Source organism: Rhodococcus sp. 114MFTsu3.1 (genome assembly GCF_000383555.1).
Taxonomy (GTDB): domain Bacteria; phylum Actinomycetota; class Actinomycetes; order Mycobacteriales; family Mycobacteriaceae; genus Rhodococcoides; species Rhodococcoides fascians_E.
This window is the reverse complement of the sequence record NZ_KB911557.1, coordinates 57,303-167,227: the sequence shown is the minus strand read 5'-3', so window position 1 is coordinate 167,227 and position 109,925 is coordinate 57,303. Positions and strand designations below refer to the sequence as shown.

Sequence of the window (109,925 nt, the reverse complement as noted above, 5' to 3'; positions counted from 1 at the left end):
CGCCTACCGGGCTCTGGTGAGTTCTCTGGGCATGCGGTCCTCGATGGGACGGACCGGGGTGTGCTGGGACAACAGCATGGCCGAAAGTTTCTTCGCGGCACTCAAGAACGAATGTGTCTACCGAACAATCTATTCCACCAAAGCCAAAGCGCGACAAGACATTGTCAAGTACATCGAAGGTTTCTACAACCCGCGACGTCGACATTCAGCGCTCGGATACCGCTTCCCGAACGACGTCCACTACAGTTACCAGCAGCCCGCAATCGCGGCCTGACGATAGTCATCTCCACTGTCCGAAATCCACACGGCAGATCAGAGCTACTTCCGCCGGTACTGTCCCTACTCTTTGATCTCGATCGGGGGCTTTGCCTCGGAACTCTCGTCTTTGCCTCGACTCGATGCCACGCTCTGCAAGTTACGACCAAGCCATCCGAGCCCACTAGCACCGATGTCCGCGGCCTTGCTTCCGATAGCAACAGCGGCGCCACCGACAGCCTTGGCGCGATTGCCCACTTCCGCCAGTGCATCCGAGATGGACGGGTCCTCGTGCTCGATCCATCCGGCCACCTGGCTGCCCCTGGCGCTCGCGAAGTCGTCGAGATCTTGACGCAAGGACGAAATGTCACGCATTAGGTCACTGGTCGAGATCCATCGAACGATCTCCAGTGGTTTGACCGTCGCGTAATTGGCAAGCTCACTTCTGGCGTGGATGAGCAGATCGCCGTCACGCTCGAAGTGTTCCAGCAACAATGCCCGCGCTGACTGCACAACAGTGTCGAGATGTTCCGGCTCAGTAGCTCGGACACGTTCGATGCGCATCTTCTGCCACAGGTACAACGACTGCTCCGCAATCACCAAAAGCTGCAGGGTCTCTCCGAGCCGCTTGTCCTCAACGGCGTCCTTGAGGTAGCTCGCCCGATCCTGCACCGGCTTCAGTGAATCGAAGCCCGCTACGGTGCGCTTGGCATGCTCGCGCAACCTCGCGATACCGACCTCGAGGACTGGGCCCAAAGATGCGATGGATTCCCAGTCTGCGGTTGGCAACGCCCCGGTCTCTTCTTGAACCTTCGCAATGCGCGAGAGCGCCTCGTGGCTTCCGATCACGTCACCCACTTGCGACGCCTGTGCTAGAACAAGGATCTTGTCCACAGTGCCCTGGACGCGCTCGACTGCGTCAGCAACGGACTGAACCGCGGTCTGCAGAGCAATCTGCACTGCGAGCAACTGAACACCCAGCGCACGCGTAGGCGTCATCGACACGCTCTGCCACTGCATCTGCCCACGGAACTTGTGGGACGCATCGACGACGGTCATACGGTTGTATCCGCCGGTCCCGGGCATCACTCGATACGACTGCAACATCTTCAGGCTCTCGGGCGAGAGTCGGACAAACTGACCCTGGCCTACGGCGTTGGTGGCAGCGGCGCCGGCCACCGCAGCAGCCGACGTGAACGACGTCTTGTCCACGCCAGACACCTGAACCGCATCGCCGGCGAGGTCCTTGATCCGTGCGAGATAGCCGGCTACGGCTGCGTCGTCGCCGGACACCAGAACACCTTCCGGTTGAACCGAGACCGCGATTCCAGCGCTCGCCAGAAAAGCCTGGTCATCTTCGGAATACGGGGTCGGCAGTGACTCGTCTGTCATGTGGTCCATCCTGTAGCGAAACGAAACTATTCGCCCGAATATAGGCGACTGCCCGGTTTTGTTACAGCGTGAACAGTTCCTCAACTCCCCGCGCATTGCTAACCGGGCCTGTCGTTCCATCGTCGGTCACGATCACTCCATCTCATCGATCCGCCGGTGAACCCAACCTACGGGACCGGCGTACCAAGTCACTCCCGCCTTGGGGACCGCCGCACCGCTACGATTTCCCGAGTGACGCACGTCCGAAGGCATGTGTCTACAAGCTCCGTTGACGAGGGCCGCGGTGGGGAGTACCGCGTCGAGGAAGACTCTCGTGTCGGACCAGCGTGCAATCCTGTCTCCATGCCGAACGGACGTAACTCAGACCCTGCTGTAGTCGCCGACAAGATTGCGCGAATCCGGGATCCCCACGTCCGCCCGTTGAACGCCCTGTCCGACGCCATTGCGGATTCTGTCGGCCTCCCGCACGGCCACATTCCCTACGTCGATCCAGACCAAGGGGGTATCAACGCACGAATGTTGGTGCTGCTTGACAACCCCTCCACCAAGGCAGAGAGCGGAACGGGTTCCGGACTGCTGAGCCTGGACAACAATGACCGTACGGCTCGCAATTGCCGTGAAGCATATGAGCGCCAAGGCGTTTCACACGCGGACGTGGTCCACTGGAATGTCGTTCCCTTCCCCGTCGCAGGCGTCAAGAATGGCGGTTCAACTCCTGCAGAACGAACTCAGTCCGTGCGATGGACGACCGAATTCGTCGACCTGTGCCCAAACATCGAGATCGTTCTATTGCTCGGCGCCGCCGCTCGAGACGGTTGGGCTCGCGCGAGTATCCAGAGAGACTTCTATGTCGTTCCAGGAAAAGTTCCGCACTGTTCCGCACGGGGACTGAACACCGGTGGCGGGCGCGAACGTTTCGAGGCAGCTATTGCACAGGCCGCACAGATGCTTCGATGACGGCGCGCATGGCGACAGAGCGCCCGAAGCCCACGCCCGACTCCTGATCATTTGCCCAGTTGGAAAAGCGCCTTGTCCACGTCGCGGGCAGACCAATCCTTGCCACGGTTGCGTACCTCGACCCGCAGCTTCTCGACGGTCGTCATGTATCCGCGATACCACCCCTTGGACGTGTCGACGGCCAAGCCGAGAAGCCCGAGCGCCTTGAGAGCCCGTTTGTCGTAGATGGCCATTCGACTCGGCGCAGCCGCGAGAATGAGCGCCGAGGGCAACGCGCCGCCGTTGACGCATCCGGGCAATTCGATCAGCGCCTGTCTCGCTCGACCCGCAGCGGTCGGGACGTCCACCGAGAGATCATTTGCTGCCACGTACATCGCGGCGGTGACGACTCTGACGTCGGAGTCGCGCATAGTGTGAAGCGCCATCGCCCAAGGAGTATCGGCCCGGAGTCGCTTCCAGAAGAGCAAAGCGCCAATGTCGGCCTTACCGATGTTCCGCGCGCACTCGACTCTGGCTACGACGTCGAACAGAACCTCGTCGTACGAGTCGGACACCGTACTTTCGTAGTCAGCGTGTGCGACCAGCAGTTTCCCGATGACGTCGTTGTCGGGGGCGCTCACGCCGCGACCGCTGACTTCAGCACAACTTCGAACCGGTTCGATTCCTCGCAAACGCAGCCGACGCCGTACTCGCCCAAAAGCTCGACTAGATCGTCAGCCGGGCGATCGGGTAGAAGCATGCATATCGACGGACTGGTCTCGATGTGTCTGCGGTAGTCCAGCAGCTGCCCTAATGCCATTCGAACTGCCTCTCGTGACGCCGACGCCTTGGCTTCGTACAGGACGTTGTTCGTGTGATCGAACAGGTCCACCAGCAACGGCCGACTCACACCCTCGACCTGCAGCTGAAAGCCACTCAGGTCCAAACCCTCGGGACGTAATCGCGCAACGAAACGGTCGACCAGTTCCGATTCGGCACGGCGCGCTCGGTAGGAAGCAAACGATTCCACGTCGTAGCTCGGGGTCATTTTTCGCTGCAATGGAATTCGACGAGATACCCGCTGTTGCCGGGACTGGGGTCGACCACCCAACCACGGATTTCGGGTCCGACGACCCAGATCGTCGACGTGCTCGCCCCAAAGGTTTTCGAGCGACGCTGCGGACGGGTCGTAGATGCGCCTGCCGGAACCGAGTACCGGAAAATTGAATTTCGGCAGAGCTTGACGTAGCTCCTCGATCGTCAATCGATCTTCGTCACCGACCATCACGTCCCAGGTGACATCGACGTAAGCGGTTCGCTTTCCAGTTCCGGTCCAGTGATCGTCCATAACGACCCCGTCCTTGGTGATGCTGGCACTGGCGACGACGCCCCTAAGATTTCCTGTGCGCAACAGAAATACTCGGTCACCTGCAAGCGGACTGCCGTATCCACGACCGAAACTCCAGGAGCTGTCGTACAACCTTCCGTCGGCCGTCGCGTCGATCATCGCCTGGCGTTCGTCGGGGTCCAATCCCTCCGGACTGCCATCCCAGAGTACGAAAAAACTCTTGCTGGGTTCGAGAGAATCAATCACCGGCACTCCTTCGACTTCACAGTGTTCGGATCCCCGACCGCCTCTCCACGGTTGCACAGCGTCGCGCCTTTCGCAGACAGTTGGGTTTTGTTGCAGGTAAGACGGGGTTACGGGAAAACGTGCTCAAGCAGTCAGGTCGCGCCGGAGGTCGGGCACTGGGAAACGCGATTGTGACAGGCAGGCGCGGCGTCGTCGTCGAATCTGTCGACGTCGGACTCGACGAACCTCACATCATCGACGGTGAGGAACTGCAGCAGTGGTTTCGCGATCAGGGCGCCACAGAGGTCACCGTCGTCGAGAGGCCGGCACTACCTCAACGAAACGCCTGAAGGCGAAGGAGCAGATACTGGACCAATGTCGATGCAGCAGATCCTGACAGAACTGCGGACCTTGGACGGCGTCCTCGAACTCGCACCCGAGCCGGGGAGCGAGCATCCCCAGATCTCGTGGGGCGATCACTTCTTCTATTACGTGCCCGACGGCCAGGTTCCGAACAACCGTCAGCCATACGCGACGATCGTGACCAAGGACTATCCGGACGATGCGGCTTCTCGTCTCGATTCACCTGATCGCTGGCGAGTGAACATCCACGTCGGATCGCGTGCCTTCACCGACCTGATCGGCTACGCGCCGGGCGACATCGATGCGGCAACCGTGGACTACAGCACCGCGGACGTGTTCAACCCGCACCCGCTGTACGGCGCGTACGGCTGGGTCTGCGTGGTGAATCCCGGCGAGTCAACGCTCGATCGCACGCTGGATGCTCTGCGCGGCGCACATCTCGATGACCGACGACGCGTCGAGCATCGGCAGAGATGACGAAAATCCGACTCGGAAGAACAACGGCAAATCAGCTTCGGATGGCACCCACGTCCCAGTGGCACCGTCGACGAAGTGCATTCAGCTCGGCCCGGAAAACTACCTGGACGCAGCCGGGTGCTGATCGGTTCCAACTCAGGTCTCCGGAACTGAACAGCGCACGCTGCAAAGGCCGCAGGCCCTGGGTGTCACACGATCGCACTCAGCGAAATACGCTCCCCTTTGACGACAGGGACTTGACCGCCTCGATTGTCCAATCCACCAATACTTCCTGCTTACGTTTGCGCGCGGCTTCGCGATGGGGGTCCATCTCCTGCTCCGCGATGATGTCGCGTAGTTGATCGATGCTCAGGGGAATCAACCTGCTGCGCAGCCCGTCTACCCCGTCGGAGTCGAACACCTGGAAGGGATCGAATTCGCCCGCCTTCCGCGCAACGGTCTTTCGCGGAGCTGCTCGCTTCTTGGGCGGTGTCGCTGGGCGTACCGGTTCGAGGGCGACACCGTCTTGACCAACAACTGCTACCGCACCGACTGCATCGACGAGCGCTTTCGCGAAGCGAGGTGTGCGGGCTGCCTCGTCCGCCACAACCTGGAATAGCTTGGTCAGTAACGACGCGGCGCTTGCATCCTTGGCACTTAACTTGAGCAGCGCGCCGCCCAACTCCTGGTTGTCGACTCGCTGCCGGGTATCCACATCGGTCATAGTTTTGCCTGTGCTTCCGTGAGGATGTGCTGGGTGATTTCACGCAATTGGTCGTACTGCCCAGTGCTGCCGTATTTCACTTTGAGGGTTCCGAAAGTTTTGTGCACTGCGGCGGCAGCGATCGCGTTGGACTCTGCGAGGTACACGGGCAGCACATTCTGAATGTGGGCATCTCGACGCAACGATTTCACCATAGTCTTGTGAATCGCAGAATTGGACTTGAACTTCGTGATCACCAGCCCCAACTCGACGATTCTGCGATCGAGCTGATCTCCGAACTTCGCGATGTGGGTCTGAATCTGCGGGATACCGTAGGTGGAAAGCACATCCGGGATCGTCGGGATGATGTAGCCGTCCGCAAAGGCAAGGCCGTTGAGCGTGATGGGGCCGACGTTAGGCGGGCAGTCGATCAACACGTAGTCGTAGTCACCGAGCACCGGTCGCAGGGCGTTCCCGAGGATGTCGACACCCGCCGTTGGCGATCCGCTGTTGATCCTCAGTGCACTCAACTGCTCCTGCAACCCGATCAAATCCAGCGACGAAGGCAGGAGATCGACTCGGTGACCACCTCTGACGGTGGAAACCGATCGTTGAATGGAGCCCTTGATATCGAAATTCGACGTCCCGTCGATCGCATCCCGAAAGATCGTCGCGATCGTGAGGCCTTCTTGGTTCAGTTCGAACCAACGCTCTTCACCGATGAGCATGGTCGTCAGATTGATCTGTGAATCCAGGTCAATCAGCAGCACGCGCTGACCGAACTCCATCGACATGAATTCCGCCAGGGCAGCCGTCACGGTGGTTTTCCCCACCCCGCCCTTCAAGCTGATGGTCGTGATCACCTTGGCCATGCAGCACCATTCTTTCTCTCCTGAAAAACGTTATGTTGCATCAACGATCGCGTCCTGTCCATCTTTCTTGACACGGAATCCGACACGAGGCGTAGGTTCGGCTGCATAAGGGAGTGCATACGAGAACAGGGTCGCGAAGTCCACGGGGTCGACAGGTCCAGTCTTCGCTTTGCCTCGGAATCGAGGGTTCGGATCGTTGGCGAAGACCAGAATCATGCCGCCGCGCGTCCGCGTGTGCAGCTTCGACGCAAGGGCACCCCCGTCCTTCTCCGGACTACCGGCAATGTGGGCGATGACCTCGCGCTCACGCACTGCCGTGCCGGTGAAGCCAGTGCGGTAGTCACGGTCCTGGCGACGACGATTCACCAGTGGCAACGTTCCTTCCCACCCCTTGATTGCCACCGGCTGACGCGTCCGTGGCTGCGGCAGCAGAACAGCGAAGTCTTTCAGCAACCCATTATGGATAGCGTTATCCATTGCCGCGAGGTGCGGTTCGATGTCCCAGTTCGGATCCCACACGAACAGCGACACGGCTTCCCGGACCGAGTCGGCCGACACGATTCCATATCGGGCGTCGAATGTCTGGCGCGTACCGCGACTGCCGGACACGTTGAACGTTCCGGAGTCCTCGAGCGATTGCAGCAGTGGCTTCACTGCGTTGAAGTGCGCCTTGTTGTTGTTTCCATTTCCGCGAGGTGGCTGCATGGTGAAGCTGAAGGGCTCACCGCCCACGCCCCGATAGGCTTGCTCGGCGTTGTACATCTTCTTCGGGTCGGTCGGTTTGAGCCACGGCTGAGACTGGAACACCATGGGCGGTACATCACGAGGGGTCATCATCGGCTCGCCGTTGTTGTTCGTGATGGCGAAGCGCCCGAGCTCTTTCCGAAACTCTTCTTCGTCGTGAACAATCGTCTCGAATGCGTGGTACATGTCGGTCGGCTTACCGGCCGGCCCCGGCACATTGCGAGCGATGTACAACCGAACGAGATCTCGGTATCCGCGTCGGAAGCCGAACCACCGACCCATCTGCATCAACGTGTCGGCCATTGTGGTGCGTCGGGAGTAATAAGTAGTGGTCAGACCTTCGACGGTGAATCCTCGACTCAACTTCGCTCCGCCGACCAGGATCTTCCAGACTCCGCGCTGCTCGAAGTTCAGGTCATCCTGGTCGTATTCGGTGTCCGAGTCACCGTTGACGACGATCACCGGCGACAGACCAGTGGCGATACGCCCCGCACAGTCGCCGATGAAGTCCTCGAGCTCGGCAAACGACGCTGGGGACTGGATGCCCTCCTCGACGCGCACGGCTGACACAGGTTCGAAGTCATCGGTCCACAGCTTTTCGAGGCGCGCCAGACTCGCAGGCTGGCTGTAAGCCGATTTCCGCCACAGGGACTTGAACTCGTCGGCCAACGCTCGATGATCCCCTTTCAGCCGCGACTCGTGCACCAGCATCGTGTGGTGTGTGAAAGGCTTCGCGCCCTTGCTTTCTCGGTACAGCTTGATGGCACCCGCAATGACGAACGAATCGAGCGCCTGCTGCTGTTCGTCCGTTCGTCCCTCCTCGTCGTATCCCGCGTAGAGAAAACGAACGTGGGCCTTCTCGTTGGACGTGGCCGGATTTTTCTCTTCGTCGGGTGTGTCGTCGTCGAAGTCGTGAAAGTCTGCACCCCCCATGTATCCGACGGGACGTTCGAGGCTCAGTATGAAGTCCTTGGGGAAGATATTTTCAGTGTCCACCGGATCGACGAATACGTTGGCGAACGGAGTCGCGGTGTAGCCGATGTACTGTCCGCGTTTGAGCACACGGAGCAAGTCCGCGATGCGGGCGTTGATCGCCGTTCGCTCGATCTGATCGTTCTTCCACTTGTCCGGGTTCAAAGTGTTTATCGACGCCTGGTCTGCCTCGTCGTCGATGATCAAAGCGGGAATCTGATCGAGCGGAGTAGGAATGCGTTGCAGGTCCTCGACCAGTTTCTTGAGAACCGACGAGTTCTTCTTGACAACGGCGAGTCTGACGTTGGACGAGTACAAATTTACTGGGTGGTTCAGCGGTTTCTTGTGGTCTACAAACTCGTAATGCAATGCGCCGAGTCCGTTTCCGAGACGTTGGAAGTCGTAGGACAGGCCTGTGAGCCGTCGAATCGCCGGAATTTCGTTGGACGTGTTGGGGTCGGAGTCGTGTGTCAGGAACTTTCCTGCCGCCCACTCCTGGTCGTTGATGTAGTCGTCGGACGCTCCGATGTTCTGAACGCCGATCAATTCTTTGTCCAACCGGCGTTGCGTCTGTGCTCGTAGCAGTTCGACCGTGCCTGTCAGCACGATAATGAGCCGGTAACCCGCGTCGATGGCTTTCGCGGTGACGCCGGTGAAATTCGCGGTCTTCCCGCTTTGGACGTAGCCGACCACCAGCCCCTTCGACTGGTATGGCTCGTCTCGGGTCGGATTCGCCAGGCGCGACACCACCTCCGAGGTTGCGACGCTCAGCTTGGATACCGCAACCGGGTCCCACCCGCTGCCCCTCAGCACGCGCTCGTACGCATCCCAGTAGAACGGCCGATCGCGGCGGACTTTCGCGATGTACCACGGAGACCACGGCTGAGGTGCCGCGATGACGACCGATCCGTTGTCCACCGGAAGAGCGAAGTCGAGGTGCCCGAAAGCTTCTCCCGGTATGTCCAGCAGCGCGTAGATCAGATGGCGGCGCTGCGAGGTCTTCGGCGCCGTACCCGGTGCCCACGCAGGGAGAGGCTCCGCATCCCAATGCTGGAATGCCGACGCCGCTGCAGACCGGACCTGGACGGCCTTTTCGTCAACCAAATAGGCGACGACGTCGGCAATCTCGAGACGCTCGTTCAACCGTGCGTTGATCGGCGGCAGGAGTGGCGACGGTGCGAAATTACCGTTGAGTTCCCTCGCTATGGCTTCCTGCACCGAGTCGGACGTCATCCTTGCTCCCCACCCATCATCTCGTCGCGATCGGAAGCAATCGCGGTCTCCGCGGAAACTGCAGCCATCAACACGTCCTGCCATGCCTGCATCTGTTGTTGTTGGCGTGCCGAATGACGCTGAGCCGCAAACATTTCCTGTGTCAACAAGTAGAGAAGTGTCTTCAGCAACGGCGCATCATGCTCGTTTCGGCTTCGGTGCCCGAGCAGACCGCGCCTCAACCGCGCATTCAGCAGCAGCTCTCGGCGCACGAGATCTACCTCGAAGAACTTGTCCGGTGCCAGGGCGCGCCACCGCACTGTGACTGGGTCGTAGTCCCCGCGGAGGGTGAACGCGTCCTCGAACTCCAACAACACATCTTCGGATATTCCGTGTCCGAGCTCGACGATGGTCACCGGCCGCGGTTGGGTCTTGCGAGCATTCCGTGCAGTGGCCTCGGCGGCCTCGAGAAACCTGACGTCCCCCATGGCTCGCTGAAGCGCGGCTCCGAACGTCGCGTCGACGGTCACGCCCGACTTCTCCGCATTGATGACGATGTGTTTGCTGAGAACATCGTCCAAATCGATGGCGACGCGGGCGAGTCCGAAGTGCGGTCGCGGTCGCACAACGCCACCCCAGCCACCCATGTGCAGTAATCGATCCGCGCGGTAGACGAAGAGCCCTTGGTACTCCCTGCCCGGAGCGCCGAACAGACGAAACTTTGTTGAGGAGTTCCGCGCCGGCCAGATGTGGGCGGTAGCACTGCTGTGAGCGCCGTCGAGCTCCAGGGACAGCGTGGCGGGGAACGCCGACTCCGTCGCGGTGTCGTAGCCGAACGGATCGGTTGCGGCGATCCTGGTGACCGCACCCGGGCGGCCCGCATCGGCGTCGAAGATGTCGCTGTGGATGGTCACCCCGGCCTCGATCCGACGATGAAACACTATCCCCAGATGCGCGTGCAGTTCCTGTCTGATGTCTTCGAGCCAGGCCATCCGTTCTTGCGAGTCGTCGATCCTCAGGAAGGTACGCAAGCCCTTCAGTTCGACAATCGTCCCTGTCTCGAAACTGAAACGCGGGCGAGGGTCGTCGAGCTCGGCCGCGGCTCTGCTGTCGGAAATGACTCCAATCTCATGCGGCTTCGACCGATCGGCAATTGTGCGCGCGCAAGGTTCGGCCGGCGAGGCCGCCTTCGACCAGACAACCAGTGCGTTGGCCTGACTCAAGGACGCAGCCTTCATCCCCACACCGAAAGCGCCGAGTTGTCCCGCGTCGTAGTGACGTCGTCGTCCGAAAACCATGGCGGATTCCAGCGTGGCCGAATCCATGCCGACCCCATCGTCGTAGATGCGGAGAGCTACGACTTCCGAGTTCTGCTGGACGAATCGAACGGTTACATTGCGAGCGCCTGCGTCGAGGCTGTTGTCGATCAAGTCTGCGACGGCGGTTTGCAAGGTGTGGTGCAGGCCAATGGCATTCACGACGGAGGGATCAGCCGGAGCGTTGATCGTTGCGACGGTAGAGACGACGTCAGTCATTGGAATGATGCACCCAGGCCTGTTCGAGATAGAAGAGGACAGCGGGATCGCTCCCCGCGTAATACGAACTCAAGATCCGCCGGGTTCTGGTTTCGTCGGGCTGTCCGATTGCTTCGGCGAGCACGCCCAGCACGTCGCCGTCGCGAACAGACTCTGGGTTGCGATGTCCGATCGCAGCGAGTGCCTTCCGTAGTGGCGGCGCAGAATCTTCGAGTTCGACGGCCGGAACGACATCGAACCCGCCATCCGCATCGAAATGCAGGAAGACTTCGGCACCGGCCTCGACGGCGAGCTCGCGGAGGAACCGGCGAATCGTTCCGCACGTGGGCTGTGCACCGGTCCACCGAACGGTCTGAGTTCCCAAGCGGCTACGTAATTCGACCGACGATCCCCGGCTGCAACCCAACGCCGCTGCCACACCCGCGGGAACGGCGAAACTGGAACCCCGCAAATGCTCCGTCGTCACGACCAACCGGTACGACCATCCGCCGTCGATTCGATGCAAACGACGCGTGAGGTCCGGTGACTTCACCCCACCCTTGGATCGTCGCCGCATCCGTCCGGAAAATGGCTCCGGCTCGAACTCCGTTTCGGGCAACGGGTTCTGGCTGGCGAACGACGGCACCGCGGACAGCCACTCCGTCAGCATCCAGCGGGACGACTCGTCGAGCACGACGCGGGCATCCTGGGACAGCTTGCGGTTGATGGCGGCCGCGGGTTTGCCGGCTTCGGTCAGTATTGCCAGAGATTCCGCGGTCTGCGGAACACCGACGACTTCGAGTGCTGCAACTGCCATATCTCCGAGCTTGCGCGGCGTCAGGGCCGAATCACCGATAACGACAACGCCGCACGCAGCCAACCAAGGGCGCAATTCTTCAGGAGTCAGCTCCGCCAGTTCGGACAGCTCCGACAGTTCGACGACTCCGTTGGCAGAATCGAGGTCCTCGAGTAATGACTGCGTACGGGCCTTTGCGGCGGCAACATTTGGCGCAGCCGCCCATTGCCCTTCTACCTCGAACATGTCGTCGAATCGATCGAGCACCAGCCATAGCGGTGAATCGACCGACGGGACCGTCCTCGCAAGGTCCGGGTGCATGTCAATGAGACGAGCCAGCGACGCCACTGGCTGAATCTCAACTCTCAGGCTCGCGAGTAAGTTGCCGACCGCAGTCCCGTACACGCAGGCTGACGCCACCTTGCGCTTGACGGCGCGTTCGACATTTCCTGCCTGCCCCGCCGAAACATGCAGCTTCGCACCGAGCCCACCAAGGGTTACCGGACGATCGGCAAGAAGGCGCAGGTCGACTACCCGGCGTTCACGGTCGTCCAATTGTTTGAGAAGATCCTCGATCTCGTCGAGCGGATCCTGCAGTGGTCGTGCAGGAAAGTCTTCGGAAGAGAGTGCGGACAAGCGCTGGGCCAATTGCTGGACTTCCAGCGGAGCTTCGGCGTCGATGTCGATGTTCAAGAACGGGCGGTCCGATCGTCCCCGGACCCGTTGCCATTGGGCCAGCTGCTCGATGTCAGCCACCATCTGCGCGACAACAGGACTCTCATGCGGTTCTTCGTCGGTCTCTTCGACCAGCGCGAACGGGTCCTCCAGGATCGCGACGCATGTCAACGCGCGAACGATGTCAGCAACGGTGTCTTCGCTTGTCCCGCGGATCGCGAACAGCGATTCGACTGCACACTCCAGTAGGAGAGCGATCGTGGCTGACGACCCCAACCGCCCGATTGCCGTCAGCGCCCTCGACGACAGTCCGAGAGCAGTAACTCGCAAATCCGGATCCAGTGTGGGGAACGATTCCTTGAACTGCATCTTCGGGTGTTGCAGCACGAACAGGTCGGAGAGCTCATCCGTCAGCCTTGCGATGTCCAATTCATCGGCAGAAGTCCTCGGCGAGTCTTCGAACCACCAATCATCCGACGGACCGATCTCTTCGAGTGCGGCTGCCTTGGAAGAGACGTAATCCGCCAGCCACGGGAAGACTACCTCCCACTCCTCACCTCGCAGGCCTGAAGGAGGTACGGAACTGACGCCGAGCACCCGATCATGTCCTTCCCGATACCGAACCGTTCGGTTCACGATAGGTCACGACGAGAGGCTGCGCTGTTTCGGTCCCGTCCGTCGACATCTGATGTGGCTTTGTTCGGTCGGACTTAGAGTCCGACGCTGTCGACGCCGAATTGAGCCTCGTCGTAGCTGAAGCCCTCGAATACCAATTGATCGATGAGCCCCTGGCGAGAGAAGGACGTGAAGTCGAGGTAACTTTCGGCGCTGCCTGCGGCCTGTTCGTACCAATCGGGTGCGATGTAGTCCACGGCGAAGGTGGCATCCGAGGTCGAGTAGTCCTCGAATTCCAGCTGATGGATCAGACCCTGTCGCGAGAACGAGCTGAAGTCGAGGTAGTCCTCAGCCGAACGTACGGCGTTTCTCTGTGCGGCACTCATCGACGGCGCGGCAGGTGCGGCTTCTGTGGTGACTGCCTCGATCGTCCGAGTCGGTTGCGGTACAACGGGAGCAACCGGCTGGGCAGGGATCGGTGACGGCTCTGTCGTGGTAGTTGTCGGAGCGGCCGTCGTCCTCGGAACAGTAGTGACGGGCACCTGACTCGTTGTCGTGGGCGCCGCACTGCTTACCTGCGTCGACGTGGCACTGTTGGCAACCGACTCGACGTCGGCGCTCTTCTGCTGAGATCCGATCGCTCCCACAACGACGATGAAGGCCACCGCAGCGCCGACGATCCACGGCCACTTCTTGCGAGTGGGCGTTGCGGACCCGGGTGCTGCGAACGATCCAGTTACGGGCGACGACGAGAGCGGCTCAGCGGACTGCGGCTGCAGCGCGGACGTCCACTGCTGGCCGTCCCACCAGCGCATCTGCCCGGAACCTTCGGGGTCTGGATACCATCCAGCGGGTGTATTCACAGCTACTCAATACCAATCGGTAGGTTATTCGTTACACAACTCAGCAGTTGTTCGGCTCATCGACCTTCACTACAGAAAGCACCGCATCGCCCTCTTGGATCGGTACTCCTACGCCCGGGGTCTGTCCCACGACGATCCAGTTGGAGTCGTTGACCTGCATTCGTCCAGCGCCGGTTGCATCCTCACTTCGGGACAAGAACACTCCTGCGTCCTGAATGAGGTTCTGCGCAGCCTGGAGGTTCATGCACACAACCGGTGGCATGAGGACGGGCGCAGCGACAACACTGGGCACTGGAACAACCGGCGGTTCAGCGGCCGGAGGAAGGCTCGCCTCCGTCGTCGTGGTCGCTGTTGTCGTGGGCGTCGGGGTGGTGGTAGCCGGAGCCGACTCCGTGCTCGAAGCCTCGCTCACCGCCGTGGTTTCACCCGACGAGCTACAACCGGCCATGACACCAACGAACGCCAGCCCGGCGCCTGCAACGGCAACCGACCGCGCGATTCGACTGAAGGGGCGGCCTTCGACAGCGGCCAGGGACCTGTTGAACGACATGTTTTCTCGACCTTTCGATGTCCGCGCGTGATCGCAGCGGAAGTGACTCGACATAGATCGCAGACGTGCGTCATCCGTTACAGGGTGCGAAAACTACAACAACGGACCATCAGAGATCGCCAGCACTACGCAGGCTGGCATGCGTTCGGCCGTGATTCGGCGGGAGCCGGTCTGCTCCTTGCCGCGGTTTCGGGTGGTCTGGGGGTGTCGACCCCTCCCCCGCCGAGAATTCATCGCGACCGAGAGAAACGTCAGCTCAGGCGTCCATTTCCGCGGTGAAGGTCATGCGGTCCCCGCGGTAGAGGGAGCGCCTCTGCTCGATGGGCATACCGTCCTTGTCGAAGGACACTCGATTGAGCAGGAACATCGGCGTCCGGGTGTCCACCGTGAGCAGGGCTGCTTCCCGGGCGTCGGGCAGCACTGTTTCGATGGTGTCGACGACCCGACCGAAAATGACTCCACGGGTGCGTAGTTCGGCGTAGAGCGAGACGCGGTAGTCGAAGGTCTCCACCAGACCGGGAATTCGATACTCCGGAATGCGCGTGGTTTCGAGGCCGACGCGCGTACCGTCCGTCGTGAACACACGCTCGAGCTGGACGACCGCATCACCCGGCTCGATCCGCAGCAGCTCGGCAGTGTCGTCGTCGGCCTTGCTGACGGTCCAGCCGACGAGAATACGAGTTGCCGACAATCCCTTGTCACGCGCCGCTTCGGTGTAGGAGCCGATGGCAAGCGGCAGAACCACTTTGGGGGCGGCAACCACGGTGGCGCGCCCTCGGCGCTCGACTCTCCCAGCTACCAACAACTCTCGCATCGCCTGCCGCAGCGTCTCCCGCGATACCCCGTGCCGCTCGGCCAGATCTCGCTCGGACGGAAACGGGTCCCCCGGCGACAGATCGTCGAGCAGCGCATCCAACTCGCGGCGCACGACTTGATGCTTGAGCACCCGAGGTTCCGAGTCATCGACCATGACCTGACCATAGCAGCAATTGGTCTAGACCTAAGTTGTCGAGAGTCATTCACGTCCCGTTCATGCCAGCAACACGCATTGGTCTATACCAAACGACATCGTCTTCCTCATGCCCAACGCCACCAGCCTCGCCCACCTACCGTCGGCCACCGAACGCACCCTCCCCGTCGAGCTCGTCGTCATGGACATGGCGGGCACCACCGTGTCCGACGACGGCCTGGTCCTCGCGTCGTTCGACGCCGCCGCGACCTCGGTGAACCTCCCCGAAAGCGGCCCCGAACGCGAGGACGCGCGTCGATACGTCCTCGACACCATGGGTCAGTCCAAAATCGAGGTGTTCCGCGCATTGTTCGGCGACGAGGACCGCGCCCAGGCCGCGAACTCCGCATTCGAAGCCGCCTACGACACACGGATCGACACCGGCGTGACCGCCATCGCCGGAGCAGCCGACGCCATCGCACGGCTACGAGACGCCGGCACCAAAGTCGTCCTCACAACAGGGTTCTCGCCGGCAACTCAGGAGCGGATCCTCGACACGATCGGCTGGAAGAACATCGCCGACGCGTACCTCGCGCCCGGTGACGCCGGCCGCGGCCGTCCGTTCCCGGATCTGGTCTTGACGGCCGCACTACGCGCGCAGGTCAGCGACATGACGGCCGTGACCGTCGTCGGCGACACCTCCAACGACATCGACTCCGGCCGACGTGCAGGCGCATCGGTGCTCGTCGGCGTCCTCACCGGCGCGCACTCGGAAGACCAACTGCGCGCCGCCAATCCCACGCACGTACTCCCCAGCGTCGCCGATCTCCCTGCTCTTCTCCTGCACTGACCCTCTCCACACAGACCTCGAGAACGGACATCACCGCCATGATCACGCTCGCTTCCCGCCGCGCCGGCATCGCCGCCGCCCTCTGTTCGGTGACGGCCCTCGTCGCAGCAGGCTGCTCCAGCTCCGGCGCCGACGCCACCACCGAGCAGGGCTTTCCCGAAACCATCACGCTGGCAGCCATTCCCGCCGAGAACTCCACCGACCTGCGAGCCAGCTACGACCCGGTGATCGAGCGCCTCCAGCGCGAGACGGGCGCCACCGTCGAGTTCGTCCAAGCCTCGGACTATGCCGGCGTCGTCGAAGGCCTGATCGCCGGCAACGTCGACCTCGCGTTCTTCGGACCGTTCGCCTATGTGGTCGCCGGAATCAACGGTGCCGAGATGACGCCGCTGGGCGCCGTCGTACAGGATGAAGGAACCCCACCCGGATACCAGTCCTACGGAATCACGCGCTCGGACAACGCGTCCGTCAACTCCCTCGCGGATTACGCCGGAAAGAAGGTGTGCTTCGTCGACCCGAGTTCGACATCGGGATTCCTGTACCCGTCCGCGGGTCTCATCGAGGAAGGCGTCGTCGCCTCGGGATCCGAGGGCGACATCTCCGCAGGCGTCACGCCGATCTACGCGGGCGGTCACGACGCATCGGCGCTCGCCGTGAAGGCAGGCGACTGCGACGCCGGATTCGCGTTCGGCACCATGGTCGACCGAACGATGATCGACAACGGCGAACTCGCACCCGGTGAGCTGAAGACGGTGTGGAAGTCCGAGACGATCGCCGGATCCCTGTTCGCAGCCAACAACGACCTCGGCACCGAGGCGATCGACAAGCTGAAAACGATCTTCAGCGAGGGCATGAACTCCGACGCCTTCATCGCCGACGGCATCTGCTCCGAGGAATGCCGCATCACCGACGAAGACGCCTGGGGCGTGGTGCCTGCGCAGGACAGCGACTACGACGGCGTCCGCCACGTCTGCGACGTGACCGGCTCCGAGAAGTGCCAGGGCTGATCATGTCTCCCCTGATCGAGCGCAAGGACATCGTCGTCAGCGCACACGACGTCACCAAGAAGTTCGGGACCACGACCGCCCTGAAGAACGTCAACCTCGACGTCCACCGCGGTGAAATGCTGGTGCTGCTGGGTCTTTCGGGGTCCGGGAAGTCCACGCTGCTGCGCTGCATCAACGGTCTGCATCCCATCACGTCGGGAACCATCACCGCCCTCGACACCCGAGTAGACCTGGCGTCCCGACGGTCGGTGCGCGACCTCCGCAAGAAGGTCGGCTTCATCTTCCAACACTTCAACCTCGTCGGACGTCTGAGTTGCCTCGAGAACGTTCTCGTCGGCGGCCTCGGGCGACTGGTCGTTCCACGCTACGGCGCAGTGACCTATCCCAAAGCGATGCGCGCCGAGGCACTTCGGTGCCTCGACCGCGTCGGACTCGCCGACTACGCCGAGCGTCGCGCCGACACTCTGTCCGGCGGTCAGCAGCAACGCGTCGCCATCGCTCGCACGTTGATGCAGCGGCCGAGCATCGTCCTCGCCGACGAACCCGTCGCGTCGCTCGACCCGGAGAACGCCGGAATCGTCATGGACCTGCTGCAACGAGTCTGCACCGAGGAGAAGCTGACGGTGGTGTGCACCCTGCACCAGGTCGACCTCGCGCTCGGGTGGGCACACCGACTCGTCGGGCTGCGCGACGGCGAAATCGTTCTCGATCGACCGGCCGCAGGTCTGGCACGAGAGGACATTATGCCGATCTACCAGCGGATCGCCCCGGAGGAAGACACACGCTCGGCGGCGAAACGGTGACCGTCACCCTGGAACCGAAAACCGAACCCCCACAGACCGAGTCCCGACGACGGTGGCTTCTGCCGTCACTCGCCGCGATCGCGGTCGTGCTGACGCTCCTGTCCGCCGGCTACATCGATTTCGCACCCGCCGCGCTCGTCGACGGGCTCGAAGACGTGCAGCGGCTGCTCGGCCGAATGCTCCCACCCCGCGTCGACGACACCGGCCGGATCGTCTCGCTCGCCTTCGACACCCTGTTGATGGCAGTGCTCGGCACCGTTCTGGCCGCGATCGTCTCCGTCCCACTGGCGTTCCTCGCGGCACGCAACACGACGCCGCACCCGATCGTCTACAGCGTGGCGCGCGCGATCATCACCTTCTGCCGCGCGATGCCCGACCTGCTGTTCGCCGTCCTGTTCGTCCGTGCTCTCGGAATCGGTGTGTTGCCGGGCATTCTCGCCCTCGCACTGCATTCGATCGGCATGCTCGGCAAGCTGTTCGCCGACGCCATCGAGGAGGCCGACAGTGGACCACGCGAAGCCGTGCGCGCCACCGGCGTCGGCTACGTCCGAGAAATGATCAATGCTGTTGTTGCGCAGGTCGTTCCCGCATGGATCGCAGCGTTCGTCTACCGGATCGACATCAACCTCAGGATGTCCGTCGTGCTGGGATTCGTCGGCGCGGGCGGTATCGGTTTTGCTCTGCAGGACGCCCTGCGCGGGTTGATCTATCCCCGTGCACTCGGCATCGTTCTCGTCATCCTCGCCATCATCGCGGCGATGGAGTTGGCTGCCATCCTTCTGCGGCGAATGCTGCTCGTCCCGTCGGCGGCAGGACCCGCTCGCGATCGCGCCATGAAGATGGGCGCGTCGGCCGTTCTGATCGTCACTACTATTGCGTCCTTCGTCGTCCTGGAGCTCGACCCCAGGTCGCTGTTCACCTGGATCGGTCCGTCGATCGAGGTGTTCGGCCGCATGGTCCCACCGGACTTCTCCTCTCTCGGTGCAGATCTCGTCGACGCCACCGTGCAGACCATCGCGATCGGCATCGTCGCCACCGCCATCGGCATCGTTCTGTCCATCCCGGTCGGCATCCTCGCCGCACGCAACGTCACTCCTCATCCGGTGGTGTACTGGCTGGCCAGATCATGGATCCTACTGGTCCGCGCCGTACCGGAGCTCATTCTTGCGGTCGTGTTCGTCGCAGCCCTCGGCCTGGGCCCGGTCGCCGGCACGTGCGCACTCGCGATCGGCTCCGTCGGGTTCCTCGGAAAACTCGTCGCCGACGCGGTCGAGGAGATCGACTCCGGTCCGCTCGAAGCGGTATCGTCCGTCGGCGGTGGCTGGTGGAACAAGATCGTCAATGCAGTCGTGCCGCAGGCAGTTCCGTCGATCGTCGGATCGAGCCTGTATCTGCTCGACGTCAACATCCGCACCTCCACCATCCTCGGAATCGTCGGTGCAGGCGGAATCGGATTCCTGTTGTTCGAGTCGATACGCACACTCAACTTCGACGTGGCAGGCGCCATCGTCCTCGTCATCTTCGTCGTCGTCTACGCAGTCGAAAGGATTTCCGGATGGATCAGATCACTCCTCGTCTGACGCAGGCAGCGGTATGGACGCCCGACGGCATCGACATACAGACCCTCGAGATCCCGGAACTCGCGCCGGGAGACGTTCTGGTGGAAGTCGCCCTCGCCACCGTGTGTGGGAGCGACCTGCACACGGTGACGGGTCGACGCCCGGCGGCGTGCCCGTCCGTTCTGGGGCACGAGGCCGTCGGGACGGTGGTTGCGGTAGGCGACGACGCGTCGGCCTCGGTCGGTGATCGGGTGGTGTGGTCGGTGACCGTGCCCTGCGGACGATGTGCGCGGTGCGCGTCGGGATTCACCGCGAAGTGCGTCGACGTACGCAAGGTGGGGCACGAATCCGCCGTCGGCGAATGGGCTTTGAGCGGTTCCTACGCGCGGCACATCGTGTTGCCGAAGGGCACCGCAATCGCGCCCGTACCCAAGACGATGCCCGACGCCGTGGCCGCACCCGCGGCATGCGCGACGGCGACCGTGATGGCGGCGCTCCAGGCCGCGGGTGACTTGGCCGGACGACGGGTGTTGATCTACGGCGCGGGAATGCTCGGCATCACCGCAGCTGCCGCGTCGGCTCATCGAGGTGCAGTGAGCGTCTTCGTCGTCGATCACAATCCTCAGCGGCAAAGTCACGCCCGTGCTTTCGGCGCCATCGACGACGACGATCAGTTCGTGGACGTGGCAATCGACTTCACCGGCGCTGCGGCAGCGGTACAAGCCGCGCTCGGAAGACTCGACACCGGTGGACGACTCGTTCTGGCCGGCTCGGTCACCCCCGGCCCACCGATCACCGTCGACCCCGAACGCGTTGTGCGCGGATGGTTGACCATCACCGGCGTGCACAACTACGAGCCGCACCACCTGACCCAGGCCGTCGACTTCCTGCATACGACCGGTGATCGGTACCCGTGGGCCGAACTGGTCGACGCCCCGGTACCCCTCACCGAACTCGCACGCGTCCTCGTCCCGACGCGACCGGGCATACTCCGAGCATCCGTCGCTCCCGGAGCTTCCTGAGGTCGGCGGCGCGGCTCCCGGCGTCGATCGAACGTGTCGGTGCCCGGTGCCAAGATATCGGCATGTCACAACTCGACGACGGATTCACACCGCCGAAGGCCTGTGTTCAGTGGTGCCAGTTGCGCAGCTACGAGTTGCAGGTTCTCGACGACGGGGTCGAGGTGGATCTCGATTGGTGGAACCTGCATCTCCGCAACGCGGGCCATGACATCCGCCTGCGCGGACGCGACCTCGACGGCGCCGTCGTCAGCGACGGTTCGGCCATCGTGCAGCGCAACGATCTACGCGTCGGCACCGCCCTCGTCGTGGGTGATCAGCCGTCGCTCGGCCTGCTGTTCTTGTGCGCGGCATGGCAGGGTGGGCACAGGAACCGCAAATCGAAACGACGTTTTCCCGACGTCCAGAACCCGCACCTCAGCCGGCCGGACGAAGACCCGTTCGCGAAAACCCGGGCCGTCCTGGACCGGTGCATACGAGACCGCATCGTTCCCGAGCTACCAGGCGGCTCGTGGTCCGGCTGGCCGGACACACCCGGTGTTGGGATGTCACTGATGGCCACGTTCCTGTGGGCCACCGAGACGTCCGTCGAGCGCGGCAAGGCTCAGCTCATCGACCAGTACGGCGTCTCGACGCTCATCCACGAGGGGTGGCTGGAGGATCCCGCGGTCACCGGATTCACCCGCAAGCGGTACGAGCGCTACGTCGAACTGCTCACCCGCTGGGCGTCGGACATCGGTACCCGCCCCGAGCTGGTGGAGATGTGGCTCGTCGAACGGTGGAACGCCCGTCGGCGAGAGGCGCGCGAGGGCCGGTACGCCGAGCCAACTCTGTTCTGAAGTCCACCCGCGTCACAGATCGGTCGGTCGAGTGTCGTCGACGTGAATGGAGTTTCCTCCGGCTTTCTTGGCCATGTACATCACGGCGTCGGCCCTGTCGCAGGCACGCCAGAGATCGTCGGCCGACGCGCGGGCCGGCAACTGGGCGACACCGATGCTCACCGTCGTGCTGCCCGCTCGTCTCTTGTCCAGGTGGACGAGGAGCCGCTGTGCCCGCGCGAGCGCCTCGGCGTCATCCGCCTCGACCAGGATCAGAAATTCCTCTCCCCCGATCCGCGCCGACAGTGCAGGCGCAGGGAACTCCGCGTACAGGGTGCTCGCGATGTCTCTGAGCACCATGTCGCCGTGAGCATGTCCGTAGCTGTCGTTGATGCCTTTGAAATCGTCGAGATCGACGATCATCAGGGAACCAGGGCCCCGCACGCGCTCGGCGAACACGGAATCGAACCCACGCCGATTCAACAGACCGGTCAGCGGGTCGTAGAACGCGGACGCAGCATCACGCCGAAGCAACAGCAAAAGCATGTGCGCGAGGATTGGCGCCGAAAACAGCACGAGCGTCAGGACCACGAGGTACGCACACGCCAGCACCACATCGGCATCCGGCGACGTCACCGCTTCGGTGAACAAGATCCCGACCGTGGTGACCGACAGAACTTGATGAGCAACGAACAGCTTCGGGCTGTGGAACGTGACGATGTAACTGCCGATGACGCCGAGGGCTGCAGAACATGGAAGCGCAACGAACGGGTCCTGCAACAGCAGGAGCAAGATCACCCCGCCAACCTCGAGATACGCGACGAACACTCGCGACATCGTCCGCGAAAGCCAGGACCGGCGGAGCCACACCAGGGCGATGACCGTCGCGGTCGCCGCGAGCGAATACGCGATCACCCGCCCGTTCCCCTCTGGCACACCGACAGGCGTGTGCGCCGCCAACACGCAAAGCACTGCATACAGTCCGCACCACGACGACACCGCCCAGTTGGCATTGCGAAGAAGCGGATCCCGTCGGTGATACGCAACGGTCCAGTCGTAGTCGGCGGGGTGATACCACCATCGCAAAAACTGTCGCATCGTCCTCAGGCACGCCCTCTTGCAGATCCCATGGATCACCGCAGCCCGGAACGTTACCGAGCCGACCCCTCGTGCCCGCAGTGACGTGAACCAGTCAACCAGAGTTGTTCGGCATGAGCGACCACGGCGCAATGCACTGAAGGCACGGTGTCGTCACCCCGAGATGACGGTACGTCCGGACTCGACGAAGGACTCCTTCAGGTCGATCACATCGGGGGAAGGATTGCGCTGATTCTGGACCACGCAGTGAGGTCGACCCACGACGGGTTGGCCTGCTGAGGTGACCGGAAAACTTCCAACTCGGGGAAGGCAGTAAGTCGCTCCGCAAGAATGGGTTCGTCGAACAGCGAGATGTCCGTAGGCACCTTCCACTGCTCACCCGGCACCGCAGCACCGGTCAAGCGACCGGCTCCCCACACACCGCGCCGCCGAGGGCCACTGACCCAGAACAGAACCGGGTGGCCCTCGGCCATCAAGCGAGTTCGATAGTTGTCCGCAACGCACCACCATTCGTGTGCCTTGCCCGAGGCAACCATCGGCGCAAGATCGGTGGAAGCGGGATTGCACTTGATCACCCAGGCCCCCAATGTGTCGAGGGTAATCGGGCGCTGGTTCACCGCTACGAGGATAGTTGCCGTCGGGCCCGAAGCCGATTGTGGACGAGGCGCCTGAATCAGTCGCCTACTGAACCGGCGTCTTCTCGAACGCGCTGAACGGCGTGGGACTGTCCACGTGCAGTTCACCATCGGCGATGTGACCGGCGAAAGCCCAGAGGTTGGCCTGGCGCGGAGCGGTGAGTACCGGTCCGTCCTGGATGGTGAAGTCGATCGGGTGCAGTACGTCGGTCTGGAAGTCCGTCAGGTTCAGGGCATGCTCACGGAAGGTGTCGCGGTCGACGGTGTCGAGCTTTCGTGCCTCCTGCGCGAACGTCCATACGGCGAGCCAGTCGGTGCTGACGCTGCCGTCGTGCGGGGTCTTGACCTTGCCCTCGGGGTCGTACTTTGCCAGCTGGTCCTCGTACTCCTTCCAGGTGGCGAACAGCTCCGCGTCCTCACCCTTCTCGAGCGCAACGGAGTTCTCGATGCCGGAATCCGAGATCACCTTGATGGTCGCGTCCTCCATCACGTTGTTGCTCAGCACCAACGGAATCCGCAGGTTCTGCTCCACCGCCGCCTGCAACAGTGCAGTCAGCTTCTCCGGCGTGTAGATCATGCCGCCCCACACATCCGGGTTCGCCGCCTTGATCTTGGCGATCACCGGCGCGTAGTCGGTTGTATCCGGCGCAATCTCGATGATCTCGACGTCGTCGACGCCTGCGTTCTTGTAACCGAGCTTCGCGTTCTCGATGTACGGCGTGTTACCCGCGTAGGCGACGTACACGGCCTTTTTCGGCTTGAAGCGGGTGCCGCCGAGGTAGGTGCCCTGCGCGGCACCGGCGCAGTTGAGTGCTGCGATCATCGAGAGCTCGTTGTCGACGTCGGCTGCCGCGCAGCCCATCGGGAACCAGTTGACGACGCCTGCCTGCTTCCCGATCTCGGCCAGGCCGTCACCGCTGTTGCCACCGATGAACGCGACGACGTTGTCCTCGTTGACGAGCTTGCGCGCACCCGCGATGACATTCGCGGGCTGCCCCTTGGTGTCGTAGACGATGACGTTGAGGTTCTTGCCGTTGATACCACCCTGATCGTTGATCGCCTTCTCGGCGATCTCGGCGACAAGTGCGGGATCCTGGAACGCCGTCGCCGACGACGACAGCGGTGCGATGAACCCGACGTTGATGGTCTCGTCGCTGGATTCATCGTTGCCGGAGCATCCGGCGGCGAGGAGAGAGAGCGCGGATACGGCGATGATGCCCGCGCGGAACTTGACTGTGAACATGGTTGTCCTTCTGGCTATGGATGGAGATAGGTCTGTTCGACGTGGTCGGTTGCGCTGACGAGTTCGTCTCGGTCGAGTTCGAGAACTGTTCGGCCGTCAGCCAATACGAGGGTTCGATCGGCGATCGCGACGGCAGTCTCGACATGTTGTTCGACGACCACCACGCTGATGTTGCGCCGCTTCGCCTGCTCGCCGACCACTCGGGCGATGAGAGTGCGCACGGCAGGACTCAGTCCGAAGGTGAGTTCGTCCAGAAGTACGACGCGCACGTCGCGCAACAACGCCCGACCGACGGCCGCCAGCTGCTGCTGACCACCACTCAGGCTGCCTGCCAACACGTTCCGACGGGGCTCCAACTGCGGGAACAGGTCGAAGAACTCACCCTCGTCGATGTGAGCGAGCGCGAGATTGTCGGCGAGGGTGAGGCTGCCGAACAGCGACCGTCCCTTGACGACAAGGCTGATGTGTTCCTTGCATCGCCGGTAAGGAGTACCCGTCAGCGCGTCCCCGTCCACCGCGACCGTGCCCGACTGCGGTGCGACGAAGCCGGAAATCCCGAGCAATGCACTCGACTTGCCCGCACCGTTCTTCCCGATGACGCAGACCACTTCACCTGGTTCGACGCTCAGGTCGAAGTCCCACAATCCGGATCCGTTGCCGTAGTCGACCGTCAACCCGTCGACGCGCAGGCCTGCAGTGGAAATTGCTGTGGTCATGCTGAAACCCCCTCCGGCAGCGCCGACTCGTCCTCACCGAAGTAGATGGAGCGCACCGTCGGATGTTCGAGAATCTCGGCGGTGACACCGTGGGCGATGACGGCACCTGCTTCGAGAACGTAGATGTCGTCGCAGACATCGGTGACGACATCTAGATTGTGTTCGACCAGCAGAATCGACGTATCGGTGGTGTCGCGGATGTCCTTGATGGTGTCGACGACGCGCCGTCGGGCATCGAGACTCAACGCCGCGGCGGGCTCGTCGAGCAGCAGAACCGAGGGGTCCTGCACTGCGGCGCGGGCGAGATTGACCCGCGCATGCCAACCCAGCGACAACTCCTCGACCCTCTTGTATCTGATGGCGTCGAGGCCGTGCGCAATCAGTAGTGCATCAACTCGTGCGAGAGCGGCACGGGCCGGGCGCCCGAACCGAACCAGGCTCTCGGCGACGGATTTGCGCCCACGTACCTCGGCCGCGGAAAGCAAGTTCTCCTCGACGGTCAGATCCTCGAACAGCAGATAGTCCTGAAACGTCCGGCTGATACCGTGACGCGCCCGCGCCGGCGCGCTGGCGTGCGTCAGATCGCGATCCCCCACCTCGATGGTTCCCGACGTGATCCGCTGGTAGCCGGTTATGGCGTCGATCGCGGTGCTCTTGCCTGCTCCGTTGGCACCGAGGAGTCCGACGATGCGGCCCGGCGAGACCGTCATCGACACGGAGTCGAGGATGCGATGGCCGTCGATCTCGACCGAGAGGTCACGAACGCTCAGCTGTGGCATGTGCCTTCTCCTTCGCTACGGGTGTCGAGGCAGACGGACGCAGTCTCCGGAACACTGCGCCTCGAAGCCGCAGGAACTGACCGACAACACCGTCGGGTTCCGTGGTCAGGACCAGAATCATGTTGGCCGCGAAGAACAGCGACAGCCAGTCGTTGATGTCGGGGGTGAAGGACAGGATCGACGCCAACAGTCCCCCTGGTGCGAACAATCCGGCGAGCACAGCGCCCGCCAGGTGACCGGTTCCGGCCAGGATGGTGAACGCGATCAACGCCAAGGAGTCACTGTAGGTGAAGCCTTCCAGCGTGATCTGGCCCTTCGAGATGAACCCGCGCTGTATCGCGAGAAGGATTCCCGCCAGTCCCCACAACGTGCCGGACAACAGGATCGACGTGAATTTCGCTCGCACAGCGTTGATTCCGAGCGCCGCAGGCAGCCGCTCGTCCTGCCGAACGGAGAGCAGGTAGCGGCCGACGGACGAGCGTCGGACATTGGCGACCGCGATCAGCCCCACGATCAGGACGGTCCACGCCAGCACCGCAAAGTTCTGCGGTTCGAGAATGTTGCTGACCGAGATACCGAACAGGGAAGTGTCACCGATCGCCCACCCGGTGTTCCCGTTGAAGAAGTAGTCGACGGAGAACACCATCGTCTGCACGATCGATGCGATCGCGAGGGATCCGATGGTGACCTCGTAGATCCGCGCACGCACGAACACGATCGACGACGCCGCCGCGAACGCCAGCGACACTGCCAACGCCGCTGCCGCCGACACCGGTAGCGACGCACCTTGCGAACTGACTGCCCCGAACACCAGCATCGAAATACCCGCGAACGTAAGCGGAAGTGCATTGACCTGACCGGTGAATCCCGTCGAGACGACGATGCCCAACGCAACGAGGCCGAAAATGGCCGTCAGGCTCAACGCGTCGACGGTCGAGCCACTGCCGAACGAAATCAGTGCCACGACCACAGCGACGCCGACGGCGACGTGGACCGGCCTGATGCGACCGGATCCCACATGGAACACCGCCTTGACCTCGCGAGTACCCCGGCTCATGTCGGTACGCGCGAAGGCGATGAGGACGGCGAGGGCGATGATGTGCGGGACAGCGCGTGCGAGTTGGGCGTCGATCAGCCCGGTGACGAGTCCTTCCAGTACACCGGCGCCGATGGCGAAACCGAACGCGACCCAGAAGCGTCGGAACTTCGCGGCCAGTGCAGCGCCGAGCGCGGGAACCAGCAGCGTGGCCGCCGACGTCGGCGACAACTGAGTGATCGGGAGGACGAGGACGCTACCGGCGGCCGACAGCACGCCGGCGAGTCCCCACGCCGCCGAACCCCACTTGCGAGGATCGATACCGATCGACTGTGCACCGAGGTCGGTGTCCTGGATGGCCATGGTGATCAACCCGAAGCGAGTGCGCGTGAACAACGCATGCAGCGCGATCGTCGCAATCAGTGCTGTGGCACCGAGAAGCAGGCTGATGTTCTGGACGCGCACTCCCCCGATCTCGAATCCGCCACTGACCAGGAATGGGTTGATGGTGATCTGGTGATTGGTCCATGCGATGCGCACAATCGCTTCGAGAACAAGCAGCAGACCGAGCGTGATCAAGATTTTCGTGACGACGGGTGCGTGGGCGAGACGCTTGCCGACAACCGCGAAGAACACGATGCCGATCGCGCCGCTGACCACGACGCCGAGCACGATGGCCAGGGGTAGAGGTACTCCCGCCTCGTACAGTTTCCAGAACGAGTATGCGCCGAACGTGCCGAGCGCGCCCTGCGCGAAATTGATGACGCCGGTTCCGCGGTAGGCCGCAATGAGACCCAGCGCGACGAGCGCGTAGGCGCCGCCGGTCGACAGACCGAGCGAAGCGTAGGTGAGGAAGTCCACGGCTCAGCGCTTCCTGTCTCGGAGGTCGATACCGCTGAGCCACTCACGGAACGGCGAGGTGCCGTTGAGTTCGAAGTCGCCGATGCTGGCCAATCGGTACGGCGTCGGGTTGTGGTTCGACAGCGTGCGGGCATTGCGCCAGTGCCGGTCCCAGCCCTTCTCGACACTCAGCGCGGACGCACCGCCGACGTCGAACAATCGTGTCACTGCCTTCAACACCGTCTCGATGACGGTGACCTGCGCCCGGTAGATCTCGATTTCCGTCGCGTCCTCCAGAGCACTGCTGCTCGCGCCCGAGCGGATGGCACGGCTGTGCGCGTCGAGCGTCCGGGCCGAGTGCCGAACCAGCGTCTCCGCGAGGTGGTTGGCTGCACTGACTTCGCCGATCACCGTCTGGATCAACGAGTCCTCGCGCGGCAGCACTCCCGCGCCCTGACTGAAGAAGCGGGTGCGCGAACGGACATAGTCGACGGCGTCCGCATGCGCGGCGCGGCTGATGCCTGCCAGTGCGATCAGATGCCAGAACTGTGCGACCGACGTTCCGTAGCTACCGAGCGCGACGTCGTGTGGGAGTTGAGGAGTATCGGTGATATCGACTTCCTCGAATACCGTTGTGCCACTGGCGGTGAGCTTCTGGCCGAATCCGTGCCAGTCGTCGACGAGAGTGACGCCCTCTGCTCCGGCAGGAACAACGGCCTGCTCGACGCTGTGCTTACCCTCCCCTGTCGTGAGAATCCAATCGGCGTAGAGGGATCCGGTGCTGTAGAACTTCTTGCCCGTGACCGTGCGCCGGCCGGACGCGTCGGTCGAGATACGCGTCGAGAAGTGAGTCTGGTTCTGCGCGTTCTGCTCTGTATAGGCCCCGCCGAAGATGCCGCCGTCGGCGATGCGTCGCAACCACGCCGTCCGGTCGTCGGACTCGGCCGCATGGATCAGTCCTTCGGTGAAGATGAAGTGCGTACGCAGGAGCTGGACCACGTTGGAATCCGCGGCGGCCAAGTCGAGAACAAGTTCGGTGAGCTCGGGAAAGGACAGGCCGTAGCCACCGAACTCGGAGGGAACGCGCAGGGCGCCGAAGCCAGACACAGCGAGCTCACGAACGAGGTCGTAGGGCAGTTCCCGGTTGCGGTCACGGTCGACAGCGGTCGCGGCGATGGACGCGACAACAGCGGAGATCTTCTCGCGAAGCGATGTGTCGTCGAGAGTAGCGGTCATGGATGTGGCTCCGATTCGAAGATGATGCTCTACAAAGAGGCAGGCAGGTCGGCGCCGATGCGCAGTGTCCGTGCGCGGTGGTCGTCGCCGAGATGGTCGCCGCGCCCGAACAGCTTCTCGCGCAGGGTGCCCGGCGCGTATTCGCGCTGCGCGAGACCCCGGTCCTGCAGTACGGGCACGACGTGGTCGACCCACTCGTCCCACCAGCCGAGAGTCGTGATGGGGACGACGTTGAAGCCGTCGACGCCTGCGTTCGCCCATTCCTGCACGTGGTCGGCGATCTGCTCGGGCGTGCCTGCGAAGCGGCCCGGCAGAAGGGACTGGTCGACGAGGTATTCGCGCCACGTGACACGGGCATCCGGATTTTCTTGTGCATCGGCGGCTGCACGAAAGAGTGACTGCACATGATTACCGAGCTGCGCACGACCGGCGAGCTCGGACAGAGGGGTATCGGGGTCGATCGAAGAGAGGTCGATGCCGGAGTTTCCACTCCAGAATGCCTGCAGCGCATCGAAATCGATGTTCGAGCGGAAATAGTCCTTCTTGCGCTGCGCTTCCTCCTCGGTGGATCCGATGACAGTGGAAAGCAGAACGATCTTCTTGAGCGACGACGGCGCCCGGCCGATGGATCGGAGCTCGTCGTCGAGGACTGCGATGTCACGCACAGCCGACGCGGGATTGTTCGACGGCAGGAAGGTCACTTCGGCGTTGGTTGCGGCGAAAGCGCGCCCAGCAGTCGAATTCCCGGCCTGGAACAGCACCGGGGTGCGCTGCGGGGACGGCTCGACGATGTGCGGTCCCTGCACCTTGTATCGCTTGCCGACGTGGTCGATGGTGTGAATCTTGTCGGGGTCGAAGAACTCCCCTGTCTCGTGATTGTGAACAACGGCGCCGTCCTCCCAGGAGTGCTCCCACAGCTTGTAGGTGACGTCGACGTACTCCTGCGCCCACTCGTAGCGATCGTCGTGGCCGACGATCTCGTCGTACCCGTAATTGCGGAAGCCGTTGCTGAGGTAGGACGTCACGATGTTCCACGCGACACGGCCGTCGGTGAAGTGGTCGAGCGAGGACAACTGACGCGCGAACGAGAACGGGTGCGACTGAATGATGTTGCTGGTCACTGCGATACCGAGATGCTCGGTGACGTGTCCGAGGGCGGAGACGATGGTGACGGGATCGTTCTCGGGGAACTGCGACCCGGCTCTGATCGTCGTCGATCCGTCTCCGAAGTCGAGATCGTAGACGCCGACGACATCGGCGATGAAGAGCGTGTCGATCTTTCCACGCTCGAGCGTCTTCACCACATCGATGTAGGGCTGCAGATCCTTGTAGCCGTACTGAACACGACCTTCGGGCGTACGCCAGTAGCCGTGACTGTGATGGTTGGGGGTCAGGTGCAGGAACGCGTTGTAGACGAGCGGTCTGGTCATCACACAGATCTTTCTTGTGGGCCGTTCAGTAGTGCGGCCCTAAATTCGAGAAGGACACGCGTCGATGTGGGGAACATTGGCACCACCGAAAATTAAAGTCAAACTTTTGAAGTCGTCGATAAACAGCGTCTCGATTCGACCGGCACTTAAATTCATCGTGGTTTTAAACCGGGCCAGATCATCGCCCACACAGGCTCCCACGACGCCGTTCCAGGTGTGACGCACTTCACCGACAGTTCGCCTACGCTGACGCCGGTACTTTCTGGACCTGGGTTGACACCGATATTTCAACGATGGCAAAGTCCGCCACGCGCCATTCGACGCCACACCCTTCGGCTGTTCCGGTCTCCACGACACCACCGCGCACTCATCGACCCCGTCAGGACATCGCATGACCATCGACACAGCATTGCCCATCGGCCGAGTTACTCGCCTGAAGAATTCCCAGGAGGCCATCTCCGCTGCCGAGGAACTCGCCGCATTCTTCCGAGAATCGGCAGACCGGCTCGACCGGTCGAGGGAACTCCCGATCGAGGAACTGACAGCACTGGCCGAGAGCGGACTACTCGGCATTCGGGTTCCCCGCGAATTCGGTGGCGCCGGCGTTTCCTACGAGACGGTAGTCCGCGTGTTCGTCATCCTGTCGAAAGCGAGCGGTTCGCTGGGCCAGTTGCCGCAGAACCACTTTCACCTGATCGACTCGATCTTCATCGACGGTACCGTCGACCAGAAGCAGTTCTTCGCCGAGGAGATCCTGGCGGGTCGACGCTTCGGCAATGCCCTGAGCGAGCGCGGATCGAAGCCGGTCCTGTCCCCGCCGGACACGACACTCACCGAGACCGGCAGCGGCTCAGTGGTTCTCGACGGCGACAAGTACTACTCGACGGGAGCGCTCACCGCGCACTGGATTCCGGTGCTCGCATCGACCCTGGACGGACAGTTCTCCCTGACCTTCGTCCCGCGGCACGCCGACGGCCTGACCATCGTCAACGACTGGGATGCCATGGGGCAACGAAGCACCCACAGTGGAACCGTTCACCTGCGCGGCGTCGAGGTTCCTGAACTCTACTCGCTCAAACCATTCGACGGATTCCACCGCCCGGATACGTTCTCACCGTATGCATCCATCATCCATGCTGCCGTCGACGTCGGAATCGGATTCGGCGTCCTGGAACGCGGAATCGAACTGATCCGCACGATCGCGCGACCCTGGCGGACAGCCAACGTCGACCACGCTATCGACGACCCACTCACGGCATACCGACTCGGTAAACTCGCCACCGGCGTGCAGGCTGCCGAACAGTTGCTCTACGAAGCCGCGCGTCGATTGGACCACGCCGACGAACTCCGCACCGCGGACCAATACGAACTTGCGGCAGTGTCAGTCGCGCAGGCGAGCGCGTTCGCGAGCGAGAACTCGGAGCGACTGGCCAGCGAGTTGTTCGAATTCATCGGTGCACGTTCCACTTCCGATTCGCTGAACTTCCATCGCTACTGGCGTGATGTTCGGACGCACAGCACCCACGACCCTGCGCGATGGAAGTACCACCGTGCAGGCGCATGGCTGCTGGGCACAGATAGGTGATGCTGTCAGACGATCTCTACGACGCTGGTCACCGGCGTCGGCCGACTGATCGTGCCGGCCACCGGCGATCCGGCTACCGTTCGGTCCCACAACGCGCGCAGGGTCGCGTCGTCGGCGTCACCTGCGATGACAGCGTGGACTTCCATGGATCGGTACCCGGCCGAGCCGTTCTCGTCCAGACCTGCCCACCGCAGAATGTTGTCGAACGTGCCGGTGATCGTGACATCGAGACGGTCGAGCCGAATCCCCTGAACGGTCGCGTGCATGACAGCACCCGCGATGAGGCAACCGCTCAGCGAGGACAGGAGATATTCGTGGGGCGTCGGGGCTCCGTCCTTACCCGCCAGATCGGCGGGCTCGTCGAATTCGATGGTGTGTCCGCGTGCGGAACTGGTGCTCTGGAACCCGTCGGACCACGACGATTCCACCGTCCACGGACCGCTCATCTCCTCGACTCGGCGCGCGTCGAACAGCAGTTCTCGCAGCGCAGAGGCGTGTTCGGGGTCGATTCCGTTGAGTGGCGTCGAACCAATGTCCATATCGAAACTGTACGGTTAGGCCGTGCTGGTGCAAAACACCTGTAGGCCCCTGGGGCCGGTGCCACAGTGAGCCGGAGAATTCGGATAGGCATCGGGCCCGTCGACGGCCGAAGCCCCCGATACGGCATCGACCAACTCGACACCGTGCTCGACGGGATGTGGTGGGGAGACAACGTCCTGTGGGTCGTCGACGACGGTCTTTCGAGTGTCGACGTGGTGCTCGCGGGTGTGATCGCGCTCGCCGACGGCCGCGACGTCTCGGATCGCGGCTTCTCCCGTGGCGCCTTCGACCTGCGGGACCACGCCTCCATGGGAGCGGTCGCCGACACCGCGTGCACGGTCGTCCGCGAGGGAAAAACGGCGCTGTGGATATGTCCACGGTCCTCGGTGCCTCCTGCGCTCCGCGAACTGGCACAGGTGATCGTCGACCAGAACTCGACCCACCTTCGAGTCGAGCGCGCAGACGGACGCCGAAGCCAAGTTGTCGGAACGGAAATGCCGTACGCAGTCGACGACGGCATCGCCACGGTCGGCCCGCCGTCCACGGTGTCGCGGCTCGGCGCGGGGCTTCGATCGATCCGCAAACAACGCGGATGGAGTCAAGCCGACGTCGGAGCGATGATCGGGGTATCGGGCAGCGCCATCTCGCAGACCGAGCGTGGCACCCAGTCACTGTCACTCGACACCGCCGTCGAATTGGCCGAACGCCTTGGTGTTTCGATAGATCATCTCGTACACGGGGCGGATCGATCGTACGAGCTCAGCAGGCCCGCCTCGTTCGGGCGTGGTCAATCGCGCCTGGCACCGAGCAGTCCACAACATTTTCGCATCGTCGCCTTTGCAACCATGTCCCTGAGTTCGTCCTCGACCGGTTCCGTGTCGATATGCATTGGTTCCGGCGTCGTCAAGCTGGAGCTGGCCGACGATTCAATCGTTCTGGGTCCCGGGGACGTGGTCAGGACAACAGGTTCGGAACTACGTGCGTGTCGTAATCTCTCTGCGCACCCAGCGTTGATCTTTCAGGTCAACGAGCACTCATGAGCTGGTCGAAGCCCGAATAGCTGTCGCCACCTTGACCGGCGCCTTCGGCTGGGGACAGTGCCCGCTGCCGTCGAGTTCGACCACATGCACGAGGCAACCGTGTCCACGGGATGTCGAGGACGTGTTTGCCGGACACGGGGTCGGCCGGGCCCCAGATGAGATAACGTGGCCGGCTTGACAAACCAACACCTATCGCTGATAGTTTTCCTATCGACGATAGGAGGTTCTGGTGCCGGACGGAAAGAACGACCCCCGCCGCGCCAGGCGAGAAGCCAAAATCTCTGCAATCCTCACCGAGGCGTGGCAACTTGCCGAGCGCGACGGGTTGGCGGTGATCTCGTTGCGAGAGTTGGCCGCCCGCGTCGACCTGCGGCAGCCGTCTTTGTACGTGTATTTCGCTTCCAAGCTCGACCTGTACGACGCCATGTTCGCCGACGGGTACCGCCAGCTCATCGACTACCTGAACAGTCAGCCGATGCCGACCGAGCCACGAGCAGCGCTCGAGCAATTCGTGGTCGAAAACGTACGGTTCTCGAGCAAGAACCCGATCGTGCACCAAATGCTCTTTCAACGCACTATCCCTGGCTTCGCACCCTCACCTGCATCCTGGGAGGTTGCCCTCGAATTCTACGGCCGAGCCAGCGAGGTCCTCGCCTGTGTCGGTGCTGACGATCAGGCCGACATCGACATCTTCAGCTCGCTGATCGCCGGCCTGTGTGATCAGCAGATAGCCAACGATCCAGGTGGTGACCGATGGGTGCAGCACGTGCCGCGCGTGGTCGCAATGTTTCTCACCGGTGCAGTTCATCCGGCTCCATGATCGAGCTTTTCCTCTGCCTATGACATGCCCAGAGAGGCCTACCATGACTCTTCCCACGTTCATCGACGTCGCCGCGATCCCACGGATCGAACATCGCGAAGCCATGCAGATCACTTCGGTCGAAAGCGACAAGTTCGCCGCTGCTCTACGCGCACTGCGCACAGACGATTGGAGCAAGCCCACCGTATGTCAGATGTGGGACGTGCACGCCGTCGCGGCTCACATCGTCGGATCGGCTGCCGGCCAGGCATCTCCGCGCGAATTCGTCCGACAGGTCCGCACTGGCAAGCCCCTTGTCGCCGAGATCGGCGGGGAGTTCTGGTGGGACGGCATGAACGAGCTGCAGGTACGTGAGCGGGCCACCAGCTCGCCCGATGAACTGATCGCGGAATGGGACACACTCGCCCCGGCTGCGCTGAAGTCACGTTCGAAGCTACCCCGCCCGATCGCCAAACTGCCCTTGCTGAATCTTCCTGAGCCAGTCGGACGTCAGCCGATCGCGTACCTTTTCGACGTCGGATTCACCCGCGACGTCTGGATGCACCGGGTGGACATCACACGCGCCGCCGGCACGGAGCTCGACATCGACGCTGCGCACGACGGACGTCTCGTCGCCGATATCGTCGCAGAATGGGCCGGCACACACGGCCAACCGTTCGACCTCACCCTGACCGGTCCGGCCGGCGGTTCGTACCGCGCAGGGTCGGGCGGAGAGGCAGTCGAGATCGACGCCGTCGAATTCTGCTCGCTCTTGTCCGGACGCGGTGAGGCAACGGGGTTGCTCAGCCACCCACTCCCCCTCTGACCTTCGGGCGCGAGAACGTCTCAGGCGACCGGACCCGGCTCGAGCAACACTGCCACCACCCTGCACAGGTGCCGCACCTCGGACACCGTGGGCGCCAGTTCGTAGGCATGGTGGTGACACACGTTGCTGAGCCGGTTCCAGGCCATCGCGGCAGCGTCTGCGCGTTCGGTAGTGCCCAGGGACCGAAGAATGACCAGCTTCGACCGCATGCTCGCATTCGGAACCTCGGCACCCAACGCACGAAGATGCTGGTCCACCAGATCCTCCAACGCCTGCCGCGCGAGGAAAGCCGCCAATCTCGCCGAACTACCTGCCGCACCGACGTTTCCGTCGAGCAGACGCTCCGCGTTTCGCAATGCGATTGCCGTCACGAGCTCAAAATCCCGTCGACCACGCGGCCGAGATCCTTCACCGCGTCGACATCGACCGCCACCGCGTCACCGTGCACGCCCGCGTTGCAGAGTTTGAGTGTCGGCCACCGTTCCGGTCTGTAGGACAGCCACCCGCCCAGATCCTTGTCCGCATCACCGTGTACTGCCAACGCGAGCCGATTGCGAGTCTTCTTCACATCACCCCAGCGCTTCTCGGTGTCCTCGCGGCTCTCCCCCGCCCGATGCTGGGTTGCATAGAACAATTGCTGCGCAGCGGATTCCAGAGCCAACCGGAACAAACCCGGTGCGACGCGCCGCTTCACATCGCCAGGTACATTCTCGTCGCGCACCAGGGCGTACGCGTCGTCGACGTATCGCTTGGCTTGATTGAGCGTCTCTCTGACATGAATTCTCGACCCCGTCTCGCGCGTCACCTCCACCAATCGCGCATCGACGGCCATCTGCCGGATCGCGGTGGCGAGTCGGTCGTCGTGCGAGAAGACCACCACCTGCCGGGTCTCGGCCAAGCTCGACAGCACGCGAATGAATCCGTCGATCTTGGCAGGATCCATGGCCTGAATCGGATCATCGAGAACGATGAAGCGGAACGGGCTGTTCGGCGTCGTCGCCCGCGGAATGAACAACGCCAGAGCGAGCGCATGCAATTCGCCCTGACTCATCACCGACAACGCCTCCGACGGTGCACCGTCGACCGTTCCCTTCAACACCGCTTTACGACGAGTACTGCTTCCCTCCAGGCTGATTGCGCCGATATCGACGTTGCTTTCCTGCCGTAGTTCGGCCCAGATGTCCCTCGCCTGCTCTGCGATCGGCTCGAGTCGCTGATTACGCAGATCGATCGCGTGGGCGGTCATCCACTTCTTCGCAGCCTCGAGATCGGCCACGGTCGCATCCGTCTTGGCTGCCTCCCGTTCCAGCTGTACCCACGACGCGAGACGAGAAGCGATAGGCGCCCACGTGTCCTCCCGCGCCGCGATGGAGTCGAGTGCTTCCTGACGCAGGTTCTGGCCTGATTCACTGACCGCAAACAGCGTCGAGTTCAGGTGTTCTGCGAGGCCGGAAACAGATTCGGGCACAGCCCGAGCCGTCGCAACGGCCTCGTTGTATGCAGTCAGAGAGGACAACTCGACACCCGCGACAGTGTCTGCCGTGCTCGAGTCGTCGATCAGCATGCGAGCTGCGCGGCGCGCCTCGTCCAGATCGCGTCGGGACTGCTTGAACTGTGCGAGCTTGTCGTCGTCGGCATCGATCCGCGCACGGGCATGCGCGGCCCATGCGTCGTCGAGGGTTCCGGTTTCGCACACAGGGCACCGACCATCGCCGACCAGATCGTGTAGTTCCAGAGCAGTCCCCAGCAGCGTGTTTCGCTTGTCGGCAATCGCAGCGGCATCGTTGGCGAGATCGATGTTGTTCGCAACGGCGGAACGGACTGCGGCAACGACCGTCTGGATCTGTTCGGGCAGCGGTACCGCCAACCCACCGATGGTGCGCAGGCCCGACAAAGCAGGTGACTGCTCGGACGTCGAACCGGTTGCAAGAGATTGCACGGCTCCGACGTCAGGCTGGCGCTTCTTCAGCAGCGCCACGGCCTGCACTGCGCGATCGTCGTCGGATTCGGCCACGATGCGTTTGAGCTGGATCAACGCGTCTTTCGCCTGCTGGCGCGGCACTTTGGCGTTCTTCAACGCTGCAGTCAGCCGCTTCTCGGCGTCGGTGATCTCGTCGAGTCCGAGTAGTTTCGCCAACGCGTCGTACAGGGTCGACGGACTGTCTTCGACGAGACCGCCGATCTCGTCGTACGACAGGATCGGTCGGTGCAGTTCCACGGCAGACTTCCACCCGAGAGAATCGGTGCCGGGCGAGCGTTTTGCATTCCCGACCTGCGTCCATGTCTTGTTCTCGCGCAAGGCGGCATCAGGATCCCAGTCGACGCCGACGACGGTCCGTTCCGAACCCTCGATGGTGAGTCCGACGCGCACCTGGCACTGCGACGCGTCGTGCAGGTTGCGCCATGTGTCGGCCCACAGCTTGGCCTTGTTCTCCCATCGGTAGCTCTTGCCCGTGACCGCGAATTCGAGGGCCTCCGCAAAGCTGGACTTGCCGGAGCCGTTTCGGCCACTGACGATGGTGATACCGGGTGCGGGATGAAGCGTCAGCTCGGACTTGGGCCCGATACCGCGGAAGCCGGCCACCTCGATGGACGTCAGGAATGCACCGACAGGATCCTCCTTGGTCATGCCGTGCGCAGCCCGGCGGGCCTGCAGGAGAGTGACACCGTCGAGCTGATCGTCGAGTTCGGCAATGCCTTCGAGCGCGGCAAGGACGAGGTATTTGGCTTCGTCGGCCAAGTCCTGATCTGCGTCGATGGCGTCGAACACGACCTCCATGAGCGGTCTGTCCACGGCCTCGTCGGGCTTGGTCACCGGCACTCCCCTGTCGTGTCTGTCTGGTTCCCCAACCAGACCCCACAGTTCCATACGAGACCGACACTGCGCACCCGGACAAGGGGCGGACGCGTACACCGCAGCAGTTGGAAACACCATTTCCTTCATTGTCTCCGATCTGAAACATTGATACCTTGTCGGTAGCCACGAGCGCACCGAGGAGAGACTCCCGACGATGACACCGCCGACACACCCGTTCGACATGACGAGCCTCCAGGGCGCGATGCGTGCGGTGCTGCCCAGCCTCAGAGCCAGTGATGCGTCGGTGATTCGGCTGGTTCTCGATCAGCCGGAGTTCGTTCAGAACGCGTCGACGGCAGAGGTCGCCGAGCGCGCCGGTGTATCGAACGCAACCGTGGTTCGGGCGGCTCGAGCTGCCGGTTTCACGGGGTTCAGCGACCTGAAGTTCGCGGTGGCTCGGGCATCCGGCGGGGCAGGAATGTTCGTCCCACCTCCCCGCCTGACCGATGTGACGACACCCAAGGAACTCGTCGATTCGATCTTGTCGAGCCATGTCAGCGTCATCGGAGCCGTCCGAGGAACCCTGAACGAGGAAGTCGTGCAGCAGGTCGTGGGCAAACTCGATCAGGCCGAACGGATACTGATATCCGGATCGGGCACGTCGTCGGCCGTCGCCGCCGACGCCGCGGTCAGGTTCACCTCGATCGGACTGATGGTCCAGGCGCCGGTCGATCATCTGTCCACGCTCGTCGTCGCCCGTCTTCTCCGCCCGTCGGACATCCTCCTCGCTGTCAGCCACACAGGAATCACTCCGCAAACCGTCGCTGTGGCCGAGGCCGCTCGTCATGTCGGCGCCCCGGTCGTGGCCATCACCAGTTTCACTTCGTCGCCGCTCGTCGACATCGTCGATCACGTGCTCGTCGCGGGTGGCTCAGAGCTCGATTTCCAGCTCGCTCAATCCAGCAGTCGCCTGGCACACCTGACCGTCGTCGACATACTGCACGCGGGAGTTGCGTTGGCGAACATGGACCGAACTCGCCGCGCCGAGGCAATAGGCTTCGACACACCGGTCCGAGACCGACGGTGAATCACGCAGCACTCGGGCTGGTCGGTCTCGCAGCAATACTCCACGCCGTGTGGAACATTGCAGCAAAACGATTCACCGGGGACGCCGCCGTCTTCGTGTGGATGTACATGACGGCATCGGCCGTGCTGTGCCTCCCGGTAGCGCTGTTGTTCGGCCAGTGGACCGCATCATGGGCCTTGCTCATCGGCCCACTCGTGACGGCCGTCCTTCACATCGGGTATTCGCTGACCCTCCAAGTCGGTTATGCACGAGCCGATTTGAACGTGGTCTACCCGGTCGCACGCGGCACAGGACCGTTGATCACCGTTGTCGTCGCGGTCACAGTGCTCGGCGAACGCCCTGGAATTCTGCCGATACTGGGCGGCGTGATCATTCTTCTCGGGATACTCGTCGTGACCGGGTACAAACGTCGCCAGAATGGTTCGGTGTCAACAGGAGTGCTGCTCGGATCCGCAACCGGTGCGATGATCGCCGCCTATACCCTGTGGGATCACTTCTCCGTCGTCACTCTCGACCTGTCGCCGGTCACGTATTTCGCGTTGGCGGTCTCGATGCAATCGCTGCTGCTCACGCCCAAGGTGGTCGGCAAGGGGGCGCAGTTGAAGAGCGCATTCGGGACCTATCGGCGAGAAGTCCTACTCGTCGGAGCGCTCTCCCCCGCTGCGTACATCCTGGTTCTCGTTGCAATGAAGTCCCTGCCGCTGTCGGTGGTCGCCCCAGCCCGTGAGTCGTCGATCGTCATCGGATCCTTGCTGGCGTGGTGGTTGTTCCACGAAAGCAACCCTGTCCGACGACTGGCAGGTTCGGCCGTCGTGCTCACGGGAATCGTGCTGATCGCCGCGAACTAGAGGTGACGGGGAATATCCGCTTCTGACACACGAAGAGCAACATCACAGCCGCGATCGCGTACGCACAATAGCTGACCAGCGACACGGCGAACTCCGACGCAGTGTCGCCGTATCCACCTGTGAACGCATGCCACGAGTAGGTGAGCAGCAGGCCCGCCGAGACGGCGAAGCGGTGTTTCGGTCCCCAACCCCGCTGCCGAGAGCCGAGCACGACGACCACCCCCAGCACGATGAGCGCAGCCGACATGGCGCTGACCGACAGAAACTCCGACGGCAGTTCGATACCCGACACGAACACAGCACCACAGCCAAGAGATGTCGCGAACATGATCCACGCGGAAGGAGCTCGACCGTCCGACAAATGCGATCCGCTAGGTAGCCGCAGCGCCAGGACAACCAATCCGACCGCAATCGATGCGGACGAGATCAACTGTGGCGCAGTAGCGACGAAGTGGCCGTACAGCGGATAGTTCGATCCGAACGTCACTGCAGAGCCTGCCACCAACAAGACCGCGACAACGGCCAACCCGCGAGTGCTCAGCCACGGTGTCGTTCGACTGTCGCGTCCGCATTCCTCGATCAATGCAACCGGAACGGCAACGCTCCACACCACATGCAGACCGAGAACGAAAACAGTCCACGGAACACCGATTCCGAGCACGGAAAGATAGCCCTTGTCGAGCAATCCTCCCCCGGCGTAGTCGGGGTTGAACAATGACATCGTCAGCACACCCTCTTCGAAGACGCCGAATGCGAGCCCCAGCAGCAGTATCGTCGGCCAGCCTCTGCCCGCTCGTCGAGTCAGTTCTCGGATCAGAACTGCGCCGGCGCCGTACCACAGCGACAGCGGCAGAATGAGCGGCAACAGGTACAGCGGAAAGTCACCCAGGAAGAATTCCGCAACTAGCGGGGCGAGGAAGTACAGCCCGATCACGGGACTACGCAATGTACGCATGCTTCAACGGTGAGCCCGAAGTCGAGACCATGGAAGTGACAGACGTCATGACTCCATTCGTTCGGATGTCACTCGATCACCTCGTCCGCACGATGCGCCCGAATACCTGACCGACGTCCATCCGCTGGTGAGCTTCAGCGGCTTCGTCGCGAGGAAGGACATCGTCGTTGACTGCGTAGATCTCTCCCCTCATAGCGCCCACGAAGAATTGGGCGCAATGTCCGAGGCTGTCCCGCCCGAACTCGAGGGGGGGGTGTTTGCCCATAACCGGCAGACACAGACGATGATGTCTGCGTGACCCTGTGGATTGTTGCTGCCGGTGTCGAGCTCGCTGTCATTGTTGCGCTCGGCGTGCTGTTGATCGTGTCGCAGAAGAAGTTGAAGACCACCCGAGCTGCTCTGGACCGAGCACTCGACAGCTCGTCGAAGCGTCGTAAACGTCGTGGCCTGGTGCCGTTCGCGATCCGGACGACGTTCAACACCGCCGATTCGCTGATCAACAAAGGCTTCGGCGCGACGGTGCGCAATTCCGTCGAAGACCTCGCGGGCTGGGCGAAGGTCGAGCGGCCCGATCTCGCGCGGATCGCGGCCGACGGCGACGTGGTGGTCGTGTTTTCCGACATCGAAGGCTCCACGGCACGCAACGAGGAACTGGGCGATCGCGGCTGGGTGAAGCTGCTGGAACGCCACAACCGGCTGATCACCAAGCAGGTGGAAGGCCACGGCGGCCACGTCATCAAGAACCAGGGCGACGGCTACATGATCGCGTTCACCGATGCAGGCCAAGCGGTGCGATGCGGAATCGCAGTTCAGGAGGCTCTGCAGGAGAATCCGGACAAGTGGGATCGGATCCGAGTCCGCATGGGCATCCACGTCGGCAGCTCGGTGCGCCGCGGCGACGACCTGTTCGGGCTCAACGTCGCGATGGCCGCACGCGTCGCAGGGCAGGCCGACGGCGGAGAGATCCTGATCAGCGAATCGGTACGCGAGAAGATCGGTCGTGCGTACGACATAGTCCTAGCCGAACCACGAGAGGTGCAGCTGAAGGGCATGAAAGGAACCCACCAGCTGTACCCCGTGGAAGTTCCCGCACTTCCGGCGACGACGACCGTGCGGGAACTCGACTGACCGTCAGGGCACCAACACCACACCGATACCCGGAATGAGGGTGTCCACCCGCGGCGGCCCCCAGTACTCGCGCGAATGAGTCACGACGATGGCAACCGGCCCTGCACCCGTCTTTGCCACCACCTCCGTCGGCAAACCCTCTCCGGTGAGCTCGAGCGGAACGTTGCCGTTCGGAATCGCCGGATCGTACGGCGGCCTCTCGTAACCCGACAGCTCCCAGTGCCGCAGACCCTCCGAACCCGTTGCACCAGTAGCTAGATTGCGCCAATGCACCGTCAAGAACCGATAGGGATACTGGGGGTCCCACGCAGCGACGTTCGCAGCGGAGATACTCACGACACCGGGCTCTGCTCCGACGGTCGTCTTCATCGGAATGGTCTGGAACAACCCACCCGGCACAGCACCCGGAGCGATCTGAAAGCCGGTGACCACCGGAACCGGCGTGATGCTGGTCTGCGGCGCCGCGGCAGCCGTGCCCGCACCCAGGACCAGCGAACAGAACAATGCCGTCGTAACCACGGCTCTTCGCAACACTTTTCGCATAACCTCTCCCCTCATGTGAATGGAAATGTAGGCCAGGGCCTACATCTCCACTCACGACACCTTCGCAAAACGGGCGGCAACACGTCTACCCCTACACCGATTCGTGACGGGGTCGTGACGCGAACATCGTTAACGCCCACTCCCGCGGCATCGATTTTCCTGTCGAGAAGGTGCTGCACCCCGCATGCACCGGTGAGGGCTCTTCATGAAGCGTCTGTTCGTCACCACCATGGCCGTCTTCGCGGCAACAGCACTCGCAGCCTGCGGTTCTTCGGACTACCGGGAACCCGACACCGTCGCCGCAGTCACTGCAACGGCGACGCCGAACAGCACCGAAACTCCACTACCCGACAACGAACCTGCGCCCGAGGATCAGTCCACCCCCGGACCGAATCCGGTCACGATTCCGCCGACACCGTCACGCGATGACGTCAACGTCGATGCTCGCGATTTCGAGCGTGGTGACGGCCAGTACTTCTTCCGATCCCCGAGCGAAAACGTGTTCTGCGGCTTCAACTCCCAGAACGCGCCCGGGACGGTCGTGGGCTGCCAAGTCCGATACTCCGTGCCCGGCAGCAGCGGTCGGGAATGTCTCAACACCGAGAACAACACCTACGGAGTGCAGATCCTCGAAGGCGGCGCCGTCGAGCAGATCTGCACCAACCAGGGCATCTTCGTCGCCGACGACACGCCCGTACTGGAATACGGCCAGGTCATCGGAGTAACCGGAACGGTCTGCCGCTCCACCGAAGTCGGAGTCGCCTGCTACAGCGGAGCTGACAGTGGGTTCATGATCTCCCGCGACGTCAACGTGACCTTCTGACCGGGTAACGAGGTTCACCGCGGAGTCGATTCACACAATGTCCCAACGACGATAGGACCGAAAAGTTGATCAAGAAAATCATTGCTGCGTCCGCACTCGCACTGGGCACCACAGCCCTGGCAGCGACGCCGGCTTCGGCCGACGGAATTTACGATTCACCGTTCACCAGTGAGAACACAGAGCACTACGTCAGCGCATTCGACCCCGCCGCGTACGGTACACGCGGGTCTGACCCGCTCATCATCAGTCCCTACGGAGCCAACCAGCCCATCTACAGTTGGAGCTTCCACGGCCAAGGCCAGACGTGGCAGGTCGATCCGGCCGGCCAGGCACATCTTCTGCGGTCGATCCAACTCCCGGCCGGGTCTTCCACTTACGCCTTCCGCACCATTTCAGTCTTCGACCCGTTCACGGTTCTCGACTACTGAACCGGCCTCTGTACGCGGTCTCCGGCTCAGCGGTGTTCTCTCACACCACGCACGAACCCTTCGACCGAGGAGACTGCGTCGGTCAATTCGACATCGGAATCGACTCGACGAATGACAGCACACTGTGCGATGACCGTGTTCGCGCGTTCGACCGTTCGCTCACCGGAACTCGTGAGGGCCACGAGCAAGCGCTGTGAATGCGCGGAATCGCGGTACCTCTCGACCAGACCCGCACGTTCCAACCCGGCGACTGTCACTCGTATCGTGGTGCGGTGACGTGCGAGCCTGCGGCAGATCTGCTCGTAGGTCATCGGTCCGCATTGCCCTATGGTCCGCAGGATCTCGAACCTCGCCCAATTCAGACCCACCCGCGCAAGGGATTCCTCCAACTGCGCCTTCACCGCGTCCGTGTTGCGTAACAACGTCGCGATCGTCTCCATCGAATCGGCACGGGTGTCGGTGGCAGTGGTCATCAGCCGGCGACGACCGTGTCGACGCCCGACGCCGGCCGGCCGAGTACGAACTGCACGGCCGCGCTCCCGGCGAGGAAGTCGTGGTGGTCGTAGAAGTCGAACATCGCGCGCAACCGCGCAATCGCCCCCGTGGGCATCGACCCGCTCACCGAGTCCTGCCACTGGTCCAGTGAGATCTGTTCGATTTCCACACCGGACCCCCGCAGGAGTTCACGAACCGACAGGGCCTGCGGACCGCCGAGTTCGTAGGTCGCGCAATGATGTCGTTCGCCTTCGGTCAATACGGCCGCGGCGACAGCTGCGACATCATGCAGACGGACGAAAGAAAAGCGGGTATCCGGACTGTAGGGCAACGTCACCCTCGTCGAGTCACCCGACAACGCACCGGCGAAGTTCTCGACGTAGGCGCACGGCTGCAGCACCGACCACTTCAACGGAGATCGGTGCAGCTCGTCCTCGCATTTCGCTTTGTCCATGTGATGTGGCATCGCCGGAGTGTACGGCCACGCCACCGAGTGATACACGAAATGGTCGACGCCAGCAGAAGCCGCTGCGGTCAACGTATTTCGCAGCAAGTTGGGTTCGTCCGGATGGACATTGGGGGCGATGAAGTACACCGCCCGACACCCGAGGAGCGCTTTGCGCAGCCCGGCACCGGTTTCCAGCTCCACTTCGTGATCGAATTGCGAACGCGCTCGTCGCACGAGGCGTCGTACCCCCACCGTGTCCGCAAGCGCGTCGACCACTGCGGAACCGGTCTTACCCGCGGCGCCGACAACTGCGATGTCGGCGCCGCGGATAGTTCCGTTGCTCATGAGCCCGTCCTAGACGTAATCGTAGACGGCCGAGGTGTCTCCGCCGGAGAGTTGGGCGTATCCCGGGCCGCGATCGAAGAACGGTTCACTCTCACCGCGACCTCCGCGCAACTGCTCGCGCAGTGTCGCGGTGGCGTTGTCGTCGACCGACGGTGCGTCCCCGTCGACGATGACGACGCCGTAATCCTCCCGCGCGCCGTCCACCGAGACCTTGCGCCACGACACGTCCCGCAGAACTTCCTGGGTCGGCCGGTCAAGCGGGTCGCCCCACCCACCGCCGCCGGTAGTGCGGATGCGGATCACTTCCCCAGCCTTGATGGGTTCAGCGTCGGTGAGTGCGTCGAACTCGCGTTCGTTAGGGCCGTCAGGGTCGAGCACCACCGAGAACGGTCGACCGGCTTTGCCGCCTTTGACACCCCAGCAGGCCAGGATCGAACGGTCCGCGATGGACATGAAGTGCGCGTCCTTCAGCATCCGGATGTGCTTCTCGTACCCCAGACCACCGCGATACCGTCCGGCACCGCCGGAATCGACGGCCAATCCGAGCTTTTCGACGATGAACGGGAAACGGCTCTCACTGAATTCGGTAGGGAGGTTTCGCGAATCCGGCACGACGTGGATAGTGTCCTCGCCGTCCGCGTAATACCGGCCACCCGAACCGCCGCCGAGAACCTCGCGCATCAGGTATGAGTGCCCGTCGAAGTCCTCGCCGTAGACACCGGTGTACCGAATCGTCTCCTGATCGGCCGGCATGTTGCCGTCGACGGCCTTGGCGACCACACCGGACAGGACACCGAGCAGACGCAGGATCACGAACGTTCGAGCGTTCGTCGGAGCCGGAAAAATCGGGGTGATGAGCGTTCCCTTCTCGGGGAACTTCATCTCGATCAGCGGCACGACTCCCTCGTTGACGTCGAGTTCGGCCATGCGCTCGGGTGTGTCGGCGAGATTGCGCAGAATCGGCGCGAGCCACTTGATCAGGAAGTTGCCGTCCGCGTAGTCACCACAGTGATTGATGGGCCCCTTCGCCTGCGGGCCGGTCCCGGTGAAGTCGAGGATCAGCCGCTCGCCGCCCTCGTCCTCGGGCCTCGTCTTCGTCAAGGTGATGCGCTGAGTGTGCAGCATGGGCTCGTCGACGCCGTCGTGCTCCGCGTAGTCCTCCCACGTGTACTCACCGACCGGAATCTTGCTCAGAATCTCACGGCGGTACGTCTCGGTGGTCGCGTCCATCATCGCGTCGAAGCAGGATTCGATGGTGTCCACGCCGTAACGCTCGAACAACTCGGTCAGTCGACGCGCACCCATCAGGCACGCCGAGCATTCGGCATCCAGATCGGCGGCCAAAGCGTCGGGCATGCGGGAGTTGCGCGTCATGATGCGCAGAGCTGCCTCGTTGGCCACTCCCTGATCCCAGAGTTTGATGGGCGGAACCATCAACCCTTCTTCGTACACGGTCGTCGCACCGGACGGCATGGAGCCCGGGCAGCAGCCGCCGATGTCGTCGTGATGCCCGAAGGCCTGCACGAAGGCAACCACCTTCGGTTCCGAATCGGGAGTGGTACGAGCGAACACCGGGACCGTGACGCAGAGGTCCGGGAGGTGGCCGATTCCGCCTTCGGACAGGTAGACGTCATTGTGGAAATAGACGTCTCCGGGCTTCATCGTCTCCAGGGGGAAATCACGGGCGATGGGGTGCACCAACGCAGAGTACGAACGACCCGTCAACTTACGCAGATTGCGATCGTGGATGCCGGCACGGAAGTCGTGGGCATCGCGGATCATCGGCGAACGGGAGGTCCGCGAGATGGACGTCTCGACCTCCATTTCGACGCTGGCAAGGTAGCCTGCGACGATCTCGACGAGGATCGGGTCCGGGATCGCACCGTCGGTCTCGGTCAGTCGGTAGGGCTTGGCTGCGGTCGCGGCCGCAGCATCGAGTACAGCAGTCATCACTTCGCTCCGTTCGAGTCGAAAGTCTTGGAGATGCGGATGTTTCCGTGGGTGTCGATTCGCGCCGAGAATCCGGGGTGGATCGGGACGGTGGAGCTGAATTCCTCGATGACGGCTGGACCGTCGATCGTGTCACCAGCACCCAGGCGAGCACGGTCGTAGACGGTGGTATCCACCCAGGAGTCGAAGTAGGACTTGCGGGAACCGGTTCGGGCAGACTCGGAACCTGAACCGGCTGCAACCGTACGGGCGGCCGGACGCTGAATGGGCCCGATTCCGCTGACTCGCAGGTTGACCCACTCCACGTGCTGAGCGTGGTCGCCGCGGAAGTCGTAACCATACAGCTCGCGGTGCGCCTCGTGGAACGCCTCGGCGGACGCGCCCATGAGTTCGGGCGTGATGGGCCCGTCGCCGACAGGAACGCGGACCTCGAACGCCTGGCCCATGTACCGGAGGTCGGCAGTGCGCGCGTACCGGCGTTGCGTCTCGTCGAAACCTTCGTCGGCGAGGGCGATCTCGGCCTTGCCGGCCAGTGCATCGAACAGCTCCTGCAGCTCGGCGGCCTGCAACCGGTCGTGACGACCGACGTGCGTCTGGACGTAGTCGTTGCGCACGTCGACGGTGAGCAGTCCGAATGCCGACACGTTGCCCGGGTCGAGTGGTACCAGCACGTCCTTGAGACCGAGAATGTCGATGAGCCTGCACGCGAGGAGCGAGCCCGAACCACCGAAGGTGACAAGGGTGAAATTTCTGACGTCGAGACCACGCTTGACGGTGATCTGCCGCAACGCATTCGCCTGGTTCCACGCCGACACCTCGAGGATACCGACGGCGCACTCCTCGAACCCGAGTTTCAACTCTGTCGCCAACTGCTCCAGCCCTTTTCGAGCGAGCTCGGTGTCGAGTGGAATCTCACCACCGAGCAAGTGCGGTGGGATCCGGCCGAGCAGCACGTGGGCGTCGGTGATGGTCGGCTCGCTGCCGCCCTTGCCGTAGCACAACGGTCCCGGATCAGCACCGGCCGATTGAGGTCCGACGCGAAGGGTGCGCTCGGGAGTCATCCAGGCAATCGACCCGCCGCCTGCACCAACGGTCACGACGTCGATCATCGGAATCTTCGACGGATAGTTCCCGACGCGTCCCTCGGTGGTCAGCGCAGGCTCGCCCTGTACGACAACGGTGACGTCGGTCGATGTTCCACCGCCGTCACACGTGAGAACTTGGTCGACGCCTGCAGCGTCGGCGATCAGTGCTGCACCGAGGGCACCCGCTGCCGGACCGGACAAGACCGTCGTGATCGGCTGGTGCACGACCTCTTTGGCCGAGAGCACGCCGCCGTTGGACTTCATGACGTAGAAGGGGATGTCTCGGGCTTCACCGTCGGCAGTGGAGAACTCACGCAGCCGGTTGGCGATGTTGTTCACGTAGTTGCGGATGTTCGGCTTCACGGCAGCGTCGACGAGTGTCGTGATGGACCGCTCGTACTCGCGGTATTCGCGCAGAACCTGGCTCGAAATGCTCACCGTCGCTTCCGGGAACACCTCGTCGAGGATGTCGCGGACCCGCTCCTCGTGGGACGGGTCGGCATAGGAATGCATCAGGCACACCCCGATCGTCATGATCCCGCGATCCTTGAAGAACTGAGCAGCGGTGCGGACACTTGCCTCGTCGAGTGGACGAATCTCGCGGCCGTCGAACGCAAGACGACCACCGACGGTTTTGACTCTGTCCGCCGGAACGATGCGATCGGGCTTGACCCAGAAGTAGGAGTTGCCGTAGCCGTCGGGCACCGACTGACGGGCGATCTCGAGCACGTGCTCGTAGCCCTCGGTGGTGATGAACCCCAGGTTCTCTACCTTGCCCTCGAGCAGCTTGTTGGTAGCAACCGTCGTGCCGTGGCTGACCGCGCCGATACTCTCACCGCTCTCACCGAGCTTCTCGAGCACCTTCTCGATGCCGGTGAGGAATCCCTCCGCGGGGTCTGCCGGCGTCGAGGGTGTCTTGGTGGTGACCATGGCGCCGGTCTCGTCGTCGACCGCGACGATGTCGGTGAACGTGCCACCGGTGTCGATACCGATCCGAATCTTCCTGGAATCCACTGCTGCCTCCGTGTAGTCGCTGGCGTGTAATGCCATTTCACAGCGTGTGCATCACGTAGTCGTTGGCAGATTTTGCCCAACACTGCGGGCGGTCTTCGGCATCCAGTGAACAGGCACGAAAAACGCCCCGAACCGGACGGGTTCGGGGCGTTCAGCATGGAGTGGGACCCCGGTTTCCGGAGCGAACGTCGGGCGGAGTGAGTGTCGGACGGGGGAACGGTTGAAGTGCAGACCTATTTCGACCGTCCGAGTACGCCGCCGATGACTACACCGGTGAGGGCGATGGCGGCTCCCAGGGCAGCGCTGACCACGACGGTACAGATGTCCGCACCCCCCGCACTCGCCACGGCCACGGAGGGTGCAGATGCTGCTGCGACCTGCCGGTCCGGCTGCGCCGCATCCGTTTCACCGGCCGGTGCGGCCTCGGGTGTCGACGACGGAATGCCGTTGGCGATGACCCCGTCGATGCTCTTGAAGAACACTCCGGCCATCTTCTTCGCGACGCCGGTGATCATGCGCTGCCCGACGCCTCCGACCATTCCTCCGACGACCGCGTCGGCGTCGTAGGAGAGCAGGGTGCCGCCCTCGTTCTCGGTCAGGGTGACCGTGACGTCGGCTTTTACCGTTCCCGGGGCACCCGCGCCAGACGCCGTCATGACGAACGAATGGGGCCGATCCTGTTGCGAAAGAACGACTTCACCGTCGTACACTCCCTTGATGGACGCGACTCCGGCCATGATGGACAGCTTGTAGTGGTTGTCCGTCAGCTGTTCGAGTGACTGCACCCCGGGAATGGTCGCGGCGAGTACGCGTCCGTCCTGCAGGTTGTCGTACACCTCCTCGCGAGGTGCCGTGAGCTGTGCGGTGCCGGCGATTCTCATGAATTCTCCTGTGCTGACTGGTGCGCGAGGCGGAGCTCGAACAACTCCGACGGTGAGATAGGCATGGATGTGATGGGGATGCCTTCGGCGTTCTCGATGGCTGCGGCGATGACGGCGCTGGTGGGGATCACGCCCGCTTCGCCTGCACCCTTCATTCCCAATGGGTTCAGGCCCGACGGCGTCACCGTATGGTCCATTTCCAACGTGTTCGGCATCTCGGTGACGAACGGCATCAGAAAGTCCATGTAGGAGGCGTTGAGCATCTGCCCGTGCTCGTCGTAGACGATCTTCTCGTACAACGCTCCGCCGATGCCCTGCGCCACTGCACCCTGGACCTGTCCTTCGACGATGCGGGGATTGATGACATTGCCGCAATCATGAATAACGACGTACCGCAGCACGGTGATCTCGGCGGTGATCGGATCGGTTTCGACGATGGCAGCGTGCACCCCAGACGCGAAGGTCGAGTGCGGCGGCGAGTAGTACCCGGTGGCTTCGAGCCCAGGCTGGTCGCCCTCCGCAATCGGCGGTTTCGTCATGTCCGGGTTGGTCTTGGCGAAACCCGTGGCCAGCTTGGACTCCTTGTCGAAGGCGTAGCGCAGCGGATTCGACAGCACCGCGACGACGCTGAGAGGTACCGATGTCCCGTCGACACCGGGTTCGGTGCCGACCACACACACATGTCCCCCGCGCAGCTCCAGATCACTCGGATCCACCGAGAGGATTCCCGACGCCACATTCTTCGCCTTCTCAGCGACCATCTGCGCCGCGACATGAAACGCCGAACCCGACATCACCGCACCACGTGAGGCGAACGTACCGACGGCGTAGCCGAAGCGACGGGTGTCGCCGGTGACGATCTCGACGTCGGACACCTTCACGCCCAGGTCGTCGGCGACAATCTGCGCGAACGCGGTCTGATGTCCCTGCCCCTGCGTCGTCAACCCCGTCGCGGCCTTGACCTTGCCGGACGTCTCGACGACAACATGTGCGCCCTCGTACGGTCCCGGTCCGGTTCCTTCGACGTACGCGCCGATACCGATGCCGACAGTACGACCCTCGGCTCGCGCCTTCCTCTGGTACTCGGGAAAGCCATCCCAGTCGACGAGCTTCTTGAGTTTGTCGATGCCGGCCTGGTAGTCGCCCGTGTCGTAGATCAACGGGCGCCCGTCCTGGAACATCAGCCCGAAGTCGTACGGCATGTCCTCGGGCCGAACGAAATTGATCTCACGAACGGCGATCCTGTCCTTGTCGAGATGATCGGCGATGGCGTCCATCGCACGTTCCATCGCGAACACCGCCTGAGGCCGTCCGGCGCCGCGATACGGCGTGACCAGCACCGTGTTGGTATAGAGCGAGTACGCGTCGACGCGGAAGGACTTCGGCTTGTACGGTCCCAGCACCTGTGTGGCCGTGTTGATCATGACGATGATGCCGTAGGGCAGGTACGCGCCGTTGTCGTGCCAGAACGTGAAGTCGAAAGCGAGCAGATGTCCGTCGTCGTCGAAACCGATCTCGACCTTCTGGATCTGGCCACGCTCGTGGGCGCTCGAGATGAAATGCTCACGGCGGTCCTCAACCCACTTGACCTCGTTGGAAACGCCGGCGCGGCCGAGGCGTCGGGCAGCCCAGGTGACCATGACCTCCTCCGGCCAGGGATGGACGATCTTGACACCGAAACCGCCGCCGACATCGGGCGCGATGCAGTGAACTTTGTTCAGTGCCATGCCGAGTCGAGCTGCGATGGCGGCACGCGCGGACGTGGAGGTCTGCGTCGACGTCCAGAACGTCAGTACGTTCTCGTCGCCGTCCCAGCGGGCGTAGACGCCTTTGCCTTCCATGGGCATCGAGGCGGACCGCTCGATCTCGAGATCCAATGTCAGACGGTTGGGTGCAGCCGCCAGTTCGGCGTCGACATCGCCGAATCCGTGTTGTAGCCGTGCCGCGACGTTGTCCGGCACATCGGCGTGGACCGCCTTGGCGGCAGTGCGCGCGGTGTCGATACCCACAACAGGGTCGAGCATCTCGTACGTCACGTCGATCTTCGCGCACGCATCCTCGGCGATGTAGCGGTTGTCCGCGACGACCATGGCGATGGCCTCACCGACGTGGTTGACCTCGTCCTTGGCCAGCGGATATCCGTTGCGCGCGGCGACGATCGCGGGATGCGGAATCAGCAGTGGCAGATTCTCCGCCATCTCCTCCGAATCGTCGACCAGATCGTCGTAGATGTAGATGGCGTGAACGCCTGCCACATCGAGCGCCGGATCGATGTCGATGTCGATTATTTTCGCGTGCGCGTGCGGGGAACGCACGAACGCCGCGATCAGCGCGCCGTGGCCGAGGTCGTCGAGGTAACGGCCCTGCCCACTGAGCAGACGCGTGTCCTCCTCCCGCGGAATGGGCTTGCCGAAGAACTTCTCCGACGCGCCTACCACGTGCGCGGTGTCGATCTGGGTTGTCATGCCCTCCCCGCCTTTCCACCGACAGGTGCAGTCGCGCCGCGGACCTTACGGTCGAGCGCGTCACGGGTGGCTTCGTCGTCGACGCCGAGCGGGAACTCCCCCGCCCGTTCACGTTTGATCTCGGCGGCGCGGAGCACCGATGCACGAATGTTCTGATATCCGGTACAGCGGCACAAGTTTCCGGCAATGGCATCGGTCGCTTCGTCGTGCGTCGGATTCGGGTTGTCCTCGAGGAATGCCGCGATCGTCGTGACGAATCCCGGAGTACAGAAACCACACTGAAGACCGTGGCAGTCCTTGAACGCCTGCTGCACCGGGTGCAGCGTGCCGTCGGGTTCGACGAGGCCCTCCACCGTCGTCACCGAGTGGCCTTCCAAGCCCGCTGCGAGCACGAGGCAGGATCGGACAGGCTTGCCGTCCAGCAACACCGTGCACGCCCCGCACACACCGTGCTCGCAGCCGACGTGTGTTCCGGTGCGGCGCAGGTGATGTCGAATCGCATCCGACGCCAGGGTCCGAGACGGCAGGACCGCGGTTTCGGTGACGCCGTTCAGCGTGAACGTGACGGCGACGTGATGCTCGCCGGTGTCGGCCTGCAGCTCCGCGAGCTGATCGTCGATGGTTTTGTCAGGCATTGGTTCTGCTCCTCACGAGTGTGCGTGCGTCCGCGGCCGCCGCGAGTCCGACTCGACTGGTCAGCGCAGACACCAGCTGAGAACGGTAAGCGGCCGTGGCATGGATGTCGGCGTCGGTCTCGACGGTGTCGCGGGCCAGCTCGCCCAGCGCACGCCACTTGGGGTCACGCTCGTCGGTCGCCGACGCCCCGGCCAGGGTGTCGCTGTAATCGACGACGAGACCGAGCTCTCCTGCCGAAATGTATGTCATCTTCGCGGTGACGACGTAGTCGTCCACCACTTCCACCTGGGCCGCGACACCGACCAACGCGTAGTCGCCGTGCCGTCGGGCAATCTCGTCGATAGCGGTACCGACTCCCGCTCGCGCTGCCGGTACGCGCACGGCCAGAGCGATCTCGTCGGGCTCGAGCGTGCTCTCGAGCGGCCCGGCGAACAGGTCGGCGGACGCGATCACGCGCTGACCCCGCGTCGACTGCACCGTGACCTCTCCGCCGAGCAGCGACAGCACGGCCGGCATCTCGGCCGAGGGATCCGCGTGCACGATCGATCCGACGGTGGTGCCGCGGTTGCGAATCGTCGGATGCGCCACCAGATGCAGGCCTCGGCTCAACAACGGCTGAACTTCTCGGGCTGCAGGGTGATCGTGCAGTACGGAGTGCGTGACCAGCGCGCCGAACTCGACGCCCGAATCACCGGAGGCAACAATCGAATCGAGGTCTCGCACCGCTCCGATGTCCACGATGTGCGCCGGTGCGGCCAACCGCATCGACAGCAGCGGGACGAGTGACTGACCACCCGCCATGACCTTGCCCTCATACGAGACCTCGGCGAGTATCCGGCACGCCTCCGGGATCGTGGTGGGCCGGTGGTATGTCAGCGGCGACGGTTTCATGTCTCGATCCTGCCTGTCCGGAAACGGAGGTAACTTGTCTACTTGTGACAACAGTCACGCACGATGCCTGTCACAATCAGGTCAGTTGTTTGCTCGGTGTCGATCCCTCGGACGTGCCCGATGTATAACGGTCCAACTCGGGATTGCGGGCTCCGACGAATCGGCACAAGTGGTACATGAGGATCACGACGATCGTGCCGAGCGAGATGCCGCCGAGGGAGAAGGTGTCGCTGAACGTCAGGGACACGTCGCCGATACCGATGATCAGGCCGGCAGCAATGGGCATCATGTTCAGCGGGTTGCCGAAGTCGACGCCGTTCTCCTTCCAGATCTTGGCTCCGAGCAGGCCGATCATGCCGTAGAGGACAACGGTGATGCCGCCGAGCACACCGCCCGGGGTGGCCGAGATGAACGCGCCGAACTTGGGCGAGAAACCCAGCAGCATGGCAACGATGCCGGCCACGGTGTACGCGGCGGTGGAATAGACGCGCGTAGCGGCCATGACGCCGATGTTCTCGGCGTAAGTGGTCGTCGGTGAGCCACCGACGCCGCTGGCGATTGCCGTGGCGAACCCGTCACCGGCCAACGCACGGCCCATGTACGGGTCGAGGTCCTCCTTGGTCATTTCCGCGACAGCTTTGACGTGACCAGCGTTCTCCGCGATCAACGCGATGACACCGGGCAGAACCAGTACGACGAACGTGAGGCTGAACGACGGGGCGTGGATGCCGACGACACCGTTGGCCTCGTCGGAGAACGGCGGTAGACCGAACCAGGAGGCCGACACAACAGGGTCCCAGTTGACGCGGAAGTGCTCGGTGATCTCGCCGACGTTCGCGTCGTACGACGTTATCGGCCCGGAGAGACGGTCGAGCGCCCACGACGCGGCGTAACCGAGGATCAACGCGAGGAAGATCGCGATCCGACCCATGAAGCCGCGAAGCGCGACGGACATGATGATCAACGCTGCCATCACGAACAGCGCGATCCATTGGTCCTGCGGCCAGTAGAGGCCGGCCACCACCGGTGCGAGGTTGAAGCCGATCAACATGACCACCGCCCCGGTGACGGCGGGCGGAAGCAACTTGAAGATGAGGCGGCCGCCGAGGAAGTGGACAGCGACGCCGATGAGCCCGAGCACGAGGCCGGACACCAGGATCGCACCGGTGACCTCCGCCGAGGTGCCACCCTGCGCCCGAATCGCGGCGATGCCGCCGACGAACGCAGCGGACGTTCCGAGATAACTCGGAATCCGGCCCTTGACCACCAGAAGGAAGAAGATGGTACAGAACCCTGACATCATCACTGCCAGTTGCGGATTCAGACCCATGATGATCGGAAACACGAACGTCGCACCGAACATCGATACGACGTGCTGGCCACCGAGTCCGATGGTCCGCCCCCAGCTGAGCCGTTCACCGGGAGCGACGACTTCACCCGGCGCCACCGTCTTGCCATCCCCATGCAACGTCCAAATCGGCATGTTCAGCCTTTCACGAAGAGGAGGGCGCCCGCGTTCTGTGTTCCAGCTCACAGATCGCCCCGTGGTGAACCTGAACGTTATTACAGGCGGAGAGGGCCCGAGTGATGACAATCTGACAGATCGAGCGGGCTCGGATTGGCAGATTTAGTGATTGATGCCGCGCATCGCGATTATCTTCAGTGCTAAAGACAGGTCCAACCGCAATTCCGGCTGCTCGGTGAACGAGCCCAGGATTTTCTCCAGCTTCACAACCCTGTAACGCAGTGTGTTGTAGTGGAAATGGAGCTTCCGGGCGGTCTCCGCGATATTGATGTTCGTTGCCAGTAGCGCTTCGAGTGTGTTTCGCATGTCCTGCGCCTCCGCAGTGTCCTCGGTCAGCTCACGCAGCGTTTCTCGCGCGAAGTTCTCGAGCTCGTCCTCGTCCTCCACGAGCGACAACAGGCGGTAGACACCCAGGTCGTCGAAATTCGTGAGCGACCATTGACCCGAAATGCGACGACCGACAGTCAACGCCGTGCGAGCCTGGCTGTAACAGGACGGAACGCCGTCGGTCGAGCCCGCAGTGCGCGATACTCCCACACTGAACGGCCTTCTGCCGCCGCCACCTTCGCCGCGAACGACGTTCACCAAATCCCGCACCAATGCCATCGTGTCGGACCCGACGCCCATGACTATGACCGTTTCTCCAGTCAGTGCCGTCACCGCCGCGCCGGGGTCCCGGTGCGCGATCGCGCCGGAGAACGCCATCGCCTGACGATCGACGACAGGAAGTCGGTGCACCGAACTCGACGATTCGTCGACCACCGGATCAGGTTCGATACTGACGATGACCAAGGGCCTGTCGAAATCCCAGCCGAACGTCTTGGCATGCGAGACAACGTGATCCGAGTCTCCGGCACGACCCAACATCAGATCGTGAATGAAGTTTGCCCGGTGCCGTTCCTCGACCGACGCCACTGCCTGCTGACGAGTCACCACCAGTGCACACACCGCAGCCGCGCGCTCCACTAGGTACAGGTCGTGTTCGGCCATCTCGCGGTCCCACGCGAACAGCGCCATTCGCCCGTGGTCGATGTGGTTGGCGGAGACGGCCGCGACCGCACTGGCGTGGCCGTCGAAGACGTGCATGCCGAGACCGCCTTCGACGGTGTCGGTTCGGAGCCGCCCCGTCGAGTCGAGGGCGGGACTGGTCGACAACCTCCTGCGTCCGCCCGCATCGCCCGCTCGACAGATCTCGCGGCCGTCGGACGTGGTCAGCAAGACGGTGCCGTTCAACTCACGCGACGCTACCTCGGCCAGATCCGTCAGGCCACCTCCTGCCATGACGATGTCGACCAACAGCTTTCTGATGCGCTCGGCTTCGAACATCGCGCCGACTTGCGCCGCTTCGATGCGCGCTCGACCGCGGGCGAGTGGGTGGTCGCCGTCGCCGTGATAGGCGATGATCGGAAGCTCGAGCTGTGCAGCGGCATCGATCATCTCCGGTTCGAGATTCCAGCCGTCACTGTTGAACTGCACCGCCAGCGCCACGACTCCACGCGAGCTCAGACGCCCAACGAACGTCGACGCCGCCTCGGTCAGCAGGCCGAGCGTGCGCGGAGACGTGATCAACAGCTGACCACTCCGGAGCCACGGCCCGATGTCCGGAACCGCCATGAACCCGACCCCGTGTACTGCCACCCCGTCGACATCTCCCACGACGACCGAGGAGGACGGCAACAGCGCCGATCGAAGCAGCTCTTCGAGTGGAATCTCGCTGTCCAGAATGGGTACGGACACTGGGCTGGCACCTCGGTTTTCGTTCGCGGGGGAAACGTCGATCCTAACGCTCACTGCCCCGCGCGGCAGGACAACAGGTCAAGCAGACGAAACGAGCCCGTGAATCGGTCCGCGGCCGAAGCGCAGTTCGTCGCCACTGGAACCACGTACCGTCTTGGTGACCTCCGCCATCACCGACAACGCAGTCTCTGCGGGAGTTCGAGCTCCCAGATCGAGTCCGATAGGCGAGTGCAGGCGGGCGAGCTGCTGTGCGTCGATTCCTCGCTCGCGCAGTAGATCCACCCGTCGCGCATGGGTGGACCGACTGCCCATCGCGCCCACATACCCGGCGTCGGAACGCAGGGCGATGTTCAGCAACGGGATGTCGAATTTCTCGTCGTGGGTGAGGACGACGATCACCGTTCGCAAATCGATGGGAGCCTCTGCCAAGAACTTGTCCGGCCACCGGACGATCACCTCGTGCGCCGACGGAAATCTCGCACGTGTCGCGAAGACTGGCCGGGCGTCGATCACGCTGACGTGATACCCGGCGAACACACCGAGTGTGCTGACAGCCGTTGCGAAGTCGATTGCCCCGAAAACATACATGCGTGGCAGTGGCCGGTGGAAGTCGACAAGAACGTCACTATCGGCCAGCGTCCCGGCCGCTGCGACGAACACGTCGGACTCACCGTATTCGAGCCTGGCGATGATGTCCCGAACCTGCGTCCGTGTCAGGTGCAGATCCCCCGAGGCAGACTTGGCGTCGACGATCAGATGCCGTGACGGCATGCCCGTGGCGAGGGTGGTCAACACGGCAACCGGTTCGTCCGCAGCAAGTCGGCGGCACACGTCCGACATCGGAGAATCCCCGTGATGGACGAACTCCACCAGTACCTCGATGCGTCCCCCGCACGTCAACCCGACGCCGTATGCGTCGTCGTCGGTGACGTCGAATATCTCGACGCGCGAGTTGCCGTCGGCAAGTACGTCCCGAGCCGTCTCGTACAGCGCGCTTTCTATACATCCGCCGGACACACTGCCGATCACCTCGCCACGGCGGTTCACCGCCATAGCAGCGCCCGGCCTGCGAGGGGACGATCGCCACGTGCGGGTCACGGTCGCCAGCGCGGCATCGTCTCCGGCTTGCAGCCATGCGTACAACTGAGGTGATATCTCACGCATCGCTCGATCCTCCGTTCACTCGCCTGGACTCAGGTTATAAGCAACGGACTGGCTGCCCGGGCACACATAGCGCCGAAAAGTCGGCGTCGTCGTTGTGCAATGTCGCCGTCGCGCCGCCCCCGGTGCCTCGGCCATCGTCTGAGGGCATACCAGTGGACGAGACGAGCGAGGGATACTTTCGATGGACGGATTACTCAGCGGGACGAAAGTTCTCGATCTCACCAGGGCACTCGCCGGCCCGTTGTGCACATCACTGCTGTCGGACTTCGGCGCCGAGGTGATCAAGGTGGAACCACTCGGCACCGGCGACAGTTCACGTCAGTGGCCACCGTTCGAGGACGAGCGAAGTCTGTACTTCACCTCGGTCAACCGCGGCAAACGATCTGTCGCCGTGGACTTCAGGAGCAACGACGGCCGAGAGATACTGCGGCGCTTGGTCCTCGATGCGGATGTGCTGATCGAGAACTTCCGGCCCGGCGTGCTGGTCGACATGGGACTGGACCCCGACGAACTCGAACGCGAGAATCCGCGGTTGATCATCATGAGCGTCAGCGGGTTCGGACCCGTCGGGCCGGATCACCTCGCCGCCGGGCTCGATCAGGTCGCGCAGGGAATGTCCGGCCTGATGTCGGTGACCGGCGATGCAGGCAGCGCACCGATGCGCGTCGGAATTCCGATCGTGGACACGGTGTCCGGCATCTACGCCGCGCTCGGAATCTCCGCAGCGCTTGCAGCGCGTGAACGCGACGGACGCGGACGACGCGTCGAGACTTCCCTACTCGAGTCCGCAATCTCTATCATGACGTTTCAGGCACAGAACTACATCAGCACCGGCCGTGTGGCGCAGCCCACCGGCAACACTCACCCGTCCATCTCACCGTACGGCGTCTTCGACACCGCCGATTTTCCCATCACCATCGCCACTGGAACCGAAAAGCACTGGACAGCGCTCACTTCGGTACTCGGCGCGCCCGAGCTCGCCGACAAGCCCGAATACGCGGACGGCAAACTCCGCCTACAGCACCGCGACAGCCTGACCAAAGAAATTCTCGAACTCCTGACGGCCAAGACCGCGGCGGAATGGATCACCGCAATGCGTGCGGTCGGAATACCGTGCGGCCCGATTCACACCATCGACCAAGTCTTCGCCGACCCGCAGGTGCGTGCTCTGAACATGGTGCAGGACACCGAGACCCCCGACGGACGTCGAACGCCCGTCGTGCGTGGCCCGTTCTGGGTCGACGGCAAAACGCTGCCGGTCAAGAGTGCGCCGCCGCTCGCACTCGGCGCAGACACCGTCGAGGTACTCACCGAACTCGGCCTCAGCGCCGACGACATCGTCGACCTGCGCAAGCGCGCAGTCATCTGACTCGGTCTCGCCCGCCCTTCCGCGTCAGGGGCGGGCGAGTGTCTCGGCCACCGCGAAAGCGTCGCACTCACGCCAGGGCTGAGCGATGATCTGAATACCGATCGGCAAACCGTTGCGTGCGCGGGCTATCGGTACCGTCACGGACGGGAGACCGAGCACGCTGATGGCGCGTGAGCTCGCGAGGGCATCCATCCACGTCAACTCTCGGCCGTCCACGGAGAAGCGTTCGAGCCCCACCGGCGGGGCCAGAATCGACGCCACCGGCATCAGCAGAACATCACCCATCTCAGCTCTGAACTGCCGGATCAGCTTCGCCCGTGTCGCCCACAACTCCTCCGCGCCCGAGACCCGCGGAGCCTCGAGGGTGGACCGGAACTCGTCGGTGAGCAGATCCATGCGGTCGCCGACCATGGCCCGAACATCGGAGTGCGACTCTGTGGCACGCAGTGCGCCGAACAGTGAATTCGCCTGCGCCAGAGCGCCGCCCTCGTAGCGTCGTGCACCCAGCGCGGCCGCCGCAGCCTGGACTGCATCGACGATCTCGACATCGACAGGAACCGTGCCGTCCCCCGAAGCCCACGTGACGGTGGGCGCATCTGCCGGACGCGAACACGACGGGCCGGAAAGCACGTCGAGTGCGAGCTTCACATCGCCCAGATTCCGTGCAAGTGGACCTATGGTCTGAATGACTCCGTGCGCTGTTACCGGGTTCACCAGCACATGCCCATCGTCGAGCACACCGGGAAGCTGCCCGGTTCCGTCGATCCGGCCCTGTGTCGGGCGCACGGACATCAACCCTGTGCAATGAGCCGGCCACCGAACCGAACCACCGAAATCGGTCCCCAACCCCAGCACACTGAACCCCGCCGCCACCGACGCCGACTCACCTCCGCTCGATCCACCCGGAGAGCGCGGCACCCCGTCGGCGATCAGCGGACTCGCCGTCGTGCCGAACAGATCGTTGCGTGTCAAACCGCACGACCCGAATTCCGGAGCATTCGACTTGCCCACCAGAACCGCGCCTGCGTTCTTGAACGCAACCACCGCAGCGGCGTCGTGCACCGGGATGTTCGACGCCAATGCCCGCGACCCGGCAGTGGTACGGACCCCGGCGGTAGCGATGGTGTCCTTGACGCTGAACGGCACGCCCGCCAACGGGCCGAGTGTTTCCCCGGCCTTGCGCCGGCGATCGAGATCGTCCGCCGCCGACAACGCCTCGGATCCGCAGACGGTGACCAGCGCGTTCAGCTTGTCGTTGCCGCGCTCGATCGCAGCCAGATGCTCGGAGACGACCCGGCGGGCGGTAACTCGCCCGTGTTGCACGTCGTCGGCGATGGCCCTGGCCGATCGCCCCACCCAGACTCCACCGTTCATTGTCGTGAACCTACTTTTCCTGCAGTGGGCAACATACGACCACAATCGACACAGAATCGCGGTCGACGCTGGCAACGTCTGCCACATCGACCGGAGCATCGGCGAGGAAGGATGACGGGAATGCCCGTGAGTTGGATGCGTGTGGTCGCCGTTGTGTTCGCCGTGAGTTGGGGTGCGAACCAGTTCGCTCCGATGCAGCTGGTGTACCGGGACACGTCCGGCCTGACGAGCACCGCGTTCACCGCGATGCTCGGCACGTATGCGCTGGGGTTGATTCCGTCGTTACTGTACTTCGGAAGACTCTCGGATCGAGTCGGTCGCCGCGCGATCGTCCGACCGATGGTCGGCGTCGCGATGGTGTCGACGGTGATTCTCGCTCTCGGCGCCGACATGCCCGGCCTGCTGTATCTCGGTCGCGTGCTGGCCGGTGTCGCGTCCGGCATGGCCTTCACCGCAGGCGGTGCCTGGATCAAGGAACTCAGCGACAGTCCAGGCGCAGGTGCGCGTCGTACCGCGGTCGCGTTGTCGGCGGGCTTCGGCTGCGGAGCATTGTTCGCTGGACTCATCGCACAGTGGCTACCGATGCCCGACGTACTGCCCTATCTGGTCCACCTGGTGATGATGGTCGCCACGGGCGCATCGGTGTGGCGCGTCCCCGAGACACGGGCGCGCGCAGTCGAACGGAAGGCGCCCACGGCAGGCGTCGTCGGCCAGAGCTGGTTCATCGCCGGTGTCGCACCATGGGCGCCGTGGGTATTCGGCACGGCGACAGTCGCTTTCGCGACCTTGCCGCCGCACGTCTCCGACGTCACCGGCTCCTTGTCCGTCGCGGTTACCGGAGCCGTCGCTGCACTGACGCTCTGGACCGGCGTCGCCGTGCAGCCGACGGCTCGGCGCTTGGCCGGCCGAGGGGCCATGATCCCCGTCGCCACCGGAGTCACATTCGGCTGCGTCGGTTTCGCTTCGGCAGCAGCGGCATTGGCGACTACTGGCGCGGTGTCGCTCGGACTGATCGTTCTCGCGTGTGTGCTGCTGGGTAGCTGCTACGGCATGCTGCTCGTCTCCGGACTGATGATCGTCGAGAACAACATCCCGGTGGGCGGCGATCTCTCCAGCGCCGTAGCGGTGTACTACTGCTTCGTCTACCTCGGCTTTGCGGTACCTCTACTGCTGTCACTGGCCGCCCCGACTCTCGGCCTCACCGTTGCCGCGGTCCTCATGGTCGGAGGCTTCGCCGTGGCACGTACTCGCCGCTCGTGAGCGGACATCTAGGCCCTGGCGTGCTGGGAGCGGAGCCTGCGGACTGACCCGCAGGCTCCGTTCCGCTCACGTGGGGTCAGGCGATGAAGCCGGCCAGAGCTTCGTTGAACGTCTTGCTCGGACGCATGACGGCGGCGGTGGCTTCCTGGTCGGGGAAGTAGTATCCGCCGATGTCCACGGCTGTGCCCTGAGCGTCGTTGAGCTCCTTGACGATCTGATCTTCGTTCTCCGCCAGGACCTTTGCCAGTGGCTCGAAGTGCTTCGCCAGATCCGCGTCCTCGGTCTGTGCGGCGAGCTCCTCGGCCCAGTACAGGGCGAGGTAGAACTGGCTTCCGCGGTTGTCGAGTTCGCCGGTCGAGCGCGACGGGCCCTTGCTGTTCTCGAGGAGCTTTCCGGTGGCAGCGTCGAGTGCCTTGCCGAGAACCGTTGCCTTGCCGCCGGTCTTGGTGCCGAGGTCTTCGAGGCTGACCGCGAGGGCGAGGTACTCACCCAGCGAGTCCCACCGGAGGTGGTTCTCCTCGATGAGCTGCTTGACGTGCTTCGGAGCCGAGCCGCCTGCACCGGTCTCGTACAGTCCGCCGCCTGCCATCAGGGGAACGATGGAGAGCATCTTGGCGGACGTGCCGAGCTCGAGGATCGGGAACAGGTCGGTCAGGTAGTCGCGGAGGATGTTGCCCGTCGCGGAGATGGTGTCCAGCCCGCGGATGAGGCGCTCCATCGTGTAGCGGATGGCGCGGACCTGCGACATGATCTGGATGTCCAGACCCTCGGTGTCGTGATCCTTCAGGTACTTGCGCACCTTGCCGATCAGCTCGTTCTCGTGCGGGCGGTACGGGTCCAGCCAGAAGACGACCGGCATGCCGGACTCACGGGTGCGGCGCACCGCCAGAGCGACCCAGTCGCGGATCGGCGCATCCTTGACGATGCACAGACGCCAGATGTCACCCTCTTCGACGTCCTGAGTCAGCAGGACCTCACCTGTCGCCAGGTCGGTGATGTTCGCGACGCCACCCTCGGGGACCTCGAAAGTCTTGTCGTGCGAGCCGTACTCTTCGGCCTTCTGCGCCATCAGACCGACGTTGGGAACGGTGCCCATCGTGGTGGGGTCGAACGCCCCGTTGGTCTTGCAGAAGTTGATCATCTCCTGGTAGATCCGGAAGAACGTCGACTCGGGGCTGACTGCCTTGGTGTCCTTCGGCCGTCCGTCCGCTCCCCACATCTTGCCGCCGCTGCGAATCATCGCGGGCATGGATGCGTCGACGATGACGTCGCTGGGCGAATGGAAGTTGGAGATGCCGCGTGCCGAGTCGACCATGGCCAGCTCGGGGCGCTTCTCGTGGCACTTGTGCAGATCGTCGATGATCTCCTCACGCTGTGCGCTGGGGAGGGACTCGATCTTGCTGTAGAGATCCGAGAGGCCGTTGTTGACGTTGACGCCGAGCTCCTCGAACAGCTCGCCGTGCTTGGCGAACGCGTCCTTGTAGAAGACCTTCACCGCGTGACCGAAGACGATGGGGTGCGACACCCGCATCATCGTGGCCTTGACGTGCAGAGAGAACATGATGCCCGTCTTGTAGGCGTCCTCCATCTGCTCTTCGTAGAACTCGATGAGCGCCTTCTTGCTCATGAACATGCTGTCGATGACGTCGCCGTCGGTCAGCGACACCTTCTCCTTGAGGACGACGGTCTTGCCGCTCTCGGTCAGCAGCTCCATCTTCACCTCACGGTCGCCGTCGACCGTCATCGACTTCTCGCCGTGGTAGAAGTCGCCGTGACGCATGTGTGCGACGTGCGTGCGCGACGCGGGCGACCATTCACCCATGCTGTGCGGGTGCTTGCGGGCGTATTCCTTCACGGCCTTCGGTGCGCGGCGATCCGAGTTGCCTTCACGCAGAACAGGGTTCACTGCACTGCCGAGACACTTGGTGTAGCGGTCGCGGATCTCGCGCTCTTCGTCGGTCTTCGGGTTGCCCGGGTAATCCGGGATGGCGTAGCCCTTGTCCTGCAGCTCCTTGATGGCTGCGAGCAACTGAGGGACCGAGGCGCTGATGTTCGGCAGCTTGATGATGTTGGTGTCGGGGTCCTGGGTGAGGCGCCCGAGCTCGGCCAGGTTGTCCGTGACGCGCTGGTCTTCGTTCAGGTAATCGGGGAACTCGGCGAGGATGCGGCTGGCGACAGAGATGTCACTGGATTCGACGTTGATCTCGGCCGCGCTGGCAAAAGCACGTATGACCGGCAGAAACGCGTGAGTCGCCAGCATCGGCGCCTCGTCGGTCAGGGTGTAGATGATGGTCGGCTGTTTTGCTGTCATGTTCGCCTTTGCCTCTGTTTCAACGTCGTCTTTTGGATGCGTCCACCTCCAACTTTAAACTTGCCGACGCGAGTCCGTGCGGGGCAGTGTTGGGTACGGCTTAGTTACCCATCGGTAGCCCCGTCGGCGTCGCCGAGCAGGGCCTGCTCGTCACCCCTCGGCAGTGCGAGAACGCAGTTTTCGGTACCCGGCCGCGGATTTTATGACCACAACTACGGTGGCGACGAAGACCGCCGCGAGCAACACCCAGAACGCAACGGTCACGTCCGGCGCCCACAACCACATCGCCGACAACGTCCCGCCCGCCAAAGCCGGGACACCGATCAGGGCGCCGACGATCAGCGCCCCTCCCACCACGACAGCGGCGACGCTCCGAACGATCGCACCCACAGCAGAGCGCTCTCTCGTTCCACGCACGACCGACCATCCCGATGCCGCCAGCAGAGCAGTCGCGAGTCCGAGCAGGGTGCCCAACACCGCCGGCGCCATCGACGACGGCAGATCCGACGCGGACCCGTCGAGCACCTGAGTCGTCACGTTTCTGCCGACGGCCGCCACACGCTCGGCCTCGATCTCGCCATACCGGTTGGTGGCCAGCACGATTGCGCGGTCCTCCCCCGGCACCAGCGCGACGTAGGTGTAGTAGCCGGGCACCGCACCCGAGTGCCACCACACGTCGTGACCATCGATGTCCTCGTTGTACAGACCGTCGCCGTACGCCGTGCCGTGACCGGTCTCGGCCACCACGGGATCGCCCAGGTTGTCCAGCCGCCACGACGCGTACCGGCCGAGGTCCTCGATCGTCCCGGCCAGGTATCCGTAACCGAGCCCAGCCGAATCCACGCCCACGTCCACCGACCTGGAGGTCCCGAAGAACGGAACGTGACCGTCCGGGACGGCCGCGGTGAAGGCGTCGGGATCGGTGATGGTGCCCGACGCGCCCGCAGGATCGAGAACGTACCGGCGGACGGCATCCGCATACTGCCCGGCGGAGACCTGCTCGACCACGGCCTGCACGAGCAGATAGTTGAGGCTCGAATACCGGAACGTGCCTCGCGCGCCCATTCCGCTCGGTTGCGGTATCGACGCCAGAACATCCGACGCGGATTCCCGACGGGTCCAGTCGTCGGTGACCGAGACGTCGTGCGGTAGCCCACTGGTGTGACGAACCAGGTCGCCGACGGTGACCTGCGGGTCACCGAGCAGGTGCTCGGCCTGCGGCAGGACGTCGACGACGACGGTGTCGTCCTGGAGAAGGCCGTCACGCTCCAGCCCTCGAACCGTGGCTGCCGCGAGCTGTTTCGACACCGAACCCCACACGAAGGGGGCGCCGGCATCCGGCCCCGACGAGGCGTCGTCGACGAGCCCGTCGGAATCGACGATCTGCACGGAGATACTCGGCGCCCCGATGTCCGAGGCCCATCGCTCGACCTGTTGCTGCAGTGAGGGCGGCGGATCAGCGTGGGCGAACATCGTCGCCCCGGAGGCCAACAGGAGGAGCAGAACTACCAGGAACCCACGTCGAACAGCCGTCACCGCACTCGCTCCCACCCGAAGTCGTTTGCCCCTCGAATCTTGACGGCGTAGCAATCCGAGCGCAACCCTCGGCCCACCCAGTGGGCCCGCACCCGTCGGACCAGCAGTTATCATGGTTCGGATAGTTCAAAACTTGTCCAGTTCAGGAGGCCTCATGATCGAGGACCCTGACTTCGACACGGAAGTGAACACGTCCTGGACAGTGTTCGCTGCCCGTCTGGGCCGGTATCTCGACGGCATGCGCGCACCCCAGACCCTCACCCTTCTGTCGGACTCGGTCTGGCAGGTGAGCGGACTGTCGGTGGTTCTCGCCAAGGACCGTGACATCGTCGACGCGGTGGCGCACGTCCCCAGGTCGCTGCTCGACGCACGTACTGCGGAGGAGCGAACGACCCTCGCGTACGCCCGGTGGCGCGCCGGCCCGGCCCGGTCGCACTCGGACGGCACGGAGCTCAGGATCAGCGGCAACGGCGCGCCGATTGCCCGCACGGTCATGACACTGTTCCGGGATTTCGGACGGATCAGCCACCCATCGTTCCTGGCGCTCGACGCCACCGGCGCTTCGCCGGGTTGGATCCTCGACGGAGGCCGAGCCCGAACGGACGATGATCTGACCTCGCGAGTGTTCGCCGTGCTGGGACCTGTGGCCGTCGACCGCCTCGTCCGCGGCGCGCACATCCGAGTACTCGACGACGAGGCCGTCGTCGAGTACTCGGCAACCTACACCGGGGAGCCGCCCACACCTGCGTCGATACTTCGGTTGGCAGAATCGTGGCCCGACATGGCATTTCGCGTCGCGCCCGACGCGGTTGCCGTGGTGGCGCGCGTCGATTGCTCTCCGTTGGTCGAGGAACACCTGGTCCGAAAAACTCGTATGTTCCTTCGATTTCTCGACGAGGCAGGCGCCCGCTTGACGAACCGCGAATCACGGAGCGCAAGCCGTCGACGCTGAGGTTACTCTCCTCCGAAAGTGTCGTTCCCCTGGGCCGCGGACACGACCAGGTTGTTCGCGGTGAGGCTCGATCCGGACTTGACGGCCTCGATCCAGTCCGACGTCGACGCCACCGCGGCGAAGTTGGACTGATAGAGCACCATCAACGTGCTGTGCAGATCCTCTGCCGACACCGTGCCGGCCTCGTTCGCGAGATTGATCGCGCCGGTGGCGTCGGAGAGGATCTCAGCGCTGACATCGAGCGCCTCCGCACCGGCTGCCGTGGCCAGGTCGCAGTTGTTGGTCATGTATCCGACGATCGTGATCGTGTCGATCCGGTTGGCTGTCAACCACTCCGCGACGGAGGTTCCCTCGAACACGCTGCTGAACTTCTTCTCGACGCGTTCGAACGTAGGTTGTACCAGCGCAGCGATCCGCGGATGGAGTTCCCAGGTGGGTGTGCCCTTGACGAATGCGGGCGACCCTTCCGGCATCTCGTGCTGCACGATCGCAACCGGAATATCCTGCGAGGCAGCAACTTCGATGGCGCTGGCAATGTTGGCCAGCGACTCCTCGCGCGGTGGGTACTGAATTTTCAGTACACCGTCGAAGTACTCCTGCTGGACGTCGACGACGATCAGCGCGCGGCGTGGTGCAGTCATGGTCATCCTCCTCGTGTTGGGTAGCTCCGATTCTTCAGCCTGATTCTTGCGCCGACGAGTGGCACGGATGCATACTTTCGATGACTTTGCGCCACAGTTGGAGGGGTATGAAGATTGCGCTGTACGCATTCGATGGAATCACCATGTTCCATCTCGCCGCGCCGCTCATGGTGTTCGGCGAGGTCACTCGACTCGACGAGGCGCAGGACTGGCAAACGCGCGTGTGGTCGGACGATGCACAGCAGGTAAGGACGGCCGAGGGCTACTCGTTGGGTGACCTCGCGGGACCCGAGGCAATCGAATGGGCGGACATCGTGATCGTCCCGTCCTGGCCGGTGTCCCTGCCGCCTGTCGACGTCGAACTCGGCTCACGCATACGACAAGCTCATCGGCGCGGCGCAGAGGTCGCCGGACTGTGCCTCGGCTCCTTTGCGATTGCCGACACAGGCATCCTCGCGGGCCGCCCGGCCGTCACGCACTGGACCAAGATGGCGGAACTGCAAGCGAGGACCACCCAGACACAACCCGACTCCTCGGTGCTCTACGTGGACCACGGCGACGTCCTCACGTCGGCGGGAACCGCGTCGTCGATCGATGCGTGCCTGCACATCGTCCGCAAGCACCTCGGATCCGCCGCGGCCACCTCCGTCGCGCGCAGCCTCGTCGTCGCACCCCACCGCGAGGGCGGTCAAGCCCAGTACATCGAGCGGCCCGTCACGCACGCCGAGGACACGACCATCGCCGACGTCCTGGAGTGGGCTCTTGCACGCCTGCACGAGCCTCTACCGATCGACCGGCTAGCCGAACGTGCGCACATGAGCCGGCGGAGCTTCATCCGGCAGTTCCAGTCGGCAACCGGAACCACGCCCGCACGGTGGGTGCTGGATCGACGCCTCGACGAAGCCAGGAGCCTGCTGGAGACGACGACGAAATCCATCGACGACGTCGCGACTGCCTGCGGATTCGGCAGCACGGTGACCTTTCGCCAGAACTTCGCTTCGGCGTTCGCGGTTGCACCCACGACATACCGAAAACAGTTCGCCCCCAGGCGGTAGCGGGCTCGCTCACTCCCCTCGAGCTCGGCGACGATCCTCCTCCGAGAAGCCCTGCACCGGGGGCGCCCCCATCACCGAGGCGCGCTTGCGACTCTGATAGCTCGCCACCGAATCGAACGCGGACGTGACGCCCACGGTGGTGGACACGTACGTCATGGACTTGTCACGGGCGAAGCCGAGGCCGGTGCCCACGTCCACTGCATCGATGTTGGCGCCGAGAAACACGAAGTCCCACTGATAGTCCCGCTCCTGCTGTTCGATGAGGGTGCGAACAGCCGTGTTGCTCCACTCCTTGCTCGCGTTCTCGTGACCGTCGGTCATCACGAGGAAGGTGACGGAACCAGGACGCTCGTCCTCGGGTGTTGCTGCGAGCTCCGAGCCCACATCGGTGATGAGTCGGCCGATGGCGTCGTACAGCGCCGTCATGCCCCGAGGCTCGAGCACGAGAGGCGGAACCGAATCGATCGGTTGCGAGCTGTAGACCATGTCGTAGCGATCGTCGAACTGCGCAAGAGTGACCACCGTGTCACCCTCGTGCGCACGCTCTTTCGCGATGAACGAGTCGAAACCACCGCGAGTGTCATCGGCAATGGCGTTCATGGAACCCGAGCGGTCGAGCAACGCGGCCACCAGAGACAACTGTGGATTCGTCAAAGAAAACCTCCTGAGAAAGTGCGCGGACTCGCGCGGGTGAAGCTGATGAGAAGAACCGTACCGAGGGGTACCGACACGTTTGCCCGCTATTCTCGGACAAGGCAAAACGGACACCACGACGAGTAGGCAAATTTCATGGCGATCGACTACACCCGCAAGCCTTCGACCCCGGCAACGCCCGCAGTGAGCCTGAGCAAGGTGACGCTGTCCAAGTCGGCGCCCTCGGTGAACCTGACGAAGGCGGGCGAGTCACAGGGCACGATGCGTGTCAATTTGAACTGGTCGACGGGTGCGGCCCCCGCACCGAAGAAGAAGGGCTTTCTGGCGAAGCTGGCCGCGGCGTCCTACGGGACCGGCGGCGTCGACCTCGACCTCGGCTGCCTCTACGAACTCGCCGACGGCTCCAAGGGCGTCATTCAGGCGCTCGGCAACAGCTTCGGCGCGGTCGATCGCGCTCCGTACATCGCACTGGACGGTGACGATCGCTCGGGCACTGTCGTCGGCGGCGAGAACATGCACATCAACCTCGCCCGCCCCGAGATGTTCAAGCGGGTCCTGATCTTCGCGATGATCTACGAGGGCGCCCCCAACTGGGCCGCAGTCGACGGCGTCGTCACCCTGTTCCCGACCTCGGGTCCACAGGTCGAGGTGAAGCTCGAATCGGACAGCAACTCCGCTCGAATTTGCGCAATTGCGTTGCTGGAGAGCGGGAAACAGGGAGTCACCGTAACCCGCTTGGTGGAATACATCCAGGGCAGCCAGTCGGATCTCGACAAGAAGTACGGCTGGGGCATGAAATGGGCTGCGGGACGAAAGTAGCCGAAGGCGATCGTCCCGCCCCGCGTGGATTCGAGGTTCTACGTCAGCTGGTGCTCGTCGAACGCGGGCTGCTCGGCCGGCTCCTCGGTGACACTGTAGGCAAGGTGACCACCGATGACGCCGCCGAGACCGGCGGCGGTGAGTCCGGCGAGCGCGAGACCCTTCGCGGCTCCGTCCGTGCGACGGCGTCGACGGAGGAACGAGCCGAGAAACAGGAACACGCCGGTGGCGTTCGCTCCCGCATGGATGATCCCGACTCGGCGTGCACGTGGGCCGCGGGTGGACCAGTCACCCCACCCGGTGGCAATGGTTGCGGGCGCCGACAGCAGACCGAGCCCGATCAGCCGCTGAGCGGCCTTCGACTCGAAGCCGACGAGGTCGAGCACGACGGCGCTCGTCCACGCGCCGACCGTGACGTTCACCAATGCGGGGTGGATGGGGTGGCCCACGAACGACCCGCGTAGGAGCCCACCGACCACTGTGTCGTCGAGTGCGGGCTTCAGGACGCCGTTGATCGCATCGCTCTCCTTGTCCAGGAAGGACGCATCTTCGAGGCTGTTCAATACTCCGGGGAGGCTCATGTGATCTCGCCTACCCCGCGGATCACGACGTCAACCTCTGGGTTGGCTAACCACACTGCCCGTCGTACACGCCAGCGGCGAGGACTAGCTGTACTGATCCCTATGTGAGGGTCAGGCCACCTCCAACGCCTGCGTCACGTTCGTCAGCGCAGCAACCGACTTCCAGTCGATCACTGCCGCGCAGTTACGTTCGAGCAACGCCAGGATCAGTCGGTTGACGACGTCGTTGTCCGGTAGAACGTCGATCGCCGCCAAGGTGATGTACAGGCCGCTGAGGAGTTGGATCTGGTAATCACACGTTGCTTTGTCGATGCTGTATCCCGATGCACGCTCGGCGAACACGTCGACGTACCGCTGCAGCAGCCGCCTTTCGATGATTCGCCTGTCGTCCGTCGCAACACTTCCGGACATGAAATAACCGACGTCGTACATGGGATTGCGCAGGCCCGTCACCTGCCAATCGATGAGGATCGCGGCCGGGACAGCACCCGAGGTGTCGAACAGAATGTTGTCCACCCGCGGGTCTCCGTGAGTGAAGGTGAGTCTGCGTTGCGGAAGCCGGTACCAGTCTCGTACGAGCGCGGTGGCCTCCGAAACAGCGATCAGCGATTCCCGAGGTAGGTCTTCGGCGAATCGACGTAACGCAGCCTGCGCGCCTCTCTCGGCAGCAGCGGACCAGTATTCACACACGTCGCCGAGACGGATCATCCACCCCGGAGCCGTTGCGTCGGTGAGTGGGAAGAACTCCGAATGCAGCCGAGCCAGTTCCACGATCACGGATTCTGCTTCCACCGGGCCGCACCCCGCGATCTGATTGCCCGCAGTCGTCGTGGTGCTCAAATCCTCCATCACGAGGTTGATGGTGGTCTCGTCGCCTGTCACCCAGTACTTCAGCGGAATTCGGCACGCGTGACGCTCCGAGATATCGACGTACGCTCCGATCTCCCGGTGATAAGCGCCGCTCCGCAAACCGTGAGCATGTACACCGGGATCACTCGGCTTCAGTTTGACGACGAGCGACTTCGGTGCCTCGCCCGCCGCACCGGAGTACTCGATCGCCACGCGAACCGTGTCACTGACGTTTCCGGCGCCGATGGGGGCAGCCGACACGGAGGCGACATCGACACCCGGAATTCCGGCGTACCGAAGGACCGACTGAATCCACGCGGAATCGATTTCCGCGACAGTGTCCAACAATCGTGGTTCGACTGTACTCATGACCATGATCCTTCGAAGTAGTCGGAATTCCAGACGTCGGTGATGACACCGCCGTCAGCTTTGAAAATCTCTATGCCGCACAGCTTCTCGCCTGTTGCACGACGGACTGCATTCCACGTCAACGACGCATGGGTGTCGTCGCCGACCAGGGTCACCACAGAGAACTCCGGCTCGTGAGCTGCGAGATCGGCCTCGATCCGCGCGAGCTGTTGGTCTCGGTTCAGTGCGGTGACCGACCCAGCCGCGTGGCGCACCATCGGATCACCGCAGATCTCGTACACCAGCTGAAGTTGCCGATCGTTGTAGAGCTCGAAGAGGTACCTCTCGACCAGTCGAACGGCGTTCATGCGGACACCGCAGCATTCGAGAAGACCGACACCGTCGACCGAAGTTCCGACGGCGTTGCACCGTGCAGGATCACCCCGTCGACGCCCAGGTCGAATTGATGCCGGACCAGATCTGCGCACCGCTGCGGTGAACCCGTTGCCGCACAGTCCAGCCACTCGGCAGGGATGACCTTCGCCAGTTCCGAGAATGTGTCGGTGTCGCCTACCGCGTCGGCCCATCCGGGTAGGTTTCGTACTACGGCCGAGCGACGGAACTCCTCGAGCTTCGCCGAATCCCACCGGTTGGTCGACACCAACAGGTCGCCGTACACCTGCAGGTAGGTTGCGATGCGGCCGACGGTCTTCTTCAGCATCGTCTGCTCGTCGATCTCGTCGCTGACCGTGGCATAGCAGGACCACACCTGCACACTGTTCGGATCGCGGCCTGCGTGCTCGGCCGCGTCCCGCACCGCCTTCACCGACCGCACGACGGTCTCGTCGGAGAAGAACGTGTGCAGGACCACCACGTCGTACGCCCGGCCCGCCATCGCAAGTGTCCGGTCTCCGAACGCAGTCGTCGCCAGCGGAATGTCCTCGTCGAAGGTGGGATCCAAAGACAGAGCTGGATACTTCCCCAGCGGACCGTCGTAATCCAGGATCTTCTCGCCTCGCCACAACCGACGCATGACGTGCGCGAACTCCTCGAGCTGCCCTGTGGTGGTCTGCTTCAGCCCCATCGCCGCGATCTGCGGCACGAGTCCACGACCGACACCGAGAGTGAACCGGCCGCCGGTCAGTCGGTGCATGGTCGATCCGAACGCAGCGGTGATCGACGGATGGCGGGTGTTGATGTTGGTGGCAGCCGTCGTGACACCGATGGTCGACGTGACCGCGCCCGCAGCACCCGACAATGCGCACGCTTCCTTGACGTTGAGGCGCTCGGAGATGAATGCCTGCCCGATGCCCATGGCCTCGGCCTCGGCCAACTCGTCGAGCATGGTTCTCGGGCTCTCGACGTGGCCGCCCAGCGTGTAGAAACCCAATCGATCGACGCGCGGCTCAGACATGGACAGCCTGCTTCGACTGTTCGATGATCCTCGCCAGCGCATCGTGGTCACGAGCATGGGCCAGCGAATTCGCGACCATCGACACGAACAGGTCGTCACCCCGCTCGGTTCGAACGACGAGCATCGCTGCCGCGACACCGATGACCAAGTTCTGGAACGTCCCGATCGGATAGTCACGCAGCAAGTCGTCGAAGCCGTAGTTCGCGACGCCGAGGGCACGAAGCTCGTCGTGATAGACCTTCAGCAGAGCCGCTTCGTTCGCCCGGCGGGTGTCCTGATCGAGTGCACCACCGACGAAGTACGCGACATCGACTGTGCCCGGGGCGAATATCACTGTCTGCCAATCCAACACTGCCAACGAAACGTCACCACCCGCCGCGTCGAACAACACATTGTCCGGACGGAAGTCTCCGTGCTGAACAGTGAAGGGGACGGTCCGCAGCGCCGCGTAGTAGTCGGCTATGTGCTCGGTGAACGCGCGCCCCAACGCGAGGTCCTCGGCAGTGAGCCTGTCACGATATCTCTCCTCGAACCCCGCCCACCACAACGGCATCATGTCGACGAACCTGGCCCAGTAGGTGCCGGAAATGTCGAGCCACGGGTTGCCGTCGAGTTCGGCGGATCCCCAGAACGGAGCGTGGATGCGCGCCGCCTCGACGACGGCGAGCGTCGTCTCCTCGACGGTGCATCCGCGAATCTGGTCACCGGGTCGCGCGGGGCTGAGGTCCTCCAGCACGAGCACGAACTCTGTTCGATTGGAATCGATCTCGGCGTGATGACAGACCGGGACTCGCACTTTCAGACGAGGGGCGATGTCCTGGTAGAAGCGGACCTCGCGAAGATAGTTCATCTCCGTCCGTCCCGCGGACCGACTCTGCTCGTTCTCGGAACTGACCTTCAACACGAACGACGACGGCGCGTCGGTCGATCCCGAGTACGTCGGAGTCACTTGGATGCTGTCGGCAACCTGACCGGTCCCGATGGGACGTGCATCGACGGCGGTGACGGTCAGCATGGGGTCGAGCAGGCCGGCGTCGTGCAGAACCTCGTCGATCCAGCTGGGACATATGTCCGATGCGTGCATGTGGGGCCGCCTCCTAGAGAACCGTCACGGTTCCGGTCGAACCGTCCACTTCGATCTGGGCACCGTCGGCAATGCGGACGGTTGCGTCCGTCGCCGACACGATGCACGGGATACCCAGCTCGCGACTGACGATCGCGGCATGGGAGAACGGGGCACCGACGTCGACCACCACTGCCGCGGCCGTGACGAACAACGGCGTCCACGACGGGTCCGTGATGGGCGCGACGAGAATGTCGCCCGCCTCGAGTGCCGACGGATCGTCCGGTGAGAGCAGCACACGGGCTCGGCCGCGGGCGATTCCGGTACATCCGGAGACACCGACGATCGACTCCCCCTGCCCCAGCAGAGTGCTGCGCCGGTCGGCTCGGAGCGGCCACTCCTCGACCGGTGGAGCTGTGCCGTCGACGACGAAAGGCGGCTGACGGTCGAACAGGTCCAGATACGTCCTCTCACGGTCGGCGAGAGTGGAGGTGAGCGTCGCGGGATCCGAGAGGTAGGTGTCGATCTCGTCGGCGAACAGCATGAAGATGTGCTTCACTTCGATCAGCGAGCCCGCGGCCACACCGCGCCGGCCCAGTTCGAGTGCAGCAAGCCGAATCTCGTGCATCAGCATCGCGGCCGTCGTGCGTCCGCGTTCGCGGCCTCGCATCCAGAGTGCGGCAGCGTTCAGCACAGCTTCGAACTGTCCCGACGCCTCCGCGTCCGCGGCAAGGGCTTCACGCACCAGTGCCGATGCGGCCTCCCGTTGGGAAGCACGCTCTGCGGTCTTCGTCTCCGGAGCCTCGGATTCGTCGACGTGACGCATCCTGTCGATCGTGCCGAGCGCCAGAGCAGGATTCACTCCCCACGTGGTGGCGCGGATCTCCCACTCGGCGGGACCGCGGAAGTCCCAGTCCGTCAGGAAGTCGTCGAGCTCGCGGGTGAACGCCACGACATCGGAATCGTCGGAAGCGCTCAGACGCTCGTACAACTCTGCGACACCTGCGTCGAAGAGCTCGGCGATCTGCGGCTTCTGCGCGAGGCGGCCCAGGTTCCACATCCTGATCGACGGCAGTGCCGAGTCGATGTTCCCGATCCCCGCGACGAGAGTGAGAGCAAGTTCGGGGCGGCCGATCGCTTCCGTCAGCTGCGCCATGGCACCCAGGCCGACACCCGACTTGAGGCTGGCTTCGATGTGGTGCTTGAAGAGACGACGCAGCAGTGTCTCGAACGAGCGCATGCGCGAGAACAATTCGGCGTCGGACAGCGTGGCCAAGTCGGGACGCTCCGCTCGGATTCGCTCCACCTCGACGCGGTCTGCGTCGTACGCGGCGAGATCGGTGGCGCCGAGCACCTGCTCGCCGAGCCACTGCCCGGCCTTGGCCTCGTACTCCGCGTTCTCGTCGAAGTCGCGGCGTTCGCTCTCGTAGCTGGGAATTCCCGGCATGTCTCCGAAGTACTGCAGATCGACAGCCTCCGCGGACATCCCCGGGACGCGAACACCGAACAACCGCATCAGGGACATGTTGATGTAGAGGTAGCTCCCGAAGGCCGGCAGGATGTTCATGGGGACGGTCTCGTCGTAGAGGTCCTTGTCCCACACTCCGCAGGCCACGAAGGCGTCGCGCCAACCCGGTTCCAGTCCGTGCTGAAATCCGACCGATGCATTCAGTGGGCTGATGGGGTCCGGGAAGATCTCACCGACGTTGGCCCGCGAGTACAGCGGAAACACCTTGGACGTTGCGTCGTTGATCGGCCACTCGGCCATGTCGTACCTCTTTCGTCGAGACGGTCTTCCGTGCGGGCGATCCCGTCGAAGCCTTCGTCGTACCGAATGGTTAGCGAACGTGTATTCACAGTATTATGTGACTGCGATCACGGTGTCAATAGTCTTTCCGCGGATTCCGGACGCCATTCGCCCCGCTGTTCAGTGGTCCACACCCGAAAGCTGGACAAAAGTGCGAACACTAAGTCACTATCGGTGGACGATCACTAGTGCACCCACTTTTCTGCCGGGTGCGCGAAAGGGGAACTGCGATGCGCATTCTGGTCACCAACGACGACGGAATCGACGCGCCCGGCTTGTCGACCGTGGCACAGGCACTCGTCCGAGCAGGACACGAGATCGTCGTCGGCGCTCCCATGACGGAGAGCAGTGGAAGCGGAACGTCGCTCGGCACGCTGGAACACGGCGCAGTCGTCGCCGTCGAACCACGGACGCTTCCAGGACTTCCGACAGTGGAAGCGTTCGCGTTCGACTGCCCGCCTGCATTCGCAGTCCTCGCGTTCTGCGCAGGACAGTTCGGTCCGCAGCCGGATCTCGTGGTCAGTGGTATCAATCCCGGCCACAACACCGGCAGATCCGTACTTTTCTCGTCCACCGTGGGCGCTGTACTGACGGCTCGAATCGCCGGCATAGGCGGGGTGGCCGTCAGCTGCGGTTTCCCTCCCGACCACCGGTTCGACACGGCAGCCGAGGTCGCAGTTCGAGTCGTGCGGTGGATAGAGGAGAACGACGCGCACCGAATGACACTGAACGTGAATGTCCCGGACGTGGACTTCGACCAGTTGCGCGGCCTCTGCGTCGCATCCCTCGGCGCACGCAGCCTGCTCGGACTGAGAATCACTCGAGTGGACGGCGGAGTGGAACTGTTGCGTTACGACAACACAAGCGGTTTGAGCATGGGTACCGATGCGGCGACGGTTCGAGCCGGCTCGGTCGCGGTGACTGCACTCACGTCCGTCGGGTCCGACGACGATGTCGCCGCCACGACCCTGGGTACAGTCGTCGACGTGTTGAAGACCGCGGGCGCTACGCGCTGGTGAGTGGAAATGCGCACCAGGGTGCGCATTTCCACTCACATGCCGCGAAGCGGCCTACTCGTCCTGCTCACCACGTTTCCGGCCGGACACCATGATCAGGTCCTGGTGCAGTTCCATCCAGATGTCGTGGTAGCTGTCGTACATCGGCCTCGCGAACGCAGCGCGATCACCGCCCTCGATCCGCGTCAGCGCCGCCGACAGCCTGGAGGAATACAACCCCATGCGAGGGTCCTCCACCCCCAACGGTTCCAGCGCTTCGACGATCTCGACGTGGACGGCAGCCAGATCGTTCACGACGCCGGAGTCGTAGTCCGGATCCGAGTGGTCGTTCGGCGTCGTCTCGTCGCGCATCTGCCACTCATTACAGATCTGCTTGAATCGCCTGTTCAGCGGCAGGAACACGTGATGAAACTCCGCGACCGCCGGGCCCGGATGCACCGCACCCAGCAACTCGGCATGGAGTTCCTTCCCGACCGGAGTCAGCATCGTCCCGCTCATCCGCCCCTCCTTCCGCACGACCAGATGATCCTGGAGGAGCGGCTCCAGCCGCGACGCAAGTACGTCAGGGGCAAGTCCGACCATCGCGGCCAGGACCGGATCCGTCGCCAGTCCCTTGATTCGGATGGAATGCAGAATCGAGAACGATTCCTGCGCAGTGGTCGTCATGAGTGCCCTCCTGTAGAAGCGAATTCGTCTTTCAATGCACGCTTGTTCAACTTGCCGGTCGGCAACCGAGGGAGCCTCGCGACGAACTCCACGACCCGCGGAGTCTTGTAGTGGGCCAATCGGTCCCGGCAGTACGCGATGAGGTCGGCCTCGGTGACCGCAGTGTCGGCCAGCTCGACGACAGCTTTGACCCGTTCACCGAATTCCGCGTCGGGAATGCCGAAGACTGCCGCATCGAGAACACCCGGGTGTCCGACGAGTACTGCCTCGATCTCGTCGGGATAGATGTTGACACCCCCGGAGATGATCATGAAACCCTTGCGCCCGACCAGATAGAGGAAGCCGTCGACGTCGACGTATCCGACGTCGCCCATCTGTTTCCACCCGCTGGAGTCGGCCGCATTCGTGTAGGACTGCGCCGTAACGGGTTCGAACCAGACAGTTCCCACCTGCCCGGCAACCACTTCGACACCGTCGTCGTCGGTGATGTGCACCGCCGTCGATCCGAGCGGCTTACCCACCGAACCGGGATGCGTCCTGGCGTCCATCGGGGAGATGTACGTATGCCCGTAACCCTCGGAAGCCCCGTAATACTCGTGCAGAATCGGCCCCCACCACCGATCGATTCCGTTCTTGACGTCGACGGAGCACGGAGCACCCGACGTGAACGCGACCCGATGAGATGCCGGACGGTAACGATCGGCGCCCTGAAGGTTCAGCAACCGGACGAGCATCGTCGGCACCCACTGCGAGTGCGTCACACCGTAGGCCCCGATCGCATCCAACGCATCCGCGGCGTCGAACTTCTCCATACAGACGATCGTTCCGCCCGCCGCCAGCGTGATGAGCTGGAAGGTGAACGGCGCTGCGTGATAGTTCGGTGCGGGTGACAACAGCACCGTGTCCGCGTCGATCTCCAACTTGTCGACGAGACCTGCATGTCGCGGCGGGGCATCCTCCGGGTGCACTCCGAGAAGAGACTGACGAAAGACCTTGGGACGACCGGTTGTTCCGCCACTGAACAGCACCCGCGCACCGAGCAGTTCACCGTCGACCGGAGTCTCGGGCCGCCCGTCGAGCGTGCTCGCGAGGTGTTCGAAACCGGGAACGTCGTCGACGCACAAGCGCAGCGGGCGTTGCCCTGCGGATTCCAATGCTCCTGCCACCGTCGATGCCAGTCCTGCACTGGTGACGACACACGCGGGCTCCGCTTCGGACACCAGAGCCGCCAGCTCCGTCGCCTGGAGATGCCAGTTCACCGGCGTCACGAACATCCCGGTACGCATCCCGGCAGCGACGACGACGGGCCAGTGGAGATTGTTCTCCATCACGATGACGACGGTGTCGCCGCTGCTCAGGCCGTGCTCACGCCATCTGTGTGCCAGTTGATTGGACCGGGCATCGAGCTCGCCGTACGTCAGCGACGCACCTGAACCCGCCATGACGTAGGCCAGGTCGTCCGGTCTGTCCCGGGCAATGCTCGGTGGGTACACCTGAAACCTCGTTTGCGAATAGTCGGTCACTAACGTTTTCAAGATATGCGCACGTCACTTTTTTCACAAGATGTGGTTCACACCACTTTGAAAGTGTGGTTTAGTGAAACCCGAGTCGCAAACCAAGCAGTACACGGGAGGACACGATGACGATCACCGACGACGTCGACCTGATGGACCTCCGTCCTTTCGCGGACGGATCCGACCACACTATCTTCGCGCATCTACGCGACGCAGATGCTTTGCACTGGAACGAAGAACCGAACGGACCGGGATTCTGGTCGGTCACCAGATACGACGACGTCAAGACCGTTGCCTCGTCGTTCGAGGACTTCTCCGTCACCGACGGTACCCAGATCGCCAGCAGGCGCGCCGAGGGTGAAGGCGCACGCAGCATCCATCACGTCGATCCGCCCGAACACGGACCGCTACGCGGGATCGTGACTCCTCACGTACGGCCGGTGAAGATCAAATCACTGGAAAAGGACATCGCCGCCGTCATCGATTCCTTGCTCGACACCGCCACCGATGCAGGAACCGTCGACCTCGTCGCCACCGTCACTTCCCAACTTCCACTGGTGATGATCGGCCGACTCCTGGGTGCTCCGCTCGAGGACTGCCCGAACCTGTTGAGGTGGACCAACCAGATGGCAAGCGAGGATCCGGACTACTCGGAGGGTCCCGAGACAGCAGTCCGAGCCCGCGATGAGGTCTTCGGCTACTTTCGGGGCTTGGAGGAGCTGCGCCGACAGTGCCCAGCCGACGACCTGATCAGCGTCCTCACGGCTGCCGAACTGGACGGAAAGCCCCTGACGCGTGGTTATCTCGACGCCTATTACCTGATTCTCATGGTCGCGGGAAACGAGACCACCAGGAACCTGTTGTCCGGCGGAGTTCAGCTGCTGCACGAGAACCCCCGTTGGTGGAATTACATGCGAGAGAACCCCGCGAAGATCCGCGTCGTCGTCGAGGAGATGGTGCGAATGACCTCTCCCGTTCTCTCGATGCGTCGCACCGCGACTCGCGATATCGACATGCACGGCAAGACGATCCGAACCGGCGACAAGGTGGTCATGTGGTTCTGTTCGGCCAATCGCGACGAGCGGGTGTTCGACAATCCCGAGGAGTTTCGAGGTGACCGATTCCCCAACGAACACGTCGGTTTCGGTTGGGGCGCGCACGCGTGTCTCGGCTCGAACCTGGCGCGCCTCGAGGCCAAGCTGTTCTTTCAACGCATCGTCGAACGAGGCCTGCGCATGGACGTCACAGGTGACGTGAACCGATTGCAGAGCAACTTCTTTCGAGGAATCAAGACGTTGCCGGTGAAAGTGACCCGATTCGATGGCTGAACATGCGGTGACCCTGATCGACGGTGCCGCGTCGGCGTCGGGTGACCTCATCGACGTCGTCGACCCGTTCACCGGCCGATCCATCGGGTCGACACACGAATCCGGCCCTACATCGGTGGATCACGCAGTGCGTTCTGCCGCAGAAGCATTCGACGAGTGGTCACGCGTGCCGGTCGACGAACGTGCCGCCGTGCTCGAACGTGCCGCACAGCTGGTCGACGAACACAGCACGACCATCGCATCCACAGTGACCGGAGAGATGGGCATGCCCATCGGACTCTCCACGGTGACACAGGCTCGTTTGCCCGCAACGGTTCTACGTTCCGCCGCGGCTACAGCCCGGTCGTTCCCGTGGGTCGAAGACATCGCCGGTGCTCGCCTTCGGCGTCGCCCGAGCGGAGTCGTAGCTGCGATCACACCGTGGAACATGCCCGTCCACCAGATCGTCGCGAAAGTGTCCGCAGCACTGGCCGCAGGCTGCGCCGTTGTCCTCAAGCCGTCGGAAGCCACACCCTTCGATGCCGTACTGATCGCACGGATCTTCCTGGACGCGGGAGTGCCACCAGGCGCATTCGACGTGGTCCAAGGCACAGGCGCAATCACCGGGTCCGCCTTGGCCGCCCACCCGGGCGTCACCCACGTGTCCTTCACCGGAAGTGTCGCAGCCGGTCGCACAGTGGCCACCCTCGCAGCAGGGGCACTGTCCAGGACGACCCTGGAGCTCGGCGGAAAATCGCCTGCGGTGCTCCTGCGCGGCGCCGACCTCGATGTTGCGGTGACCGGTGCGCTCGGAAGCGCACTCGTCAACTCCGGGCAGGCATGCAATGCGCCCACGCGCCTGGTGATTCCCGCAGAACTGGCAGGTGAGATCGAAGAACGCATTGCCGAGGTGACCTACGTACTGGGTGACCCGTCCGATCCAGCCACCACACACGGTCCACTCGCATCCAAACGTCAATTGGATCGTGTTGTCGACTACGCACAGTCCGCCCTGGCCGACGGCGGACGTCTCGTCGTCGGCACCGGCAAGCCCGAGTCGGGCTGCTTCGTGGCCCCGACTGTGATTGCCGATCTTCCGGCAACCGCCCGAGCCGTTCGCGAAGAGATCTTCGGACCGGTCGTCGTACTCCAGACCTACCGCGATGCCGACGAAGCAATACAGCTGGCAAACGACAGCGATTTCGGGCTGTCCGCGGAAGTCTGGGGCGAGACGTCCGAAGCCGAGAGTGTGGCAACGAAACTCCATGTGGGACAGGTCAAGGTGAACGGTGTGAAAACCAGAGACAGGCCTACCGTACCGTTCGGTGGCGTCAAACAGTCCGGGTACGGACGCGAGCTCGGCGCGCTCGGGCTCAGTGAGTTCACCGATGTCACGGCGGTGATGTCATGACACTGGTCGTAACGGGTGCAGCGTCGGGCATCGGTTTGGCACTGGTGCGCCGAGCAGTTGCCGCCGGCCACGAGGTCTGGGCCCTGGACAGGAATCCGTGTCCGGAGCCGGACGCCCGCTCCGTTCTCTGCGACCTGTCCGATCCGGACGCTATCGAGGCAGCGGAGCTTCCATCGCAGGTCGACATGCTCGCCAACGTCGCCGGTGTTCCCGGAACGGCCCCAGCCGACACGGTACTCGCGGTCAACACACTGGGCATGCGACTGCTCACCGCACGGTGTGTGGGCACGATGCAGCGAGGCGCGCGTATAGTCAACGTCGCTTCCGTTGCGGCACATCGCAACACACTCGGACTACCCGAGATCGCCCGCCTGTTGGAAGTGACGGACCGTGCAGGACTGCGCTCGTGGCTCGACGCGTATCCCCTCGACGGCCCTGCCGCCTACGACACGTCGAAACGTGCGGTGCTGGAGTGGACGTCGTCGCTCGCCTGCCACCTGATCCCCCGCGGAATCGGTGTCGTGTCGGTCAGCCCAGGCCCGACCGAGACGCCGATCCTCGCCGACTTCGAAGCGAGTATGGGTGCGGCCTCCATCGATCGGTCGCAGGCTGCAGTCGGTCGACACGGTACCGCCGACGAAATCGCCGCCGTCGTAGAATTCTTCCTCTCCCCTGCTGCGTCCTGGACCAACGGCATCGATGTACCGGTCGAGGGCGGCCTGTTCGCGACCAGGTCCGCTCTCGTGTCGAACCCACTGAAAGGACTCGCGTCATGAGCATGCCGACGATCGTAGATCTGAACGGCACCGAACCAGGCAGCCGCGAGCTGCTCGGCGGAAAAGCCTACAGCGTCAACAAGATGCGCGCCCTGGGACTACCTGTTCCACCGGCTTTCGCTCTGACCACACCGCTCTGTGCGCAGTACCACGACAACGGTGGAGCTTTACCCGACGACGTGTGGTCCGAGGTCCTCGAGCATCTGGCCCGCCTCGAACACGAGACAGGCCGGAAGTTCGGCGTCGGACCGTTTCCTCTCCTCGTATCGGTTCGGTCCGGAGCCGCGCAGAGCATGCCGGGCATGATGGACACGGTGCTCAATCTGGGTCTCACCGAGCCACTGCGGGACGGACTTGCCGACGCCACCGGAGACACCGAGTGGGCACGAAACACGTGGACTCGCTTCTGTGAGAGCTACACGTCCATCGTCGGACCGGTCCCCGACGATCCCTACCGACAACTCCGAAACGCAATCGGTGCGGTGTTCGATTCGTGGAACAACGAACGTGTCGCCGCTTACCGGGCTCGTCACGGCCTCGGCACGGGCACCGGAACCGCTGTCACGGTGCAGGCCATGGTCTTCGGAAATCGCGACGAACGATCAGGAACCGGCGTGCTGTTCAGTCGCAATCCGAGCACCGGCGAGAACGCGATCTTCGGGGAATGGTTGGCCCGGGCGCAGGGCGAGGACGTGGTGTCCGGGGAACGCACCCCGACTCCGGTCGGCCATCTGAAACAGAGCTTGCCGCACCACTATGCCGAGCTCGAGAAGATCGCCGAGGTGCTCGAGCAGGATCACCGCGACTTGGTGGACATCGAGTTCACCATCGAGTCCGACACGCTCTACGTACTGCAGTGTCGGAAAGGCAAGCGGTCCGCAGCCGCAGCGGTGCAAGTGGCCGTCGACCTGGCTCACTCCGGAACCATCTCGCACAGCGAAGCCGTCGAGCGAGTATCGGCGGAGCACATCCGATCACTCGAACAGACCGACGAGGTCGGAGCCGGTGCTCCTGTCGTCGCACAGGGCAACGGCGCCGGCCCTGGCGCAGCAGCAGGTGTGGCCGTCACCGATACCGACGAAGCTCAGCGTCTCGCAGCCGACGGTACGGCCGTGGTCCTCGTCAGACCGTCGACTGCACCCGACGATGTTCCTGCAATGTTCGAATCCGTGGCGGTGGTCACCGAGGTGGGAGGTTCGACGTCGCACGCCGCGCTCGTCTGTCGCGAGATCGGGCTGCCCTGCGTAGTCGGGTGCGGTCCGGGCACCGTCGATGCATTGCTGGGACGCACCATCACCGTCGACGGCGCGTCAGGGAAGATCTACGAGGGGAACGTCCTGCAGGCAGGCACGCGGACTCATGAGTCGTTGACCGAACTGTTGACGTGGCTTCCCAACCCTCTTCCGGCCGACCACCATCTGGCGTCGGTGACCAACCGGCCTCTCGAAAGTGCATGACGACATGACAGAGAATGCGGCAACCACCGGAATCGACGCCGAGTTCACCCGGGCCGGCCTCGTCGAGAACACCCCGACCTCCCCGAAGCGGGCCAATCGTCGGGGCGAGCAGACCCGGGACAAGATCGTCGCGGCCGCGACCGAGTGTTTCACCGAGTACGGCTACACGCGGACACGCATCTCCGACATCACGCACCGCGCCGACACCGCGCAGGGGAATTTCTATCGCCACTTCACCGGTCTCGACGACGTGTTTCTCGCGGCGTTGCGGCCGGCGCTCGCGGATCTGTCAAATTCGCGCGGGCGGCCGGACCGTGCCCACGGCGAACTCGACTCTCTCATCGAGGTGAACACGACCTACCTGCAGACGTATTCGCGTCACCGACACATGCTGCGCTTGCTTCGTGAGGCAGCCGCGGCCAGCGCAAACGAAGGCTTTCAGCAGTTGTGGCTGAACCTCCGATCGGATTACGTCGCCCGCACCCAGCGGTGGCTGGAACGTCTTGCCGCATCCGACGTGATCGAGAACCGAGATTTCGAGCTGCTCGCGGAAACGCTCGGGTGCATGACCGAGCAGTTGGCCTACGTCCACATCGGGCTCCCGGCCAGCACACCGAAGCGCGAACGTATCGACGAGCTCGGCCGGATTCTGGGCGAGGTCTGGTACCAGACCCTTCCGTTCAGGACCACGACATGACCGATCCCACCGTCCGCACTCTGGGCTCGGAACTCACCATCCTCGATGTCGTCCAGGAGACGGCGGACGCGGTGTCGATCGTGTTCGATACGCAGATCCCCTACACCCCCGGGCAGTTCCTCACCCTTCGTGTGCCGAGCGAACGCACCGAGTTCGTGGCCCGGTGCTACTCACTGGCCAGTTCACCGGTTACGGACATCCATCCCAAGGTGACTGTCAAACGCACGCGCGACGGGTACGCGTCGAACTGGTTGTGCGACAACGTCAAGCCGGGTTCGGTTCTGCGCGTGCTTCCCCCGAGCGGCACGTTCGGTCCTGCCTCGTTCGAGCACGATCTCGTGTTGTTCGCCGGGGGCAGCGGAGTAACGCCGGTCATCTCCATTCTGAAGTCGGCACTGGAGTCTTCGGACTCCCGAGTCGCGGTCTTCTACGCCAACCGCGATCGAGAGTCGATCATCTTCGACGCAGAACTTACCGGCCTCCAAGAGCGCTATCGCGGACGAATCGTCGTCGAACACTGGCTGGAGTCCGAACGTGGTATCCCCACCGACGACGACCTCCGCCAATTCGCCACCGCCTATACGAACAGGCACGCATACATCTGTGGCCCCGGCCCGTTCATGGCTGCGGTCGAATCCGCGCTGCAGGATCTCGGTGTCGGGCACGTTCATGTCGAACGGTTCGCCTCCTTGACGGGCGACCCGTTCACGCTGGCGCCTGCGGCCGCCCCGTCCGGTCGGGCATCCACTGTCTCCGTCGAACTGGACGGCGAACAGCACTCGTTGACGTGGCCCGCCGAGTCGACACTCATCGACGTGCTGCTGAACGCAGGAATCGACGCACCCTACTCATGCCGAGAGGGCGAATGTGGTTCCTGCGCATGCACGTTGAAATCCGGGACAGTCGAGCCGGGGGACGGCACGGCACTCACCGAGAACGACCTCGACGACGGTTACATACTCGCGTGCCAGGCGACACCGACGAGCGAGCACCTGGAAGTCGAATTCTGATCGTAGCCCGGCGCACATCCGTCGAAGGGAGGATCGGGAGTCGATCGGCGAAAACCAGGAACGCCTAACGTACAGCGTACGGTAGACTGGTCGTTCACTCGACCGGCGAAAGGCAACTACACGCGATGACCACGGCCGAAGCACTAGACACCATCCTCGTTCGAGGCGCACGCGAGAACAATCTGCACGGCGTGGACCTCGACTTACCCAAACGTCGGCTCATCGTGTTCGCCGGAGTCTCCGGTTCCGGCAAATCCTCGTTGGTGTTCGACACCATCGCCGCCGAAGCGCAGCGCCAGATCAACTCGACCTTCACCGCATTCGCCCAGACGTTCCTTCCGTCCTACGGCCGACCCGATGCCGATCTGATCGCCAACCTCTCCGCCGTCGTCATCGTCGACCAGAAGCGTCTGTTCGGAGGGCCCCGGTCGACCGTCGGCACCATCACCGACATCGGTGACTGGCTGCGCATGCTGTGGTCCCGCGGGGTGACGCCGTCGATCGGCTACGCGAACGCGTTCTCCTTCAACGACCCGGCCGGCATGTGCCCCGAATGCGAGGGACTCGGGGAAGCGAAGATCATCGACATGGACGAACTCGTCGACGAATCGAAGTCGTTGCGCGAAGGCCCTTTCAAGCACCCGGACTTCGAGCCGGGCAAGTGGCCGTACCGGGTGTTCGCCGACTCCGGGTTGTTCGATCTGGACGTTCCCGTCGAGCAGTACTCCGCCCGTGAACGCCACATCTTCTTCGATGCCAAGCCCGGTGAGGTCGACGTGGTCAACACCGAGGCCCTCATGAAGAGCTACGAAGGAATCGTTTCGCGCTTTCGCCGCAGCTATCTGTCGAAGGATGCCGATGCACTCAAGGGCAAAGCGAAGGCAGCGTTCGACCGGATCGTCACACGCGGCGAGTGCGAGGCATGTGGCGGCACCCGCTACAACGAGACCATCCGCGGCGCGACCCTCCACGGACTGTCGTTACCCGACGCCTTCGCCATGCAAGTGTCCGAACTCGCCGAGCGCATTGCCGGATGGAACCTGAGGGAACTGAACACCTTCCGTGACGAGATCGTGCTGCAACTGCGCAGGCTCGTCGATCTCGGGCTCGGCTATCTCAGTCTGAACCGAGCGACGTCGACCCTGTCCGGGGGCGAATCTCAGCGCATCAAGATGGTGCGCCACCTCGGCGCGACGCTCAACGACATGCTCTACGTGTTCGACGAGCCGACCACCGGCCTGCACCCACGCGACGTGCACCGCCTCAACGACATGCTCCTTGCGCTGCGAGACAAGGGAAACACGGTCCTCGTCGTCGAGCACGATCCTGAAGTGATGGCCATCGCCGATCGCATCGTCGAAATAGGCCCAGGCGCAGGCAAAACCGGCGGGAACGTGGTGTTCGAAGGAACCTACGACGAATTGGTGGCCGCCGACACCAGAACAGGTAGCGCGCTCCGCCGCGACGGTCACTCCATCTCCGCTCCACGAACACCCACCGACTACCTGCACATCACCGGTGCCGACACCCACAACCTCCGAAACCTCAGTGCCGACATTCCACTGGGCGTTCTGACAGCCGTCACCGGCGTCGCGGGGTCGGGGAAATCGAGTCTCATCCACGGTCATCTGCGTTCGGTCGCACCCGACGCCGTCATCATCGATCAATCGCCCATCCGCGGGTCACGGCGCTCCTCCCCCGCAACGTATTCCGGACTCCTCGACCCCATCCGTGCGTACTTCGCGAAGAAGACCGGCCAGCCGGCGTCTCTGTTCTCTCCCAATTCCGACGGTGCCTGCCCCGACTGTCAGGGCAGCGGCATCATCTTCACCGATCTGGGGTTCACGGACCCGGTGTCCAGTACCTGTGAAACGTGCCAGGGACGGCGTTTTCGGCCGGGAGCGATCCGGCACACCGTCGACGATGTCAGTATCGCGGACGTATTCGAGATGTCCGTCGAGGACGCGCAGGACTTCTTCGAGGTCAAGAAGATTCGTGACATCCTGCACCGGTGCTCCGACGTCGGCCTCGGATATCTCTCGCTGGGCCAGAATCTTTCGTCGTTGTCCGGTGGAGAACGTCAGCGCCTCAAGCTCGCGACGGAACTGGTCGGGTCGTCTCCCATCCTGGTCCTGGACGAGCCCACTACCGGCCTGCACCCGTCGGATGTCTCGAATCTCATCGCACTGTTGTCCGGCATGGTCGACGAGGGCCGCAGCGTGATCGTCATCGAGCACAACCTCGACGTCGTCGCAGCGGCCGACTGGGTCATCGATCTCGGACCCGACGGCGGTCTGGGCGGAGGTGAGGTCGTGTTCACCGGAACGATCGCGGATCTGGTGAACACCGACACGCACACAGGTGTCCATCTCGCCAAGAGCCTGAGGCGCCGACCCGACGGCAGGTAGGTTCGGTGATCATGAGCAGCGACACATCGACCGCCCTGGCCCGCGCCGCCTACACGACGTTCGAGCCGTTTCACATCACCGCCTATTTCAATCCCCTGCTGAAGACGGTCTCCGCGGACGCCGGGTTGGACGGGCACGCGTGGTACGTCGGGTCGCGTGCCGCACCGCTCGGTGAGACCGCGGCGAGTGTCGTCGCGGCGACGTTCTACAACTTCAATCCCGCGCTGATCGAGCGCGTGTGGCCGGCCGCCGTCGACGCCGGGCTGGAGAAGATCACCGAACGCCGCTGGACCATGCTCGACACCGTCCTCGGCGACGCACTGGGCGAACTGGTGTCCGACCCCGATCTCCCCCGTGTGGCCGATCAACTGCGCGACATCGGCGACACCGCCTGTTTCGCAGGTCGGCCACTGTCTGCAGCATGGCACTCGACACAGCGACCGGACGCACCACATCTGGCGCTGTGGCATTCCATCGCCGTGATCCGCGAATGGCGAGGCGACGGTCACCTGGCCGCACTCGTCGACGCCCAACTCGATCCGACGGAAGCCGTCGTGTTCCACGAGGCGGAGCATCCGGACCCGAAAGCTCGACGAGTGCTCGGCAAGCGCATCACCCAACTCACCCGCCAGTGGTCGGACGAGGAGTGGGCCGCCGCCGCGGATCGTCTCGCCTCCCGCGGACTGCTCACGACCACCGACGGGCGAGAAGCCCTCACCGATCGAGGCGTCGAACAGGACGCGCACATCGAAGCCAGGACCGATGCGCTGGCGTCGTCGATCTGGAAGAACGTGCCCGACGCGGAAGCCCTGGTCACCAGTGTCCGCCCGTACGTCAAGGCCGTCATCGATGCGGGCATTCTGCCCGGCACCAAGAAGAAGAGCTGATCGACCGAGCGTCTCGGAGCACGAGGCCCCGTCGACCGTGGTCGGCGGGGCTTCGCGCTGCCCGGGGGAATTTATTCTTGTCGGAGGGAATTGATATCGTCGCGAGCACGTTAATTGAGCCGAAGACGCTCAACCTTGCAGTAGGAGGAACGAATGCCGGCATACCTGGGTCCGCAGGGTCCCCGCCGTATCGACATCAGCCGTTTGATGAGCACGGCTACCCAGTCGCTCATCGGAGATGCAGCCACGTTCGCTGCCGGTCGCGGTGATGCAGAATTGGATGCACTGCACGTTCTGCACGTCATGGCGAAGAACGACCCCACCCAGGACCTCATGCAGCGCGCGGGTGCGACACCCGACTCGGTGGCGGACGCCGTGGAGCTTCGGCTCCCCCAGGCGCGCGAGACCTCGGTCAGCGCCACCACCCTGAGCAGCACCTTGAAAACCGCCATTCTCGAGGCTCACCACATCGCACAAAGCCTCGGTTCGACGTACATCGATCCCGAACACCTGTTCCTGTCCTTCGCCGCCGATCCGGAGCACATCGCCGGCCGGCTGCTTGCGGACGAGGGCATCACTCCCGAAGGCCTGCAGACCGCACTGAAGGGTGGTTCCGTGGAACCGCAGTCGCAGTCCGAGACGCCGACGCTCGACAAGTACGGCGTCGATCTGACCGAGCGTGCGCGCGAGGGTGGTATCGACCCGGTCATCGGCCGTTCCGACGAGATCGCGCGGACCATCGAAATCCTCTCCCGTCGCACCAAGAACAACCCGGTCCTCGTCGGCGAGGCAGGTGTCGGCAAGACTGCCGTCGTCGAAGGGTTGGCTCAGCGCATCGTCGACGGTGACGTTCCCGATCGGTTGTCGGGCAAGCGCATCGTGCAACTCGACCTGTCGTCCATGGTCGCGGGCACCCGCTACCGCGGTGATTTCGAGGAGCGCTTGACCAAGGTGATCGACGAGATCGTCGCGCACTCCGACGAGCTCATCGTGTTCATCGACGAGGTGCACACCATCGCCGGCGCGGGCGGAGGCGCCGAGGGCGCCATGGATGCCGGAAACATCCTCAAGCCCAAGCTCGCTCGCGGCGAACTGCACATCGTCGGCGCCACCACCCTGGACGAGTACCGCACGAACATCGAGAAGGACCCCGCCCTCGAACGCAGGTTCCAGCCGGTGACGGTTCCCGAGCCGAGCGTGGACGACGCCAAGGCCATCCTCACCGGGCTGCGTAGTCGGTACGAGGAGCACCACGGTGTCACCTTCACCGACGAGGCAATCAGTGCCGCCGTCGAACTCTCCGATCGCTACATCGGTGACCGCTTCCTCCCGGACAAGGCCATCGACCTGATCGATCAGGCGGGTGCCCGCAAGCAACTCGCCAGGCCGAGCATCGACGTCGACGCGATCGAGAAGAAGATCGCCGCAGTGGAAGTCGAGAAGGCGACGGCCATCGAGAAGGAAGACTACGAGCGCGCATCTCAGCTTCGCGACGAAGCACAGCGGCTGCAGGACCGCCTGAACGGAAAATCCGATGACGATGCACCCGAGGTGTCCGCCGAGGACATCGCCGACATCGTCTCGCGGGCAACCGGCATCCCGGCAAGCCAGATGACGCAGGAGGAGAAGGAACGTCTACGGCGTCTGGAATCCGAACTGCACGAGCGCGTCGTCGGTCAGGACGAGGCCGTCGAGGCCATCGCCCGTGCGGTGCGGCGCAGCCGGACCGGCATGAGCGATCCGGACCGTCCCGTCGGCAGCTTCCTGTTCCTCGGTCCGACCGGCGTCGGCAAGACCGAACTCGCGAAAGCCTTGGCTTCGTCTTTGTTCGGTGACGAGAAGAAGATGCTGCGCCTCGACATGAGCGAGTTCGGCGAACGCCACACCGTCAGTCGACTCGTCGGTGCACCTCCCGGATACGTCGGTTACGGCGAAGCCGGCCAGCTCACCGAGCAGGTGCGGCGCAATCCGTACTCGGTGGTGCTGCTCGACGAGATCGAGAAGGCCCACCCCGACGTGTTCGACACACTTCTCCAGGTGCTCGACGACGGCAGGTTGACCGACGGTCAGGGCCGCACGGTGAACTTCAGGAACACCGTGGTGATCATGACCAGCAACCTCGGCTCGGACATCATCTCCAGCAAGTCCGGCGGCACCGGATTCAACACCGGTGTCCTCGACGAGAAGCCCTTGCGTGCGCGAGTCATGGGACGCCTCCGTGAATCGATGCGACCGGAGTTCCTCAACCGCATCGACGAAATCGTGGTGTTCCGAAAGCTCGATACCGAGCAACTGCATCGCATCACCGATCTGATGCTCGCCGAAAGCCGGGAACGTCTCTCGGCCAAGGGCATCGAGATCACGTTCAGCGACTCGGCCGTCGACTGGCTGGCGAAGAACGGTCACCAGCCCGAATTCGGTGCCCGGCCGTTGCGTAGGTCGATCCAGCGAGCACTCGACGACAAGATCGCCGACCTGCTCCTGGACGATGCCCTCACCGAAGGCGGCAGCGTATCGGTCGACGTCGCGGACGACGAACTCGCCTTGAACGTGGCGTAGCGCAACTCCGTCGAAACCCTCCCGTGCAGTCAGGCGCGGGAGGGTTTCTCACGTTGTGTCCACCGCCGATACCTGCGTACCGCTACGACGTAGCGCACCCACGCAACCAGCAGCGAAACAACAAGGATCAGAATCCATCCGACCATGACGAAGTACCAGGTTCCCCAAACAAGGACGAGGGCAACAGCCGCCCCTGCAGTCTCCGGCGAGAACACCCCATTCATTGCCGCCAAGACCCAGAGGACAACAATCGCAGTCCCTTCGCACACCCCGTAGGTCGCGACAGCACTCACCACGAGCGATTCCCGCCACAGCCACACGAACGACGGCTTCTGTTCCATTGATCCCCCACCAGCGCCATCGACGACACTCCCCGACCGGCAGAGTACAACGCACTGCGGCAAAGATGAGCAGATGATTCTTGAACATGCTCTACTTCACGTCACATCCGATCGCTCGGAGGAATTCGAGACCGCTTTTGCGCACGCCAAGTCGATCATCTCGGCGATGCCAGGGTTCATGAACCTGCGACTCTCGCGCGGCGTGGAGCAACCAGGGGTCTACCTTCTGCTCGTCGAATGGGAGACCCTCGAAGCCCATACCGAGGGTTTCCGCGGATCAGCGGAGTACCAGGAGTGGAAGGCGTTGCTGCATCATTTCTACGATCCGTTTCCGGTCGTCGAGCACTTCTCGCCGGTTCTTCGGGCCTAGCATGGATGCACCCCTCAGCACCGAAGGAGACCAACCAGTGCCCACTGCAGCGTCGTACACCTCGAAGCAGGATCAGCTCGAGATCAGCACCAATACCTGGCCCACAGCGGTCACGCCTGCTCGTGGTGTCGTTCAGATAGCCCATGGTCTTGCCGAGCACGGCAGTCGATACGCCCGCTTCGCCGGGGCGCTGAACGACGCCGGGTTTCACGTCGTGGCATCCGATCATCGAGGCCATGGCGCGTCGATCGAGCAGACACCGGGCGATCTGGGGGCACTGGGCTTTCCTGCGCTGTGGGCGGACATCGAACAACTGGGCGAGCACCTGTTGAACGAGTACCCGGACCTACCTCTGTTCCTCTTTGCACACTCGATGGGTTCGTTTGCTGCCCAACATGTTCTGATCGAGCGGTCCGATCTGTACGAGGGCGTGGTCCTGTCCGGCTCTACCCCCCTCGATGTGCTCGCCGCGGGCATGGTCGACGCCCCGGCCGGTGATCTCAGCGTGTTCAACAGCGCCTTCGAGCACCGCACCGGATACGAGTGGTTGTCGCGCGACGAGTCGGAAGTCGACGCCTACGTCGCCGACGAGCTGTGCGGCTTCGACCTGCCCGCGGCGACGGTGCCCGCGTTGTTCACCGAGGCGGACAAGCTTGCAGATCCGCACGAGCTCGAGGAGATCCGGTCCGATCTGCCGCTGCTGATCACGTCGGGATCCGACGACCCGCTGGCCGGCGGCGGACAGCTGATCGAACAACTGGCCGCGCGCTACCGCGAGGCCGGGCTCAGCGATGTGACGGTGAAGATCTACCCAGGAGCCCGCCACGAGATCCTGAACGAAACGAACAGGGACGAAGTCACCGCAGACATCGTCGGATGGCTGAAGAGCCGCCTCACCTGAGCCGGAGCTTCACGGGCTGCCCGTCCTCCGGGAAGGGCAGCGACGTGAAGTTCAGTGGTGCAACGTAACTCGGGTCGACTTCCCAGTCGAATCGGAGCAACAGATGATGCATGATCGTCTTGATCTCCGCTCCGGCGAAGAACATTCCGATGCACTTGTGCACTCCGCCGCCGAACGGCTCCCACGCGTAGCGATGAACCTTGTCCTCGCGTCGATCTGCACAGAACCTGTCCGGATCGAACTTCTCCGGATCCGGCCAGTACTGCGCCATGTGATGAGTGAAGTGCGGGGCTACGGATGCGTATGTTCCGGCGGGGACGAACTTTCCCTGCACCTCGGTGTCCTTCACAGCGCGACGAGCCACGACGGGAGTCGGCGACACGAGGCGCAGGCATTCCTTCATGACCAGGTCGACGCTCACCAGTTCGTCGAGTTGATCCAGCGTCGGCGACTCCGTTTCCAGCGCAAGCGATTCGGCTCGGCACTTCTCCCTCCACTCCGGATGCTGCCCGAGATACTGCATCATCGTCGACAGCGTGATGGTCGAGGTATCATGCGCCGCCATCAGCAAGAAAATCATGTGGTCAACCACTTCGTCGTCCGAAAAACGCTGACCCGTATCGGATTCGATGTGACAGAGAACGGAGAAGAGATCATCGGTCTCGCGGGCGCGACGCGCAGGCAGATAACGCCGGAAGAAGTCGTCGAGCACCTTCCGTCCGTCGAGCCCACGCTTCCATCGAGTCCCGGGTAGGCGGTATCGAACGATCGACGTGGCAGCCTGGACGCAGGCCACGAAACTTGCGTTCACGACGTCGATCTCGGCATCGCTGCTGTTCTCGGCTCCCCCCATGAACACCGACGTCGCGACGTCGAGAGTCAGCGCCTTCAGTGCCGGATAGACCTGTACGGCGTCACCGGCATGCCACCCGTCGAGCCCCGAGGCGACCACCGGATTGAGAGAGTCGACCGATCTGACGAGCCTCTCACGGGTGAACGCCTGCTGCATGATTCGTCGATGTCGCAGGTGCTCGTCGGAATCCAACAGCATGAGCCCGCCGTGGAAGAACGGGCCGATGAGCAGCGACCACCCGTCGCTGTTGACGAACGCCTTGTCCTTGTTCTGCAGGACCTCCTGGCATGCGTCCGGCCCGAGGACGGTGATCCATCGCTGCCCGGCCATCGTCAGCCACGACACGTCGCCGTACTTGTCCCATCGACTACGAAACAGAGTCAGGGGATCGCGAATGTATTCGAGCGTGTGACCGACGACGGGCAGTCCCCCGTCACCGGAGACTGCTTTCAACGGGGATCGAGCCGGTGGTTCCGCCAGGATTCGTGCCATTCGCCAGACCTTCCTCGATCTGACAGGGAGCCCTGTCAGATAACTGTAGTGTGCGTCACACTTCTCGCGTCTGTCAACATCTACTCATGTCGACAACCCGCAGATACGCAGGCATGAGCGCCGACGACCGTGCCGCCGACCGTCGGGCACGCCTACTCGAAGCTGGGCTGGAGGTGTTCGCGGCCTCAGGAGCCAACGGCGCAACCATGACGGCGATCTGCGCACAGGCCAAACTCACCGAACGCTACTTCTACGAGAGCTTCACCAGCCGAGACGATTTACTGCGCAACGTCGTCGACGCGGTGTCCGACGAGATCCGCACCGCAGCCCTGGACGCACTCCACTCCCCCGCGGACAGCGTCGAAGCACAGGTCCGACACGCCATCACCGCGTTCGTCACGGTCCTCACCGACGATCGACGCAAAGGCCGCGTCGCGATGATCGAGTCCTCGGCCGTCGAGTCGCTGCGCACGCATCGCCGGGAGTCGATGCGTGAATTCGCCCGCCTCGTCGCCGCAGAAGCCCACGAACTCTACGGCGACCACGCATTGCCCGAGCCCGAGTCGCAGATCACCGGCCTCCTGTTCATCGGAGGCCTGGCCGAACTCGTCGTCGCCTGGTTGAACGACGAGATCGACGTGACCCCGTCACAGATCGTCGACGCCGCAACACGCCAGTTCGTCGCGACGACGCATCGCTGAAAAAGCTAGAGTCGCGAAAGTGGCCCACACTCGTCGACCGAAGCAGTCGACACCCGCGGACAAGACCTGTGCGTCGTGCGGGCGGCGCATCGAGTGGCGCAAGAAGTGGGAGAAGAACTGGGATGACATCAAGTACTGCAGTGATTCCTGCCGGCGGCACAAGGTGAGCGCGACGGACCGTCAGCTGGAGGACAAGATCCGGGAGCTGCTCGACGCCCGCTCGCGGGATTCGACGATCTGTCCGTCGGACGTAGCGCGCGCGATGTCCGAGAACGACTGGCGAGACCTGATGGAGCCGGTGCGCAAAGCTGCACGCCGCCTGGTCGACGCCGGGGAAGTTCAGATCACCCAGAAAGGTTCGGTCGTGGATCCGTCGACAGCCAAGGGCCCGATCAGGATTCGCTGGACGCGCTAGTCGTCCAACCGCGGGAGCAATGGGGGTTCCGAATGCAACTGCTGCATCACTGATTTCAAGTTTCCCAGGATCCGCGGCAGCGCTTCGGCATCGTCACCCAGCTCGCGCATGGGGCTTCCTTCGCCGACGAGCTCGAGCACCATCGTCGCCATCCGGGCAGTCGCCTTGCTGTACAGGTCGTCGTGCGGGCGTCCGAGCCTGTCGGCGACCGCCTGCTCGAGCATCACGCGCTCGTGCATGTACTGCTCGAACAGCCGTGTCGTGAGCGACGGCGTCACGTCCAGAATCTGCTGAATCTGCACGAAGCGCTCACTGCCCGCCCGAGGCGTGAGGAGCAGCGCACGGAGCGCATGGCCCAACGACACCTCCAGTGGCTCGCCCTCGGGGCGCGAACGCAGCTCGTCCGCCATCTGCCCGTTGAGCTCCAACGGTCCGACGACCAGTAGGTCCTTCGTTGGGTAATACCGGTACAACGTGGTCGTGCCGATCTCGGCCTTGGCCGCGATCTCTTCCATCGTCGTCTTCTCGTATCCGCGATCGAGGAACAGCGAGAATGCCGCGTCGAGTATCAACTCACGCGTCTGCGCCGCGTGCACTTCACGTAACCCCATGCTCAGCAATGTAGCAGCTGCCCCCTTTCCGGTAGTGACTACCGTCACGGGTCAGATATGTGGTAGTCACTACCAAGTAGGTTTACGCTTCTCAATCAGAGATCACCTCCAATCGAAAGGTGCCACCCATGGCATGGCAACTGTTCAGGCTGGGCCGATGGTCCTTCCTGCATCGCAAACTCGTCGCCGGCGTCTGGGTGGTATTACTGCTGCTCGGAGTGCTCGGCGCGTCCACGTTGAACACCCAGACGTCCGACTCGTTCGAGCTCGACGGCATCGAGTCCACCGAAGCCTTCTCGCTCATCTCCGAGCGCAGCGGTGAATCCGCAGACGGTGCAACCGCACGCATCGTGTTCGAAGCGCCCGAAGGCCAGTCGCTGACGGAACCATCGAATCGAACCGCAGTCGCCGACGCCATCGCGTCGGTCCAGTCCGAGCACGTCGCGTCGGCAACGGATCCGTTCACCGCGGGCACCATCTCGGAGAACGGTCGGGCCGCCTACGCGACCGTCACTTACACGACGCCGGCTATCGATCTCGTCGACGCGGACCGCACCGCTCTCGACGAGGCGAAGACGGTCGGTGAAAACGCAGGACTCACCGTCGCTGTCGGTGGCGACGCCGTCACGGCCATGGGAGAGGTTCCCCTCGGAGAACTGATCGGCATCGGTGTCGCGATCATCGTCCTGGCCATCACCTTCGGATCGCTCGTCGCCGCAGGCATGCCCCTGCTGACGGCACTCATCGGTGTCGGAATCGGCATCATGGGCATCACCGTCCTCGGCGCATTCGTCGAACTCAGCTCGGTCACTTCCGCATTGGGCACGATGCTCGGACTCGCCGTAGGAATCGACTACGCGCTCTTCATCATGTCCCGCTACCAAAGCGAAGTCAGACAGGGACATTCACTGGAGGAAGCGGCAGGCAAAGCCGTCGGCACTGCCGGGTCGGCGGTCATCTTCGCCGGACTGACCGTCATCATCGCGCTCGCCGGACTCTCGGTGTGCGGGATCGGATTCTTGACGCAGATGGGCGTCGGCGGCGCCTTCATGGTGTTCATCGCCGTGCTCGTCGCACTGACGTTGCTGCCCGCGATCCTCGGTTTCGCCGGCAGGAAGGTCCTCGGAGGGAAGATCAAAGGCCTGAAGACCGTCGATCCCGAGAACCCGGAGACACGCACCAACGGGCAGCGGTGGGTCGAGAAGGTGAGCGCGTTCAAATGGCCCGCGCTCGTCGCAGGTCTGCTTGTCGCCGCTGTGGTCTCGCTGCCCATCGCCTCGATGGAACTGGCACTGCCCGACGACGGTACCGCCCCCACCGGCAGTGACAACCGCGTCGCGTTCGACACCATCGCCGACAACTTCGGCCCCGGCGCCAACGGTCCCCTCGTCGTCGTCGTCGACACCGAAGGTGCTGCGGATCCCGTCGCGGCCGTCGGCACCGCCGTCGACAAGCTGGAAGGAATCGGCACCGACATCTCGACCATCGTGCCTCCAGTCGCCGAGGTACTCGAACCCCAGCTTGCTGCAGTCGGATTCACTACGGTGCAGATCATTCCGGACAGCGCACCGTCCGACGCTGCCACCAAAGAGTTGGTCTCGACGATCCGCGACACGATGTCGGACCTGCCCGCCGAAACCGGCGCCCGTGCCCTGGTCACCGGACAGACGGCAGTGGGAGTCGACATCGCCGACGAACTCACCTCGGTGTTCCCGCTGTACCTGGCTGTGGTCGTCGGGCTCGCCTTCATCCTGCTGATGTTGGTCTTCCGCTCGATCCTCGTGCCTCTCAAGGCTGCTCTCGGATTCCTGCTGTCCGTGGGCATCTCGCTCGGAGCGACGGTGGCAGTGTTCCAGTGGGGCTGGTTGGCGAACCTCATCGGCGTCGACACCCAGTCACCCGTCGTGTTCATCCTCCCGCTGCTGCTGACCGGCATCCTGTTCGGTCTGGCCATGGACTACGAGGTGTTCCTCGTCAGCCGCATGCGAGAGGCCTACGTCCACGGCACCCCCGCGAAGCAGGCCGTGATCGTCGGATTCCAGCACAGTGCTCGCGTCGTCGTCGCGGCAGCCGTCATCATGTTCGGCGTCTTCGCCGGCTTCGCGCTGACCGACCAGGTGATCATCAAGACCATCGGATTCGCCTTGGCCATCGGCATTCTCGCCGACGCGTTCCTGGTCCGCATGATGATCGTCCCGGCCGTCATGGCCATCGTCGGCGACAAGATGTGGTGGTTGCCCAAGTGGCTGGACCGAGTCCTGCCGAACCTCGACGTCGAAGGCGAAGGCTTGAACGACAAGCTGGCCCCGGCGAGAACTCCGGAACCTGCACACAGCTGACCTCAGGATCCGTCGTGGCCGCCTCGATCGCTCGAGGCGGCCACTTCGGCTTCGTGCGGGCGGCGTGTCAGCGAAGCAGCCCCGCAGCGGTGGTCGCGTCGATGATCAGCGAGGACACCAACCCGGACTTCAGAACGGACCGAACAGCCTCGAGTTTCTTCTCGCCCGCGACGATGGCGACGACGTCGGCGATCCCCCTCAAGTCCTCTTCCGACACCCCGATCCGGCGATCGTCCAATCCCTCGACGCGATTACCGTCGGAGTCGAGCAACAAAGCACACGACTCGGCAACCACACCTCGCGCCGTCAGTTCTTTCGCCTCAGCCGGCGACACCAAGTCGTAGACCTGAGACAACCCCGGTTGCCACGCGCCGATGGACACAACAGCTTTGGTCACCGACGCATGATGTTTCAGCGTTTCCTGAATGCCACGACTTCCCCGCAACGCGTCGCCGGTTCTGGAGTCGGCCACCACCAGCGGCGCATACATCGACCACGCGTGTCCGCCACCGAGTTCGGTGATCCGACGCACCAACTCGGCCGAGGTCGAGCTGACTGCTCCCGCCATTCCGGTCAACTGCACCACGTCGCACGTCGCGATCGAATCCAGATGCGTCGTCATCCTCGACAACGTTCGACCGCAGTCCACCCCGAGTACGTCAGTGGGAGTAACGATTTCGCTGAGCAGATCAGCGGTGACACGGCCGACGGCGTCCCAGAGAACGCCCTGCTCCTCCCCTCCCGTACGCACTGCGAACGCCATGCGTAACCCGAAGGTGTCCTTGAGCGCACGAGACAGTTCGATGTCGATGGACTCGGGTGCATGAACCTTGATCTCGACCATGCCCGACGCCACGGCGTCCTCGAGTATTCGCGCCACCTTGAATCGGGAGAGCCCCAGTTCCTCGGCGATCTGTATTCGGGTACGGCCGTCGAGGTAGTAGCGCCGCGCGACCAGTCCGCGTTGAGTCAGTTCTTCCGGACCAACCCGCGGAACATTCTGCTCCGGCATGACCCCTCCCTTCGGCTCACATGAGCCTCATCATGATGCCTCATGCTCATATGAGCAACCTCGTTGACATATGAGCAACTAGCCATGCATGATCCTGTTCACAAATCACGTGAGCAGTGAGGTACTACATATGAGCGAGCTCGACGACGCTGAACTGCAGCGTCTCGCGCACACGGTGTTGGTCCGAGAGGCCTCGGGCCTGAACGGCCTGGCCGACACCGTCGAACCGAGCGTCGTTCGCGTCGCCCGGGCACTGGTCGAGACCAGGGGCAAGGTCATCACCACCGGTTCCGGCACGTCCGGGATCATGGCCGAACGACTGGCTCACCTGTTGTCGGTATGTGGAACCCCGTCCCTGTACCTCCCCGCGATGGATGCACTCCACGGCGGGATGGCTGCGATCAGCACCGACGACCTCGTCCTCGCGATCTCGAAGACCGGTCGATCGGCCGAACTCACACAATTGACGAGCCGACTCGTCGGTCGCGGGATTCGAGTCGTCGCCGTCACGGAAGCTGCGAACTCTCCGTTCGCCCGGGCAGCAACCGACATCGCCGAACTACCCACCACCGCACCCGATGCCGATCCCGGCAACATGATCGCGCTCGCCAGCACCTTGGCCGTCGGCGCATGGGGCGACGCAGTCAGCGTCGTCGCCATGGCGCTCACCGGCCACACCCTCCACGACGTCGTCAACTCGCATCCCGCAGGGGGCGTCGGCACCCGTGAGGACGTATTGGACAGCAACGACGCACCGGTGGTGGGACTGTGAGCCGCAGCGTCGTCATCGGCATCGACTCGTCCACCCAGTCGTGCAAAGCGGAGGTCCGCGACGCCGACACCGGTGACCTCCTCGGCTCCGGCACCGCGCCGCACACGCCCGCATTCCCGCCGTGCAGCGAACAGGATCCACGGTCGTGGTGGGACGCCCTGGTCACCGCCGTCCGCGCCGCGCTGGCGGCCGCAGGCGACGTCTCGGTCTCCGCGATGTCGGTGGCAGCACAATGCCACGGATTGGTTCTTCTGGGCGCGGACGACGAACCCCTACGTCCTGCCAAACTGTGGAACGACACGACCGGCGCCGACCAGCTGGCGAAACTCGTCGAGCGAATCGGCGGGCCGGAATGGGTGCGCCGGATCGGGTCACTGCCCACCGCCGCCTTCACGATCGCGAAGCTCGCATGGGTGGCCGAGCACGAACCCCGTGTACTGGATGCCGCGCAACGCGTTCTTCTTCCGCACGACTACCTGACCTACCGCCTCACCGGCCGAGCCGTGACCGATCGCTCCGACGCGTCCGGCACCGGATACTTCGACGCCACGACCGATTCCTGGCTACCCGAGTACCTCGATGCCGCTGCCGGCGCACGTGACTGGCTTCCGATGCTGCCGACTGTCCTCGGCGGCGCCGACGCGGCAGGCCACGTGACCGAGCGCGCAGCCACCGAGCTCGGCATCACCGGACCGGTACTCGTCGGCGCAGGTGCAGGCGATCAGCACGCCGCGTACCTCGGTCTCGGCCTGCGCGACGGCGATCAATACGTCGGTCTCGGCACGTCGGGCGTCGTCGCGACCTCCACGCGCACCCCGGTGTTCGACGAAGGCGGCGTCGTCAACGGGGTCGCCGACGCGACGGGCGGTTACCTACCGCTCATCTGCACCCTCAACGCGGCACGGGTAGGAGACACTGCGGCCAGGATCCTCGGAACCGATCACACCGGCCTCGCCGAGCTCGCACTCGCCGCGGGACCGACTGTCGGCCCCACGCTGGTGCCGTTCCTCGACGGCGAACGCACGCCCAACCGTCCCCACGCCCGTGGGCTGCTGTCCGAGATCACGTCGGCGACGACGCGCGAGGAAATGGCACGTGCATTCCTGGAAGGCCCCCTGCTGTCCCTGCTTTCGGGCCGAGACGCACTACGCTCGTTCGGCATTCGCTGCGAAGGCCCCCTGACGGTCGTCGGAGGCGGTGCCCGGTCGCGGGCGACCCTGCAACTGCTGGCGGATCTCACCGGCGACACGGTGACCGTGCCCGACGCCGACGAGGCGACCGCTCGCGGCGCGTGCGTACAGGCCGCGGCGGTCGCCGCGGGTCACGACATCGACGGCATGGTCGCGCTCTCTCAGCGCTGGACGCCCGCGGACCGCGCGACGGTTGCGCCCCGCAAGACCGAGCGCGACATCGACGCGGTTCGCGAGAACTGGCGTCGGGCAGCAGCTGTGGACGTGCTCGATCGGAGCGACGCGCCATGACCGTCGCGCTCGCTCCCTGGCACACCGGCCTCGAAAGCATCCTGGCGGGAAGCATCTACGCTGCTCCATCCGGCTCACGAATCGACGCCGCGCGTGCCCTCGTCGCCGCGGGAATCTCGGTGCACGTCGACGTCATGGCGCCAGGGGAAGGTCTGCCCACCGGCATCGATGCCGCCGAGCTCGCAGAACTCGTCCAGGTTGTTCCGCAGCCCATGCTGGGGATCCATCTCATCGGCAGCGCCGCAGGAGTTCGCATGATGCTGCCGACGATCCCGGACTGCGGAGATCTGTACGTACCCATCGGGATTCGGGACGAACGCAACTGCCGATTCTGGGCAGCGGTCTGGGACGAGTTCGACGACACTCCACCGACCACCGAGGATCTGCAGGGATACCACGGGGTGCTCGTCATGCTTCTGGAGCCGGGTACGTCCGGCACCGCAGACCCGGATCGACTGGAGTCCGTGCGAACGTTCTCCGCCCACGGTGACGTCACCGTCGACGGCGGTGTCACACCCGACCTGATACCCCGCTGCCGCTCCGCCGGCGCCACGACGCTCGTCGTCGGCCGCGCCCTACTCACCGATCACTCACTGCCGGAAGGACAATCATGACCACCGCCACACCCACACCTCCCGCATCGTCGATGCGCGCGAGCGTGATGACCGGCGTGCGCACGCTCGAGATCGAGGACAGACCCGTCCCCACCCCGGCACCGTACGAAGTTCTGATCGAGGTCGCTGCTGTCGGCGTCTGCGGCTCGGATGTGCACTACTACCGGGAGGGACGCATCGGCGACTTCGTCGTGAACGACCCGATGGTGCTCGGCCACGAATTGTCCGGCCGCATCGCCGCTGTCGGTGACGGTGTCGACACCGCGCGGATCGGCCAGCGCGTCGCCGTCGAACCACAGCATCCGTGCCGCCGCTGCGCGCAGTGCATGGCCGGCCGCTACAACCTGTGCCCCGACATGAAGTTCTACGCGACACCGCCGATCGACGGCGCGTTCTGCCGGTACGTCACCATCGACGCCGACTTCGCACACCCCGTCCCGGATTCGCTGTCCGACGAGGCTGCTGCACTTCTCGAACCGCTGTCGGTGGCCGTCACGACGATGCGCAAAGCGGGCATCGTGCCGGGATCGTCGATCCTGATCGCCGGAGCCGGACCCATCGGCATCATCACCGCCCAAGCAGCGCGTGCATTCGGGGCGGCACGCATCGTGGTCTCCGATCCCGTCGAGTCGCGGCGTGAACGCGCCCTCACCTTCGGCGCGACCGAGGTCATCGACCCGATGACCCAGGATGTCGCAGCACTCGACCCCCAGGTCGACGCGTTCGTCGACGCCAGCGGCGCAGTCCCCGCCGTCCAGAGCGGCATCCGCGCCGTCGGCCCGGCAGGCCGTGTCGTCCTCGTCGGGATGGGCGCCGACAACTACCCACTGCCGATCAGCCATATCCAGAACCTGGAGATCACCGTCACCGGCGTGTTTCGTTACACCGACACCTGGCCGGCGGCAATCCATCTCGCGTCCAGCGGGCTCGTCGATCTCGATCGACTCGTCACCGGACGCTACGACCTCGAACACGTCGCCGACGCGCTCGAGAGCGACACCGACCCTGCCAGCCTCAAGTCGATAGTGGTGCCAGCATGAGCAAGAATCCTTTCGATCTGACCGGACGAACCGCAATCGTCACGGGCGGCAACCAAGGACTCGGACGCGCGTTCGCGTTCGGTCTCGCCGCTGCGGGCGCCCACGTCGCCATCGCCGGACGCAGCGCAGAACGGAACGAGAAGGTCGTCGCCGAGGCCGCAGCCGAGGGATACACGTTCGAGGCCATCACCGCCGACATCACCGAACGTGCCGACATCGAGCGCATGACTGCCGAGGCACTCGAGAAGCTCGGTCGGATCGACATTCTCGTCAACAACGCCGGCACCTGCTACCACAACGATTCGTGGGACGTCACCGAGCACGAGTGGGACAACGTCTTCGATCTCAACGTCAAAGCATTGTGGGAGTGCAGCATTTCCGTCGGCGCACACATGCGCGAGCGCGGCACGGGCTCGATCGTCAACATCGGGTCCATGTCCGGCATCATCGTCAACCGCCCCCAGATGCAACCCGCGTACAACGCATCGAAGGCAGCCGTGCACCACCTCACCAAATCACTTGCCGCGGAATGGGGAACGCTCGGAATACGCGTGAACGCAGTCGCACCCGGCTACTGCAAGACGGAGATGGCACCCGTCGACCGGCCCGATCTGCAGCGCTACTGGATCGAGGATGCACCGATGCAGCGCTACGCGATGCCCGAGGAGATCGCCCCGAGCGTCGTCTTCCTCGCCAGTGACGCCGCAAGCTTCATCACCGGATCGGTTCTCGTCGCAGACGGAGGCTACACAGCATGGTGAGCACCAAAACTGCAACCGTTCGACGCATTCTCGTCGAAGGAATCGACGACGTCAGCGTCGAGACCGTCGACGTTCCCGAAGCCGGACCCGGTGAAGTGCGGGTGCGCAGCACGGTCGTCGGAATCTGCGGATCCGACATTCACGCCGCGCACGGCCGTCATCCGTTCATCGACCTGCCGTTCCGCCCCGGCCACGAGGTCGTCGGCGTCGTCGACGCCGTCGGTGACGGTGCCGACGCCTCGCTCGTGGGCACCCGCGTGGTGATCGAGCCGAACCTGGCGTGCGGGCACTGCACCCAATGCCGCGCGGGACGCTACAACATCTGCGCCGAACTCGCCGTCTTCGGATGTCAGACCCCTGGCGGACTCACCGACGCCTTCACCATCGCCGCGGATCGCGTCATCCCGCTGGCCGACGGCCTGGACGACCGCCACGCCGCCCTCATCGAACCTCTCGCCACACCGGTGCACGCCGTACGCCGCGCAGCGGGTCTCGTCGGCGGTCTGGACGGCAAACGCGTCGCCGTCCTGGGTGCGGGGCCGATCGGACTGTTCGTCCTGCTCGCCGCACGCCGCGCCGGTGCCGTCGTCGTCGTCGCGGACCTGCTCGATTCCAAGCGGGCACGCGCCGAACGTCTCGGCGCTGTCGGCAGTTTCGATCCGACGTCGGGCGACGCCGTCTCTGCCGCGAAAGACGCTCTCGGCGGGCCGGCCGATGTGGTCATCGACTGCGTGTCCCGTGAATCGTCGGTTGCGCAGGCGATCGACATCGTCGGCAAGGGCGGCGCCGTACTGATCGTCGGTGTCGCAGCCGGCGCCACCCCGGTCCCCCTCGATCTGATCCAGGACCGCGAGATCGTCGTCGCCGGATGCCTCATGTACGTGCGAGAGGACGTCCAGGAAGCAATCGACATGCTCACCGAGGGCACGGTCCCGATCGACGAGTTCGTCACGGCGGAGTTCCCGCTGGAACGCGCAGCGGACGCGTTCGCCGCCTCGACCGACCCCGAGCACGTCAAGGTCCTGATCACCGTCGGTGACCGACCATGACCGGGCTGCTCGAATGTCGGGACGTGACCAAGAGTTTCGGCGGCGTTCCTGTTCTGAAGGGAATCACCCTCGAGCTCGAACCCGGCACCGTCACGGCTCTGGCGGGCGAGAACGGTGCGGGCAAGTCGACGCTCATGAAGATCGCGACCGGTCAGCTGCGCGCCGATACCGGCACGGTCACGATCGGCGAGCACACGCTCTCCTCCGGTGATCCCCGCGACGCAGTGCGTCACGGCGTCGCGATCGTCCCGCAAGAGCTGGCATCGATCGACGACATGACGGTATACGAGAACATGTTCGTCGGACGTGAGAAGCGGCGCGGCCTCTTCCTCGACCGTCGCGCGATGATCAAGGAAGCCGCCGAGACCCTCAGTGTCTTCGACGTCTCCATCTCCCCCACCGCACGTATGGGGTCGCTACCGGTCGGCCTTCGACAGATCATCGAGATCGTCAAGGCCGCCCGCACGGGCGCACAGGTGGTCATGCTCGACGAGCCGACCTCGGCCATTTCCGAGCGGGAAGTCGAGGGGCTGTACAAAGTCATGCAGCAGCTCCGCGACCGCGGAGTCGCCATGGTGTACACCACCCACAAGATGGCCGAGATCCGCGCGATCGCAGACCGTGTCGTCGTTCTGCGTGACGGCAAGTTGATCACCGACGAGAAGCTCACGGACATCACCGACGACGACATCGTCACTGCGATGATCGGCCGTGAACTGGAGAATCTCTTCCCTTCCGTCGGCAAGGACACCGGGGACGTCGTCCTGGAAGTCGAGAACCTTCAGGTCGTCGGCGCATCCGAGCCGGTGAACCTGACCGTCCGCCGCGGCGAGATCGTAGGCCTCGCCGGGCTTGTCGGCGCCGGCCGCACCGAGTTGCTCGAAGCGCTGTTCGGCATGCGCGCGGTCACGTCGGGAACCGTGAAGGTTTCCGGCAAGACGGTTCCGAAAGGTAAACCAGCGGCGGCGATCACCGCAGGGATGGCCATGGTGCCCGAGGACCGCAAGGTCAACGGTGTGGTGCTGTCGATGAGCGTGCTGGACAACGGTTCTCTGCCGAGACTGTCCTCGTTCAGTATCGCCGGATGGCTTTTTACCAAGTCCCGCTCCACCGCAGTGTCCGACGCCATGGACTCGGTCCGACTCCGTAGCCGTGGACTCGGCCAGAGCGTGGGAACTCTGTCGGGCGGAAATCAACAGAAAGTCGTACTCGCACGCTGGCTTACCGGTACCGTCGACGTGTTGCTGCTCGACGAGCCCACCCGCGGCGTCGACGTCGGAGCTCGCTCCGAGATCTATCGCATCATCACCGAATTCGCCAGCCGCGGAATGGCCGTCGTCATGGCGTCGTCGGACATGCCGGAAATCGTCGGACTGTCTCATCGCGCGTTCGTCATGCGCGAGGGTGCCTTCGTCGGCGAACTGGACCGAGATGCGCTCGATCACCCCGAAGTTCAGGACTCGGTGTTCAGGCTGGCCACGGCCCTCGACACCCGGACCACCGATACACCGAGCGACACCGTTGCGACCGACAAGCGGTCGACATTCGAGGAGGCACCACAGTGACAACACCCGTCGCTGAACCGGACGAGAAGACGTCCGTATCGGCCATCACAGGGGAACCGGTGCGCCGGTTCTCCAGCGCGTGGGCCGGCGCGCTCGCCCTGCGCTATTCGATGGTCATCGTCATGCTGCTGGTGATCGCGTATTTCTCATACCGCAGTGCGCGATTCGGCACCGTCGACAACCTGCAGACCATTCTCGTCGCGGCTGCACCGTTCGCGCTGATCGCACTCGGTCAGACGCTGGTGATCCTGACCGGTGGAATCGACCTCTCGGTCGGCAGCGTCATCGCAGTGTCCGCCATGGCGTCCGCTGCTGTGGCCAAGGCCAACCCAGGACAGGTCTGGCTGACCGTGCTGGTCGCGATGTTCGTCGGCCTCGTCGCAGGTTCCATCAACGGATTCCTGGTTTCCCGCATCAATGTTCCTCCGTTCATCGCGACACTCGGTATGCTCACCGCAGGTTCAGGTTTCGCGTATGTGATCGGTGGTGGCGCTCCGATCAACGGCCTTCCGGCCGAGTTCGGCCAGATCGCCAACACCAAGATCTTCGGACTTCAGATTCCCGTCCTCGTGATGATCATCGGCATCATCGTCCTGGCAGTGGTGATGAAGCGGACCGCCTACGGCATGCGTGTCTACGCGGTCGGTGGAAACCGTACCGCTGCAGAGATCGCGGGCATCAATGCCAAGAACGTTCTCTTCAGCGTCTACGCGCTGTCCGGAGTGCTCGCCGGATTGTCCGGTGTGATGCTGGCGTCGCGCGTAATCTCCGGTCCACCGAACCTGGGCCAGGGCTACGAGCTCGACGCCATCGCGGCCGTCGTCATCGGAGGCGCAAGCCTCATGGGCGGACGCGGCACCATCTGGGGAACTGCGCTCGGCCTGTTCATGATCCAAACCCTCAACAACGGTCTCGACCTGCTCGTCGTCCCCGCGTACTGGCAGGACGTCATCAAGGGCGTGCTCATCGTCGCTGCCGTCTCGGTCGACGTCTGGTCGTCCAAGCGAAGAACCTGACCGCTCTCGTCCCTCACCTCACTACCCACCGATCCGGAGAAGAACAATGAAGTTTGCTTCCAAGATGCTGACCGTGGCGGCCACGGGCATCCTCGCCGTCGGCGTCACTGCCTGCGGCGCAGGCGACACCAGCGCCCAGGACGGCAAGACGCGCATCGGCGTCACCGTGTACGACATGAGTTCCTTCATCACCGCAGGCAAGGAGGGCATGGAAACCTACGCTGCGGCCAACGACATCGAGCTGCTGTGGAACTCGGCGAACAACGACGTCTCGGTCCAGGCCAGCCAGGTCGATTCCCTCATCAACCAGGGCGTCGACGCCATCATCGTCGTTCCGGCACAGGCTGATTCGCTGGCACCTCAGGTCCAGTCCGCCAAGGACAAGGGCATCCCGGTCATCGCCGTGAACGCCGAACTCGAGACCGACCAGATCTCCGGCAACGTTCAGCCCGACGACGTCGCAGCAGGCGCGCAGGAGATGCAGATGATGGCCGACGAGCTCGGCGGGCGCGGCAACATCGTCATCCTGCAGGGACCGCTCGGTGGCTCCGGTGAGATCAACCGCGGTGCGGGCATCGATCAGGTACTCGCGAACTACCCGGACATCAACGTGCTGGCCAAGGACACCGCCAACTGGAAGCGCGACGAGGCAGTCAACAAGACCAAGAACTGGCTCTCGAGCTTCGGCGACCAGATCGACGGCGTCGTCGCGCAGAACGACGACATGGGCCTCGGCGCGTTGCAGGCGCTGAAGGAAGCCGGACGCACCGACGTCCCGATCGTGGGAATCGACGGTATCGAGGACGGCCTCAACGCCGTCAAGAGCGGTGAGTTCATCGGCACGTCCCTGCAGAACGGCACCGTCGAACTCTCGGCAGGTCTGGCAGTCGCCCACAAGATCGCGCAAGGCGAAGACGTCGACACGGCACCGGTGTACGTCATGCCTGCCATCACCGCAGACAACGTGGACGTCGCCATCGAGCACGTCGTGACCGACCGTCAGGCGTTCCTCGTCGGACTGGTGGATCTGACCGCTCAGAACCTCGAGACCGGCAACATCGCCAACGAAGGAATCCCCGGGCAGTAACTTTCCCGGTTCCGATCTTCGAGGCGGGGCGGCAGCTCTCCCCCTCCAGCCCGCCCCGCCTCGAATCCCACCTGTACAGAGAAAGGCCCGTCTTCATGACCGCACTGCCCGCACCCGTCGATCTGTCCCTCGATGGCAAGGTCGCCGTCGTCACCGGCGGTGCGTCGGGCATCGGCGCAGCGATCGGCGCGGCCTACGTCGCCCAGGGAGCACGCGTCGT

At 63.6% G+C, this 109,925-nt stretch carries 101 protein-coding genes and 1 pseudogene (1 of these 102 only partly in view); 50 read left to right on the top strand and 52 right to left on the bottom strand.

Going from position 1 to position 109,925, the window contains the following annotated elements:
• A partial coding sequence (locus tag H292_RS0122245; protein WP_155949786.1) for an integrase core domain-containing protein occupies nucleotides 1-274 on the top strand: 274 nt, incomplete at its 5' end.
• Nucleotides 275-339: 65 nt separating this feature from the next.
• On the opposite strand, the gene H292_RS27355 is transcribed toward H292_RS0122245, so the two are convergent.
• The gene (locus H292_RS27355) at nucleotides 340-1,647 is read right to left on the bottom strand and encodes a hypothetical protein (RefSeq protein WP_155949809.1); all 1,308 of its coding nucleotides are present in this window, start codon (nucleotides 1,645-1,647) and stop codon (nucleotides 340-342) included.
• Between the two features lie 342 nt (nucleotides 1,648-1,989).
• On the opposite strand from H292_RS27355, the gene H292_RS0122235 reads away from it, so the two are divergent.
• Nucleotides 1,990-2,604: a uracil-DNA glycosylase gene (locus H292_RS0122235; RefSeq protein ID WP_020112795.1), complete on the top strand. Its 615-nt coding sequence runs from the start codon at nucleotides 1,990-1,992 to the stop codon at nucleotides 2,602-2,604.
• 47 nt (nucleotides 2,605-2,651) lie between these two features.
• On the opposite strand, the gene H292_RS0122230 is transcribed toward H292_RS0122235, so the two are convergent.
• Together H292_RS0122230 and H292_RS27725 are read right to left on the bottom strand one after the other, a co-directional pair.
• Nucleotides 2,652-3,224, bottom strand: a complete 573-nt coding sequence (locus tag H292_RS0122230) for a hypothetical protein (protein ID WP_020112794.1) — start codon at nucleotides 3,222-3,224, stop codon at nucleotides 2,652-2,654.
• Nucleotides 3,221-4,177, bottom strand: a complete 957-nt coding sequence (locus H292_RS27725) for a hypothetical protein (protein WP_155949808.1) — start codon at nucleotides 4,175-4,177, stop codon at nucleotides 3,221-3,223. Before H292_RS27725 ends, H292_RS0122230 begins: the two co-directional genes overlap by 4 nt.
• A 170-nt stretch (nucleotides 4,178-4,347) precedes the next feature.
• Between H292_RS27725 and H292_RS0122220 the strand changes: the two genes are divergently transcribed.
• Together H292_RS0122220 and H292_RS0122215 are read left to right on the top strand one after the other, a co-directional pair.
• On the top strand, nucleotides 4,348-4,506 hold the full coding sequence (locus H292_RS0122220) for a hypothetical protein (RefSeq protein WP_155949807.1): 159 nt from the start codon (nucleotides 4,348-4,350) through the stop codon (nucleotides 4,504-4,506).
• A 25-nt stretch (nucleotides 4,507-4,531) separates the two neighbouring features.
• Nucleotides 4,532-4,996 carry a DUF6194 family protein gene (locus H292_RS0122215; protein ID WP_020112791.1) on the top strand — a complete coding sequence of 155 codons (465 nt, stop codon included), beginning with the start codon at nucleotides 4,532-4,534 and terminating at the stop codon, nucleotides 4,994-4,996.
• Nucleotides 4,997-5,198: 202 nt separating this feature from the next.
• Here H292_RS0122215 and H292_RS0122210 read toward each other — a convergent pair whose 3' ends face one another.
• The 8 genes from H292_RS0122210 to H292_RS0122175 form a co-directional block, all read right to left on the bottom strand.
• Nucleotides 5,199-5,699, bottom strand: coding sequence for a hypothetical protein (locus H292_RS0122210; RefSeq protein WP_020112790.1), 501 nt, complete (start codon nucleotides 5,697-5,699; stop codon nucleotides 5,199-5,201).
• On the bottom strand, nucleotides 5,696-6,550 hold the full coding sequence (locus tag H292_RS0122205) for a ParA family protein (RefSeq protein ID WP_020112789.1): 855 nt from the start codon (nucleotides 6,548-6,550) through the stop codon (nucleotides 5,696-5,698). Before H292_RS0122205 ends, H292_RS0122210 begins: the two co-directional genes overlap by 4 nt.
• A 30-nt stretch (nucleotides 6,551-6,580) precedes the next feature.
• The gene (locus H292_RS0122200; RefSeq protein WP_020112788.1) at nucleotides 6,581-9,499 is read right to left on the bottom strand and encodes a Z1 domain-containing protein; all 2,919 of its coding nucleotides are present in this window, start codon (nucleotides 9,497-9,499) and stop codon (nucleotides 6,581-6,583) included.
• The gene (locus H292_RS0122195; protein ID WP_020112787.1) at nucleotides 9,496-11,013 is read right to left on the bottom strand and encodes an ATP-binding protein; all 1,518 of its coding nucleotides are present in this window, start codon (nucleotides 11,011-11,013) and stop codon (nucleotides 9,496-9,498) included. The genes H292_RS0122200 and H292_RS0122195 overlap by 4 nt, the downstream gene beginning before the upstream one ends.
• Nucleotides 11,006-13,060: a hypothetical protein gene (locus H292_RS0122190; RefSeq protein WP_020112786.1), complete on the bottom strand. Its 2,055-nt coding sequence runs from the start codon at nucleotides 13,058-13,060 to the stop codon at nucleotides 11,006-11,008. The genes H292_RS0122195 and H292_RS0122190 overlap by 8 nt, the downstream gene beginning before the upstream one ends.
• Nucleotides 13,061-13,173: 113 nt before the next feature.
• A complete protein-coding gene (locus H292_RS27720; protein WP_081631883.1) occupies nucleotides 13,174-13,941 on the bottom strand; it encodes an Ltp family lipoprotein in 768 nt (255 codons plus the stop codon).
• Between the two features lie 40 nt (nucleotides 13,942-13,981).
• Nucleotides 13,982-14,491, bottom strand: a complete 510-nt coding sequence (locus H292_RS27335; RefSeq protein ID WP_020112784.1) for a hypothetical protein — start codon at nucleotides 14,489-14,491, stop codon at nucleotides 13,982-13,984.
• Between the two features lie 256 nt (nucleotides 14,492-14,747).
• Nucleotides 14,748-15,461, bottom strand: coding sequence for a GntR family transcriptional regulator (locus H292_RS0122175; protein WP_027498983.1), 714 nt, complete (start codon nucleotides 15,459-15,461; stop codon nucleotides 14,748-14,750).
• A 109-nt stretch (nucleotides 15,462-15,570) separates the two neighbouring features.
• Between H292_RS0122175 and H292_RS0122170 the strand changes: the two genes are divergently transcribed.
• The 6 genes from H292_RS0122170 (at nucleotide 15,571) to H292_RS0122145 (ending at nucleotide 21,517) form a co-directional block, all read left to right on the top strand.
• Nucleotides 15,571-16,290 (top strand): phosphonatase-like hydrolase, encoded by a 720-nt coding sequence (locus H292_RS0122170; protein ID WP_020112782.1) that lies wholly within the window; start codon nucleotides 15,571-15,573, stop codon nucleotides 16,288-16,290.
• Nucleotides 16,291-16,328: 38 nt separating this feature from the next.
• The gene (locus H292_RS0122165) at nucleotides 16,329-17,297 is read left to right on the top strand and encodes a phosphate/phosphite/phosphonate ABC transporter substrate-binding protein (RefSeq protein WP_020112781.1); all 969 of its coding nucleotides are present in this window, start codon (nucleotides 16,329-16,331) and stop codon (nucleotides 17,295-17,297) included.
• 2 nt (nucleotides 17,298-17,299) lie between these two features.
• On the top strand, nucleotides 17,300-18,100 hold the full coding sequence (phnC, locus tag H292_RS0122160) for a phosphonate ABC transporter ATP-binding protein (RefSeq protein WP_027498981.1): 801 nt from the start codon (nucleotides 17,300-17,302) through the stop codon (nucleotides 18,098-18,100).
• A complete protein-coding gene (phnE, locus tag H292_RS0122155; RefSeq protein WP_020112779.1) occupies nucleotides 18,097-19,680 on the top strand; it encodes a phosphonate ABC transporter, permease protein PhnE in 1,584 nt (527 codons plus the stop codon). Before phnC ends, phnE begins: the two co-directional genes overlap by 4 nt.
• Nucleotides 19,656-20,681: a zinc-binding dehydrogenase gene (locus H292_RS0122150; RefSeq protein ID WP_020112778.1), complete on the top strand. Its 1,026-nt coding sequence runs from the start codon at nucleotides 19,656-19,658 to the stop codon at nucleotides 20,679-20,681. The genes phnE and H292_RS0122150 overlap by 25 nt, the downstream gene beginning before the upstream one ends.
• A gap of 62 nt (nucleotides 20,682-20,743) precedes the next feature.
• Nucleotides 20,744-21,517, top strand: coding sequence for an 8-oxoguanine DNA glycosylase OGG fold protein (locus H292_RS0122145; RefSeq protein WP_020112777.1), 774 nt, complete (start codon nucleotides 20,744-20,746; stop codon nucleotides 21,515-21,517).
• Nucleotides 21,518-21,529: 12 nt separating this feature from the next.
• Here the strand turns inward: H292_RS0122145 and H292_RS0122140 are convergent, their stop codons facing one another.
• The 8 genes from H292_RS0122140 to H292_RS0122105 form a co-directional block, all read right to left on the bottom strand.
• The gene (locus H292_RS0122140; protein ID WP_020112776.1) at nucleotides 21,530-22,411 is read right to left on the bottom strand and encodes a GGDEF domain-containing protein; all 882 of its coding nucleotides are present in this window, start codon (nucleotides 22,409-22,411) and stop codon (nucleotides 21,530-21,532) included.
• Nucleotides 22,412-22,800: 389 nt separating this feature from the next.
• Complete coding sequence (locus tag H292_RS0122135) at nucleotides 22,801-23,211, bottom strand: hypothetical protein (protein WP_027498979.1); 411 nt, start codon at nucleotides 23,209-23,211, stop codon at nucleotides 22,801-22,803.
• A 64-nt stretch (nucleotides 23,212-23,275) separates the two neighbouring features.
• The gene (locus H292_RS0122130; RefSeq protein ID WP_020112774.1) at nucleotides 23,276-24,472 is read right to left on the bottom strand and encodes an ABC transporter substrate-binding protein; all 1,197 of its coding nucleotides are present in this window, start codon (nucleotides 24,470-24,472) and stop codon (nucleotides 23,276-23,278) included.
• Between the two features lie 14 nt (nucleotides 24,473-24,486).
• Nucleotides 24,487-25,188 (bottom strand): ABC transporter ATP-binding protein, encoded by a 702-nt coding sequence (locus H292_RS0122125; protein ID WP_020112773.1) that lies wholly within the window; start codon nucleotides 25,186-25,188, stop codon nucleotides 24,487-24,489.
• A complete protein-coding gene (locus tag H292_RS0122120) occupies nucleotides 25,185-25,967 on the bottom strand; it encodes an ABC transporter ATP-binding protein (RefSeq protein WP_020112772.1) in 783 nt (260 codons plus the stop codon). The genes H292_RS0122125 and H292_RS0122120 overlap by 4 nt, the downstream gene beginning before the upstream one ends.
• The gene (locus H292_RS0122115) at nucleotides 25,945-27,864 is read right to left on the bottom strand and encodes an ABC transporter permease (protein ID WP_020112771.1); all 1,920 of its coding nucleotides are present in this window, start codon (nucleotides 27,862-27,864) and stop codon (nucleotides 25,945-25,947) included. The genes H292_RS0122120 and H292_RS0122115 overlap by 23 nt, the downstream gene beginning before the upstream one ends.
• Nucleotides 27,865-27,867: 3 nt before the next feature.
• Complete coding sequence (locus H292_RS27330) at nucleotides 27,868-29,079, bottom strand: acyl-CoA dehydrogenase family protein (protein ID WP_020112770.1); 1,212 nt, start codon at nucleotides 29,077-29,079, stop codon at nucleotides 27,868-27,870.
• Between the two features lie 29 nt (nucleotides 29,080-29,108).
• On the bottom strand, nucleotides 29,109-30,509 hold the full coding sequence (locus tag H292_RS0122105; RefSeq protein ID WP_020112769.1) for an NtaA/DmoA family FMN-dependent monooxygenase: 1,401 nt from the start codon (nucleotides 30,507-30,509) through the stop codon (nucleotides 29,109-29,111).
• 391 nt (nucleotides 30,510-30,900) lie between these two features.
• Between H292_RS0122105 and H292_RS27325 the strand changes: the two genes are divergently transcribed.
• Nucleotides 30,901-32,094, top strand: coding sequence for an acyl-CoA dehydrogenase family protein (locus H292_RS27325; RefSeq protein ID WP_020112768.1), 1,194 nt, complete (start codon nucleotides 30,901-30,903; stop codon nucleotides 32,092-32,094).
• A gap of 5 nt (nucleotides 32,095-32,099) precedes the next feature.
• Here the strand turns inward: H292_RS27325 and H292_RS0122095 are convergent, their stop codons facing one another.
• On the bottom strand, nucleotides 32,100-32,633 hold the full coding sequence (locus H292_RS0122095) for an OsmC family protein (protein ID WP_020112767.1): 534 nt from the start codon (nucleotides 32,631-32,633) through the stop codon (nucleotides 32,100-32,102).
• Nucleotides 32,634-32,699: 66 nt separating this feature from the next.
• On the opposite strand from H292_RS0122095, the gene H292_RS27320 reads away from it, so the two are divergent.
• The 3 genes from H292_RS27320 to H292_RS0122080 all read left to right on the top strand — a co-directional run bounded on the left by H292_RS27320 (nucleotide 32,700) and on the right by H292_RS0122080 (nucleotide 35,299).
• Nucleotides 32,700-33,674, top strand: a complete 975-nt coding sequence (locus H292_RS27320) for a helix-turn-helix domain-containing protein (RefSeq protein ID WP_155949806.1) — start codon at nucleotides 32,700-32,702, stop codon at nucleotides 33,672-33,674.
• A gap of 229 nt (nucleotides 33,675-33,903) precedes the next feature.
• Entirely contained in the window at nucleotides 33,904-34,494 is a 591-nt protein-coding gene (locus H292_RS0122085; protein ID WP_020112765.1) for a TetR/AcrR family transcriptional regulator, read from the top strand.
• A 43-nt stretch (nucleotides 34,495-34,537) separates the two neighbouring features.
• Complete coding sequence (locus H292_RS0122080) at nucleotides 34,538-35,299, top strand: maleylpyruvate isomerase family mycothiol-dependent enzyme (RefSeq protein WP_020112764.1); 762 nt, start codon at nucleotides 34,538-34,540, stop codon at nucleotides 35,297-35,299.
• A gap of 20 nt (nucleotides 35,300-35,319) precedes the next feature.
• Here the strand turns inward: H292_RS0122080 and H292_RS0122075 are convergent, their stop codons facing one another.
• Together H292_RS0122075 and H292_RS0122070 are read right to left on the bottom strand one after the other, a co-directional pair.
• The gene (locus H292_RS0122075) at nucleotides 35,320-35,670 is read right to left on the bottom strand and encodes a hypothetical protein (protein WP_019663318.1); all 351 of its coding nucleotides are present in this window, start codon (nucleotides 35,668-35,670) and stop codon (nucleotides 35,320-35,322) included.
• On the bottom strand, nucleotides 35,667-38,114 hold the full coding sequence (locus H292_RS0122070) for an AAA family ATPase (RefSeq protein WP_020112763.1): 2,448 nt from the start codon (nucleotides 38,112-38,114) through the stop codon (nucleotides 35,667-35,669). Before H292_RS0122070 ends, H292_RS0122075 begins: the two co-directional genes overlap by 4 nt.
• 196 nt (nucleotides 38,115-38,310) lie before the next feature.
• Between H292_RS0122070 and H292_RS0122065 the strand changes: the two genes are divergently transcribed.
• Together H292_RS0122065 and H292_RS0122060 are read left to right on the top strand one after the other, a co-directional pair.
• Nucleotides 38,311-39,183 carry a MurR/RpiR family transcriptional regulator gene (locus tag H292_RS0122065; protein ID WP_020112762.1) on the top strand — a complete coding sequence of 291 codons (873 nt, stop codon included), beginning with the start codon at nucleotides 38,311-38,313 and terminating at the stop codon, nucleotides 39,181-39,183.
• Nucleotides 39,180-40,031 (top strand): DMT family transporter, encoded by an 852-nt coding sequence (locus H292_RS0122060; protein WP_020112761.1) that lies wholly within the window; start codon nucleotides 39,180-39,182, stop codon nucleotides 40,029-40,031. Before H292_RS0122065 ends, H292_RS0122060 begins: the two co-directional genes overlap by 4 nt.
• Here the strand turns inward: H292_RS0122060 and H292_RS27315 are convergent.
• Nucleotides 40,000-40,986, bottom strand: a complete 987-nt coding sequence (locus H292_RS27315) for a hypothetical protein (protein WP_081631882.1) — start codon at nucleotides 40,984-40,986, stop codon at nucleotides 40,000-40,002. The two genes, H292_RS0122060 and H292_RS27315, sit on opposite strands and share 32 nt — an antisense overlap.
• Before the next feature lie 294 nt (nucleotides 40,987-41,280).
• Between H292_RS27315 and H292_RS0122040 the strand changes: the two genes are divergently transcribed.
• Nucleotides 41,281-42,114: an adenylate/guanylate cyclase domain-containing protein gene (locus H292_RS0122040; protein ID WP_019663313.1), complete on the top strand. Its 834-nt coding sequence runs from the start codon at nucleotides 41,281-41,283 to the stop codon at nucleotides 42,112-42,114.
• Between the two features lie 3 nt (nucleotides 42,115-42,117).
• On the opposite strand, the gene H292_RS0122035 is transcribed toward H292_RS0122040, so the two are convergent.
• The gene (locus H292_RS0122035) at nucleotides 42,118-42,633 is read right to left on the bottom strand and encodes a hypothetical protein (RefSeq protein WP_231383886.1); all 516 of its coding nucleotides are present in this window, start codon (nucleotides 42,631-42,633) and stop codon (nucleotides 42,118-42,120) included.
• A 229-nt stretch (nucleotides 42,634-42,862) separates the two neighbouring features.
• On the opposite strand from H292_RS0122035, the gene H292_RS0122030 reads away from it, so the two are divergent.
• Both H292_RS0122030 and H292_RS0122025 read left to right on the top strand, forming a co-directional pair.
• Nucleotides 42,863-43,480: a hypothetical protein gene (locus H292_RS0122030; protein WP_020112756.1), complete on the top strand. Its 618-nt coding sequence runs from the start codon at nucleotides 42,863-42,865 to the stop codon at nucleotides 43,478-43,480.
• 65 nt (nucleotides 43,481-43,545) lie between these two features.
• Nucleotides 43,546-43,908: a hypothetical protein gene (locus H292_RS0122025; RefSeq protein ID WP_020112755.1), complete on the top strand. Its 363-nt coding sequence runs from the start codon at nucleotides 43,546-43,548 to the stop codon at nucleotides 43,906-43,908.
• A gap of 26 nt (nucleotides 43,909-43,934) precedes the next feature.
• Here the strand turns inward: H292_RS0122025 and H292_RS0122020 are convergent, their stop codons facing one another.
• The 11 genes from H292_RS0122020 to H292_RS0121970 form a co-directional block, all read right to left on the bottom strand.
• Complete coding sequence (locus tag H292_RS0122020) at nucleotides 43,935-44,381, bottom strand: MarR family winged helix-turn-helix transcriptional regulator (protein ID WP_019663309.1); 447 nt, start codon at nucleotides 44,379-44,381, stop codon at nucleotides 43,935-43,937.
• Nucleotides 44,381-45,196 (bottom strand): NmrA family NAD(P)-binding protein, encoded by an 816-nt coding sequence (locus tag H292_RS0122015; RefSeq protein WP_019663308.1) that lies wholly within the window; start codon nucleotides 45,194-45,196, stop codon nucleotides 44,381-44,383. The genes H292_RS0122020 and H292_RS0122015 overlap by 1 nt, the downstream gene beginning before the upstream one ends.
• Nucleotides 45,197-45,205: 9 nt before the next feature.
• The gene (locus H292_RS0122010; RefSeq protein WP_019663307.1) at nucleotides 45,206-47,146 is read right to left on the bottom strand and encodes a hydantoinase B/oxoprolinase family protein; all 1,941 of its coding nucleotides are present in this window, start codon (nucleotides 47,144-47,146) and stop codon (nucleotides 45,206-45,208) included.
• Nucleotides 47,146-49,245: a hydantoinase/oxoprolinase family protein gene (locus H292_RS0122005; protein WP_027498977.1), complete on the bottom strand. Its 2,100-nt coding sequence runs from the start codon at nucleotides 49,243-49,245 to the stop codon at nucleotides 47,146-47,148. The genes H292_RS0122010 and H292_RS0122005 overlap by 1 nt, the downstream gene beginning before the upstream one ends.
• 233 nt (nucleotides 49,246-49,478) lie before the next feature.
• Nucleotides 49,479-50,126 (bottom strand): SRPBCC family protein, encoded by a 648-nt coding sequence (locus tag H292_RS0122000; protein ID WP_020112753.1) that lies wholly within the window; start codon nucleotides 50,124-50,126, stop codon nucleotides 49,479-49,481.
• Nucleotides 50,123-52,591, bottom strand: a complete 2,469-nt coding sequence (gene cutA / locus H292_RS0121995; protein ID WP_020112752.1) for an aerobic carbon-monoxide dehydrogenase large subunit — start codon at nucleotides 52,589-52,591, stop codon at nucleotides 50,123-50,125. The genes H292_RS0122000 and cutA overlap by 4 nt, the downstream gene beginning before the upstream one ends.
• Nucleotides 52,588-53,226 (bottom strand): (2Fe-2S)-binding protein, encoded by a 639-nt coding sequence (locus tag H292_RS0121990; protein ID WP_019663303.1) that lies wholly within the window; start codon nucleotides 53,224-53,226, stop codon nucleotides 52,588-52,590. Before H292_RS0121990 ends, cutA begins: the two co-directional genes overlap by 4 nt.
• Nucleotides 53,219-54,118 carry an FAD binding domain-containing protein gene (locus H292_RS0121985; protein ID WP_020112751.1) on the bottom strand — a complete coding sequence of 300 codons (900 nt, stop codon included), beginning with the start codon at nucleotides 54,116-54,118 and terminating at the stop codon, nucleotides 53,219-53,221. The genes H292_RS0121990 and H292_RS0121985 overlap by 8 nt, the downstream gene beginning before the upstream one ends.
• 76 nt (nucleotides 54,119-54,194) lie before the next feature.
• The gene (locus H292_RS27310) at nucleotides 54,195-55,601 is read right to left on the bottom strand and encodes a uracil-xanthine permease family protein (RefSeq protein WP_051127781.1); all 1,407 of its coding nucleotides are present in this window, start codon (nucleotides 55,599-55,601) and stop codon (nucleotides 54,195-54,197) included.
• 144 nt (nucleotides 55,602-55,745) lie between these two features.
• Nucleotides 55,746-57,380, bottom strand: a complete 1,635-nt coding sequence (locus H292_RS0121975) for a helix-turn-helix domain-containing protein (protein WP_019663300.1) — start codon at nucleotides 57,378-57,380, stop codon at nucleotides 55,746-55,748.
• Nucleotides 57,381-57,458: 78 nt separating this feature from the next.
• Complete coding sequence (locus H292_RS0121970; RefSeq protein WP_026347467.1) at nucleotides 57,459-58,544, bottom strand: XdhC family protein; 1,086 nt, start codon at nucleotides 58,542-58,544, stop codon at nucleotides 57,459-57,461.
• 181 nt (nucleotides 58,545-58,725) lie between these two features.
• Between H292_RS0121970 and H292_RS0121965 the strand changes: the two genes are divergently transcribed.
• Entirely contained in the window at nucleotides 58,726-59,913 is a 1,188-nt protein-coding gene (locus H292_RS0121965) for a CaiB/BaiF CoA transferase family protein (protein WP_020112749.1), read from the top strand.
• Nucleotides 59,914-59,937: 24 nt separating this feature from the next.
• On the opposite strand, the gene H292_RS0121960 is transcribed toward H292_RS0121965, so the two are convergent.
• Nucleotides 59,938-61,287: an amidase gene (locus tag H292_RS0121960; protein WP_019663297.1), complete on the bottom strand. Its 1,350-nt coding sequence runs from the start codon at nucleotides 61,285-61,287 to the stop codon at nucleotides 59,938-59,940.
• A 111-nt stretch (nucleotides 61,288-61,398) separates the two neighbouring features.
• Here H292_RS0121960 and H292_RS0121950 point away from each other — a divergent pair, with 111 nt between their 5' ends.
• The gene (locus tag H292_RS0121950; RefSeq protein WP_020112748.1) at nucleotides 61,399-62,547 is read left to right on the top strand and encodes an MFS transporter; all 1,149 of its coding nucleotides are present in this window, start codon (nucleotides 61,399-61,401) and stop codon (nucleotides 62,545-62,547) included.
• A gap of 76 nt (nucleotides 62,548-62,623) precedes the next feature.
• Here the strand turns inward: H292_RS0121950 and H292_RS0121945 are convergent, their stop codons facing one another.
• Both H292_RS0121945 and H292_RS0121940 read right to left on the bottom strand, forming a co-directional pair.
• Nucleotides 62,624-64,858 (bottom strand): NADP-dependent isocitrate dehydrogenase, encoded by a 2,235-nt coding sequence (locus tag H292_RS0121945; RefSeq protein WP_020112747.1) that lies wholly within the window; start codon nucleotides 64,856-64,858, stop codon nucleotides 62,624-62,626.
• A gap of 150 nt (nucleotides 64,859-65,008) precedes the next feature.
• Nucleotides 65,009-66,394: a serine hydrolase domain-containing protein gene (locus tag H292_RS0121940; protein ID WP_231383885.1), complete on the bottom strand. Its 1,386-nt coding sequence runs from the start codon at nucleotides 66,392-66,394 to the stop codon at nucleotides 65,009-65,011.
• Nucleotides 66,395-66,548: 154 nt separating this feature from the next.
• On the opposite strand from H292_RS0121940, the gene H292_RS0121935 reads away from it, so the two are divergent.
• Nucleotides 66,549-67,346, top strand: a complete 798-nt coding sequence (locus H292_RS0121935; protein WP_020112745.1) for a T3SS (YopN, CesT) and YbjN peptide-binding chaperone 1 — start codon at nucleotides 66,549-66,551, stop codon at nucleotides 67,344-67,346.
• Nucleotides 67,347-67,348: 2 nt separating this feature from the next.
• Here the strand turns inward: H292_RS0121935 and H292_RS0121930 are convergent, their stop codons facing one another.
• A complete protein-coding gene (locus tag H292_RS0121930; protein WP_026347465.1) occupies nucleotides 67,349-67,987 on the bottom strand; it encodes an isochorismatase family protein in 639 nt (212 codons plus the stop codon).
• Nucleotides 67,988-68,094: 107 nt separating this feature from the next.
• On the opposite strand from H292_RS0121930, the gene H292_RS0121925 reads away from it, so the two are divergent.
• Nucleotides 68,095-69,042 (top strand): GlxA family transcriptional regulator, encoded by a 948-nt coding sequence (locus H292_RS0121925; RefSeq protein WP_020112744.1) that lies wholly within the window; start codon nucleotides 68,095-68,097, stop codon nucleotides 69,040-69,042.
• Between the two features lie 9 nt (nucleotides 69,043-69,051).
• On the opposite strand, the gene H292_RS0121920 is transcribed toward H292_RS0121925, so the two are convergent.
• On the bottom strand, nucleotides 69,052-69,696 hold the full coding sequence (locus tag H292_RS0121920; protein WP_026347464.1) for a VWA domain-containing protein: 645 nt from the start codon (nucleotides 69,694-69,696) through the stop codon (nucleotides 69,052-69,054).
• Nucleotides 69,697-69,831: 135 nt separating this feature from the next.
• Between H292_RS0121920 and H292_RS0121915 the strand changes: the two genes are divergently transcribed.
• The gene (locus H292_RS0121915; protein WP_020112743.1) at nucleotides 69,832-70,515 is read left to right on the top strand and encodes a TerD family protein; all 684 of its coding nucleotides are present in this window, start codon (nucleotides 69,832-69,834) and stop codon (nucleotides 70,513-70,515) included.
• Between the two features lie 38 nt (nucleotides 70,516-70,553).
• Here the strand turns inward: H292_RS0121915 and H292_RS0121910 are convergent, their stop codons facing one another.
• From H292_RS0121910 to H292_RS0121885, 6 genes are all read right to left on the bottom strand, one after another.
• Nucleotides 70,554-71,096, bottom strand: a complete 543-nt coding sequence (locus H292_RS0121910) for a DUF2231 domain-containing protein (protein ID WP_019663287.1) — start codon at nucleotides 71,094-71,096, stop codon at nucleotides 70,554-70,556.
• Between the two features lie 111 nt (nucleotides 71,097-71,207).
• Nucleotides 71,208-72,314, bottom strand: coding sequence for a phosphotransferase family protein (locus H292_RS0121905; protein ID WP_020112742.1), 1,107 nt, complete (start codon nucleotides 72,312-72,314; stop codon nucleotides 71,208-71,210).
• On the bottom strand, nucleotides 72,311-72,661 hold the full coding sequence (locus tag H292_RS0121900; RefSeq protein ID WP_020112741.1) for a hypothetical protein: 351 nt from the start codon (nucleotides 72,659-72,661) through the stop codon (nucleotides 72,311-72,313). Before H292_RS0121900 ends, H292_RS0121905 begins: the two co-directional genes overlap by 4 nt.
• Nucleotides 72,658-73,707 (bottom strand): TIGR03857 family LLM class F420-dependent oxidoreductase, encoded by a 1,050-nt coding sequence (locus tag H292_RS0121895; RefSeq protein ID WP_020112740.1) that lies wholly within the window; start codon nucleotides 73,705-73,707, stop codon nucleotides 72,658-72,660. Before H292_RS0121895 ends, H292_RS0121900 begins: the two co-directional genes overlap by 4 nt.
• Entirely contained in the window at nucleotides 73,700-74,791 is a 1,092-nt protein-coding gene (locus tag H292_RS0121890) for a phosphotransferase (protein ID WP_020112739.1), read from the bottom strand. The genes H292_RS0121895 and H292_RS0121890 overlap by 8 nt, the downstream gene beginning before the upstream one ends.
• A gap of 13 nt (nucleotides 74,792-74,804) precedes the next feature.
• Entirely contained in the window at nucleotides 74,805-76,538 is a 1,734-nt protein-coding gene (locus tag H292_RS0121885; protein WP_019663282.1) for a PEP-utilizing enzyme, read from the bottom strand.
• Between the two features lie 269 nt (nucleotides 76,539-76,807).
• On the opposite strand from H292_RS0121885, the gene surE reads away from it, so the two are divergent.
• Nucleotides 76,808-77,596 (top strand): 5'/3'-nucleotidase SurE, encoded by a 789-nt coding sequence (surE, locus tag H292_RS0121880; RefSeq protein ID WP_027498975.1) that lies wholly within the window; start codon nucleotides 76,808-76,810, stop codon nucleotides 77,594-77,596.
• Nucleotides 77,597-77,647: 51 nt separating this feature from the next.
• Here surE and H292_RS0121875 read toward each other — a convergent pair whose 3' ends face one another.
• Nucleotides 77,648-78,259, bottom strand: a complete 612-nt coding sequence (locus tag H292_RS0121875) for a hypothetical protein (RefSeq protein ID WP_020112737.1) — start codon at nucleotides 78,257-78,259, stop codon at nucleotides 77,648-77,650.
• Nucleotides 78,256-79,752: an AMP-binding protein gene (locus H292_RS0121870; protein ID WP_020112736.1), complete on the bottom strand. Its 1,497-nt coding sequence runs from the start codon at nucleotides 79,750-79,752 to the stop codon at nucleotides 78,256-78,258. Before H292_RS0121870 ends, H292_RS0121875 begins: the two co-directional genes overlap by 4 nt.
• 146 nt (nucleotides 79,753-79,898) lie before the next feature.
• Between H292_RS0121870 and H292_RS0121865 the strand changes: the two genes are divergently transcribed.
• The 9 genes from H292_RS0121865 to H292_RS0121825 all read left to right on the top strand — a co-directional run bounded on the left by H292_RS0121865 (nucleotide 79,899) and on the right by H292_RS0121825 (nucleotide 92,285).
• The gene (locus tag H292_RS0121865) at nucleotides 79,899-81,101 is read left to right on the top strand and encodes a cytochrome P450 (protein WP_020112735.1); all 1,203 of its coding nucleotides are present in this window, start codon (nucleotides 79,899-79,901) and stop codon (nucleotides 81,099-81,101) included.
• Nucleotides 81,094-82,491: an aldehyde dehydrogenase family protein gene (locus tag H292_RS0121860; protein ID WP_231383884.1), complete on the top strand. Its 1,398-nt coding sequence runs from the start codon at nucleotides 81,094-81,096 to the stop codon at nucleotides 82,489-82,491. The genes H292_RS0121865 and H292_RS0121860 overlap by 8 nt, the downstream gene beginning before the upstream one ends.
• Nucleotides 82,488-83,267, top strand: coding sequence for an SDR family oxidoreductase (locus tag H292_RS0121855; RefSeq protein WP_019667716.1), 780 nt, complete (start codon nucleotides 82,488-82,490; stop codon nucleotides 83,265-83,267). The genes H292_RS0121860 and H292_RS0121855 overlap by 4 nt, the downstream gene beginning before the upstream one ends.
• Nucleotides 83,264-84,724, top strand: a complete 1,461-nt coding sequence (locus H292_RS0121850) for a pyruvate, phosphate dikinase (protein WP_020112733.1) — start codon at nucleotides 83,264-83,266, stop codon at nucleotides 84,722-84,724. Before H292_RS0121855 ends, H292_RS0121850 begins: the two co-directional genes overlap by 4 nt.
• A gap of 4 nt (nucleotides 84,725-84,728) precedes the next feature.
• Entirely contained in the window at nucleotides 84,729-85,421 is a 693-nt protein-coding gene (locus tag H292_RS0121845) for a TetR/AcrR family transcriptional regulator (protein ID WP_026348235.1), read from the top strand.
• On the top strand, nucleotides 85,418-86,431 hold the full coding sequence (locus tag H292_RS0121840) for a ferredoxin--NADP reductase (protein WP_020112732.1): 1,014 nt from the start codon (nucleotides 85,418-85,420) through the stop codon (nucleotides 86,429-86,431). The genes H292_RS0121845 and H292_RS0121840 overlap by 4 nt, the downstream gene beginning before the upstream one ends.
• A gap of 125 nt (nucleotides 86,432-86,556) precedes the next feature.
• Nucleotides 86,557-88,839: an ATP-binding cassette domain-containing protein gene (locus tag H292_RS0121835; protein ID WP_020112731.1), complete on the top strand. Its 2,283-nt coding sequence runs from the start codon at nucleotides 86,557-86,559 to the stop codon at nucleotides 88,837-88,839.
• 11 nt (nucleotides 88,840-88,850) lie between these two features.
• The gene (locus H292_RS0121830; RefSeq protein WP_027498974.1) at nucleotides 88,851-89,726 is read left to right on the top strand and encodes an SCO6745 family protein; all 876 of its coding nucleotides are present in this window, start codon (nucleotides 88,851-88,853) and stop codon (nucleotides 89,724-89,726) included.
• A gap of 153 nt (nucleotides 89,727-89,879) precedes the next feature.
• A complete protein-coding gene (locus H292_RS0121825; RefSeq protein ID WP_020112729.1) occupies nucleotides 89,880-92,285 on the top strand; it encodes an ATP-dependent Clp protease ATP-binding subunit in 2,406 nt (801 codons plus the stop codon).
• Between the two features lie 29 nt (nucleotides 92,286-92,314).
• Here the strand turns inward: H292_RS0121825 and H292_RS0121820 are convergent, their stop codons facing one another.
• On the bottom strand, nucleotides 92,315-92,626 hold the full coding sequence (locus H292_RS0121820) for a hypothetical protein (protein ID WP_020112728.1): 312 nt from the start codon (nucleotides 92,624-92,626) through the stop codon (nucleotides 92,315-92,317).
• A 73-nt stretch (nucleotides 92,627-92,699) separates the two neighbouring features.
• Here H292_RS0121820 and H292_RS0121815 point away from each other — a divergent pair, with 73 nt between their 5' ends.
• Together H292_RS0121815 and H292_RS0121810 are read left to right on the top strand one after the other, a co-directional pair.
• Nucleotides 92,700-92,996 (top strand): antibiotic biosynthesis monooxygenase family protein, encoded by a 297-nt coding sequence (locus H292_RS0121815; RefSeq protein WP_020112727.1) that lies wholly within the window; start codon nucleotides 92,700-92,702, stop codon nucleotides 92,994-92,996.
• A 37-nt stretch (nucleotides 92,997-93,033) separates the two neighbouring features.
• Nucleotides 93,034-93,897, top strand: coding sequence for an alpha/beta fold hydrolase (locus H292_RS0121810; RefSeq protein ID WP_037188943.1), 864 nt, complete (start codon nucleotides 93,034-93,036; stop codon nucleotides 93,895-93,897).
• Here the strand turns inward: H292_RS0121810 and H292_RS0121805 are convergent.
• Nucleotides 93,890-95,242: a cytochrome P450 gene (locus tag H292_RS0121805; RefSeq protein ID WP_020112725.1), complete on the bottom strand. Its 1,353-nt coding sequence runs from the start codon at nucleotides 95,240-95,242 to the stop codon at nucleotides 93,890-93,892. The genes H292_RS0121810 and H292_RS0121805 overlap by 8 nt on opposite strands.
• Before the next feature lie 86 nt (nucleotides 95,243-95,328).
• On the opposite strand from H292_RS0121805, the gene H292_RS0121800 reads away from it, so the two are divergent.
• The 3 genes and pseudogenes from H292_RS0121800 (at nucleotide 95,329) to H292_RS28630 (ending at nucleotide 96,358) form a co-directional block, all read left to right on the top strand.
• Nucleotides 95,329-95,943 (top strand): TetR/AcrR family transcriptional regulator, encoded by a 615-nt coding sequence (locus H292_RS0121800; RefSeq protein ID WP_371828051.1) that lies wholly within the window; start codon nucleotides 95,329-95,331, stop codon nucleotides 95,941-95,943.
• Between the two features lie 19 nt (nucleotides 95,944-95,962).
• Nucleotides 95,963-96,091 (top strand): annotated as a pseudogene (locus H292_RS28635) (DUF2256 domain-containing protein); the annotation flags it as partial.
• A gap of 15 nt (nucleotides 96,092-96,106) precedes the next feature.
• Complete coding sequence (locus tag H292_RS28630) at nucleotides 96,107-96,358, top strand: DUF3253 domain-containing protein (RefSeq protein ID WP_230594088.1); 252 nt, start codon at nucleotides 96,107-96,109, stop codon at nucleotides 96,356-96,358.
• Here H292_RS28630 and H292_RS0121790 read toward each other — a convergent pair.
• On the bottom strand, nucleotides 96,355-96,969 hold the full coding sequence (locus tag H292_RS0121790) for a TetR/AcrR family transcriptional regulator (protein WP_027498973.1): 615 nt from the start codon (nucleotides 96,967-96,969) through the stop codon (nucleotides 96,355-96,357). The genes H292_RS28630 and H292_RS0121790 overlap by 4 nt on opposite strands.
• 128 nt (nucleotides 96,970-97,097) lie before the next feature.
• On the opposite strand from H292_RS0121790, the gene H292_RS0121785 reads away from it, so the two are divergent.
• Nucleotides 97,098-99,308, top strand: a complete 2,211-nt coding sequence (locus tag H292_RS0121785) for an MMPL family transporter (RefSeq protein ID WP_020112723.1) — start codon at nucleotides 97,098-97,100, stop codon at nucleotides 99,306-99,308.
• Nucleotides 99,309-99,375: 67 nt separating this feature from the next.
• On the opposite strand, the gene H292_RS0121780 is transcribed toward H292_RS0121785, so the two are convergent.
• Nucleotides 99,376-100,320, bottom strand: coding sequence for a sugar-binding transcriptional regulator (locus tag H292_RS0121780; protein ID WP_019667701.1), 945 nt, complete (start codon nucleotides 100,318-100,320; stop codon nucleotides 99,376-99,378).
• Between the two features lie 130 nt (nucleotides 100,321-100,450).
• On the opposite strand from H292_RS0121780, the gene H292_RS0121775 reads away from it, so the two are divergent.
• The 10 genes from H292_RS0121775 to H292_RS0121730 all read left to right on the top strand — a co-directional run.
• Nucleotides 100,451-101,092 (top strand): SIS domain-containing protein, encoded by a 642-nt coding sequence (locus H292_RS0121775; protein ID WP_230595456.1) that lies wholly within the window; start codon nucleotides 100,451-100,453, stop codon nucleotides 101,090-101,092.
• Nucleotides 101,089-102,573: a xylulokinase gene (xylB, locus tag H292_RS0121770; RefSeq protein ID WP_019667699.1), complete on the top strand. Its 1,485-nt coding sequence runs from the start codon at nucleotides 101,089-101,091 to the stop codon at nucleotides 102,571-102,573. The genes H292_RS0121775 and xylB overlap by 4 nt, the downstream gene beginning before the upstream one ends.
• Entirely contained in the window at nucleotides 102,570-103,187 is a 618-nt protein-coding gene (locus tag H292_RS0121765) for a hypothetical protein (protein ID WP_020112721.1), read from the top strand. Before xylB ends, H292_RS0121765 begins: the two co-directional genes overlap by 4 nt.
• Nucleotides 103,184-104,227 (top strand): NAD(P)-dependent alcohol dehydrogenase, encoded by a 1,044-nt coding sequence (locus tag H292_RS0121760; RefSeq protein WP_020112720.1) that lies wholly within the window; start codon nucleotides 103,184-103,186, stop codon nucleotides 104,225-104,227. Before H292_RS0121765 ends, H292_RS0121760 begins: the two co-directional genes overlap by 4 nt.
• Nucleotides 104,224-104,988 (top strand): SDR family NAD(P)-dependent oxidoreductase, encoded by a 765-nt coding sequence (locus H292_RS0121755; RefSeq protein WP_020112719.1) that lies wholly within the window; start codon nucleotides 104,224-104,226, stop codon nucleotides 104,986-104,988. Before H292_RS0121760 ends, H292_RS0121755 begins: the two co-directional genes overlap by 4 nt.
• On the top strand, nucleotides 104,982-106,037 hold the full coding sequence (locus H292_RS0121750; protein WP_020112718.1) for a zinc-dependent alcohol dehydrogenase: 1,056 nt from the start codon (nucleotides 104,982-104,984) through the stop codon (nucleotides 106,035-106,037). The genes H292_RS0121755 and H292_RS0121750 overlap by 7 nt, the downstream gene beginning before the upstream one ends.
• Entirely contained in the window at nucleotides 106,034-107,602 is a 1,569-nt protein-coding gene (locus tag H292_RS0121745) for a sugar ABC transporter ATP-binding protein (RefSeq protein WP_020112717.1), read from the top strand. The genes H292_RS0121750 and H292_RS0121745 overlap by 4 nt, the downstream gene beginning before the upstream one ends.
• The gene (locus H292_RS0121740; protein WP_020112716.1) at nucleotides 107,599-108,618 is read left to right on the top strand and encodes an ABC transporter permease; all 1,020 of its coding nucleotides are present in this window, start codon (nucleotides 107,599-107,601) and stop codon (nucleotides 108,616-108,618) included. The genes H292_RS0121745 and H292_RS0121740 overlap by 4 nt, the downstream gene beginning before the upstream one ends.
• A gap of 46 nt (nucleotides 108,619-108,664) precedes the next feature.
• Nucleotides 108,665-109,705, top strand: coding sequence for a substrate-binding domain-containing protein (locus tag H292_RS0121735; RefSeq protein WP_020112715.1), 1,041 nt, complete (start codon nucleotides 108,665-108,667; stop codon nucleotides 109,703-109,705).
• Between the two features lie 95 nt (nucleotides 109,706-109,800).
• Nucleotides 109,801-109,925, top strand: the 5' end (the start) of a protein-coding gene (locus H292_RS0121730) for a GolD/DthD family dehydrogenase (RefSeq protein ID WP_020112714.1). The gene runs 634 nt beyond the window's last position; 125 of the gene's 759 nt are visible here — the first part of the coding sequence; its start codon is at nucleotides 109,801-109,803; the stop codon falls past the right edge of the window.

Excerpts from the sequence above, each read along its gene's own strand:
- H292_RS27355 (WP_155949809.1), bottom strand. The coding sequence starts at position 1,647 with ATGACAGACGAGTCACTGCCGACCCCGTATTCCGAAGATGACCAGGCT.
- H292_RS0122235 (WP_020112795.1), top strand. The coding sequence starts at position 1,990 with ATGCCGAACGGACGTAACTCAGACCCTGCTGTAGTCGCCGACAAGATT.
- H292_RS0122215 (WP_020112791.1), top strand. The coding sequence starts at position 4,532 with ATGTCGATGCAGCAGATCCTGACAGAACTGCGGACCTTGGACGGCGTC.
- H292_RS0122210 (WP_020112790.1), bottom strand. The coding sequence starts at position 5,699 with ATGACCGATGTGGATACCCGGCAGCGAGTCGACAACCAGGAGTTGGGC.
- H292_RS0122205 (WP_020112789.1), bottom strand. The coding sequence starts at position 6,550 with ATGGCCAAGGTGATCACGACCATCAGCTTGAAGGGCGGGGTGGGGAAA.
- H292_RS0122200 (WP_020112788.1), bottom strand. The coding sequence starts at position 9,499 with ATGACGTCCGACTCGGTGCAGGAAGCCATAGCGAGGGAACTCAACGGT.
- H292_RS0122195 (WP_020112787.1), bottom strand. The coding sequence starts at position 11,013 with ATGACTGACGTCGTCTCTACCGTCGCAACGATCAACGCTCCGGCTGAT.
- H292_RS27335 (WP_020112784.1), bottom strand. The coding sequence starts at position 14,491 with ATGTCGTTCAACAGGTCCCTGGCCGCTGTCGAAGGCCGCCCCTTCAGT.
- H292_RS0122175 (WP_027498983.1), bottom strand. The coding sequence starts at position 15,461 with ATGGTCGATGACTCGGAACCTCGGGTGCTCAAGCATCAAGTCGTGCGC.
- H292_RS0122170 (WP_020112782.1), top strand. The coding sequence starts at position 15,571 with ATGCCCAACGCCACCAGCCTCGCCCACCTACCGTCGGCCACCGAACGC.
- H292_RS0122165 (WP_020112781.1), top strand. The coding sequence starts at position 16,329 with ATGATCACGCTCGCTTCCCGCCGCGCCGGCATCGCCGCCGCCCTCTGT.
- phnC (WP_027498981.1), top strand. The coding sequence starts at position 17,300 with ATGTCTCCCCTGATCGAGCGCAAGGACATCGTCGTCAGCGCACACGAC.
- H292_RS0122150 (WP_020112778.1), top strand. The coding sequence starts at position 19,656 with ATGGATCAGATCACTCCTCGTCTGACGCAGGCAGCGGTATGGACGCCC.
- H292_RS0122145 (WP_020112777.1), top strand. The coding sequence starts at position 20,744 with ATGTCACAACTCGACGACGGATTCACACCGCCGAAGGCCTGTGTTCAG.
- H292_RS0122130 (WP_020112774.1), bottom strand. The coding sequence starts at position 24,472 with ATGTTCACAGTCAAGTTCCGCGCGGGCATCATCGCCGTATCCGCGCTC.
- H292_RS0122125 (WP_020112773.1), bottom strand. The coding sequence starts at position 25,188 with ATGACCACAGCAATTTCCACTGCAGGCCTGCGCGTCGACGGGTTGACG.
- H292_RS0122120 (WP_020112772.1), bottom strand. The coding sequence starts at position 25,967 with ATGCCACAGCTGAGCGTTCGTGACCTCTCGGTCGAGATCGACGGCCAT.
- H292_RS27330 (WP_020112770.1), bottom strand. The coding sequence starts at position 29,079 with ATGACCGCTACTCTCGACGACACATCGCTTCGCGAGAAGATCTCCGCT.
- H292_RS0122105 (WP_020112769.1), bottom strand. The coding sequence starts at position 30,509 with ATGACCAGACCGCTCGTCTACAACGCGTTCCTGCACCTGACCCCCAAC.
- H292_RS27325 (WP_020112768.1), top strand. The coding sequence starts at position 30,901 with ATGACCATCGACACAGCATTGCCCATCGGCCGAGTTACTCGCCTGAAG.
- H292_RS0122095 (WP_020112767.1), bottom strand. The coding sequence starts at position 32,633 with ATGGACATTGGTTCGACGCCACTCAACGGAATCGACCCCGAACACGCC.
- H292_RS0122080 (WP_020112764.1), top strand. The coding sequence starts at position 34,538 with ATGACTCTTCCCACGTTCATCGACGTCGCCGCGATCCCACGGATCGAA.
- H292_RS0122065 (WP_020112762.1), top strand. The coding sequence starts at position 38,311 with ATGACACCGCCGACACACCCGTTCGACATGACGAGCCTCCAGGGCGCG.
- H292_RS27315 (WP_081631882.1), bottom strand. The coding sequence starts at position 40,986 with ATGCGTACATTGCGTAGTCCCGTGATCGGGCTGTACTTCCTCGCCCCG.
- H292_RS0122030 (WP_020112756.1), top strand. The coding sequence starts at position 42,863 with ATGAAGCGTCTGTTCGTCACCACCATGGCCGTCTTCGCGGCAACAGCA.
- H292_RS0122020 (WP_019663309.1), bottom strand. The coding sequence starts at position 44,381 with ATGACCACTGCCACCGACACCCGTGCCGATTCGATGGAGACGATCGCG.
- H292_RS0122015 (WP_019663308.1), bottom strand. The coding sequence starts at position 45,196 with ATGAGCAACGGAACTATCCGCGGCGCCGACATCGCAGTTGTCGGCGCC.
- H292_RS0122010 (WP_019663307.1), bottom strand. The coding sequence starts at position 47,146 with ATGACTGCTGTACTCGATGCTGCGGCCGCGACCGCAGCCAAGCCCTAC.
- H292_RS0122000 (WP_020112753.1), bottom strand. The coding sequence starts at position 50,126 with ATGAGAATCGCCGGCACCGCACAGCTCACGGCACCTCGCGAGGAGGTG.
- cutA (WP_020112752.1), bottom strand. The coding sequence starts at position 52,591 with ATGACAACCCAGATCGACACCGCGCACGTGGTAGGCGCGTCGGAGAAG.
- H292_RS0121990 (WP_019663303.1), bottom strand. The coding sequence starts at position 53,226 with ATGCCTGACAAAACCATCGACGATCAGCTCGCGGAGCTGCAGGCCGAC.
- H292_RS0121985 (WP_020112751.1), bottom strand. The coding sequence starts at position 54,118 with ATGAAACCGTCGCCGCTGACATACCACCGGCCCACCACGATCCCGGAG.
- H292_RS27310 (WP_051127781.1), bottom strand. The coding sequence starts at position 55,601 with ATGCCGATTTGGACGTTGCATGGGGATGGCAAGACGGTGGCGCCGGGT.
- H292_RS0121970 (WP_026347467.1), bottom strand. The coding sequence starts at position 58,544 with ATGCGTGAGATATCACCTCAGTTGTACGCATGGCTGCAAGCCGGAGAC.
- H292_RS0121965 (WP_020112749.1), top strand. The coding sequence starts at position 58,726 with ATGGACGGATTACTCAGCGGGACGAAAGTTCTCGATCTCACCAGGGCA.
- H292_RS0121960 (WP_019663297.1), bottom strand. The coding sequence starts at position 61,287 with ATGAACGGTGGAGTCTGGGTGGGGCGATCGGCCAGGGCCATCGCCGAC.
- H292_RS0121950 (WP_020112748.1), top strand. The coding sequence starts at position 61,399 with ATGACGGGAATGCCCGTGAGTTGGATGCGTGTGGTCGCCGTTGTGTTC.
- H292_RS0121945 (WP_020112747.1), bottom strand. The coding sequence starts at position 64,858 with ATGACAGCAAAACAGCCGACCATCATCTACACCCTGACCGACGAGGCG.
- H292_RS0121935 (WP_020112745.1), top strand. The coding sequence starts at position 66,549 with ATGATCGAGGACCCTGACTTCGACACGGAAGTGAACACGTCCTGGACA.
- H292_RS0121930 (WP_026347465.1), bottom strand. The coding sequence starts at position 67,987 with ATGACTGCACCACGCCGCGCGCTGATCGTCGTCGACGTCCAGCAGGAG.
- H292_RS0121925 (WP_020112744.1), top strand. The coding sequence starts at position 68,095 with ATGAAGATTGCGCTGTACGCATTCGATGGAATCACCATGTTCCATCTC.
- H292_RS0121915 (WP_020112743.1), top strand. The coding sequence starts at position 69,832 with ATGGCGATCGACTACACCCGCAAGCCTTCGACCCCGGCAACGCCCGCA.
- H292_RS0121910 (WP_019663287.1), bottom strand. The coding sequence starts at position 71,096 with ATGAGCCTCCCCGGAGTATTGAACAGCCTCGAAGATGCGTCCTTCCTG.
- H292_RS0121905 (WP_020112742.1), bottom strand. The coding sequence starts at position 72,314 with ATGAGTACAGTCGAACCACGATTGTTGGACACTGTCGCGGAAATCGAT.
- H292_RS0121900 (WP_020112741.1), bottom strand. The coding sequence starts at position 72,661 with ATGAACGCCGTTCGACTGGTCGAGAGGTACCTCTTCGAGCTCTACAAC.
- H292_RS0121895 (WP_020112740.1), bottom strand. The coding sequence starts at position 73,707 with ATGTCTGAGCCGCGCGTCGATCGATTGGGTTTCTACACGCTGGGCGGC.
- H292_RS0121890 (WP_020112739.1), bottom strand. The coding sequence starts at position 74,791 with ATGCACGCATCGGACATATGTCCCAGCTGGATCGACGAGGTTCTGCAC.
- H292_RS0121885 (WP_019663282.1), bottom strand. The coding sequence starts at position 76,538 with ATGGCCGAGTGGCCGATCAACGACGCAACGTCCAAGGTGTTTCCGCTG.
- surE (WP_027498975.1), top strand. The coding sequence starts at position 76,808 with ATGCGCATTCTGGTCACCAACGACGACGGAATCGACGCGCCCGGCTTG.
- H292_RS0121875 (WP_020112737.1), bottom strand. The coding sequence starts at position 78,259 with ATGACGACCACTGCGCAGGAATCGTTCTCGATTCTGCATTCCATCCGA.
- H292_RS0121865 (WP_020112735.1), top strand. The coding sequence starts at position 79,899 with ATGACGATCACCGACGACGTCGACCTGATGGACCTCCGTCCTTTCGCG.
- H292_RS0121860 (WP_231383884.1), top strand. The coding sequence starts at position 81,094 with ATGGCTGAACATGCGGTGACCCTGATCGACGGTGCCGCGTCGGCGTCG.
- H292_RS0121855 (WP_019667716.1), top strand. The coding sequence starts at position 82,488 with ATGACACTGGTCGTAACGGGTGCAGCGTCGGGCATCGGTTTGGCACTG.
- H292_RS0121850 (WP_020112733.1), top strand. The coding sequence starts at position 83,264 with ATGAGCATGCCGACGATCGTAGATCTGAACGGCACCGAACCAGGCAGC.
- H292_RS0121845 (WP_026348235.1), top strand. The coding sequence starts at position 84,729 with ATGACAGAGAATGCGGCAACCACCGGAATCGACGCCGAGTTCACCCGG.
- H292_RS0121840 (WP_020112732.1), top strand. The coding sequence starts at position 85,418 with ATGACCGATCCCACCGTCCGCACTCTGGGCTCGGAACTCACCATCCTC.
- H292_RS0121835 (WP_020112731.1), top strand. The coding sequence starts at position 86,557 with ATGACCACGGCCGAAGCACTAGACACCATCCTCGTTCGAGGCGCACGC.
- H292_RS0121830 (WP_027498974.1), top strand. The coding sequence starts at position 88,851 with ATGAGCAGCGACACATCGACCGCCCTGGCCCGCGCCGCCTACACGACG.
- H292_RS0121825 (WP_020112729.1), top strand. The coding sequence starts at position 89,880 with ATGCCGGCATACCTGGGTCCGCAGGGTCCCCGCCGTATCGACATCAGC.
- H292_RS0121820 (WP_020112728.1), bottom strand. The coding sequence starts at position 92,626 with ATGGAACAGAAGCCGTCGTTCGTGTGGCTGTGGCGGGAATCGCTCGTG.
- H292_RS0121815 (WP_020112727.1), top strand. The coding sequence starts at position 92,700 with ATGATTCTTGAACATGCTCTACTTCACGTCACATCCGATCGCTCGGAG.
- H292_RS0121805 (WP_020112725.1), bottom strand. The coding sequence starts at position 95,242 with ATGGCACGAATCCTGGCGGAACCACCGGCTCGATCCCCGTTGAAAGCA.
- H292_RS0121800 (WP_371828051.1), top strand. The coding sequence starts at position 95,329 with ATGTCGACAACCCGCAGATACGCAGGCATGAGCGCCGACGACCGTGCC.
- H292_RS0121790 (WP_027498973.1), bottom strand. The coding sequence starts at position 96,969 with ATGGGGTTACGTGAAGTGCACGCGGCGCAGACGCGTGAGTTGATACTC.
- H292_RS0121785 (WP_020112723.1), top strand. The coding sequence starts at position 97,098 with ATGGCATGGCAACTGTTCAGGCTGGGCCGATGGTCCTTCCTGCATCGC.
- H292_RS0121780 (WP_019667701.1), bottom strand. The coding sequence starts at position 100,320 with ATGCCGGAGCAGAATGTTCCGCGGGTTGGTCCGGAAGAACTGACTCAA.
- H292_RS0121775 (WP_230595456.1), top strand. The coding sequence starts at position 100,451 with ATGAGCGAGCTCGACGACGCTGAACTGCAGCGTCTCGCGCACACGGTG.
- H292_RS0121765 (WP_020112721.1), top strand. The coding sequence starts at position 102,570 with ATGACCGTCGCGCTCGCTCCCTGGCACACCGGCCTCGAAAGCATCCTG.
- H292_RS0121760 (WP_020112720.1), top strand. The coding sequence starts at position 103,184 with ATGACCACCGCCACACCCACACCTCCCGCATCGTCGATGCGCGCGAGC.
- H292_RS0121755 (WP_020112719.1), top strand. The coding sequence starts at position 104,224 with ATGAGCAAGAATCCTTTCGATCTGACCGGACGAACCGCAATCGTCACG.
- H292_RS0121750 (WP_020112718.1), top strand. The coding sequence starts at position 104,982 with ATGGTGAGCACCAAAACTGCAACCGTTCGACGCATTCTCGTCGAAGGA.
- H292_RS0121745 (WP_020112717.1), top strand. The coding sequence starts at position 106,034 with ATGACCGGGCTGCTCGAATGTCGGGACGTGACCAAGAGTTTCGGCGGC.
- H292_RS0121735 (WP_020112715.1), top strand. The coding sequence starts at position 108,665 with ATGAAGTTTGCTTCCAAGATGCTGACCGTGGCGGCCACGGGCATCCTC.